The 115,343-nt window shown below is 73.6% G+C and carries 53 protein-coding genes and 4 pseudogenes (1 of these 57 only partly in view); 23 read left to right on the top strand and 34 right to left on the bottom strand.

The genetic code is table 11. From position 1 onward, the window contains the following. A protein-coding gene (locus ACIQGV_RS01080; RefSeq protein WP_402488627.1) for an FAD-dependent oxidoreductase crosses the window boundary here: on the top strand, window positions 1-630 show its 3' portion. The gene continues 783 nt to the left of window position 1, outside the view; only the last 630 of its 1,413 coding nucleotides appear in the window; its start codon lies off the left edge, out of view; it ends in the stop codon at window positions 628-630. Here the strand turns inward: ACIQGV_RS01080 and ACIQGV_RS01075 are convergent. Beyond that, a complete protein-coding gene (locus ACIQGV_RS01075; RefSeq protein ID WP_402488624.1) occupies window positions 611-856 on the bottom strand; it encodes a hypothetical protein in 246 nt (81 codons plus the stop codon). The genes ACIQGV_RS01080 and ACIQGV_RS01075 overlap by 20 nt on opposite strands. 107 nt (window positions 857-963) lie before the next feature. Between ACIQGV_RS01075 and ACIQGV_RS01070 the strand changes: the two genes are divergently transcribed. Continuing rightward, window positions 964-1,770, top strand: a complete 807-nt coding sequence (locus tag ACIQGV_RS01070) for a rhomboid family intramembrane serine protease (protein ID WP_402488621.1) — start codon at window positions 964-966, stop codon at window positions 1,768-1,770. 16 nt (window positions 1,771-1,786) lie between these two features. On the opposite strand, the gene hemE is transcribed toward ACIQGV_RS01070, so the two are convergent. Further along, entirely contained in the window at window positions 1,787-2,854 is a 1,068-nt protein-coding gene (hemE, locus tag ACIQGV_RS01065) for a uroporphyrinogen decarboxylase (protein WP_402488618.1), read from the bottom strand. Window positions 2,855-3,030: 176 nt separating this feature from the next. Here hemE and ACIQGV_RS01060 point away from each other — a divergent pair, with 176 nt between their 5' ends. The 6 genes from ACIQGV_RS01060 (at window position 3,031) to ACIQGV_RS01035 (ending at window position 10,926) form a co-directional block, all read left to right on the top strand. After that, window positions 3,031-3,708, top strand: a complete 678-nt coding sequence (locus ACIQGV_RS01060; RefSeq protein WP_402488615.1) for a DUF3000 domain-containing protein — start codon at window positions 3,031-3,033, stop codon at window positions 3,706-3,708. Window positions 3,709-3,936: 228 nt separating this feature from the next. Continuing rightward, on the top strand, window positions 3,937-4,599 hold the full coding sequence (locus ACIQGV_RS01055; protein ID WP_402488612.1) for a LuxR C-terminal-related transcriptional regulator: 663 nt from the start codon (window positions 3,937-3,939) through the stop codon (window positions 4,597-4,599). Between the two features lie 176 nt (window positions 4,600-4,775). Continuing rightward, on the top strand, window positions 4,776-6,056 hold the full coding sequence (locus ACIQGV_RS01050; RefSeq protein ID WP_402488609.1) for a ribonuclease D: 1,281 nt from the start codon (window positions 4,776-4,778) through the stop codon (window positions 6,054-6,056). Window positions 6,057-6,872: 816 nt separating this feature from the next. After that, the gene (locus tag ACIQGV_RS01045) at window positions 6,873-8,090 is read left to right on the top strand and encodes a thiolase family protein (RefSeq protein ID WP_386575671.1); all 1,218 of its coding nucleotides are present in this window, start codon (window positions 6,873-6,875) and stop codon (window positions 8,088-8,090) included. Continuing rightward, complete coding sequence (locus ACIQGV_RS01040; protein WP_402488605.1) at window positions 8,087-10,216, top strand: 3-hydroxyacyl-CoA dehydrogenase NAD-binding domain-containing protein; 2,130 nt, start codon at window positions 8,087-8,089, stop codon at window positions 10,214-10,216. The genes ACIQGV_RS01045 and ACIQGV_RS01040 overlap by 4 nt, the downstream gene beginning before the upstream one ends. 335 nt (window positions 10,217-10,551) lie before the next feature. Then, on the top strand, window positions 10,552-10,926 hold the full coding sequence (locus ACIQGV_RS01035; RefSeq protein WP_402488602.1) for an NTP pyrophosphohydrolase: 375 nt from the start codon (window positions 10,552-10,554) through the stop codon (window positions 10,924-10,926). A 123-nt stretch (window positions 10,927-11,049) separates the two neighbouring features. Here the strand turns inward: ACIQGV_RS01035 and ACIQGV_RS01030 are convergent, their stop codons facing one another. The 9 genes from ACIQGV_RS01030 to ngcE all read right to left on the bottom strand — a co-directional run bounded on the left by ACIQGV_RS01030 (window position 11,050) and on the right by ngcE (window position 23,228). Further along, window positions 11,050-12,573, bottom strand: coding sequence for an amino acid permease (locus ACIQGV_RS01030; protein ID WP_402488600.1), 1,524 nt, complete (start codon window positions 12,571-12,573; stop codon window positions 11,050-11,052). A gap of 148 nt (window positions 12,574-12,721) precedes the next feature. Continuing rightward, window positions 12,722-14,641 carry a 1-deoxy-D-xylulose-5-phosphate synthase gene (dxs, locus tag ACIQGV_RS01025; protein WP_402488597.1) on the bottom strand — a complete coding sequence of 640 codons (1,920 nt, stop codon included), beginning with the start codon at window positions 14,639-14,641 and terminating at the stop codon, window positions 12,722-12,724. A gap of 228 nt (window positions 14,642-14,869) precedes the next feature. Next, window positions 14,870-16,165 (bottom strand): sugar ABC transporter permease, encoded by a 1,296-nt coding sequence (locus ACIQGV_RS01020; protein ID WP_402488594.1) that lies wholly within the window; start codon window positions 16,163-16,165, stop codon window positions 14,870-14,872. After that, complete coding sequence (locus tag ACIQGV_RS01015; RefSeq protein ID WP_402488592.1) at window positions 16,162-16,953, bottom strand: ATP-binding cassette domain-containing protein; 792 nt, start codon at window positions 16,951-16,953, stop codon at window positions 16,162-16,164. Before ACIQGV_RS01015 ends, ACIQGV_RS01020 begins: the two co-directional genes overlap by 4 nt. A 193-nt stretch (window positions 16,954-17,146) precedes the next feature. Then, window positions 17,147-18,259, bottom strand: coding sequence for a sugar ABC transporter substrate-binding protein (locus tag ACIQGV_RS01010; RefSeq protein WP_402488590.1), 1,113 nt, complete (start codon window positions 18,257-18,259; stop codon window positions 17,147-17,149). A gap of 122 nt (window positions 18,260-18,381) precedes the next feature. Beyond that, entirely contained in the window at window positions 18,382-19,581 is a 1,200-nt protein-coding gene (locus ACIQGV_RS01005; protein ID WP_402489464.1) for an ROK family transcriptional regulator, read from the bottom strand. Between the two features lie 183 nt (window positions 19,582-19,764). After that, a complete protein-coding gene (locus ACIQGV_RS01000; protein ID WP_402488587.1) occupies window positions 19,765-20,709 on the bottom strand; it encodes a carbohydrate ABC transporter permease in 945 nt (314 codons plus the stop codon). Between the two features lie 20 nt (window positions 20,710-20,729). Further along, a complete protein-coding gene (locus ACIQGV_RS00995) occupies window positions 20,730-21,659 on the bottom strand; it encodes a carbohydrate ABC transporter permease (protein WP_402488586.1) in 930 nt (309 codons plus the stop codon). 108 nt (window positions 21,660-21,767) lie between these two features. Beyond that, on the bottom strand, window positions 21,768-23,228 hold the full coding sequence (gene ngcE / locus ACIQGV_RS00990) for an N-acetylglucosamine/diacetylchitobiose ABC transporter substrate-binding protein (RefSeq protein ID WP_402488584.1): 1,461 nt from the start codon (window positions 23,226-23,228) through the stop codon (window positions 21,768-21,770). A 420-nt stretch (window positions 23,229-23,648) separates the two neighbouring features. Here ngcE and ACIQGV_RS00985 point away from each other — a divergent pair, with 420 nt between their 5' ends. Continuing rightward, entirely contained in the window at window positions 23,649-27,392 is a 3,744-nt protein-coding gene (locus ACIQGV_RS00985) for a GH92 family glycosyl hydrolase (RefSeq protein ID WP_402489461.1), read from the top strand. A gap of 473 nt (window positions 27,393-27,865) precedes the next feature. Further along, on the top strand, window positions 27,866-28,633 hold the full coding sequence (locus ACIQGV_RS00980; protein WP_402488583.1) for a helix-turn-helix domain-containing protein: 768 nt from the start codon (window positions 27,866-27,868) through the stop codon (window positions 28,631-28,633). Here ACIQGV_RS00980 and ACIQGV_RS00975 read toward each other — a convergent pair. From ACIQGV_RS00975 to acnA, 5 genes and pseudogenes are all read right to left on the bottom strand, one after another. Continuing rightward, a complete protein-coding gene (locus ACIQGV_RS00975) occupies window positions 28,612-29,064 on the bottom strand; it encodes a hypothetical protein (protein WP_402488580.1) in 453 nt (150 codons plus the stop codon). The two genes, ACIQGV_RS00980 and ACIQGV_RS00975, sit on opposite strands and share 22 nt — an antisense overlap. A 321-nt stretch (window positions 29,065-29,385) precedes the next feature. Next, a pseudogene (locus ACIQGV_RS00970) lies at window positions 29,386-30,177 on the bottom strand (lytic polysaccharide monooxygenase); the annotation flags it as partial. Window positions 30,178-30,255: 78 nt separating this feature from the next. Then, a complete protein-coding gene (locus ACIQGV_RS00965) occupies window positions 30,256-30,801 on the bottom strand; it encodes a hypothetical protein (protein WP_402488576.1) in 546 nt (181 codons plus the stop codon). A 43-nt stretch (window positions 30,802-30,844) separates the two neighbouring features. Next, a complete protein-coding gene (locus tag ACIQGV_RS00960; protein WP_402488573.1) occupies window positions 30,845-31,132 on the bottom strand; it encodes a hypothetical protein in 288 nt (95 codons plus the stop codon). Between the two features lie 123 nt (window positions 31,133-31,255). Then, entirely contained in the window at window positions 31,256-33,970 is a 2,715-nt protein-coding gene (gene acnA, locus ACIQGV_RS00955; protein ID WP_402488570.1) for an aconitate hydratase AcnA, read from the bottom strand. Between the two features lie 333 nt (window positions 33,971-34,303). On the opposite strand from acnA, the gene ACIQGV_RS00950 reads away from it, so the two are divergent. Both ACIQGV_RS00950 and ACIQGV_RS00945 read left to right on the top strand, forming a co-directional pair. Next, complete coding sequence (locus tag ACIQGV_RS00950; protein WP_402488567.1) at window positions 34,304-34,501, top strand: DUF4236 domain-containing protein; 198 nt, start codon at window positions 34,304-34,306, stop codon at window positions 34,499-34,501. 64 nt (window positions 34,502-34,565) lie between these two features. Then, a complete protein-coding gene (locus ACIQGV_RS00945; RefSeq protein ID WP_402488565.1) occupies window positions 34,566-36,095 on the top strand; it encodes a helix-turn-helix domain-containing protein in 1,530 nt (509 codons plus the stop codon). A gap of 244 nt (window positions 36,096-36,339) precedes the next feature. Here ACIQGV_RS00945 and ACIQGV_RS00940 read toward each other — a convergent pair whose 3' ends face one another. The 4 genes from ACIQGV_RS00940 to ACIQGV_RS00925 form a co-directional block, all read right to left on the bottom strand. Further along, complete coding sequence (locus ACIQGV_RS00940) at window positions 36,340-38,487, bottom strand: bifunctional serine/threonine-protein kinase/ABC transporter substrate-binding protein (RefSeq protein ID WP_402488562.1); 2,148 nt, start codon at window positions 38,485-38,487, stop codon at window positions 36,340-36,342. Between the two features lie 66 nt (window positions 38,488-38,553). After that, on the bottom strand, window positions 38,554-40,845 hold the full coding sequence (locus ACIQGV_RS00935; protein WP_402488560.1) for a bifunctional serine/threonine-protein kinase/ABC transporter substrate-binding protein: 2,292 nt from the start codon (window positions 40,843-40,845) through the stop codon (window positions 38,554-38,556). Next, window positions 40,842-41,732 carry a hypothetical protein gene (locus ACIQGV_RS00930; protein WP_402488557.1) on the bottom strand — a complete coding sequence of 297 codons (891 nt, stop codon included), beginning with the start codon at window positions 41,730-41,732 and terminating at the stop codon, window positions 40,842-40,844. The genes ACIQGV_RS00935 and ACIQGV_RS00930 overlap by 4 nt, the downstream gene beginning before the upstream one ends. 418 nt (window positions 41,733-42,150) lie before the next feature. Next, on the bottom strand, window positions 42,151-43,071 hold the full coding sequence (locus tag ACIQGV_RS00925; protein WP_402488555.1) for a kinase: 921 nt from the start codon (window positions 43,069-43,071) through the stop codon (window positions 42,151-42,153). A 164-nt stretch (window positions 43,072-43,235) separates the two neighbouring features. On the opposite strand from ACIQGV_RS00925, the gene ACIQGV_RS00920 reads away from it, so the two are divergent. The 4 genes from ACIQGV_RS00920 to ACIQGV_RS00905 all read left to right on the top strand — a co-directional run bounded on the left by ACIQGV_RS00920 (window position 43,236) and on the right by ACIQGV_RS00905 (window position 47,008). Beyond that, window positions 43,236-44,018 (top strand): ABC transporter ATP-binding protein, encoded by a 783-nt coding sequence (locus ACIQGV_RS00920; protein WP_402488553.1) that lies wholly within the window; start codon window positions 43,236-43,238, stop codon window positions 44,016-44,018. A gap of 2 nt (window positions 44,019-44,020) precedes the next feature. Further along, window positions 44,021-45,331, top strand: a complete 1,311-nt coding sequence (locus ACIQGV_RS00915) for an ABC transporter permease (RefSeq protein ID WP_402488551.1) — start codon at window positions 44,021-44,023, stop codon at window positions 45,329-45,331. A gap of 201 nt (window positions 45,332-45,532) precedes the next feature. Next, window positions 45,533-46,321 (top strand): FkbM family methyltransferase, encoded by a 789-nt coding sequence (locus ACIQGV_RS00910; protein ID WP_402488548.1) that lies wholly within the window; start codon window positions 45,533-45,535, stop codon window positions 46,319-46,321. Between the two features lie 12 nt (window positions 46,322-46,333). Next, window positions 46,334-47,008: a 4'-phosphopantetheinyl transferase gene (locus ACIQGV_RS00905; RefSeq protein WP_402488546.1), complete on the top strand. Its 675-nt coding sequence runs from the start codon at window positions 46,334-46,336 to the stop codon at window positions 47,006-47,008. Window positions 47,009-47,036: 28 nt separating this feature from the next. Here the strand turns inward: ACIQGV_RS00905 and ACIQGV_RS00900 are convergent, their stop codons facing one another. Further along, on the bottom strand, window positions 47,037-48,308 hold the full coding sequence (locus ACIQGV_RS00900; RefSeq protein ID WP_402489458.1) for a nucleotide disphospho-sugar-binding domain-containing protein: 1,272 nt from the start codon (window positions 48,306-48,308) through the stop codon (window positions 47,037-47,039). Window positions 48,309-48,766: 458 nt separating this feature from the next. On the opposite strand from ACIQGV_RS00900, the gene ACIQGV_RS00895 reads away from it, so the two are divergent. From ACIQGV_RS00895 to ACIQGV_RS00880, 4 genes are read left to right on the top strand one after another with little or no spacing between them, the layout of a single operon-like run. Then, window positions 48,767-49,675 (top strand): proline iminopeptidase-family hydrolase, encoded by a 909-nt coding sequence (locus tag ACIQGV_RS00895; RefSeq protein ID WP_402488544.1) that lies wholly within the window; start codon window positions 48,767-48,769, stop codon window positions 49,673-49,675. A gap of 5 nt (window positions 49,676-49,680) precedes the next feature. Further along, window positions 49,681-51,045: a KamA family radical SAM protein gene (locus ACIQGV_RS00890; protein ID WP_402488541.1), complete on the top strand. Its 1,365-nt coding sequence runs from the start codon at window positions 49,681-49,683 to the stop codon at window positions 51,043-51,045. Window positions 51,046-51,067: 22 nt separating this feature from the next. Beyond that, window positions 51,068-52,345: a pyridoxal phosphate-dependent aminotransferase gene (locus ACIQGV_RS00885; RefSeq protein WP_402489456.1), complete on the top strand. Its 1,278-nt coding sequence runs from the start codon at window positions 51,068-51,070 to the stop codon at window positions 52,343-52,345. Window positions 52,346-52,396: 51 nt separating this feature from the next. Further along, a complete protein-coding gene (locus ACIQGV_RS00880) occupies window positions 52,397-53,332 on the top strand; it encodes an ACP S-malonyltransferase (RefSeq protein WP_402488539.1) in 936 nt (311 codons plus the stop codon). A 94-nt stretch (window positions 53,333-53,426) separates the two neighbouring features. Here ACIQGV_RS00880 and ACIQGV_RS00875 read toward each other — a convergent pair whose 3' ends face one another. Together ACIQGV_RS00875 and ACIQGV_RS00870 are read right to left on the bottom strand one after the other, a co-directional pair. Further along, window positions 53,427-55,007, bottom strand: coding sequence for an AMP-binding protein (locus ACIQGV_RS00875; RefSeq protein ID WP_402488536.1), 1,581 nt, complete (start codon window positions 55,005-55,007; stop codon window positions 53,427-53,429). A gap of 107 nt (window positions 55,008-55,114) precedes the next feature. After that, entirely contained in the window at window positions 55,115-55,354 is a 240-nt protein-coding gene (locus ACIQGV_RS00870; protein WP_402489453.1) for an acyl carrier protein, read from the bottom strand. Between the two features lie 139 nt (window positions 55,355-55,493). Between ACIQGV_RS00870 and ACIQGV_RS00865 the strand changes: the two genes are divergently transcribed. Next, entirely contained in the window at window positions 55,494-57,041 is a 1,548-nt protein-coding gene (locus ACIQGV_RS00865; RefSeq protein ID WP_402488535.1) for an AMP-binding protein, read from the top strand. 94 nt (window positions 57,042-57,135) lie between these two features. Next, the gene (locus ACIQGV_RS00860) at window positions 57,136-58,293 is read left to right on the top strand and encodes a cytochrome P450 (protein WP_402489450.1); all 1,158 of its coding nucleotides are present in this window, start codon (window positions 57,136-57,138) and stop codon (window positions 58,291-58,293) included. Between the two features lie 238 nt (window positions 58,294-58,531). Here ACIQGV_RS00860 and ACIQGV_RS00855 read toward each other — a convergent pair. Then, window positions 58,532-69,241 (bottom strand): annotated as a pseudogene (locus tag ACIQGV_RS00855) (SDR family NAD(P)-dependent oxidoreductase); the annotation flags it as partial. A 144-nt stretch (window positions 69,242-69,385) separates the two neighbouring features. Then, window positions 69,386-84,802, bottom strand: a pseudogene (locus tag ACIQGV_RS00850) (SDR family NAD(P)-dependent oxidoreductase); the annotation flags it as partial. A 361-nt stretch (window positions 84,803-85,163) separates the two neighbouring features. On the opposite strand from ACIQGV_RS00850, the gene ACIQGV_RS00845 reads away from it, so the two are divergent. After that, a complete protein-coding gene (locus tag ACIQGV_RS00845; protein ID WP_402488533.1) occupies window positions 85,164-85,952 on the top strand; it encodes a thioesterase II family protein in 789 nt (262 codons plus the stop codon). 97 nt (window positions 85,953-86,049) lie between these two features. Here ACIQGV_RS00845 and ACIQGV_RS00840 read toward each other — a convergent pair whose 3' ends face one another. From ACIQGV_RS00840 to ACIQGV_RS00800, 9 genes and pseudogenes are all read right to left on the bottom strand, one after another. Beyond that, window positions 86,050-86,847: an ABC transporter permease gene (locus ACIQGV_RS00840; protein WP_402488530.1), complete on the bottom strand. Its 798-nt coding sequence runs from the start codon at window positions 86,845-86,847 to the stop codon at window positions 86,050-86,052. Beyond that, on the bottom strand, window positions 86,844-87,773 hold the full coding sequence (locus ACIQGV_RS00835) for an ATP-binding cassette domain-containing protein (RefSeq protein WP_402488527.1): 930 nt from the start codon (window positions 87,771-87,773) through the stop codon (window positions 86,844-86,846). The genes ACIQGV_RS00840 and ACIQGV_RS00835 overlap by 4 nt, the downstream gene beginning before the upstream one ends. Before the next feature lie 51 nt (window positions 87,774-87,824). After that, a complete protein-coding gene (locus tag ACIQGV_RS00830; protein ID WP_402488525.1) occupies window positions 87,825-98,900 on the bottom strand; it encodes an SDR family NAD(P)-dependent oxidoreductase in 11,076 nt (3,691 codons plus the stop codon). A 29-nt stretch (window positions 98,901-98,929) separates the two neighbouring features. Then, a complete protein-coding gene (locus tag ACIQGV_RS00825) occupies window positions 98,930-103,810 on the bottom strand; it encodes a type I polyketide synthase (protein ID WP_402488523.1) in 4,881 nt (1,626 codons plus the stop codon). A 119-nt stretch (window positions 103,811-103,929) separates the two neighbouring features. Then, on the bottom strand, window positions 103,930-104,973 hold the full coding sequence (locus tag ACIQGV_RS00820) for a nucleotide disphospho-sugar-binding domain-containing protein (RefSeq protein WP_402488520.1): 1,044 nt from the start codon (window positions 104,971-104,973) through the stop codon (window positions 103,930-103,932). Window positions 104,974-105,443: 470 nt separating this feature from the next. Then, window positions 105,444-106,310: a 3-hydroxybutyryl-CoA dehydrogenase gene (locus ACIQGV_RS00815; RefSeq protein WP_402488518.1), complete on the bottom strand. Its 867-nt coding sequence runs from the start codon at window positions 106,308-106,310 to the stop codon at window positions 105,444-105,446. Beyond that, window positions 106,307-107,311: a 3-oxoacyl-ACP synthase III family protein gene (locus ACIQGV_RS00810; RefSeq protein WP_402488515.1), complete on the bottom strand. Its 1,005-nt coding sequence runs from the start codon at window positions 107,309-107,311 to the stop codon at window positions 106,307-106,309. The genes ACIQGV_RS00815 and ACIQGV_RS00810 overlap by 4 nt, the downstream gene beginning before the upstream one ends. After that, entirely contained in the window at window positions 107,304-108,644 is a 1,341-nt protein-coding gene (ccrA, locus tag ACIQGV_RS00805; RefSeq protein WP_402488512.1) for a crotonyl-CoA carboxylase/reductase, read from the bottom strand. Before ccrA ends, ACIQGV_RS00810 begins: the two co-directional genes overlap by 8 nt. A gap of 65 nt (window positions 108,645-108,709) precedes the next feature. Continuing rightward, a pseudogene (locus ACIQGV_RS00800) lies at window positions 108,710-115,315 on the bottom strand (SDR family NAD(P)-dependent oxidoreductase); the annotation flags it as partial. Window positions 115,316-115,343 lie beyond the last annotated feature (28 nt).

Raw genomic sequence — 115,343 nt, 5'->3', positions numbered from 1 at the left:
ACCTCCCTCGCCCGGGCGGCCGGGCTCCCGCTGGGCCGGCACGGCGGTCTGCTCACCGACCTGGCGATGCGGGTGCGCGGCCACGAGAACATCTGGGCCGGCGGCGACTGCGTCGAGGTCCTCGACCTGGTCTCCGGCCGCGAACGCCATGTCGCGCTCGGCACGCACGCCAACAAGCACGGCCAGGTCATCGGCACCAACGTCGGCGGCGGCTACGCCACGTTCCCCGGCGTCGTCGGCACCGCCGTCAGCAAGGTCTGCGACCTGGAGATCGCCCGCACGGGTCTGCGCGAGAAGGACGCCCGGCGCGCGGGCCTGAAGTACGAGACCGTCACGATCGAGTCGACGAGCCGCGCCGGGTACTACCCCGGCGCGGCTCCCATGACGGTCAAGATGATCGCCGAACGCCGCACGGGCCGCCTCCTGGGCGTCCAGATCGTCGGCCGCGAGGGCGCGGGCAAACGCGTCGACATCGCGGCGGTGGCCCTGACGGCCCGTATGACGGTGGAGGGGATGACGGCCCTGGACCTGGGCTACGCCCCTCCGTTCAGCCCGGTGTGGGACCCGGTGCTGGTGGCGGCGAGGAAGGCGTCGGCGAAGGTGAACCCGGCTAGGCCGACGAGCCGCTGATCCGCGGCAGGGTGGACACCGTGGTGGCCCCCGTCTGCTCGGCCGGCTTCGCGTGCGCGGCGGCCGGCCGGGACCGCAGCCGGTGGCTGACGGCCTCGTCCAGGGTCACGGGCCGCTGCAGCTGCGCGGCGAGCCGCCCCGCGTCCTGGCCCAGCCGGGCCACGTCCTCCCAGGGCAGCCGCACCACCAGCGCGACCTCGGCCTCTCCGTCCGGGAGGGCATGCATCGCGGGCACAGCACTGACTCGCTCGTTCATCGCCATGTGCAGTCATACGCGCGCGCGGACCGCCCTGTTCACCGGTTCGGCCGCCGATTCCCGGGCAGTAGTCCCCCGTGGTCATCCCCGTCCATGACGTGAACCCGGTGCGCCGTACCCCCTGGGTGACGTACGGCCTGATCGCCGCGAACGTCCTCGTCTTCCTCCACATGCCCTGGAACGAGGACCGTCTGGTCCAGCTCTGCCGTCTCCAGGCGCTCCTGGACCAGTACGCGGCGGTGCCGCAGGAGTTGATCCACCATCAGCTGCCGCGGCTCGTGTCCACCGGCGAGGTCGGGGCGGGGCCCGGGGGTCCGGGCTGTGCGGTCGCGCCGCCCGACTACGTCAAGTCGCCGGAGCTGAGCGTGCTGACGGCGATGTTCCTGCACGGCGGCTGGCTGCATCTGCTGGGCAACATGCTGTTCCTGATGATCTTCGGCAACAACATCGAGGACCGCATGGGCCACATCCGCTTCGTGCTGTTCTACGGCGTCTGCGGCTTCGCGGCGACCTACGGCTTCGCGCTGCTCGACGCCGGTTCGGGCGAGCCGCTGATCGGCGCGTCCGGGGCGATCGCCGGAGTGCTGGGGGCCTATCTGGTGCTGTACCCGAGGGCACGGGTGTGGGTGCTCGTGCCCTTCCTGGTCTTCCTGCCGCTGCGGCTGCCCGCCTGGATCGTGCTGGGCTTCTGGTTCGGGCTGCAGGCCGTGTACTCGTACGGCGAGGGCGTCTCCGGCACGGGCACGGTGGCGTACACCGCGCATGTCGCCGGCTTCCTGGCGGGCATGCTGCCGGCCTGGCCGCTGCGCCGGGGGACGCCCGCGCCGCCGGAGCCGCGCGGGCTGCTCTTCGGCAGACAGGCGCGGACCCGGCACACGTGGTGAGCGCCCCCGGCGGTCTCTAGCGGGCCGTCTGCGTGTGGACGTGGTCGACGAGGCGGGTGAGGGCGTCGGGGTCGGTGGACGGCATGACGCCGTGACCGAGGTTGAAGATGTGGCCCTCCAGGCTCGCGGCCGAGTCCAGGACCTCTCGGGCCTTGGCCTCGACCGCCTCGGGCCCGGCGAACAGCACGGTCGGGTCCAGGTTGCCCTGGAGCGCCTTGCCGGGGCCGACGCGGCGGGCTGCCTCGTCGAGCGGGACGCGCCAGTCGACGCCGACGACGTCCGCGCCGGCCTCGCCCATCGGACCGAGCAGTTCACCCGTGCCGACACCGAAGTGGATGCGCGGGACGCCGTAGGACTCGACCGCCCGGAAGACCTTCGCCGAGGCGGGCAGCACGGAGCGGCGGTAGTCGACGGGGGCGAGCGCGCCGGCCCAGGAGTCGAAGAGCTGGACGGCGGAGGCGCCGGCCTCGATCTGGACCTTCAGGAAGGCGGAGGTGATCTCCGCGAGCCGGTCGAGCAGGTCGGCCCACAGCTCGGGGTCGCCGTACATCATCGCCTTGGCGTTCTCGTACGTACGGGACGGACCGCCCTCGACGAGGTAGCTCGCGAGGGTGAAAGGAGCACCGGCGAAGCCGATGAGCGGAGTGCTCCCGAGCTCGCGGGTGAGCAGACCGACGGCCTCGGTGACGTAGGAGACGTCCTCGGGGGTCAGGTCGCGCAGCCGGGCCAGGTCGGCGCGGGTGCGGACGGGCTGCTCCACGACCGGGCCGACGCCGGGCTTGATGTCGAGGTCGATGCCGATGGCCTTGAGCGGGACGACGATGTCGCTGAAGAAGATCGCCGCGTCCACGTTGTGCCGGCGCACCGGCTGGAGGGTGATCTCGGTGACCAGCTCGGGGCGCATGCAGGATTCCAGCATCGGAATGCCCTCGCGGACCTTGCGGTACTCCGGCAGCGAGCGGCCCGCCTGGCGCATGAACCACACCGGCGTGTGCGGCACGGGCTCGCGCCGGCACGCCTTGAGGAAGGCGGAGTCGTAGGTGGCTGTCGGCTGCTGGCCCGCAGGGCTTCCGTTGGCACTCACGTCGGAAAGTCTCGCACGGCCCCGGAGCGGTCACGGCCACGCCCCTGGGGCCGTGACCGGCCTCGCGCGGTCCGGCCGCGGGGGCGGGCCGGGCGGCGGCGCCGGAAACCACGACGGCGGGGCCCGGCGGGTGTCTTGCCCTGCGCACGGCCCCCGTTCCCCTTACTCTTCCCCGCATGGCTGCGGCTCAGGGACGACTGTCGGACGACGCTGGCGGAATGGACGAGGCGAAGGGGACGGGGGAGGCGGAGCGGCACAAGGACGCAGCGACACCCTTGCCGTTCAGGGCCGCTGTCGAGGCGCTGCGGGCGGCCCGGCTGCGGCCGCAGATCGAGGTGGAGCCGACACCGGCCCCCAAGCGGCTGGCCCCCTACTCCTACGCGCTGGAGGCCGCCGTCGTGGACGGCGAGCAGGAGCTGGCCGACGGCAGACTGGTGCTGCTGCACGACCCGGACGGGCACGACGCCTGGCGGGGCACGTTCCGGCTGGTGACGCTGGTGCGGGCGGAGCTGGAACCGGAGATGGCGGCGGACCCGCTGCTGCCGGACGTGTGCTGGAGCTGGCTGACCGGGGCGCTCCAGGCGCGCGGGCTGGCGTTCGGCGAGCCGAGCGGCACGGTGACCCGGGTGAGCTCCCATCACTTCGGCGGGCTGTCGGCGCGGCCGGCGAGCTCGCAGATCGAGATCAGGGCTTCGTGGACGCCCCGGGAGGGGCCGGGCGGCATTCCGGAGACGGCGGCGCATCTGGCGTCCTGGTGCGATCTGCTCGCCCAGGTGGCGGGGCTGCCGCCGGCCGGTCCGGGCGACGCGTCGGTGGTGACGCTGCCGCAGCGGCGCGGTCCGCAGTCACGCTGAGCTCCGCCACCCGCTTCCTGGTGCCCGCAGGGCCGTCTCTTTGTCGATACGGCCACTTTCAGTCAGGAGCGGTCGATCGAACGAACCTATTTGGCCACCGAACGATCGACCACCTGTCCGAATTGCACTAATTGTTACTCACTAGATCGTGATCATTCCCTAAAGGGCCCCGGGGTTGCTGCCGAAGACGTCTGTGACCTTCAAAGCCGTCAGCACCCAGGAGGCCTGGTGTCCGTTCTCCTCGAGCAGCCCGCAAGCCTGGTCGCCTACCGCCCCAACAAGCCCACCGCCATGGTCGTCGTCTCCGATCCACGTGTCCGATCCACCGTCACCCGACATCTGTGGGCGCTCGGCGTACGCGACGTCATCGAGGCGTCGTCCATCGCCGAGGCCCGTCCCCGCGTCGGCAACCCCCGCGACATCTGCGTCGCCGACGTCCATCTGCCCGACGGCTCGGGCCTGACCCTCCTGTCGGAGACCCGCGCCGCGGGCTGGCCCAACGGCCTGGCCCTGTCGGCGGCCGACGACATCGGCGCCGTGCGCAACGCCCTCGCGGGCGGGGTCAAGGGCTATGTCGTCACCGGCACCCGCACCAACGTCGGGCTCCCCACCCGGCCCGGTGCGGCTCCGATCGGCTCGGCCGCCGCCCGGCTGCACCGCCGCCCCCCGGGTGCCCCGAGCCACCCGGGCGGCTACCGCGAGCTCTCCGGCCGCGAGGTCGAGGTGCTCCGGCTCGTCGCCGAGGGCCAGTCGAACAAGGCGATCGGTGTCTCGATGGGGCTGTCCGCCCTCACCGTGAAGAGCCACCTCGCCCGCATCGCCCGCAAGCTCGGCACGGGCGACCGCGCCGGCATGGTCGCGGTCGCCCTGCGCACCGGGATCATCCACTGAGGCGATGTTCATGGACATGACTGGAATCGGGCGGTGAACCCCGTGCTCGTCCGCTTCCTGCCGTGAACCGTCGTGAACCGGAAGTTTCACCGACCTGACTGGTTTACGACCCCTGGGTGCCCGTCGACGGAACGTTCCGTCGACGGGCCCTGTCCATACATGGATACCCTTGACAGGTGACCGACGCCCAAGAGACCGCAGCAGACACACCACTGCGAACCACCGGGGGCGCCCCTCCGGACGACGACGGATCTTCTGCTGCAGGGGCGCCGATCCCGCTGCTCGAACCCCGCGAGGGGATTCCGCCCGTGATCACCGACGAGGCCGGTCTCGCCGAGGTGATCGCCGCCTTCGCCGCCGGCCGCGGTCCCGTGGCCGTCGACGCCGAGCGCGCCTCCGGCTACCGCTACGGCCAGCGCGCCTATCTGGTCCAGCTGCGCCGCGAGGGCGCCGGCACCGCCCTGGTCGACCCCGTGGCCTGCCCCGATCTGTCCGGGCTCGGCGAGGCCCTGGCCGGCACCGAGTGGGTGCTGCACGCCGCCACCCAAGATCTGCCCTGCCTGCGCGAGATAGGCATGACGCCGGACCGGCTGTTCGACACCGAGCTGGCGGGGCGCCTCGCGGGGTTCCCGCGCGTCGGCCTCGGGGCGATGGTCGAGTCCGTCCTCGGCTTCGTCCTGGAGAAGGGCCACTCCGCCGTCGACTGGTCCACCCGCCCGCTGCCCGAGCCCTGGCTGCGCTACGCCGCCCTGGACGTGGAGCTCCTGGTCGACCTGCGCGACGCGCTGGAGAAGGAGCTGGACCGGCAGGGCAAGCTGGAGTGGGCGCACCAGGAGTTCGACGCGATCGCCTCGGCTCCGCCGCCCGAGCCCCGCAAGGACCCCTGGCGCCGTACGTCCGGGATGCACAAGGTCCGCAGGCGCCGGCAGCTGGCCGTCGTACGGGAGCTGTGGCAGACCCGCGACCGGATCGCCCAGCGGCGGGACGTCTCCCCGGGGAAGGTGCTGTCCGACGGGGCCATCGTGGAGGCCGCGCTCGCGCTGCCGGCCGACGCGCACGCCCTTGCCGCGCTGCCCGGCTACGGACACCGGACGGGGCGGCGGCAGCTGGAGCAGTGGCAGGCCGCCGTGGACCGGGCCAAGGCCCTCGCCGAGTCCCAGCTGCCGCAGCAGGGGCAGGCCGTCGCGGGGCCCCCGCCGCCCAGGGCCTGGGCCGACAAGGACCCCGCCGCCGCGGCCCGGCTGTCCGCGGCCCGGACGGCCGTCTCGGCCCTCGCCGAGCAGCTGAACATGCCCCAGGAGAACCTGGTCGCCCCGGACACCGTCCGGCGGATCTGCTGGGAGCCGCCGAAGGCCGTCGACGCCGAGTCCGTGGCGGCCGCGCTCGCGGGGTACGGGGCCCGGCCCTGGCAGGTCGAGCAGGTCACGCCCGTACTGGTCGGGGCCCTGTCCGCCTAGGCGGCGGGGCACCTGTCCCCGGTCGCCCCCGGCGGGAAGCCGTCGCAGAAGCGGAACAGCGACGTCGAGATCACGCCAAGATCTTCGGAGGGCACGGAGAGACAGGGGATGCGGAAGCCGTCACCTGCGGCGGTCCCCCTCACGACGGCGACCGCGCCACCGGCCGGCCCCGGTGACGGCAAGGACACTCCCCCGGCGGACGGTGAGGGCGCCGGCGCCCTCGGCACACCGCGCCGCACCGTGCACGACCACGCTCGACGCGGCGGTGCGGGCGCCGGATCGGCCGTGGCATGCCGGGTGACGACCGGCCGCTCCGGGAAGGAGGGCACGGGCGGCACGGCCCCGTCCACGGTCCCGCGCGGCGAGCGGCCCCGGCGATCACGTACGGCAACGGCATCAGGGCGGCGGGGCCGTCGGCGGCCACGGAGACCGGGATGCCGGTGCCGGGGCGTGTCACTGCCGGCGCGGGACGACTCGCGGCCGGGCCTGCCGATACGGCCGGCACGATCCACGACGGGCCATGATGTGCCGGGGTCCGGGGAGATCCCGGGAGGAGGAGGGGATCGCCTCCGGCGCCCCTGCCCCGCCCCTGCCGGTGCCTCCGCAGGCTCCCCCTGCCGGCGCTCCGGGGCCGCGGCGCCTCCGCCGTCCGGGTGAGTTCCCGGCCTCTCGGCCGCCCCGTTCCCGATGTGACCTTCGCCGCTCCGGGCGTCAGGGGTGTGCAGCTACGTTACTCGTAAGTAGCATGTGTCTGAGCGCGCGCTCAGTGCATGCGTGCCGCAGCAGTGCCATCCCGCACCCTGGAGGAGAGCCATCGTGCCTCGTACCGTCAGGGACGTCGTTTTCGTCGACGGCGTCCGCACCCCGTTCGGCAAGGCGGGCCCGAAGGGCATCTACCACGAGACCCGGGCCGACGACCTGGTCGTGAAGGCGATCCGGGAGCTGCTGCGCCGCAACCCCGGCCTGGACCCCAAGAAGATCGACGAGGTCGCCATCGCCGCGACCACCCAGATCGGCGACCAGGGCCTGACCCTGGGCCGCACGGCGGGCATCCTGGCGGGTCTGCCGCAGTCCGTACCGGGTTACTCCATCGACCGTATGTGTGCCGGCGCCCTGACCGCCGTGACCACGACGGCCGGTTCCATCGCCTTCGGCGCCTACGACGCCGTCATCGCCGGTGGCGTCGAGCACATGGGCCGTCACCCCATGGGTGAGGGCGTCGACCCGAACCCGCGCTTCGTGTCGGAGAAGCTCGTCGACGAGTCCGCCCTGTTCATGGGCATGACCGCGGAGAACCTGCACGACCGCTACCCGACCATCACCAAGCGGCGTGCCGACGAGTACGCCGTGCGCTCGCAGGAGAAGGCCGCCAAGGCGTACGCCGACGGCAAGATCCAGCAGGACCTGGTGCCGATCTCGGTGCGCCGCACCAACCCCGAGGCCGGCGAGACCGGCTGGGGCCTGGTCACGGCCGACGAGCCGATGCGCCCGGGCACGACCCTGGAGAACCTCCAGGGCCTCAAGACGCCGTTCCGCGTCCACGGCCGGGTCACCGCGGGCAACGCGGCCGGCCTGAACGACGGCGCCACGGCCTCGATCATCGCGAGCGAGGACTTCGCCCGCGAGAACAACCTGCCGGTCAAGATGCGCCTGGTCTCCTACGCCTTCGCGGGCGTGGAGCCCGAGGTCATGGGCTACGGCCCGATCCCGGCCACGGAGAAGGCCCTCGCCCAGGCGGGTCTGTCCATCTCCGACATCGGTCTCTTCGAGATCAACGAGGCGTTCGCGGTCCAGGTGCTCGCCTTCCTGGAGCACTACGGCATCGCCGACGACGACGCCCGTGTGAACCAGTACGGCGGCGCCATCGCCTACGGCCACCCGCTGGCCTCCTCCGGTGTCCGTCTGATGACGCAGCTGGCCCGTCAGTTCGAGGAGCAGCCGCACGTCCGCTACGGCCTGAACACCATGTGCGTCGGCTTCGGCATGGGCGCGACCGTCATCTGGGAGAACCCGCACTTCGAGGGGGACAAGTGAGCACCACCGCTGAGCTTCTGAAGGGTGCGGCCGAGCTGTTCCCCGACGAGGTCGTGACGTCCGCGCACGTCCGCCACCTCGACCTGCCGTACGGCGCCGGGCGCTTCGCCCTGATCACGCTGGACAACGGCTTCGACCACACCAAGCCGACCACCTTCGGCCCGCAGTCGCTGGCGAACCTGGGCGCCGCCATCGACCAGGTCGAGCAGGAGGCCACCGCCGGCTCCATCGTGGGCGCGGGCATCACCGGCAAGCCGTTCATCTTCGCGGTCGGCGCCGACCTCAAGGGCGTCGAGCTGCTGAAGAAGCACGAGGACGCGCTGGCCATCGGCAAGGGCGGCCACGAGGTCTTCAAGCGCCTCGCGGGCCTCGCGGTCCCGACCTTCGCGTACTACAACGGCGCGGCCATGGGCGGCGGCGTCGAGGTCGGTCTGCACTGCACCTACCGGACCGTGTCGAAGGCCCTGCCGGCCTTCTCCCTGCCCGAGGTGTTCCTCGGTCTGGTCCCGGGCTGGGGCGGCTGCACGATCCTGCCGAACCTGATCGGTGCCGAGAAGGCCGTCTCGGTGATCATCGAGAACAGCCTCAACCAGAACAAGCAGCTCAAGGGCAAGCAGGTCTTCGAGCTGGGCATCGCCGACGCCCTGTTCGAGGGTGCCGACTTCCTGGAGCAGTCGCTGCTCTGGACGGCCCAGGTGCTCAAGGGCGACGTCAAGGTCGAGCGTCCCGCGATCGACCGCGGCGAAGCCTGGGACCAGGCCGTCGCCAAGGGCCGCTTCATCGCGGACTCCAAGGTGCACGGTGCCGCCCCGGCCGCCTACCGCGCCCTCGACATCATCGAGGCGTCCAAGGACGGCGACCTGCAGAAGGGCTTCGACGCCGAGGACGTCGCCCTCGCCGACCTGATCATGGGCGGCGAGCTGCGCTCCGGCATCTACGCCTTCAACCTGGTGCAGAAGCGCGGCAAGCGCCCTGCCGGTGCCCCGGACAAGAACCTGGCACGCCCGGTCACCAAGGTCGGCGTCGTCGGCGCCGGTCTGATGGCCTCCCAGCTCGCGCTGCTGTTCCTGCGCCGCCTGGAGGTGCCGGTCGTGCTGACCGACATCGACCAGGAGCGCGTCGACAAGGGTGTGGGCTACGTCCACGCCGAGATCGACAAGCTGCTCGGCAAGGGCCGTATCAACCAGGACAAGGCCAACCGCCTGAAGGCCCTGGTCAGCGGTGTCCTGGACAAGGCCGAGGGCTTCGCGGACGCGGACTTCATCATCGAAGCCGTGTTCGAGGAGATGACGGTCAAGCAGAAGGTGTTCGCGGAGGTCGAGGCGGTCGCCCCGGCACACGCGATCCTCGCCACCAACACCTCCTCGCTGTCGGTGTCGGAGATGGCCTCCAAGCTCCGGCACCCGGAGCGCGTGGTCGGCTTCCACTTCTTCAACCCGGTCGCGATCCTCCCGCTGCTGGAGATCGTCCGCGGCGAGCAGACCGACGACGCCTCCCTGGCCACGGCCTTCGGCGTCGCCAAGAAGCTGAAGAAGACCGCGGTGCTGACGAAGGACGCCCCGGCGTTCGTCGTGAACCGCATCCTGACCCGCTTCATGGGTGAGATCCAGAACGTCATCGACGAGGGCACCCCGGTCGCCGTCGCCGAGAAGGGCGTCGAGCCCCTCGGTCTGCCGATGTCGCCGCTGGTGCTGCTGGAGCTGGTCGGTCCCGCGATCGGCCTGCACGTCTCGGAGACCCTCAACCGGGCCTTCCCCGAGCGCTTCACGGTCTCCCCGAACCTCAAGGCGGTCGTCGAGGCGGGCAAGCGCGGCTTCTACGTCTACGACTCCGGCAAGCCGGAGCTGGACCCCGAGGTCGCCGCGCTGCTGAAGCAGGGCGATGTCGTCCTGACCGAGGAGCAGGTGCGCGACCGGGTGCTCGACGCGGTGGCCCAGGAGATCGGGCTCATGCTCGACGAGGGTGTCGTCGCCGAGGCCCAGGACATCGACCTCTGCCTGATCACCGGTGCCGGCTGGCCCTTCCACCTGGGCGGCATCACGCCGTACCTGGACCGTGAGGGTGTCTCCGAGCGGGTGAACGGCAAGCGGTTCCTGGAGCAGGGCGTGGCGTCGGTTCCGGCGTAACCCCGTACGCGTACGGTGCCCGGCACATCGGCGGATGTGCCGGGCACCGGCGTTTCCGGGCCCGGACCTCCCGCCGGGCCAGGAGCTCCCGCTCCGGGGCCAGGAGCTCCCGCTCCGGGGCCAGGAGTCCCCGCAGAGCGCCCGGTACCCAGGGGCAGCCGGGGAGGCGCTCGGCCCGGCGCAGGATCCCGTCCTCGGCGGGCGGACGGAGGCCGAGGCGGCTGTCCCCGCCCCGGACGACCGGTCACCGCTCACGGTGCGGACCACCGGCACGAGGCCGCTTCAGGGGCTGCCGTGGCGACCGCCCTCGTCAGGGGCCGTGGCACCCTGAGGTCATGGATGCCCCGCTGCTGGTGATCGTCGATGCCGCGAACGTCGTCGGGTCGGTGCCGGACGGCTGGTGGCGGGACCGGCGCGGGGCCGCGGAGCGGCTGCGGGACCGGCTGGCGGCCGACGGGCTGCCGGGGCGTCAGGAGCCCGTCGAGATCGTGCTGGTGGTGGAGGGGGCGGCGCGGGGCGTCACCTCCGTGCCGGGCGTCCGGGTGGAGTCCGCCCCCGGCAGCGGGGACGACCTGATGGTCTCCCTCGTCGCGGCCGCCCCCGGACGTGCCTGCCTGGTCGTCACGGCGGACCGGGAACTGCGCCGCCGGGTGGGCGGCCTGGGCGCCTCGGTGACCGGGCCGCGTGCCGTACGGGGCGGCGAGGGCTGAGCGCCGTTCCGCCGCCGCGCCGGGGCCCGGGGTGCGCGGGGGCGGGAACCGCACGCGCCGCTCCGGTGCCCGGGCCGGCTGCCGTGCGGGGCCCTGCCCCGGGGCCGCTCCCGCGCCGGCGTGTCAGCCGTCCTCGCCCCTCGGCCCCCTGACCGTCCCGTCCAGGACCGTCTCCTCGTGGCGGCCCAGGCGGCTGTGCTTGCGGCCGTAGAGGAAGTAGACGACGGAGCCGACGATCATCCAGCCCGCGAAACGGAGCCAGGTCTCGGCGGGGAGGTTGAGCATCAGCCAGAGGGACGCGCAGACCGACAGGATCGGGATGAACGGGACCCAGGGGGTGCGGAAGGCGCGATGCAGGTCGGGGCGGGTGCGGCGCAGGATGATCACGCCGATGGCGACGACGATGAAGGCGAACAGGGTGCCGATGTTCACCAGCTCGGCGAGTTCGCTGAGCGGGGTGAATCCGGCGAGGATCGCGATGAGCACACCGAGCAGGATCGTCGGCCGGTGCGGGGTCTTGAAGCGCGGGTGGACGCGGGAGAAGAACCGCGGCAGCAGTCCGTCACGGCTCATCGCGAAGAACACCCGGGTCTGGCCCAGCAGCAGGATCATGCAGACCGTGGTCAGGCCGACGGCGGCGCCGAAGCTGATGAAGCCCGCGAACCAGGGATGCCCGGTGGCCTTGAAGGCGTCGGCGAGCGGGGCCGTGATGGACAGGTCGGTGTAGTGCTGCATGCCGGTCACGACGATCGACACAGCGACGTACAGGGTCGTGCAGATCACCAGGGAGCCGATGATGCCCCGCGGCATGTCCCGCTGGGGGTTGCGGGTCTCCTCGGCGGCCGTGGCGACGACGTCGAAGCCGATGAAGGCGAAGAAGACGACGGACGCGGCGGTGAAGATGCCCATCACGCCGAAGTTGGACGGCGCCCAGCCGAACATCAACTGGATCAGCGGGGACTGGAGACTGTCGCCGGCCGGCACCTCCTGCGCCTTGGGGACGAACGGGTCGTAGTTCTTGCTCTCGATGAAGAACGCGCCCGCGATGATCACGGTGAGGACGACCGTCACCTTGATGGCGACGACGACCGACGTGACCCGCGCGGAGAGCTTGGTGCCGACGACCAGGATGGCGGTGAGGAGCAGCACCAGCGCGGCGGCGAGGATGTCGAAGCCGAACCCTTCGGCACCGTCACGGGTGCCGAGCGCGTCCGGCAGATGCCAGCCCGCGTTGTCCATCAGCGAGGCGAGGTATCCGGACCAGCCGACGGCCACCACCGCCGTGCCGAGCGCGAACTCCAGGACGAGGTCCCAGCCGATGATCCAGGCGGGCAGCTCGCCGAGGGAGGCGTACGAGAAGGTGTACGCGGAGCCGGCGACCGGGACGGTCGAGGCGAACTCGGCATAGCAGAGCGCGGCGAGCGCGCAGACCACACCGGCGGCGACGAACGACAGGGCCACCGCGGGGCCCGCGTTGTTCTTGGCCACCGTGCCGGTGAGCACGAAGATGCCGGTGCCGATGATCACGCCGACGCCGAAGACGGTCAGGTCCAGGGCCGACAGGGACTTCTTGAGGGCGTGCTCGGGTTCCTCGGTGTCGAGGATGGACTGCTCGACCTTCTTCGTCCGGAAGAGGGAACTGCTCACGGGTTTGACCTCCCACTTGTCGTCCTCGACATGATCGAGAGGGGGTGAACTCCGTATGCCCCGGCACGAGCGCTTTCACGCGAATGGGCCGGTTCCACCACTCTCACAGTAGCGAAACCAGCCCATACGGGTGCATACAACTCGGCCGTCAGTCGCGAGCGGCTTCGATCTCCTCGGCGGCGCGGTCGAACCGGCCGTCCAGCTTGGCGACCAGTCCGGTCACCTGGCGGGCGATGTCGGGCGCGGTCAGCCCGATCTCGGCCATGACCTCGGCGCGGGAGGCGTGGTCGAGGAAGCGCGGCGGGATGCCGAAGTCACGCAGCGGGACGTCCACGCCCGCGTCGCGCAGGGCCTGGGCGATCGCCGAGCCGACACCGCCGACGCGGGAGTTGTCCTCGACGGTGACGACCACACGGTGCTGCTCGGCGAGCGGGGCCATGGCCTCGTCGACGGGCTTGACCCAGCGCGGGTCGACGACCGTGGTGGTGATGCCCTGCCGGTCGAGCAGACCGGCGATCTCCAGGCACATCGGGGCCAGCGCGCCCACGGACACCAGCAGCACGTCCGGCGTGTCGGTGCCCGGCTCGCGCAGCACGTCCATGCCGCCGACCCGGCGCACGGCCGGCACGGCGGGGCCGACGGCGCCCTTGGAGAAGCGCACCACGGTCGGCGCGTCCTCGACCTCGACGGCCTCGCGGAGCTGGGCGCGCACCTGGTCGGCGTCGCGCGGGGCGGCGAGCCTGAGGCCGGGGACGACCTGGAGGATCGACATGTCCCACATGCCGTTGTGGGAGGCGCCGTCGGTGCCGGTGACCCCGGCGCGGTCCAGCACGAAGGTGACGCCGCACTTGTGCAGGGCCACGTCCATCAGGACCTGGTCGAAGGCGCGGTTGAGGAAGGTGGCGTACACGGCGAAGACGGGGTGCACGCCCGCGTGGGCGAGGCCCGCCGCCGACACGGCGCCGTGCTGCTCGGCGATGCCGACGTCGTAGACCCGCTCGGGGAAGCGCTTGGCGAAGCGGTCGAGGCCGACCGGCTGGAGCATCGCGGCCGTGATGGCGACGATGTCCTCGCGCTCCTCGCCCAGCTTGACCATCTCGTCGCCGAAGACGGAGGTCCAGTCGGCGCCGGAGCTGGCGATGGGCAGGCCCGTGTCGGGATGGATCTTGCCGACGGCGTGGAAGCGGTCGGCCTCGTCCTGGAGGGCGGGCTGGTAGCCGCGGCCCTTCTCGGTGAGGCAGTGCACGATGACGGGTCCGCCGAACCGCTTGGCCCGCGCGAGGGCGGACTCCAGGGCCTCGATGTCGTGGCCGTCGATCGGGCCGACGTACTTCAGGCCGAGGTCCTCGAACATGCCCTGCGGGGCGATGAAGTCCTTCAGGCCCTTCTTGGCGCCGTGCAGGGTGTCGAAGAGCGGCTTGCCGAGGACCGGGGTGCGCTCCAGGAGGTCCTTGGTGCGGGCCAGGAAGCGCTCGTAGCCGTCGGTGGTGCGCAGGGTCGCCAGATGGTTGGCGAGGCCGCCGATGGTGGGGGCGTAGGAGCGCTCGTTGTCGTTGACGACGATCACCAGCGGGCGGTCCTTGGCGTCGGCGATGTTGTTCAGCGCCTCCCAGGCCATGCCGCCGGTCAGTGCCCCGTCGCCGATGACGGCGACGACATGGCTGTCGCGCTTGAGCAGCTCGTTGCCCTTGGCGATGCCGTCGGCCCAGCCCAGCACCGTGGAGGCGTGGCTGTTCTCGATGACGTCGTGCTCGGACTCCGCCTGCGAGGGGTAGCCGGACAGGCCGCCCTTCATCTTCAGCCGGGAGAAGTCCCGCCGGCCGGTGAGCAGCTTGTGCACGTAGGACTGGTGGCCGGTGTCCCACAGGACCTTGTCCCGTGGCGAGTCGAAGACGCGGTGCAGGGCGATGGTCAGCTCCACCACGCCGAGGTTGGGGCCGAGGTGGCCGCCGGTCTTGGACACCGCGTCCACGAGGAAGGTCCGGATCTCCTCTGCCAGCTGGTCCAGCTGCTCCAGGCTGAGCCGGTCCAGATCGCGCGGTCCCCTGATGCGGGTCAGCAGCGGCACCCGTGCCTCCTTGCAGTAGCTGTTGCCGGGCTCGTCGAGTCTAATGTTCCGCCGGAGCGAAGGGTTCCCGGGCCGGTGCCCGGATCACACAATCGGCTCTGTCCATGAACGCATCTTCGGGGAGAACGCGCCCAGGGGCGCGGGGGACCGCGCGGCCGGCCGGGAGACTACCCGGCGGCCGCCCGGCCCACCCGCGCCCCTGGGGCGACAGGCGGCAGGCTGTGGGCCCTACGCCCGGCCCGCTGTCTTCTGGGTCTTGCGGGTGATGGAGTCGATGACCACGGTGGTGAGCAGAACACCGGCGGTGATCATGTACTTCACCGGCTCGGCGATGGACTCCAGCTGGAGACCGTACTGGATCGACACGATCACCAGCACACCGAGCAGCGCGTTCCACGTGCGGCCACGGCCGCCGAAGAGCGAGGTACCACCGATCACGGCGGCGGCGATCGCGTTCATCAGCAGGTCACCGGTACCGGCGCTCTGGTTGGCCGAAGCGATCTTCGACGCCAGGAACAGACCGCCGATCGCCGCGAAGCCGCCGGAGATGGCGAACACGGAGATCCGCACGAACGGGACGCTGATGCCCGCACGGCGCGACGCCTCGACGCTGCCACCGAGCGCGAAGACCTTGCGGCCGTACGCGGTGCGGCGCAGCAGGAAGTCCGTCGCGACCAGGAACGCCAGGAAGATCACGGTGGCCAGCGGCAGGCCCTTGTACGAGTTGTACATGGCCGCGGAGGCGAAGGCGACCACGGCCAGCAGACCGGTGCGCAGCAGCGTGTCGCTCAGCGGCCGGAACGGGATCCCCGCCGCCTCGCGCCGGCGGTTGCCGAGGAACGAGGTGAGGAAGAACACGCCCGTCACGAAGGCCGCCAGGCCGTACGCGGCGGCGACGTCGCTGAAGTAGTACGTGGTGAGCTTGCCGATGAGGCCGTCGCTGTCGAGGTTGATCGTGCCGTTCTCGCCCAGCGTCTGGAGCATGAAGCCGAGCCAGAAGAGCAGACCGGCCAGGGTGACGGCGAACGCCGGCGCGCCGAGGATGGCGAAGAAGAACCCGTGCACCGCGCCGATGGCCGCGCCCGCGGCGATGGCGAACAGCACCGCGAGCCACTCGGGCCAGCCCTGGTTCACCGCCAGGACGGCCGCGATGGCGCTGGCCGCGCCGCTGACCGAGCCGACCGAGAGGTCGATCTCGCCGAGCAGCAGCACGAACACGATGCCGACCGAGATCATGCCGGTGCCGACCATCGTGATGGTGATGTTGCTGAGGTTCTCGGCGGAGAGGAACGCCGAGTTCAGGCTCTGGAAGACGATGCAGATGACGATCAGACCGAGGATGACGGGCAGGGAGCCCAGTTCACCGGCCTTGATCTTGCGCTTGAACTCGCCGATGTAGCCGGCCAGACCCTGCTCCTGCACCAGCAGGCGGGGGTCGACGGCCACGTCCGAGCCGGCGGCCGCCTCCGGGTTCTCCACGACCTCGCTCTGGGACGCTTCCGCGGAAGTCTTGTCGATGCTCACTTGGAAACCTCCCCGGTCGTGCGCGCCGCACGGCGGGTCACGGCGTTGTCGGTGGCGCCGGTGATGGCGGAGATGATCTCCTCCTGCGAGGTCGTCTTGACCTCGAAGACACCGTTGTTGCGGCCCAGACGCAGCACCGCCACCTTGTCGGCGACAGCCTTGACGTCGGCCATGTTGTGGCTGATGAGGACGACCGCGTGGCCGCGCTCGCGCAGCCGCTCGACCAGGTCGAGGACCTGGGCGGTCTGCTCCACGCCGAGGGCCGCGGTGGGCTCGTCGAGGATGACCAGCTTGGGCGCGCCGAGCATGGAACGCGCGATGGCCACGACCTGGCGCTGACCGCCGGAGAGCGAGGCGATCGGGATACGCACGCTGGGGATGCGGATGGACAGCGTCTTCAGCAGTTCGAGGGAGCGTCGCTCCATCTCGACCTCGTCCAGCACACCGCGCTTCTTCAGCTCGCGGCCGAGGAAGAGGTTGCCGACGACGTCGATGTTGTCGCACAGCGCGAGGTCCTGGTAGACCGTCGCAACGCCCAGGGCCTGGGCGTCGTGCGGCTTGTTGATCGTGACGGACTTGCCCTCCCACTCGATGACGCCCTCATCGATGGGATGCACGCCGGCGATCGTCTTGACCAGCGTGGACTTTCCGGCGCCGTTGTCGCCCACCAGGGCGACCACCTCACCGGCGTGGACCTCAAGCTCTACATCGGTGAGCGCCTGGACGGCACCGAATCGCTTGGAGACCCCGCGCAACGCCAGCACAGGCGTAGCGGACACGTGAACCATCTCCTTCGCCGCCTGACCCGGCGGAAGGTTGTGCAGATTGGGGGAGTTTCCCGTCCGGCGCCCCGCACGAGCTTGCGGGGCTGTGTATGAGCGGGGCGCCGGAGGGAGCCTTGGAGGGCGGCAGTCCCGTACGGGAATCCTGGGTTGGGATTCCCGTACCTGTGAGGGACCCGCGGCCGCGCCTCGGGGGGTGTTACTTGATGCCGGCCTTGGCGCAGGCAGCCTGGTACTTGCCCGTGCAGATCTCGGCGGCGGTGTAGACGCCGTCCTTGATGACGGTGTCGTTGACGTTGTCCTGGGTCAGCGAGGTGACGGGAACCAGAACGGACGGGACGTCCTTGGCGCTGTCGCTGGAGACCTTGTCCTTGGCGACGGCGCCCAGGTCCTCGCCCTTGGCGAGCGCGACGGCCATCGCCGCGGCGGCCTCGGCCTCGGGGGCGTACGGCTTGTAGACGCTCATGAACTGCTCACCGGCGACGATGCGCTGCACGGCCGCGAGCTCGGCGTCCTGGCCGGTGACCGGGATGCCGCCGATGCCGGCCGCGTTCAGGGCGGTGATGATGCCGCCCGCCATGCCGTCGTTGGCGGAGTAGACGCCGACGATCTTGTCCTTGCCGAGCGCCGAGATCGCCGCCTCCATGTTGGCGTTGGCGTTCTCCGGCTTCCACTCCTTGGTGTCGTACTCCTTGCCGATCTTCACCTTGCCGTCGAGGACGCTGTGGGCGCCCTCCTTGAACTTGGCGGCGTTCGGGTCGGTGACGGAGCCGTTCATCATGACGATCTGGCCGCTCTTGGCCTTGTCGCCCAGCTCCGCGAGAAGCGCCTCGCCCTGGGTCTTGCCGACCTGGACGTTGTCGAACGAGGTGTAGGCGCTGATCGGGCCCTCGGCGAGGCGGTCGTAGGCCACGACCTTGATGCCGGCGTCCACGGCCTTCTGGACCGAGTTCTTGATCGCCTTGGCGTCGACGGCGTCCAGGATGAGGACGTCCACCTTGTTGGTGATCATGGTGTCGACCTGCTGCGCCTGCAGGTTCGCGTCCTGCTTGGCGTTGTTGTAGTCGATCGTCGCCTTGCCGTTCGTCAGCTCCTTGATCTTCTTCTCGATCAGCGGGCGGTCGAACTTCTCGTAGCGAGCGGTCTGGTTCTCCGGAAGGAGAATGCCGACCTTGATGTCGTCGCCCTTGGCGGCGGCCGACTGGGTGGAGCTGCCACCGTCCGCTTCGTCCGCGCTGCCACAGGCGGCGAGGGAAACGGCCATTGCGCTGGCGGCGATGGCCACGGCTGCACGACGCAGATGTGCGTTCACTTTCAGAAACCTCCCTGACGAGGCCGCGTCGTTGCGGCCGAGGTGGCTGGAAGTCAACTCGGCCACACGTGCGACGTCAAGAAGTAAATCCTTAACGAGATGGCAACGGTGCCATCCGTTCTCTAAGTGAAGGCAGGCGCCGCCGACGGCAGCGTGCCGTCCAAAAGGGTCGAATCGCCCATCTCGCTCAGTGCGAGAGCGAGCGCTCCGAGCACCTCAGCACGGCCTCCAAGTGCCCCGGGGAGAACGGACAGTTGGCGCGCCGCGCTGGGGATGGCGTAGCGGCCGACGGACTCCCTGATCGGCCCGAGCACGAGCTCACCGGCCTCGGCGAGATCACCGCCGAGGACCACCCTGCTCGGGTTCAGCAGATTGCAGAGATTGGCCACTCCACTGCCGATATGTCGGCCGACGTCGGCGATCACCCGACGGCAGCCCGGATCTCCGTCCCTGGCCAGCCTGACCACGTCTTCCATGGTCAGATCGGGCCCGTGACTGGGCTGGAGGAGCGGCAGCACATAGCGTGCCGCCGCGAAGGTCTCCAGGCAGCCGCGATTCCCGCAGCGGCAGACCGGTCCGGATTCATCGAGTGTAATATGTCCGATTTCTCCTGCGGTGCCGCCAGGCCCGCGATAGATCTTCCCGTCGATCACCAGACCGGCCCCGACACCGCTGGAGACCTTGATGTAGGCCAGGTCCCGCACGCCCTTCCCGGCGCCCCAGACCAGCTCTCCCAGGGCTCCCAGGTTGGCGTCGTTGTCCACGTGCACCGGCACGCCCAGACGGCCGCGCAGCTCTTCGGCCGGGCGTGTCCCGGTCCAGCCGGGCAGGATCGCGGTCGACCCCAGGGTGCCGGACTCCACGTCGATCGGACCGGGCACGCCCAGACCCACTCCGGCGATCTTGGAGCGGTCCACGCCGGTGACCACGATCAGCCTGCTGACCAGCTCTTCCGCCCGGTCGAAGCCCTGCGCGGCGGAGGCGTCCACATCCAGCGGCTCGGACTCCTCGGCCAGCACCTGATGGGCCAGGTTGCCGATGGCGACGCGCAGATGGGTATGGCCGAAGTCGACCCCTATGACGATGCCGGCGTCACCGCTCAGACTGACGCTGCGGGCCCTGCGGCCGCCCGCCGAGGTGGGGGTGACCTCGACCGTTCCGCCGTCCTTGAGCTCGCGCACGATGTTGGAGACCGTCGCCGCGGACAACCCCGTGGTCCTCGCGATCTCCGCCTGCGTGAGGGATCCCGCAAGCCGTACGGCGCGGACCACCCTCTCCAGGTTGGCTCGGTGCAGCGACGACTGCGACCCCGGAGTCTCCACGACGACCTCCTGCGCGCGGGACCGCATCGACGAGGCCCCGTTCATGTCCAACTAGTGAACTCTAAGCTGAGCTGTTCGGGTTGCCATCCGTCAAGAGGTTGAACGCTTTCCGCGAGCATGGACACAGCGGAGCACGCCGCTTCCTGTGACGGAAGCGGCGTGCGTTCACCTGTGTGCTCTGGGTTACTTCAAGGTCGCGGAGGTGAGTCCGGCCTGCACCTGGCGCTGGAACGACAGGTACACGACGAGCATGGGGATCATCGCGATGCTCACCCCCGCGAAGAGCACCGGGAGGTCGGTGGCGTAGCCCTGCTGCTGCTGGAGCTGGATCAGTCCCTGGGTGAGCACATAGCGCTCGGGGTCGTCACCGCTCTGCGGCTGCATCAGGACCGTGGGCAGGATGAACTGGTTCCACTGCCCCAGCGTGTTGAAGATCCCCACGCTGATCAGGCCCGGCTTCGCCATCGGGAGCATCACCTGGAAGAAGGTCCGCGTGTGCGAGGCCCCGTCCAGGACCGCCGCCTCGAAGACCGCGGTCGGCAGGGTCCGGAAGAAGGCGTGCATGAAGAACACGGTGAACGGCATCGAGTAGGCGACGTACACCAGGATCAGGCCCTGGTAGGTGTTCAGCATGTCCAGCCGCTTGACCATGAAGAACAGCGGCACCAGCGCCAGGAACACCGGGAACATCGCGCCCGCGACGAAGAAGTAGTACAGGAACCGGTTGCCCCAGAAGCGGTACCGGGCCAGCACGTACGCGGCCATGGAGCCGAACAGCATCGTCAGCGGCACCGAGAAGACCAGCACCACGAGCGTGTTCAGGAAGTAGTCGCCGATGCCCTTGTCCCAGGCGCGCGCGAACACGTCCAGGCTCCAGTTCTGCGGCCAGCCGAAGGCCGAGCCGCCGATCTGGGCGTCGGTCTTGAAGGAGCTGAGCACCAGCCACAGCAGCGGCAGCACGATCAGCAGGGCCCACACGGCGAGGAAGCCGTGCGAGAACACGTTCAGCACGACGCCCTCGCCGCGGGGGGCGGCGGGTGCCGCGGGGCCCTTGTCCACGGAACGCTGGGCCGGCACGGCCGCGCTCTCCTTGACGGGGGCGCCGGTGTCGTCGATGGGTGCGCTCATGTCGGTCGTCTCTCTCCCGCTCAGAACTCGATGCGCTCACGGCGGGTGGCGCGCAGCATGACCACGGACAGGATCAGGGTGAGCAGCAGCATGACCACACCCATGGCGCAGGCGTAGCCGCTCTTGCCGTAGATGAGGAAGTTGCGCATCATCACGGTCGCCATGACCTCGCTGTGGTGGTCGGGGCCGCCGCCGAACTCACCGGCCGTCATGGTGGACACCAGGATGAACATGTCCATCGCCGCGATGCCGAGGTAGACCCAGGCGGTCTGCACCGAGTCCCACAGCAGCGGCAGCGTGATGCGGAAGAACGACTGGGCGCGGCCGGCGCCGTCGATCAGGGCGGCCTCGTAGATGTCCCTCGGGACGGACTGCATGGCCGCGGAGAACAGCACCAGATAGAAGCCGACGCCGTGCCACACGACGACCAGCATCAGCATCCACAGGACCATGTCCGGCTCGTTGAGCCATTCCACCGGACTGCTCTCGTCGACCAGGCCCGTTTTCATCAGCAGGCCGTTCAGCATGCCGCCGCCGTCACTGCGGTACACGGCGCCGAACAGCACCGCGAGAATGGCGAGGGACAGCACCTGGGGAAAGAAGTAGACGACCTTGTAGAACTTCGATCCGGCGACTCCGGAGACCCCGCCGGCCCGGCTGCGTCCGCCCGCGTTCAGCATGAATGCGAAGAACAGGGCGAGCAGGATGGTGATCACCGGGATGAACACCAGGAACAGGATGTTGTGCCAGATGGCACCCATGAAGACGTCGTCCTCGAACAACTCCTTGTAGTTGTCCAGGCCGACGAACTCGAACGTCTGTGACTGCCCCTTCCAGTCGGTCAGCGAGTAACCGATCGTCTGGAGATACGGCCAGATCACAAACACCACGTAGAGCGCCACCGGGGCGAAGAGAAACCCCGCGACGAACCGATACTGCCCTTTACGCATTGATTTCCCTGCCCCTGTCGTCCCGTAAGGGGTGCGGGAACTGCGCGAACGGCCACGGACGACCGGAACTCCGCAGTCCACCGCACCCCTGCGGCGAAACCCGGAAAACTACTCCCGACGGTTGTTCTTGGACGCCGGGTCCTTGGCGGCCTTGTCGACGGCCGCCTGCGCCCGCTTCAGCCACTCCTTCGGCTGGATCCGCTTGGCCATCAGCTCGTTCGACGCGTTCTGGATCGCCGTGTCCATCTCGCTGTACCACTCGGTGTACAGGAACCGGAAGGTGTTGTCACCGGCGGCCTTGGAAGCCTCCACCGTCGACTGCGTACCCGGCCGCAGCTGCACGCTCGGGTCCACGCCGTCCTTGAGGATGGTCAGCGAGTTCGCCTCCTTGGCGAAGGTCGTCGACCACTCCTTGGACAGCATCATCCGCATGAACTCCTTGGCCCCGGGCAGGTTCCTGGCCTTGGACGGGATGATGAACGGCTCCCCGGATCCGGCCCGGATCGCCTCGAACGGCATCTGGCTGTCCGCCAGCACCGGCATCGGCAGGAACTTCATGTCGAAGTCGGCCGGCGTCTGCTTCAGCTGCTCGTTCTCCAGCCAGGAGCCGGAGGTGATGAAGGCCGCCTTGTACTGGTTCCAGCGGGTCTGCGACTCGGTGTGGGTCAGGCCGTTGGTCCCGGGCATGAGGTAGCCCTTCTCCACGACCTCGTAGATCGCCTCGACCGCCGCCAGCGCCGCGTCGGAGCCGGCGAACGCCTTGGGGTCGAGGTTGTCGATCGCCTTCATGGCGTCCAGCCCGCCGGTCTTGGCGATCAGGTCCATGATGGCGACGTTGATGTAGTACGGGTACTTGCCCTGGTGTGCGAGGCCGCCGATGCCCTGGGACTTGGCGTCCTTGCAGACGGCGAGGAAGTCGTCCCAGGTCTTGGGCTCCTCCCAGCCCTTCTCCTTGAAGAGCTTGCCGGAGTACCACAGACCCCACACCGTGTAGATGTAGTTGAGGGCGACGACCTTGCCCTCCTGGAGGCCCGCGTCGATCGTGCCGGGGATGAGGGTGTCGCGGACCTTCTTGGACGGGTCGTCCACCGAGGGGGCGTCCAGGACCTCGGCGAGGTCGAGGAGCTGGCCGTTCTTGTGGAGGACGTCGATCTTGATCTTCTGCGCGCCGGAGTTGTCGACGATGTCCGGCGGGTTGCCGCCGTTGAACCGCGGCTGGAGCTTTCCGGTGATCTCCTGCGTCCCGGTGTGGGTGGAGGCGACGCCCCACTTCTTCTGGAAGCTCGCCTCCCACGCCTTGGCGTAGTCGTCGCCGTAGCCGCCCTTGAAGATGACGACGTCGAGTTTGCTGCCCTTCTTCACACCGAAAGGGTTGTCCTTGGACGTCTTGCCCTTGGTGTCCTCACCGGCGTCCCCGTCCCCGCCGCCGCTCGCGCACGCGGAGAGGAAACCCATCGACGGCACGGCGACCAGGCCGAGCGCGGCGGACCGCCTGATCAGATCACGACGGCCCACACCCGATGTACCGGGGTTGTTCGCAGCATTGTTCTCGGCGGAAGTGGATCCCATGCTCAAGTCCTCGCCTTCTCCAGGACTCAGGCGGTGAACCGGATCCTCGCCGGCACCGCGGTGTGGTCAAGCTGGGTCGTGCACGAACTGCTCCGGGACTGATGGTGAAGGTCCGGGATCGCCGACAGGTATAGTCCACTTCCCGCCAACGGAGCAAGATCGAATGCAAGGTTGGCCGCCGGTCTTTTCCGAGTTGAGACCTCACGGAAATATCCGCCGGGCCTGCGCCCCTTGCCGGAAAAATCCGCGACATTACCCCCGGACGCCCCATTCAACACCCTTGACATGCCTCGGCACTTGAGCCCCTACTGGACCCTGGCACCGAATCTGACAACGTTGTCCAATGCACAGGGAGGGCTTGTGCACAGAGTTCGGCACAGAGGGGGTCCGGCGGCCGCCGCCCTGGCCGCCGTCTTCGCGCTGACGGTGGGCTCACAGGGGGCGGCGGTCGCCCTGCCGCAGGAACCGAAGGCCGCGGACCGGGAGTTCGCGTCCTCCTTCGAGGCGGGCGATCCGGCACCGGACTGGCTGAACACCGTCGACACCGACGCGGACGGCACCAAGCGCGCCTCGGGTGTGGACGGCGGGTACAGCAGCGGCATTCCGGGCAATGTGACCGACCATGTCACGGACGTCCGGGCCAGCGGCGAGAACACCGGCGGCGGCGAGGTCAAGGAGAACCTCGTCGACAGCGAGCCGAGCACCAAGTGGCTGGTCTTCCAGCCGGCCGGATGGACCGAGTTCGAACTGGACAAACCAGTCAAACTCACGACGTACGCCCTCACTTCGGCCAACGACTACGCCGAGCGCGACCCCCGCGACTGGACCCTGAAGGGCTCCGCCGACGGCACGGACTGGAAGACCCTCGACACCCGCACCGGGGAGACCTTCGCCGAACGCTTCCAGACAAAGAACTACAATCTCCCCGAACCGGCTGAATACCGCTACTTCCGGCTGGAGATCACCCGCAACAACGGCGCCCTCACCATCACCCAGCTCGCCGACGTGCAGTTCTCGGTCGGCGGCAGCGACGGCCCGGTGCCGCAGGACATGCTCTCGCTGGTCGACCGGGGCCCCAGCGGCTCACCGACCGCCAAGGCGGGCGCGGGCTTCACCGGCAAGCGGGCGCTGCGCTACGCCGGACGGCACACCGCCGACGGACGGGCGTACTCGTACAACAAGGTCTTCGACGTGGACGTGGCCGTGGGCCGCGACACCGAGCTGTCGTACCGGATCTTCCCGTCGATGGCGGACGGGGACCGGGACTACGACGCCACGAACGTGGCCGTGGACCTCGTGTTCACCGACGGCACCCGGCTGAGCGGCCTCGGGGCCCGCGACCGGCACGGGTTCGCCCTCAGCCCGCGGGGGCAGGGCGACGCGAAGATCCTCTACGTCAACCAGTGGAACCACGTCGCCTCCCGGATCGGCTCGGTCGCGGCCGGGAGGACCGTCGACCGGATCCTGGTGGCCTACGACTCCCCCGCGGGACCCGCGAAGTTCCGCGGCTGGCTCGACGACGTGACGCTGAAGGCCGTACCGAAGGAACGGCCGAAGGCCCATCTGTCCGACTACGCCGTCACCACCCGGGGCACCCACTCCAGCGGCGGGTTCTCCCGCGGCAACAACTTCCCCGCGACGGCCGTGCCGCACGGCTTCAACTTCTGGACCCCCGTGACCAACGCGGGCTCGCTGAGCTGGCTGTACGACTACGCGCGCGGCAACAACGCCGACAACCTCCCGACGATCCAGGCGTTCAGCGCCAGCCATGAGCCGAGCCCCTGGATGGGCGACCGGCAGACCTTCCAGGTGATGCCGTCCGTCGCCACGGGCACCCCGGACACCGGCCGCGAGGCGCGCGAGCTGGCCTTCCGGCACGAGAACGAGACCGCCCGGCCGCACTACTACGGCGTGACGTTCGAGAACGGCCTCAAGGCCGAGATGACCCCGACCGACCACGCGGCCGTGCTGCGCTTCACCTACCCCGGCGACGACGCGAGCGTGCTCTTCGACAACGTCACCGACCAGGCGGGCCTGACCCTCGACAAGGACAGCGGCACCTTCACCGGCTACTCCGACGTGAAGTCCGGTCTGTCGACCGGGGCGACCCGCCTGTTCGTGTACGGCACGTTCGACAAGCCGGTCCTGGACGGCGCCTCCAGCGGCGTCAAGGGACATCTGCGCTTCGACGCCGGCCCCGACCGCACCGTCACCCTGCGCCTGGCGACCTCCCTGATCGGCATCGACCAGGCGAAGGACAACCTCCGCCAGGAGATCCCCGAGGGCACGTCCTTCGAGGACGTCCGCTCCGGCGCCCGGCGTGCCTGGGACCGCATCCTCGGCAAGGTGGAGGTCGAGGGCGCCACGCCGGACCAGCTGACCACCCTGTACTCCAGCCTGTACCGGCTCTACCTGTACCCCAACTCCGGTTTCGAGAAAGTCGGTTCGACGTACAAGTACGCCTCCCCGTTCTCGCCGATGCCGGGCCCGGACACCCCGACGCACACCGGCGCGAAGATCGTCGACGGCAAGGTGTACGTCAACAACGGCTTCTGGGACACCTACCGCACGACCTGGCCCGCCTACTCGCTGCTGACGCCCTCCCGGGCGGGCGAGATGGCGGACGGGTTCGTCCAGCAGTACAAGGACGGCGGCTGGACCTCGCGCTGGTCCTCCCCCGGCTACGCCGACCTGATGACCGGTACCTCCTCGGACGTGGCGTTCGCGGACGCCTACGTCAAGGGCGTCGACTTCGACGCGAGGGCGGCGTACGACGCGGCCGTGAAGAACGCCACCGTGGTGCCGCCGGCCTCCGGCGTCGGCCGCAAGGGCATGGCCACCTCGCCCTTCCGCGGCTACACCTCCACCGAGACCCACGAGGGCCTCTCCTGGGCGCTGGAGGGCTACCTCAACGACTACGGCATCGCGCGGATGGGCCAGGCGCTGTACCGGGAGACCGGCGAGAAGCGCTACAAGGAGGAGTCCGCGTACTTCCTCGACCGTGCCCAGGACTACGTCAACCTCTTCGACACGAAGGCCGGCTTCTTCCAGGGCCGTGCCGCCGACGGCTCCTGGCGGGTGGACTCCGCGAAGTACGACGCCCGTGTGTGGGGCCACGACTACACGGAGACCAACGGCTGGGGCTACGCCTTCACCGCCCCGCAGGACAGCCGGGGCCTGGCCAACCTCTACGGCGGCCGCTCCGGCCTCGCCGACAAGCTCGACGCGTACTTCGCCACGCCCGAGACGGCCTCCCCCGAGTTCGTCGGCTCGTACGGCGGAGTCATCCACGAGATGACCGAGGCGCGCGACGTCCGGATGGGCATGTACGGGCACTCCAACCAGGTGGCCCATCACGCGATCTACATGTACGACGCGGCCGGCGAGCCCTGGAAGGCGCAGGAGAAGGTCCGCGAGGTCCTCTCCCGGCTCTACACCGGCAGCGAGATCGGGCAGGGCTACCACGGCGACGAGGACAACGGCGAGCAGTCGGCCTGGTTCCTGTTCTCGGCGCTCGGCTTCTATCCGCTGGTCATGGGCAGCGGCGAGTACGCCATCGGCTCCCCGCTGTTCACCAAGGCGACCGTGCACCTGGAGAACGGCAGGAAGCTGGTCGTGAAGGCGCCGCGCAACAGCGCGCGCAACGTGTACGTGCAGGACGTGCGGTTCAACGGCGTCAAGTGGCGCTCGACCGCGCTCCCCCACGCGCTGCTGGCGCGCGGCGGCGAGCTGGAGTTCGGGATGGGGCCGCGCCCGTCGTCGTGGGGCACGGGACGCTCCGCCGCCCCTGTCTCCATCACGCAGGACGATCGTGTGCCGTCGCCGCGCGCGGACGTCCTCAAGGGCTCCGGCGCCCTGTTCGACGACACGTCGGCCACGGAGGCGGCCGTCTCGACGGTCGACCTGCCGGTGTCCGGCCGGACCCGGGCCGTGCAGTACACGCTCACCTCGCCCGCCGACCGCACGAAGGCGCCGACGGCCTGGCGGCTCCAGGGCTCGGACGACGGCACCACCTGGACGACCCTGGACGAGCGCTCCGGGGAGTCCTTCCGGTGGGACCGGCAGACCCGGGCGTTCTCCGTGGGGTCCGCGGGCACGTTCGACAGGTACCGCCTCGTGATCGACGGCGAGGCGGCCGTGTCGGAGGTCGAACTGCTGGCCTGAGGGCGGGATCCCGGTTCGGGGGGCGCGTGCACCGTGACGCGTCCCCCGTCCGTCGCGGCCCGGCCCCGGACCCGTCGCGGCCCGCCCCGGAGCCGTCGGCGCCGACGGGTCCGGAGGTGATCGGCCATGTGGGTTGACATCGTTGTCCTGTCCGACGGTAGAGTCATGTACAGGCCATAGGACAACGTTGTCGCGTACGCGTTGCCGACACGAACCACTGCGTCATCCGGACAGGCCGCTCCCCCGGGGGCCGCCTCGGCCCATGGCCCGTCCGGCTCGCGGACCCGGTGGCCCACGGCTCCCTGCCACCGGGTCCGCCCCGAGCCGGGAGCGCGCGGAGGGCGCCGGCCCCTGAGGGTGTCCCCCGGTGTTTCCCTGTGAGGGACGGGACGGCGGGGCGGGCGACGCACGGCGTGACGGTCATTCCCTTCGAGGAATGGCGTGGCGCCCGCTCCCGCGCTTACATCGGGTCCGTGGACTTCCCTCAAGCGCTTCGTGAACGCCGTACCCACCGCCGGATCAGCCAGCTCGACCTCGCACTGAGGGCGGGCACCACCCAGCGGCACCTCAGTTTCATCGAGTCGGGCAGGTCGGCCCCCGGCCGGAACATGGTCGTACGGCTGGCCGAGTCCCTGGAGCTGCCGCTGCGGGAGCGCAACGAGCTGCTGCTCGCCGCCGGTTACGCGCCCGTCTACCCCGAGAGCTCCCTGGACGATCCCGTCCTGGCCCCCGTACGGGCCGCCATCGACCACATCGTCCGCGGCCATCTGCCCTACCCGGCCCTGGTCGTGGACCAGCACGGCGGGCTGATCGCCGCGAACTCCGCGTTCGGCGTGATCACCGAGGGGGCGGCCGCCGAACTGCTCGGCCCGGGAAAGAACGTGTACCGCCTCGCCCTCCACCCGGAGGGCGTGGCCCCGCGCATCCTCAATCTCGCCGAGTGGGCACGGCACATCCTGGTACGCCTCGACGGTCAGCCGGAGCTGCGCGCCGAACTCACCGGGTACGTGCCGGAGCCGGCGCCGTCCGACGGCCGGCTCGGGTTCGCGGTGCCCCTGCGTCTGCGGTCCTCCCACGGCGAGCTGAACCTGATGACGACGGTGACGACCTTCGCCACCGCCGTCGACGTGACGCTGGCCGAGCTCAAGCTGGAGGCGTTCCTCCCGGCGGACACGGCGACCGCTCAGGCGCTGTTCGAGGCCGCCGCCGCCGATCCGGGTCAGACGCCCGGGAACATGTAGTCGGCCCTGATCCGGCCGTCGTCGTCCAGTGTCACGAACTCCGTTCCACCGCCGAGCACTTCACCGGTCTCGGCGGACACGGCGTCCCAGCCGAACCTGACCACGCCGTCGAGCCGGACCGCGTCGCCGCGCGACCGGAAGGCGTACCCCTGCTTCACCACGAAGTCCTCGTGGCTGCGCGTCACCCGGGTCTCGATGGCGTCGTGCCCCTGGGCGCGCAGGGTGGGACTGTCGAAGCCGAGCCCCGCCGCGATCGTCCTGATCTGCTCGGGCGGGTGGAGGACGTGGGTGCCGTCCTCGGCCCAGAGCCGCTCCACGGCGGCGCGGCGCTCGGCGGCGTCCTCGATGTTCCACTGCGCGATGTAGTCGCGCGCCAGGTCCTGCGGGTCGATGCCGGGCATCTGCGTCTCCTTCTCGGCGGGTCGCTGCACACCGAGATCCTCCGGCGCGGGACGGGGGCGGACAATTCCCCGCGGGGAATGAGGGGCCGGTCGCCGGGTGTCGCTTCCGCCCGGTCGCCGGGTGTCGTTTCCGCCCGGTCGCCGGGTGTCGTTTCCGCCCGGCCGTCGGGTGTCGTTTCCGTCCGGCCGCCGGGGCCGGCAGCCCTCCTGCCGGGCCGGAGACCGCTCTTCCGGGGCCCACGGCAGCTCGCGGGGCGGCAACGGGCCCGGCGGGCTGCGGCTCGCGCCTCCCGTCGGGCCCGCCCCCGGTGAACCGGGTCGGCAGGACCGGCTGGTCCGGTCCGGTCCGGCTCAGCCGACCCGGCAGGGCAGGGTCGTCGTGGTGTCACCGCCGGATCCGGAGACGACGTACCCGAACGTCGTGCTCCGGCCCGGGTCGAGCGAGCCGTTCCAGCCGGCGTTGTGGACCATGACGTCCTGCCCGGTGTAGGTGGCGCTGCCGTTCCAGAGGCTGTCGATCCGCCGGCCTTCCGGCAGTGTCCAGTCGACCATCCAGCCGAGCATCGGCACGTCACCGGTGTTGGTGACGGTGACCTCGGACTGGTGGCCGCCGGACCAGCTGCCCGTGGTGCGCCGGGTGGCGGAGCAGGTGCCGGGCACGGGCTCGGTGGGGTTGCCCGGCTCGTGGATGCCGGTCACCTCGCCGTTGCCGCCGTCGAAGACGACGTCCGAGCAGGAGTAGAAGGTCTCCTGGCTGTCGGAGCGCTGCCGCACCATGTAGATGAGGTGCCGTCCCGACTTGCCGTCCGGGAGCCTGCCGGTCCAGGAGTAGTCGGCCTCGACCGTGCCGGGGGAACCGTTCAGCGGCGGGTGGTCGACGGTGAGGAACGGCTGGTCCTCGACGGCGTCCCAGGTGAGGGGCCGGGCCGGGTCGAAGCCGTCCTTGGTGACGTACACGCGGAACCAGCCCGGGTGCACCGCCCAGGCGTTGTAGGAGAAGTCGACGGTGGCGCCCGAGGTGAGGTGGGTCAGCGGCCAGTCGGCCCGGGGGATGTCGAAGCCGGTGAAAGCGGGGTTGCCGCCGCTGCACAGCGAGCCGTCCGGCACGAACCCGCGGGTCCGGCCCGCGCCGTCCGAGCGCAGACGGAGCGGCAGGCGGCAGGGCCGAGGCGACGGGGTGGCGGGCGGGTGCAGGTGTGCGGGTGAGGGCGGGCGGCGGGGTCAGTGCCGGCCGACCATGCGCACGTGGGGGGCGAAGTGGGTGACGGCGGCGGCGAGGCGGGGGGTGTCGAGGCGCCAGCCGTTGACGGCACGGGAGGCCATGAGGACCTCGAACGGCACGGGAACCAGGGCGCCGCCGACGGCGCGGGCCGTACGGCCCTGGGGGCCGGGCAGCGGCGGCGCACCCTCGTGCCGCACCAGCCCGACGTACGGGATCGACGAGTGCGGCACGCTCTGGCTCCACAGCGCCACCGCCTCGATGTCCTTCCAGGGGACGTGCGCGGTGGTGGCCCGGTACCGCAGCGGCGACCCGCCGAGCAGCACGCCGCTCGCGTCGACGCGCAGGGCGACCCTGCGGGTCAGCGCGCCGGCCGCCATGACCAGTCCGCCGCCGCCGAACAGCACGAGGCTCGCGATCCGGATGCCCGGGGGCATGTCGGGGAGAAACGCGCAGGCGGTGAACACGGCACAGATCAGAACGACCAGCGAGGTGCGGCGGTCGAAGCCGAAACGGGCCTCGTAGACAGGCGGTTCTGCGTCAGGCATGGCCGGATCATGGCAGAGGGGAACCGGCGCGGGAAGGCCGGGGTCACCGGCCGAGGGCGTGGTCGTGGAAGACGTCGTACTCGTGGCGGGCCTCCGGGGTGAGCCGGGACCGCTCGGGCTCCGTCAGCGGACGGCCCGTCGCGACCGCGATCCGGCCCAGCGACTCACCGGCGCTCGCCCGCACGATGTCGGGCGCGTCCGTGTCGCCCGCCACGTGGAGCAGGGCCGCGCGTGCCCGGGGGTCGTCCGTCGCCCAGAGGTCCATGGCGGCGTCGTCCCGGCCGCCGATGTCCGCGCCGGGGTCGAGCAGCACCTCGACGAGGGCTCGCACCTGTTCGGCGTCCGCAGCGGTGCCTTCCTCTCGTTTCGCGGCCGGGTGTGTGCGGGTCGCCGCGTACGGCGCAGGGCCGCACCTCCCGTGGGAGATGCGGCCCTGAGAGGCCGGGCCCTGACCTTACTTGCGGATCAGGCTGCGCAGCACGAACTGCATGATGCCGCCGTTGCGGTAGTAGTCCGCCTCGCCGGGGGTGTCGATGCGGACGACCGCGTCGAACTCGACGCCGGTGTCGGTGGTGACCTTCACCGTGCGCGGGGTGGTGCCGTTGTTGAGCTCCTCGACGCCCGCGAAGGAGAAGGTCTCCTCGCCGGTCAGACCGAGGGACTCGGCGGTGGCGCCCTCCGGGAACTGGAGCGGCAGCACGCCCATGCCGATGAGGTTCGAGCGGTGGATGCGCTCGTAGGACTCGGCGATGACGGCCTTGACGCCGAGGAGCGCGGTGCCCTTGGCGGCCCAGTCGCGGGACGAGCCGGAGCCGTACTCCTTGCCGGCCAGCACGACCAGCGGGATGCCCTGGTCGATGTAGTTGCGCGAGGCGTCGTAGATGAACGACACCGGCGCGTCGGCCTGGGTGAAGTCGCGGGTGTAGCCGCCCTCGGTGCCCGGCGCGATCTGGTTGCGCAGGCGGATGTTGGCGAACGTGCCGCGGATCATGACCTCGTGGTTGCCTCGGCGGGAGCCGTAGGAGTTGAAGTCACGACGCTCCACACCGTGCTCGGTGAGGTACTTGCCGGCCGGGGTGTCGGCCTTGATGGCGCCGGCCGGGGAGATGTGGTCGGTGGTGACCGAGTCGCCCAGCTTGGCCAGGACGCGGGCGCCGGTGATGTCGGAGACCGGGGCCGGCTCCATGCCCATGCCCTCGAAGTACGGGGGCTTGCGGACGTAGGTGGACTCGGCGTCCCACTCGAAGGTGTTGCCGGTCGGGACCGGGAGCGACTGCCACTGGGCGTCGCCCGCGAAGACGTCCTGGTAGGACTTGTTGAACATGTCCTCGCCGATGGCGTTCGCCACGACGTCGTTGACCTCGGCCTCGGAGGGCCAGATGTCCTTCAGGAAGACCGGGTTGCCGTCCTGGTCGATGCCCAGGGCGTCCTTGGTGATGTCCACCTTCATGGAGCCCGCGAGGGCGTACGCGACGACCAGCGGCGGGGAGGCCAGGTAGTTCATCTTGACGTCGGGGTTGATCCGGCCCTCGAAGTTGCGGTTGCCGGAGAGGACCGAGGTCACGGCCAGGTCGTGGTCGTTGACGGCCTTGGAGACCTCCTCCGGCAGCGGGCCGGAGTTGCCGATGCAGGTGGTGCAGCCGTAGCCGACGAGGTTGAAGCCGACCTTGTCGAGGTACGGGGTCAGGCCCGCCTTGTCGAAGTAGTCGGTGACGACCTTCGAGCCCGGGGCGAGGGTGGTCTTGACCCACGGCTTGCGGGTCAGGCCCTTCTCGACCGCCTTCTTGGCCACCAGGGCGGCGGCGACCATGACGTACGGGTTGGAGGTGTTGGTGCACGAGGTGATGGCCGCGACGGTGACCGCGCCGTGGTCGATCTCGTACGTCGAGCCGTCGGGGGCGGTGACGGTGACCGGGTTGGTCGGGACGCCGTCGGTGGCGGCCGGGGCGTCGGAGGCCGGGAAGGACTCCTTGCCCGCCTCGTCGGCGGTGTCGACGTAGTTGAGGACGTCGGCGGCGAACTGCTGGGCGGCGTTCGCGAGGACGATGCGGTCCTGCGGGCGCTTCGGGCCGGCGATGGAGGGGACGACCGTGGAGAGGTCCAGCTCCAGCTTCTCGGAGAAGTCCGGCTCGGCCTTCGGGTCCAGCCAGAGGCCCTGCTCCTTGGCGTACGCCTCGACGAGCGCGACCTGCTGCGCGGAGCGGCCGGTCAGACGCAGGTAGTTCAGCGTCTCGTCGTCGATCGGGAAGGTCGCGGCGGTGGAGCCGAACTCCGGCGACATGTTGCCGATGGTGGCGCGGTTGGCGAGGCTCGTGGCCGCCACACCCTCGCCGTAGAACTCGACGAACTTGCCGACGACGCCGTGCTTGCGCAGCATCTCGGTGATCGTGAGGACCAGGTCGGTGGCGGTGGTGCCGGTGGGCAGCTCGCCGGTCAGCTTGAAGCCGACGACGCGCGGGATCAGCATGGAGACCGGCTGGCCGAGCATGGCGGCCTCGGCCTCGATGCCGCCGACGCCCCAGCCGAGGACGCCGAGTCCGTTGACCATGGTGGTGTGCGAGTCGGTGCCGACCAGGGTGTCGGGGTACGCCTGGCCGCCTCGGACCATGACCGTGCGCGCCAGGTGCTCGATGTTCACCTGGTGGACGATGCCGGTGCCCGGGGGGACGACCTTGAACTCGTCGAAGGCGGTCTGGCCCCAGCGCAGGAACTGGTAGCGCTCCTTGTTGCGGCCGTACTCCAGCTCGACGTTCTGGGCGAAGGCGTCGTTGGTGCCGAACTTGTCGGCGATGACGGAGTGGTCGATGACCAGCTCGGCCGGGGCCAGCGGGTTGATCTTCGCCGGGTCGCCGCCGAGCTCCTTCACGGCCTCACGCATGGTCGCGAGGTCCACGACACAGGGAACGCCGGTGAAGTCCTGCATGATCACGCGGGCCGGCGTGAACTGGATCTCCTGCGACGGCTGGGCCTGGGAGTCCCAGCTGCCGAGGGCGCGGATGTGGTCGGCGGTGATGTTCGCGCCGTCCTCGGTGCGGAGGAGGTTCTCCAGCAGCACCTTCAGGCTGTAGGGAAGGCGCGCGGAGCCCTCGACCTTGTCCAGCCGGAAGATCTCGTACGACTCGTCGCCCACCTGCAGCGTGCTGCGGGCGTCGAAGCTGTTCGCCGACACGACAGTCTCCTTCATTGATGTGCGCGTACCACCGCATCCTGCCGCCACGCCGGCTTGGCCGATCCGCTAAGGTAAGGCTAAGTTAGGTAAACCTTACTAGGGTGGCGGCTGCGGTGCGCCTCGGCAGATATCTCGATGTCGAGATAACTCTAGTACATGGGGGCGGGATGGTCATGCCCAGAGCCCGGGCGGTGTGCCGTCACGCCTGTGGCGTGCGTCTCCGCGCACCGGCGCGAAGATCTGACCGGACACGGTCATCACCGCCCGGAGCCGGGGTACCCGAGAGGCAGGGAGGCGACCGCCTCCGTGACACGACCCCGACGGGAGGCACAGATGCCCCTGACGTTCCGCAAGAGCTTCCGGATCCTTCCCGGCGTACGGCTGAACATCAACCGCCGCTCCTGGTCCCTCACCACCGGCGGCCGGCACGGCCCGCGGCACACGCGCAGCAGCACCGGACGTCGTACGACATCGATGGATTTGCCCGGACCTTTCGGATGGCGTCGCACCCGGTCCTCCGGGCGACGTTGACGAGGCGTCACCCGAACGGACCCCCCGGCGGGCGCCATCTCATATCTGAGATAGCCTCACCCTCATGGCAGACGACTACCTCGTACGCATCGGCAGGCTCATCCGTGACGCCCGGCAGCACCGGGGCTGGACACAGACGCAGCTCGCCGAGGCGCTCGGAACCAGCCAGAGTGCCGTGAATCGCATCGAGCGCGGCAACCAGAACATCAGCCTTGAGATGATCGCCCGCATCGGGGAGGCCCTCGACAGCGAGATCGTCTCCCTGGGCTACGCCGGCCCGATGCATCTGAGGGTGGTCGGCGGACGCCGGCTGTCCGGCGCCATCGACGTCAAGACGAGCAAGAACGCGTGTGTGGCCCTGCTGTGCGCCTCGCTGCTCAACAAGGGCCGCACGGTGCTGCGCCGGGTGGCCCGCATCGAGGAGGTCTACCGCCTGCTGGAGGTGCTGAACTCCATCGGCGTGCGCACCCGCTGGATCAACGGCGGGGTGGACCTGGAGATCGTGCCGCCCTCCGAGCTGGACATGGCGGCGATCGACGCCGAGGCGGCCGTGCGCACCCGCTCCATCATCATGTTCCTCGGCCCGCTGCTGCACCGCATGGACCGCTTCAAGCTGCCGTACGCCGGCGGCTGCGACCTCGGCACGCGCACCATCGAGCCGCACATGATCGCGCTGCGCCGGTTCGGCCTGGACGTCGCCGCGACCGAGGGGCAGTACCACGCCGTCGTGGACCGGGGGGTCCGCCCCGACCGTCCGATCGTGCTGACCGAGCGCGGTGACACGGTGACCGAGAACGCGCTGCTGGCCGCCGCCCGGCACGACGGCGTCACGGTCATCCGCAACGCCTCCTCCAACTACATGGTCCAGGACCTGTGCTTCTTCCTGGAGGAGCTCGGCGTCAAGGTCGAGGGCATCGGCACCACCACGCTCACCGTGCACGGCGTGCCGGCCATCGACGCCGACGTCGACTACTCCCCCTCCGAGGACCCGGTCGAGGCGATGAGCCTGCTGGCCGCCGCCGTGGTGACCGAGTCGGAACTGACGGTGCGCCGGGTACCGATCGAGTTCCTGGAGATCGAGCTGGCCGTCCTGGAGGAGATGGGCCTCGACCACGACCGCACGCCCGAGTACTTCGCGGACAACGGCCGGACCCGGCTGGTGGACCTCACCGTGCGGCCCTCCAAACTGGAGGCGCCGATCGACAAGATCCACCCGATGCCGTTCCCGGGCCTGAACATCGACAACGTCCCGTTCTTCGCGGCCATCGCGGCGGTCGCCTCCGGCAAGACCCTCATCCACGACTGGGTCTACGACAACCGCGCCATCTACCTGACCGACCTCAACCGCCTCGGCGGCCGCCTCCAGCTCCTCGACCCCCACCGCGTCCTGGTCGAGGGCCCGACCCGCTGGCGCGCGGCCGAGATGATGTGCCCGCCTGCACTCCGTCCCGCCGTGGTCGTCCTGCTGGCGATGATGGCGGCCGAGGGCACGTCGGTGCTGCGCAACGTGTACGTCATCAACCGCGGCTACGAGGACCTCGCGGAGCGCCTCAACTCCGTCGGGGCACAGATCGAGATCTTCCGGGACATCTGACAGCCTTCGGGAACGACGCCACCGCACCCCTCCTGACCTGCATATATGTATGCCAGGAGGGGATTCGGTGGTGCCTGCGGGGCTTCTCCGGGACTTCGAGGCGGGACCGAGAGGCCATGTGCCTGAAGAGTTCGGGCAAGAGCGGTCTCCCCGGCTCGCCGTCCCCGCGTCCGGGCGTCCGACAGGCGTGCCGCCTGTCCGGGCGTCCGGCCCAGGACTCCGGCGGCCGGCGCGTGACTGCGTGTCACCCCGCCGTTCTGCCGATGTCGTCCGAGCGTGCCACGAAGTGGAGGGTGTGGTCCTCCACCCGGTACAGGAAGGCGCCCGCGTCCTCGTCGGTCCTGAAGAACTCGGAGCCGGCGTCGTAGCTGACCCTGCGGGTGACGCCCTGCCAGGGGGCGCGCAGGAGTTCGGAGCGCAGGGCGGTACGGGGGTCGTCGCCCGCGGCGGTCAGGCCGTGGGCGGCGAAGCGTACGGCGTCGTACGCCTCGGCGGCCCAGGGCGCGGGAGCGGTGCCGAAGCGGGCACGGTGGGCCGCGGCGAAGGTCTTGAGACGGGGGTCGGCGGCGTCGGTGCAGCCCGTGCCGATCAGCCAGCCCTCCGCCTCCGCGAGGAAGCGCGCTCCGAGCACGTGCTCGTTCGCCAGGCACGGGCCGCGGTACCCGGCCTCGCGCAGGGCACGGGCCAGGGACGCGGCCCGGCCCGGATCGACGCCCGCCAGCAGGACGGCGTCGTCGTCACGGTCGGCGATCCGCCGGGCCACGGAGCCGAAGTCCCGGTCCGCGGCGGCCTCCTCGACCGTGGCCTTCCCGTCGAGCTTCTTGTGCACGACGATGCTGCGGATCGTCCGGAGGCTCTCCTCGGCGTCGGTCAGGTCGTGCACGACCGTGGTGCGGGCCGGTTTCACCACGCGGTTCAGATGGCGCAGGATCGCGGGCGGTCCTGCGGTTCTCGTCGAGCGCATCAGCAGGGTCGTGGTGGTGGTGACGGCGTCGAGCTCGTCGGTGTCGGCCCGCGTGACCAGTTGGGCCAGACGGACCCGGGCGCAGGCTTCCGTCGCGGCGGGCACGGTCGCGTTGGTGCCCGCGCCGATCACCACGGACACCTCCGGATCGGCGGCCAGCCGGGCGACCGCGGCGGCGGCCCCCTCGGCGGTGCCTGCGTCGTCGGCGGTGCGCAGGACGAGGTCGAAGGCGCGTCGCGAAGCGCCGTTGTGTTCGCTCACCGCCAGCCGGGCGCCGCGCTCGTGCGCGGTGAACACGGCGTCGGACCGGTCACCGAGGAGGCCGATCGCCCTCCGGGGCAGGGTCTTCGTGCCGGTCGGCGCGGGCGGGCCGGGGCGGCCCCAGAGCCACCAGCCGCCCACGCTCGCCGCACCCACGCCGAGCACCGCACCGCCGACGGTCAGCGCCCGGCGCCGGGAGGCCCCTGCCCTCGGCCCGGCCTCGCGTGTCACCGTGTCCGGTGCTTCCGGCGTGTCCGCCGCCGGAGGCCCCTCGGTGACCGTGCCCTGCGGCACCGGCAGCTCCAGCACCCGCGCCGCGCGGGCCGCGACCAGGGCGGGCACGCCCTCGGGCAGCCAGTGCCGTTCGTCGAACCGGCCGAAGAACTCACGGAGTTCGCCCACCGCCGGACGCTGCTCCGGGTTCTTCGACAGACACAGCCGTACGATCCCGGCGAGCTCGCCGGGCACTCCGTCCAGGTCGGGCTCTTCACGCACGGTCCGGTACAGCACCGCGGCCGCTCCGCCGGAGCCGAACGCCGGGCGGCCGGTGGCCGTGTGGGCGAGGACGCAGCCCAGTGAGAACACGTCGCTGGGCGGTCCCACCGTGCTGCCGCGGGCCTGCTCGGGCGAGAGATAGCCGGGCGACCCGACGACCGACCCGTCGGTGGTGAGCGCGGTGACGCCGACCGCGCGGGCGATGCCGAAGTCGATCAGGCGAGGGCCGTCCGCGGCGAGCAGGATGTTGGCGGGCTTCACGTCCCGGTGGACGAGCCCGCAGGCGTGCACCCCCTCCAGCGACTCGGCCAGCGCGGCCCCCAGGCAGCGCGACTGCTCCGCCGGCCAGGGGCCGTGCAGGGCGACGGCCTCGGCGAGGGAGGGGCCGGCCACGTAGGCGGTGGCCAGCCACGGGGAGCGGGCGTCGGCGTCGGCCGCGAGCACCGGCACGGTCCAGCGGGCCCGCAGCCCAGCCGCCAGTTCCGTCTCGCGGCGGAACCGGGCGCGGAACCCGGGGTCGTCGGCGTGCTCGGGGCGGATCGACTTCAGGGCGCACCAGATGCCGTGCGGGGAGCGTGCCAGGTACACCACGCCCATCCCGCCCGCGCCCAGCCTCGCCGCCAGCCGGTACTCACCGATCATGGACGGGTCGGACGGCAGCAGCCGGTCCACTCCACCGACCTCCCTTCTGTCCGTCTCTGCTGTCCGCCGGTCGTGCCCGCCTGTCGCGCCCGGGGCTCAGCCTCCGGCGCCCGCCGCGGCCTGGAGGTCGGCGAGGGAGCCCAGTTGGCGGAAGCGGCCGTTGTGCGCCTCGTGCACGTATGTGCTGGTCATCCATCCCTCCCCTTCGCTGTTGTACTGGTGGTAGTCGCCGAAGGTGTACGTCCGGTCCATGCCCTGGTAGGTGACCTTCGCCATGCGCTCGCCGAGCGCGGCCCGCACCGGGCGGGCACCGCGCTTCGCGGGTACCGTGCGGGCGAACTCGCCGAGCAGCATGCGCACCGAGTCGTACGCCTCCGCGGCGTACGGTTCCGGCGCGGCCTTGTAGCGGGCCCGCCACGCGGCGGTGAAGTCCCGCGCCGCCCGGGTGGTGAGCGCGGACGGATCGGCCGCGGAGTCGACGACGTACCAGCCTTCGCCCGCGGTGCCCGCCAGGCTCGGGAACTCCGAGCCGTACAGCAGATGCTGCATCCAGCGCGGGCCGGTGAAGCCGGCCGTGGCGAGCTGCCGGGCCGCGGCGACGGTGGCGTCCAGGGGGCCGAGGTAGGCGATGGCGGTCACTTCGGAGGCGAGCAGCCCTCGTACGGCGTCCGGGCCGTCGCCGGTCCCCTCGGCCACGACGCGGGGCACCGCCTGGCCGCCGAAGGTGTCGCGCCACTGCCGCACGAGCAGGGACGCCTGGTCCTGGACGGTCGTGCCCCCGGAGCGGTCCAGAACCACGCCGATGCGCCCCAGCCGGTTGGTGATCAGGGCGTGCAGGGCGATCCACCCGCCGAGCGCGACATGTGCCACGCCGGTCTGGAAGGACGCCGTGGGTGAGGTGACGAAATAGTCCAGCTGGCCCGTGCTGCTGGACACATGGGTCAGCCCGGCCCGACCGTAGACCTTCGCCGCCGACCGCATCGGGAGCTCGGTGACGGGCCCGAGGACGGCCACCACGTCCCGGTCGGCGGTGAAGCGGCTCGCCACGTCCTGTGCGCCGGCCACGTCGCCACGGTCCCGCAGCACCCGGACCTTCAGGTCGTACCTGCGGTTCCTGACGGCGTTGTGCTGGGCGACGGCGAGCAGGGCGGCGCGTTCACTGACCCGGCTGATCGGCTCCGCGGAGTCGGTGACATGCACGCCCAGGGTGTACACGGGGCGGACGGCGGCGGGCTTCTCGTCCTCGTCCTCGCGGCCGGTGAGCAGCGCGGCGGCACCCGCGCCTCCCCCGGCCAGCAGCAGCGCCCCGCCGGCCAGCAGCAGTCGGCGCCGGTTCGGTCCGGGAGCCGCGGTGTCCCGGGGTTCGTCGCCGGCGGCCGCCGGTGCGCTGCCGGAGCCGTCGATCTCGGTCGGCTCGATCCCGGGCAGCGCGAGACCTTCGGCGGAGCGCGTGGCGATCATGCGGGCGATCGCGTCGGGGAGGTGGAGGGTGCCGTGCGGGGCCGGTGGCAGGCCGTCGTCTGCCGGGGCCGGCGGTCGGGCTCCGCCGTCGGGGGCGCCGTCGTCCGGGACCTCGTCGAATGGGGCGCCGTCGGTCAGGAGGTGTCGTAGCTCCTCGGCCGTCGGCCGGTCCGCCGGGTCCTTGGACAGACAGCGGGAGACGAGGGCCAGCGAGCCGCCGTCGATCCCTTCGAGCCCGGGTTCGTCGTGGACGGTGCGGTACAGCAGGGCCTCCGGCGTGCCGGTGCCGAAGGGCGGGCGGCCGGTCAGGGAGTGGGCCAGGACGCCGCCGAGGGAGAAGACGTCGCTCGCGGAGGTGGCCGGTTCGCCGCGGGCCTGTTCGGGCGAGAGGAAGCCGGGGCTGCCGAGGACCATGCCGGAGGCCGTCAGCGCCGTGTCGTCCTCGGCCCGGGCCACCCCGAAGTCGATCAGCCGGGGCCCGTCGAGGGCCAGGAGCACGTTGCCGGGCTTGACGTCCCGGTGGACCAGCCCGGCCGCGTGGAGGTCCGCCAACGCGTCCGCCAGCAGCCTGCCGAGCGAGCGGGCGGCGGCCGGGGGCAGCGGGCCGTGTGCGGCGACGGCCTCGGCGAGCGAGGGGCCGGGCACGAACGCGGTCGCCAGCCATGGCTCGTCGGCCTGCGTGTCCGCGCCGAGCACGGGCACCACCCAGCGGTTCGTCACCCGCTGGGCCAGGTCGGCCTCGCGGGTGAACCGTGCCCGGAAGGCAGGGTCGTGGGCGCTGTCGCCCCGGATCACCTTCACCGCGGCGAGGGTGCCGTCCCCGTCGCGTCCCAGGTAGACCACGCCCATGCCGCCCGCGCCGAGACGCCGCAGCAGCCGGAAGCCGGCGATGCGGGACGGGTCGGTGGGCATCAGCGGCTCACTCATCGCGAACCCTCCGTCTCCTCGGCGGTGCCCGTGCTCTCCTCGCTCCCCGCGGTGGCGGCGTCCTTGGCCGTGTTGCCGCCGATGCTGTCGATCTCGGCGGAGGTGTGACCGGCTCCCTGCGCCACGCCCCCGGCGATGTCGGTCGCCTCCTCGGCGCTGTGGCCGGCCCCGATCCGGTCCGTCGCGGCCACCGTGACGGGTCCGAGCCGGTACTTGAACCAGTCGAACTGCAGGGCACCCTTCGTGCCGTCCACCAGGTACTCGCCGGTCTCGACGAGGTCGTCGTCGGTGATCCCGTTGCGCGCCTCGGAGAACGGATCGGCCCGCGAGTACAGTCCGCGTACCCGCTCGGTGGCGTTGAGCCGCTGGTCGGGGCAGCGCAGCGCCTCCTCCAGAGACAGTGCCATGTCCCGGCGGGCGGCCGTGGTGTCCTTGTGGACGGTCACGGTCAGGGACACGTGCACCGGTCCCCTGTCCCCCTCGCCCGGAAGCACGAACCTCCGGGTGAGGCTGGCCAGGACCGTGCCGGGCAGCGGCTGCCGCTGCCACACGCAGTCCTCGTCCAGCACGGCCCACCCGGCCGGGTCGCTCTCGAACGGCTGCGCCTTGCGGAACCCCGGCCCGAAGTTGTCCGGCCGCACGGTGAGCCCCCTGACGAACGCCACCGCCTCGGCGCGGGTCTTCGGCGCCCGCTCCTCGTCCATCGTGTACGGCTCGTCCTCGTCCCCGGTGGCCGTCGGGGACGGGGTGCCGTCGGCCCCGTCCGCCGCGCCCGGCGCCGGAGCGGTCGTCGCCGGCCCGGCGGAACCGCCGTCCGCCCCACTCGTGCACCCGGCGAGCAGCAGGGTCCCCGCCATCGCTGCCACGACCGTTCCCCGTCCGGTCATGCCGGCCCCCGCCCGTAGGGACGCGCCCCGCCGTCCGACGGTACGCAGGGGGACAGTCTGGCGCACCGAGCCTGCCGTGGAACAGCAACTCGACTTATCTGCAACGGACTTGGCACATCAGCGGGCACCGTACCGGGCGGGCCCGGGAGCAGCGCGGCACCATCGGGCGCGTCGCCTTTACCGGTCACGCCCACAGCAGGGGTTTCTCGTGGGCCGGCGCACCCGGCAGAGCGCGTCCCCGCCGCAGCCCCTCCGCGGAGACACCCTTCGGCATCCACCGCGGTCCGCATCGGCCGCGGTCGCCGCGGGCACGCCGGCGGTGAGCGCCAGGGCCGTCGGTGCGCGCAGCATGCGGGAGGGCCGGCCGGCGCCCCGGGGAGCCGGACGAGGGGTGAAGCAGCACGGTGAGGGCGCCCGTTCACGGCGCGAGGGTGTCCGTCGTGAACAGCCAGTGCTCGTGCAGGCCGATGCGGTGCAGAAGGGTGCGGGCGAGGTCGGTGCGGGTGTCGGTGTCGGGGGCGTCACGGTCGTAGAGCAGGCCGGCGATGTCGCCGCTGTGGGCGCTCTGGATGCCGAGGGCGCCGGTCTCGCGGGCGACGGCGTGCAGGGCGTCGAGGCACGGGATGGGCAGATGGCGCTGGTTCAGGTCCGTGCTCGCGGTGGCGACCGCGCCCAGGAGGGCCGCGTCCTTGGTGTGCACGGCCTCGCGCAGCAGGGTCCGCAGCCGGGCGAAGGCGGCCCGCTCGGCGCTGTCGTAGCGGGCCGGCGGCAGGGCCAGGGTGTCGATGCCGCGGCCGCCGGGCCGGGAGCCGAAGCCGAGGACGCGCACGGCCGGCAGCGGGTGGCCGAAGTCCTCGACGACCTCGCCCTCGCGGTGCGCGAAGAGCACCGAACTCTCCCGGAACATCAGCGAGTCGGACGCCGTCTCCGCGCGGACCGCCATCCGCGCGACCGTCCCGGGCGTCAGCGTGACCCCGAGGGCGGCCTGCACCGCGCCGACCGCGGCCAGCACATCACTGGTGGACGAGCCGAACCCGCGGCCCGGCGGGACCTCCCCGGTCAGTTCGAGGCGGCCGCCGGCCGGCGGGTCCCCGGGCCGGGCACAGGCGTCGGCTGCGAGCCGCGCCGCGCGCAGGGCCTTGCTCTTCCAGGAGGGCGAGACGGTCAGCCGTCCGCCGGGGGCGGGGGTGAACGTCGCGCGGGTGGTGTGCAGGGCGCAGGGCAGGGTGACCAGGGCGCGGGTGGGGCGGCCCCGGTGGGTGAAGACCCCTTGGAGGACCTCGCCGTGATGGACCGGCGCCGACGCCGTGCCGGTACGCCAACCGGAATGCTCCGCCATGCCCTTGACCTCCTCCGAGGGGCGACGAGCGGAAGTATGGGGCCCGTAGGGGTGCACTCAGCACCACCCCTGTCGGGGTGCTACACCCAGTGCGTGTGAGGTGTGCGGTGAGTAACTTCGTCAGGGTGAGGGAACCGGTGCACGCCGACGACAGAGGAACTGGGATGTCACGACACACGGAGGAAGCCGGCGCCGAGGCACTGCGGCTGGACGGTGTGACCAAGGTGTACGGCAGGGGCGACAGTTCGGTCGTCGCCCTGGACGACGTCAGCCTCAGCCTGCCGGTCGGCGAGTTCACCGCCGTGATGGGCCCTTCCGGCTCGGGCAAGTCCACTCTGCTGCAGTGCGCCGCGGGACTGGACCGGCCGGACAGCGGGACCGTCTTCGTGGAGGGCGAGCCGATGACCGGCCGCAGCGAGGCGGCTCTGACGCGGTTCCGGCGGACCCGGATCGGGTTCGTGTTCCAGCAGTACAACCTGCTGCCCACGCTGACGGTGATGCAGAACACCGTGCTGCCGCTGAAGCTCGCCCGGCGCCGGGTGGACAAGCGGGCCGCCCGCGAGATCCTCGACCGGGTGGGGCTGGGCGACCGGCTCGACCACCGGCCCGACCAGCTCTCCGGCGGCCAGCGCCAGCGGGTCGCCATCGCGCGGGCCCTGGTCGCCCGGCCGCGGGTGATCTTCGCGGACGAGCCCACGGGCGCCCTGGACACCCGCAGCGCCCGCGAGATCCTGCTGCTGCTGCGCGAGACGGTCGCCGTCCACTCCCACACCGTGGTGATGGTGACGCACGACCCCGTCGCCGCGTCGCACGCGGACACGGTGCTGTTCCTCGCCGACGGCCGGATGGCCGGCCGGATGGACGTCCCCACGCCGGAGGCCGTGGCCGAGCGTCTCACGCACCTCGGCGACCGGCACCCCGGCGACAACCGCCGCTCGGAGGTGTGACCGTGTTCGCGATGGCCCTGCGCAACGTCCGCTTCCAGCCCGGCCGGCTGGTCTCGACCCTGCTGGCCACCTTCCTCGGCGCGGCCATCGTGATGGCGTTCGCCTCGATGTTCGACACCCGCAGCGCCCCCGGTGTCGACGACACCAGCGCCACCTCGCTGGGCATCGCCGCCAACGTGGTCGGCGGCTACGGCACACTGCTCGTCTTCTTCGCCGTCGCCTCCACCATGACCGTCAACGTCCGCCAGCGGTCGGGCGAACTGACGCTGCTGCGCGCCGCCGGCGCCACTCCGGGCCAGGTGCGGCTGATGGTGGTCGGCGAGTCCGCGCTGGTCGCCCTCGTCGGCGCGGCCCTCGCGATCGTGCCCGCGTGGTTCGGCGGGCGGGCGCTGCTGGACGTGTTCCAGGACACCGACCAGGTCGCGCCCTCGGTGGACTACGTCTTCGGCGCCGTGGCCCTGGCCATGGGGTTCGGCACCACGCTGGTCGCCGCCGTCGGGGGCGCCTTCCTGGCTGTGCGCCGGGCCACCCGGAGCGCGCTGGGGCGGACCGAGCAGCCCCGGACACGGGCGCGGACGACGGGTGCCGTGGTGCTGGCCCTCGTCGCGGCCGGACTGCTCGCCGTGACGGGGACCCTGGAGCCGGACGACCCGATCCTGATGGCCCCGGCGGGCTACGGAGCGATCCTGCTCTCGCTCGGTCTCGGTCTGCTGGCCCCGGCGCTGCTGCGGATCCTGGCGGCCCCGGCGCGCGGCACGCTCTCCGGGATGACCCTGCGGCAGGGCGCCGACCGGCAGTCGGGCATCTTCCTGCCGCTGGTCTCCTTCGTCGGGATGGCGACCGGCACCCTGTACATCCAGACGGTCGCGACGGACACGCTGAAGGCGTCCGGGCTGTCGCAGACCGTGGAGGACAAGAACCTGGAGACGCTGAACCTGGTGGTCGTCGGGATCATCGTGGTGTTCGCCTGCGTGATGCTCGTCAACGGCCTGTACGCGGCGACGTCCGAGCGGGTCCGGGAGTTCGGGCAGCTGCGGCTGGCCGGGGCGACGCCCCGTCAGGTGCTGGGTGTCGTCGCGGCGGAGGGGCTCGCGCTCACCGTGCTCGGGGTGGTGCTGGGCACCGGGGCGGCCGTGGCCGGCATCCTCGCCTACAGCCGGGCCCGCACCGGCGACGCGGTGCCCGAACTGGGTCCGGCGATCTGGGTGACGATCGCCGTGATCGCGGCCGCGTCGACCCTGGTGACCACGCTGGCGACGGCACGCCAGGTGCTGCGCGTGCCCGCGGTGGAGGCCGCCTCGGCCGGGGCCTGAGCCGGGGCGGCCGCCCGCCGGGCCCGTGCCCCGGCGGGCGGCCGCCGTGGCCGGAGTAGGGGTGGGGAAGGGGTAGGAAGCCCCTCCCCCGCCCCTGCATGATGGCGCCGCGGGCGGTGTCGCGGTGGACCGCGCGAGCCCGCCCCGGCATCCGCAGCCGCCCGCTCCTCCACCGCCGCGACCGAGAGGGACCACAGCCTCATGACGGAACGTGACAGCCGGCAGTTCGAGAAGTTCACCCTCCCCGACGGCCGCGCCATCACCTGCACCAACGAGTTCAACACGGCCGGTGTGTGGCAGGAGTTCTCCGACGGCCTGTACGCCCGGTCGGTGGCGGTGCTGCGGCCCGGCGACACCATCGTCGACGTCGGCGCCCATGTCGGGCTGACCGCGCTGCTGCTCGCCGGGACCCAGCCGGGCATCCGGGTCGTGGCCTGCGAGCCGGCGCCGCCGACGTACGCGTGTCTGGCGGACAACTTCTTCCGGCTGCTGCCGAAGGGGGTGCCGGTGAACACCGCGATCGGCGCCTCGGCGGGCACGGCGGAGCTGACGTACTACCCGCAGAGCGAGGTGATGACCACGCTGCACGTGGACGAGGCGGACGACCGGCGCAACATGGAGGCCGCACTGCGCAACGCCGGGGTCGACGACGCCTCGCGGCGCGAGTCGTTCTTCACGGCGTCCCGCTCCGGGGCGCGGCGGTTCGAGGTGCCGGTCATCACCCTGTCGCAGCTGATCGAGGAGCGCCGGATCGAGGAGATCGGCCTGCTGAAGATCGACGTGGAGCGTGCCGAGCTGGACGTGCTGCGGGGGCTCCAGGAGCGGCACTGGCCGCTGGTGCGGTCGGTGGTGGCCGAGGTGCACGACGTCGAGGGCCGGCTGGACGAGTTCCAGGGGATGCTGCGCGACCACGGCTTCCGGATCGACGACACCCAGCAGGAGATGTACAGCGGGGCCAGCACGCACATGGTCACCGCGAACCGTGTCTGACACCCCGGATCCGTGCCGGTGATCGGGGACCTGGTGCCGTCGTGGGCCGTGGCCCGGCACCGCTACGACGACGTTCCCGGCGAACCGGCGGACGTGCTGTTCCCCGAGGAGGCCGCCCGGATGGCCCGGGCCGTGCCGCAGCGGCAGCGGGAGTTCGCGTCCGTGCGGGTGTGCGCGCGGGCGGCGCTGGAGCGGCTCGGGGTCGCGCCGGTGCCGCTGCTGCCCGACCGTCGGGGGGCTCCGCAGTGGCCGGCCGGTGTCGTCGGCGGGATGACGCACTGCGACGGGTACCGGGCCGCCGTGGTGGCACGCACCGGTGACGCCGCCTCGATCGGTGTCGACGCCGAGCCCGACCGGCCGCTGCCGGAGGGGATCCTGGAGGCCGTCGCCCTGCCCGCCGAGCGGCGGATGGTCGCCGAACTGGCCTCCCGCCGTCCCGGCGTCCACTGGGGGCGGCTGCTGTTCAGCGCCAAGGAGAGCGTCTTCAAGACGTGGTACCCGCTGACCCGGCGCAGCCTGGAGTTCGAGGAGGCCGAGCTGACCGTGTCCCCGGACACCGGTACGTTCCGGGCCCGGCTCCTGGTGCCGGGCCCGGTGGTCGCCGGACGCCGGGTGGAGGTGCTGGACGGCCGGTGGGCGGCGGGGTCCGGCCTGCTGGTCACGGCGATCGCGCTGCCGGCGCGGTGACGGCACGGCCGCGGGGCGGCCGTGCCGGTCAGGCCACGGGGGCGAGGCTGCGGCCGGCCCCGGCGAGGGACTCCAGCGCGGGGACCGTGTCGGCCAGGGTGGGCGTCGCCAGCATCTCCTGCTGCACCTCCCGGGCGTTGCGCCGGAAGGACGGCTCCCGCAGGAGGCGCAGGACGAGTTCGCGGACGCGTTCGGCGGTGGCGTCGGCCAGGTCGACGTAGAGGCCGTAGCCGCGTTCCTGCTGGGCCACGGCGGAGGAGCGCTCGCTCCAGGTCGTGCCGGGCACGATGAGCTGGGGGACGCCGTTGACGACGGCGTTGCCGATGGTGGCGCCGCCGCCCTGGTGGACGATCGCGGAGCAGGTGGACAGGACCTCGTTCATGGGCACGAAGGGCTCCGCGCGCACATTGGACGGCAGCCGGTCCACGGAGGACAGCTGGGAGCGGTCGAGGGTGGCGACCACCTCGATGTCCAGGTCGCCCAGGGCGCCCAGCAGGTCCGTCACGGACGCCTGTTCGTAGCCGTGGACCTGGCGGTTGGACACGCCGAGGGTGAGCATCACCCGGGGCCGGCCGGGTTCCTGGAACACCCAGTCGGGCACCGCGAGCGGCTTGTTGACCGGCTCGAAGCGGACGGGCAGGTAGTTCACGTCGAGGGGGAGGCGGACGCAGGCCGGCGAGGGGTCGACGGTCGCCATGCCGAAGCGCAGGTCCTCGTGGAAGGCGGCGCCGTGCCGCCCCAGCCAGTCGGACATCCAGTCGGCCAGCGGGTCGGGCCAGTCGGTGTCGGGCCGGCGGGCCCTGAGCTTCTCGTACTCGAAGTGGACCCGGGCGTTCTGGTCCTGGGCGTAGAGCATGCGCACATGGGCGGCGCCGACGACCTGGGCGACCATCGGCGCGGTGTACATCAGCGGGTCCCAGACGATCAGGTCGGGCCGCCAGTCGCGGGCGAAGCGCAGGGTCTCCGACAGCAGCCGGTCACGGTTGAAGTACTGGACCATGCCGGTGGTGGAGCGGTACACGTCGGCCACGAAGTCGTCGGTCAGCTTCTCCGGCCGGGTCTCCGACAGCGGCGAGTAGCTGTTCGCCGTGCCGTTGCCGGGTTCGGCGTACCTGCGGTGCAGGGCGATGTCCATGTCGCCGCCGGCCCACTGGCAGTCCAGTCCTGTCTGGAGGAACGGGTCGATCTCCGAGGGGTTGCGCTGGCCGACGTAGCGCACCTCGTGACCGGCGGCCCGCAGCGCCCAGCCGACAGGGGCCAGGCTGTAGATGTGGGTGCGGGTAGGGAACGACATCAGCATCACGCGCACGGAACTCTCCCAAAGCCGAGGCGGGGTGATGCCGATTTATACCGTGCGCGGGCCGGGCCGGGCGCGGCCCGGACGGCAGGTTAGGGGTCCGCCGCGGGCACCGCGGGACGGGCCCGCCCGGCCCGCCGGGGCGGCGCCCCGGGCGGGCGGACGTCCGGCGCGCGTCCGGGGTGCGGGCGCCGGTGACGGGGCGGGGCGGCCGGCCGGGTCCGTCGGCGCTGGTGGGCGGGGCCGCGCGGCCGGACACGGGCCGGGGGCCGCGGAAGGTCCTTCGCACGGGTGCGGCGGGGTCCGGACGGGCGGGCGCGGCGCCGGCGGCGGCCGCTCCCGGACCGGTGGCACGCCCGTGATCCGCCCCGCTCGCCCTAGGGGGTGCGACCCCTTAAGGGCTGGTGTGCGCGCTCGCCCGGCGGTTAGACAGGAACGCGACCGGAAGCGAGGTGATGGGCATGTCCGTGGCTCCGCGCCCCAGGGCCAAGGGGTGGATTCCCTTCCGCGGGTACCGCACCTGGTATCGCGAGACGGGGACGACCGACACGCGGCGGCCGACCGTGGTCGTCGTGCACGGCGGACCGGGTGCCACGCACGACTATCTGCTGCGGCTGGCCGCGCTCGGCGAGGACGGCTGGCCGGTGGTGCACTACGACCAGCTCGGCAACGGCGCCTCGTCCCATCTGCCCGACGCGGGGCCGGAGTTCTGGACGGTCGAGCTGTTCCTGGAGGAGCTCGGCAATCTGCTGCGGCATCTCGGGATCGGCGGCGACTACGTGCTGTTCGGGCATTCCTGGGGCGGTCTCCTGGCCGCCCGGCACGCCGCCGACCGGCCGGCCGGGCTGCGCGGTCTCGTCGTCGCCAACTCGCCCGCCTCCTACCCGCTGTGGCGGCAGGAGATGGAGGTGCTGCGCGCGGCGCTGCCGCCGGAGGTGGACGCCGTCCTGCGCCGGCACGAGACCGCGGGCACCACCGACTCCGCCGAGTACGCGCGGGCGGTGCGGGTGTTCAACGACCGGCATGTGTGCCGGACGGACCCGTGGCCGAAGGAGTATCTGGCGACCACCATGGAGACGGCGAACGATCCGACCGTCTACCGCACCATGAACGGGCCCAGCGAGTTCCATGTCGTCGGCACGCTCAGGAACTGGTCGCTGGAGGACCGGCTGGCGGACATCGCCGTGCCGACCCTGGTGATGTCCGGCGCCCATGACGAGGCCACCGCCGTCACGGTGCGGCCGTACGCGGATCTGATTCCCGATGTGCGCTGGGAGGTTTTCGAGAACTCCAGCCACATGCCCCACCTCGAGGAACCGGAGCGTTTCCGGGCGACGCTGGTCGAGTTCCTGAAAAGCCTCGGAGAGTGAAGCGAATGTCCCTTTCCGTGTCGGACTCCGGAACCCCGCCGAGATTCCGGGCGATCGGTCCTCAGCACATCGACGACGTGGCGGCGCGCTACGGAATTCCCGAGGACGCGCTCGCGTCGGTCCGGGCGGTTTCGCAGGTGCTTCCGTTCCGGGTCAACGAGTACGTCCTGTCGGAACTCGTCGACTGGCACCGCATTCCCGACGACCCGGTCTATCAACTGGTCTTCCCGCAGCGCGGAATGCTCGCGGCGAAGGACGAGTCGCTGCTGGTCGACATGCTCCGGCGCGGTGTTCCCAGAAGGGAACTGGCGGCGGAGGTGGCACGGATCAGGGCCGGGCTCAATCCGCACCCGTCGGGCCAGAAGGAGCTGAACGTGCCCCGGCTGGCGGGCGAAGAGCTGGCCGGGGTGCAGCACAAGTACCGCGAGACGGTGCTGTATTTCCCGCAGCAGGGGCAGACCTGCCACTCGTACTGCACCTACTGCTTCCGCTGGGCGCAGTTCATCGGGGACGCCGACCTGCGGTTCGCGGCGCCCGGCCCGGCGGGGCTGGTGGAGTATCTGAAGCTGCATCCCGCGGTGTCGGACGTGCTGGTCACCGGCGGCGACCCGATGGTGATGACGACCGAGCGGCTGCGCGGCCATCTGGAGCCGGTGCTGTCCGTGGACACCGTGCGGACCGTGCGGATCGGGACGAAGTCGGTGGCGTACTGGCCGCAGCGGTTCGTGACCGACCCGGACGCCGACGACGTGCTGCGGCTGTTCGAGGACGTGGTGGCGTCGGGCCGCAACCTCGCGGTGATGGCGCACTTCAGTCATCCGCGGGAGCTGGAGACGGCGCTCGCGCGCCGCGCGCTGGCCCGCATCCGCGCCACCGGCGCCCTGGTCTACTGCCAGGCACCGCTGATCGCGCACGTCAACGACGACGCCCGCACCTGGGCGGAGCTGTGGCGGGGCGAGCTGTCGGCGGGCGCGGTGCCGTACTACATGTTCGTGGAGCGGGACACCGGGCCGCGGCAGTACTTCGAGGTGCCGCTGGTGCGGGCGTACGACATCTTCCGTGCCGCCTACCAGAAGCTGCCGGGCCTCGCCCGTACGGTGCGGGGGCCGGTGATGTCGGCGACGCCCGGCAAGGTGGCCGTGGACGGGGTCGAGGAGACCCCGCGGGGGCGGTTCCTGCGGCTGAGGATGCTCCAGGCACGCCGCCCGGAGCTGGTGGGCCGGCCGTTCCTGGCCCGCTGGTCCGCCACGGCGGCCTGGATGGACCAGCTGGAGCTGGACTCCTCGGTGCCGGCCGACATCGCGGCCGCGTTCGGGGGTCCGGCGGGTGACGGGGTGTCCGGCGAGCGAGCGGGGGCGGGTCGTGTCTGAGGACGGGCGGCCGCGGGCGTACATGTCCGGCGCGGGGCGCGGGATCTCCCCCAATCTCGCTCTGGACGAGCAGGTCGCGCGGCGTCAGGCGGCCGGTGAGCGGATCGTGCATCTCGGCTTCGGCGAGTCCCGGCTGCCGGTGTCCGAACGGCTGGCCGAGCGGCTGGCGGCGGGCGCGGACCGCAACGCGTACGGCCCGGTGGCCGGCGACGACGGCGTCCGTGCCGCGGTGGCCGGCTACTTCGCCCGCCGCAGGCTGCCGACGCGGGCGGAACAGGTGCTGCTCGCGCCCGGCAGCAAGGCGCTGCTGCTGGCGTTGCAGCTGGTGCGGCCGGGCGATGTGCTGCTGGCGAGCCCCTGCTGGGTGACGTACGGCCCGCAGGCCAGGCTGGCCGGCAAGGAGGCGATCGGGGTGCCGGTGCCCGCCGAGTGCGGCGGGGTGCCCGATCCGGCGGCGCTGCGCGAGGCGGTGAAGGGCGCGCGGGCGCGCGGGGCCGATCCGCGGATCCTGGTGCTGACCTCGCCGGACAACCCGACGGGCACCTTCGCGCCGCCGGAGCTGGTGCGGGAGCTGTGCGCCGTCGCCGAGGAGGAGGACCTGCTCCTGGTGTCGGACGAGATCTACCGGGACATCCTGCACGACCCGGACGCGGTGTATCTGAGCCCGGCGGAGATCTGTCCGGACCGTACGGTGGTCGTGACCGGACTGAGCAAGAGCCTGGCCCTGGGCGGCTGGCGCATCGGTGCGGCCCGCTTCCCGGACACGCGGGAGGGCGGACGGCTGCGGGACGACGTGGCCTCGGTCGCCAGCGAGGTGTGGTCGACGCTGGCCGGGCCGATGCAGGCGGTCGCCGAGTACGCGTTCGCGGAGCCGCCCGAGATCCGGGAGCGGCTGCGCGCGGACGCCCGGCTGCACGGGGCCGTCGCGCGGGCCGTGCACGGCATCGTGACCGCGGCGGGGGCCGTGTGCCGGCCGCCGACGGGCGCGTTCTACGTGTATCCGGACTTCGGGCCGCTGCGCGGCGCGCTGGCGGAGCGGGGCGTCACCGACGGCGCGTCGCTGCAGGCGTGTCTGCTCGAACGGCACGGGATCGCGGTCCTGGCCGGCGTCCACTTCGGGGACGACCCGGGGGCGCTGCGTTTCCGGGCCGCGACCAGCATGCTCTACGGCCGTACGCGGGCGGAGCAGGGCGCGGCGCGGGCCGCGGCCGAACAGGGTGCCGATCCGTTGGCCCTGCCGCACGTCAGGGACGCCCTCGCCGATGTCGAGCAGGGGTTCGCGAAGCTCACGGCCTTCTGACGCTTTCGGGTCCACGGCCTTGCGAAGGGGCCTTTTCGAAGGGGCACAGGGATGGAATCCGACTCCGCGATCGTCTTCCCGGGCATGGGGCCGCAGGACTTCCCCGCGGTGGGCAAGTTCCTGCTGATCGACCCGGGCGCCCGGGAGCTGGTCGAGCAGGCGTCCGACACGCTGGGCTACCCCCTGTTCGAGCGGTGGCGGGACAGCGCCGGCGACTACGCCGAGGAGGCCCAGGTCGCGTTTCTGGTGGCCTGTCTCGCGCTGGCCCGCTGGGCCGGGGACCGGCTGGGCGCGGACCCCGGTCACTGTGTGGGGGCAAGCTTCGGCGGCAAGGCGGCGGCCGTGCACGCCGGGGCGCTGGACTTCCCGGCGGCGGTGCGGCTGACGGCGCAGCTCGCGCGGTACGAGCACCGGTACTTCACCGAGGAGCACCCCGGGATCGTGACGCACTCCTTCGCCCGGCTGCCGCAGGAGGTCCTCAAGGAGATCCTGGCCGAGCTGGAGGCCGAGCGGCAGTGGTACGAGCTGTCCTGTCAGGTCGACCACGACTTCGCCATGGTGTCGCTGCGCGCCGAGCGGCTGGAGTGGTTCCAGGGGCGGATCCGCGCGGCCGGCGGGCTGCCGCTGTACACCATGGACCCGCCGATGCACGCGTCCGTGTTCCGGCCGCTGCGCGACCGGGTGGAGGCGGAGCTTTTCCCGTCCCTGCGGTTCACCGATCCGGTGATCCCGGTGGTGGCGGACCAGGACGGGTCGGTGCGCACCACGGCGGACGGGGTGCGCACGATGCTGCTGGACGGGTTCGTGCGGTCCGTGCGCTGGCCGGAGGTGGTGGACGGGCTGCTCGGGCTCGGGGTGCGGGACCTGTATGTGGCGGGCCCGGACCGGCTGTTCGGGCGGGTGCCGGTGACGACGCGCAGCTTCCGGGTGACGGCGGTCGATCCGCGGCTGGCGCTGCGGCCGCGGCAGCGCGCGACGATTCCGTAGGCGGGGCCGTCCCGCGGGAGAGCGGGCGTGCGAGGAGGGCCGCGGTCGGGTGACCGCGGCCCTCCTCGCGGTGTTCAGGACGGGTGCGAGGCGTTCAGGACAGGGAGTCCAGCAGGGCGCCCCGGTCGACCTTGCCGTTGGCGTTGACCGGGAGGTCCTCGACGACGCGGATCTCCTGCGGGGTCATGTAGTCGGGCAGGTACTGCATGCAGAACGCGCCCAGTTCCATCTCGTCGATGCCCTCCACGTCACGGTCGAGCACGACGAACACCACGAGCACCGGGTCAGCGTCCGGCCTGGGGAGGACCACCGCGCTGGCCGAGGCGACGCCGTCGAACTCGGCCACGCGCCGCTCGACCTCGCCCAGCTCCACACGGTTGCCGCGGATCTTGACCTGTGAGTCGGCGCGTCCGTCGAAGTACAGTTCGCCGCCCTCGCCTCGGTGCGCGAGGTCGCCGGTGCGGAAGACCAGCTGGCCCGTCCCGGGGGCCAGCGGGTCGGGCACCAGGGCCCGGGCGGTGGCCGCGGGGTCGTTCCAGTAGCCGGTGAACAGGGCCGAACTGCGCAGATAGATCTGCCCGGTGACACCGGGCCCGTCGACGGGGGCGAGATCGTCGTCGAGGAGCATCATCTCGGCGCCGGGGTGCGCGAACCCGATGGACAGCTGCCGCTGCTCCGCGGGCAGCGGACGGGGTACGTCGGTGAAGGACGCGGCGACCGACTCGGTGCTGCCGAAGCAGTTGACGATCCGGGCGGCGGGCAGCAGCTCCTGGAGGCGGCGCAGTTCGTGCGGCGGGAAGGGCTCCCCGGAGAAGAGCACCCCGCGGATCTGCTCCCCCAGTCCGGCCAGCCGTTCGGGCTCGTGGCGCAGCGCACCGCGCCAGATGGAGGGAGCGCCGTCGACCTGGGTGGCCTCGGTCTCGGCGAGGAACGCCAGGAACCGGCGGGGCCAGCGCAGCAGGGCGCGGGGCACGGGCACGACCGTCGCGCCGCTGCCCAGGGCGAGGCCGATGTCGAGCAGGGAGAAGTCGAACTGGAGCGGGGCGGTGCTGGCGACCCTGCTCTCCGGGGAGACGATGCCGTGCCGGAGCATGCCGCGGTAGAAGGCGAGGATGCCGCGGTGGCTCATCACCACGCCCTTGGGCGTGCCGGTGGTGCCGGAGGTGAAGACCATGTACGCGGGGTCGGCGGCGACGGACTCGCGGCGGTGCCGGCGGCGCGGGGCGGGGGCCCGTTCGACGGTGATCCCGGCCGGGCCGAAGCGTCCGGTGCCGACGGTTTCGGGGATGCCGTCCCGGCGGCCGTCGGCGGCCTGGAGGTAGAGCGCGGGCCGCACACCGGCGATGATCGACAGCAGCCGCTGCGCGGGGGTCTCCGGGCTGACCGGGACGAACGGCAGTCCGAGCGAGGAGCAGGCGAGGAGCGCCGCGATCGCGGAGGCGGAGGTGTCCGACTCCAGGACGACCCGGTCTCCCATGTCCAGACCGAGGTCGCCGATGACGGTGACGTACTCCTCGACGCGGCGCTCCAGCTGGCGGTAGGAGACGGCCCCGGCCTCGTGGCCGGCGAGTTCGACGACGGCCGCCTTCTCCGGCGTGAGCCGGGCACCGGCCAGCAGGAACTCGTGCAGCCGCTCCACCTGGTTGTGTGCGTACGCGAATACTTGCCGACTCATGCGGGCCTCACAGAAGGGCTGGAGAATGCACGGAAGGGAGATGCGTACGAGCGTAGCGGCGGCGGCACCCCTACTCGGCCCCCTAATCCCCGCGGGCCGACCGGAGTTCAGGTGCGCACGGCGGAAACGGCCTGCCAGAGGGTGGCCGGAGTGGCGAAGGTCTGGGTGTTCAGGGCGTCGTCCCTGAGCTGGATGCCGTATTCCCCCTCCACCGCGGAGAGAAGTTCGACCATGCCCATGGAATCGAGGCCGAGGTCGCGCAGGGACGTGTTCTCGTCCAGCGGCTCGTCGGGGGCGAGATAGGGAAGGTGGCGGCGCAGGAGCACGGCGAAACGGTCGTCGATCATCGTCACTGTCGCTTTCGTGATCAGGGGATTTAAGGGTTGTCATCGCGGCACTGACGGCCGAAGGTCGGGGATTGACTGTACGTGGCGGGCCGGATTTTCACGACGGGGCAACACCCCCTATTCACAGCGGAGTTCGAGCATGGAGAATTCAGCCGGACACGGGCTGCACGCACGGTTCCTGCGCGGGCTCGCGCTCTCCCCGGAGGGAGTCGCGGTACGGACCGGCGGCGGGGACCTGACCTACCGCGAGCTGCACGCACGGGCACTGTCCTGGGGCGGTGGGCTGGCGGCCGCGGGGGCGCGGACGGTGGGTGTGCTGGCCGGCAAGGGCCCGGTCGCGTATCCCGCCCTGCTGGCCGCGCTGTACGCGGGTGCGGCCGTCGTGCCGCTGCGCCCGGACTTCCCCGCCGCCCGCACCCGGCAGATCCTGCGGGCGTCCGGCGCGGGGGCGGTGATCGCGGACCGGGCGAGCCTCGGGGTGCTGGCGGAGGTCCTCGACGGCGGTGACGACGTCGACGTGCTGGTGCCGGACGCGGAGGACGGCGACGAGGTGCCGGGCCGGCGGATCCGGCCGGACGGCCGTCGCGCCCTGGCGGCGCCCGCCGAGGTCAAGCCGGGCGACACGGCGTATCTGCTGTTCACGTCCGGGTCGACGGGTTTCCCCAAGGGCGTGGTGCTCACGCACGGCGGCTTCGAGCACTACTTCCGGCTGGTGGACGAGCGCTACGGTCTCGGGCCGTCCGACGTGATGTCGCAGGCGTTCGACCTGAACTTCGACTGTGCCGTCTTCGACGTGTTCGCCGCGTGGGGCGCGGGCGCGGTCTCGGTGCCGGTGCCCGCGCACGCCTACCGCGATCTGCCCGCGTTCGTCGAAGGGCAGGGGCTGACGGTGTGGTTCTCCACGCCGAGCGTGATCGACCTGGTGCGGCGCACGGGCTCGCTGGGCGCGGACCGGATGCCGGGCCTGCGGTGGAGCCTGTTCGCCGGGGAGGCGCTGAAGACCCGGGACGCGGCGGACTGGCGGTCGGCGGCACCGGGCGCGGTGCTGGAGAACCTGTACGGGCCGACCGAGCTGACCGTGACGATCACCGCGTACCGCTGGGCGGACGAGCGGTCCGAGCGGGACTCCGTCAACGGCCTGCTGCCGATCGGCGCGGTGCACCCCGGCCATCTCGCTCTCCTGGTGGACGACGACGGCCGCCCGGTCGGCACGGAGGGCGAACTGTGCGTGTCCGGGCCGCAGCTGGCGGCCGGGTACGTCGACCCGGCCAACGAGACGGGCGCGTTCTTCGAGCACGAGGGGCGGCGCTACTACCGCACCGGCGACCGGGTCCGGCGTCTCGCCGGGGACGAGCTGATCTACCTCGGGCGGCGGGACGCGCAGGTGCAGGTGCAGGGCTGGCGTGTCGAACTCGCCGAGATCGAGCACGCGTTGCGGGACTGCGGCGTCGCCGACGCGGTCGCCGTCGCGGTGACCGGGCCCGCCGGCACCGAACTGTTCGCCTTCCACACCGGGGACGCGGCGGCCACCGCCGTGGAGCTGGGCCGCGGACTGCGCAGGCTGCTGCCGGCGGCCGTGGTGCCCCGGCACTTCCACCATCTGCCCGAGTTCCCCCTCAACAGCAACCGCAAGGTCGACCGGCTCCGGCTGGCCGCCCTCGCCCAGGACCTGCTGGACGCCCGCTGACCCGGCCCGGCAGGCCCCGGCTCCACCGCGTGTCCCTTTGTGAGGAGAGACGGAATTGAGTGTGCAGACGACCGTCCGCGACTACCCGTTCGACATGCACGAGACGAGTGTGTCCCCGCTGTACGCGCAGTTGCAGCGGGAGGAGCCGCTGAGCCGGGTGCGGCTGCCGTTCGGCGAGCCGGCGTGGCTGGCGACCCGGCACGCGGACGTGAAGCTCGTGCTGACCGACCCGCGGTTCAGCCGGGCCATCGCCCAGGGGCTGGACCAGCCGCGGCTGCGCCGCCAGTCCACCGGCGACGGCATCATGGGCATGGACCCGCCGGACCACACCCGGCTGCGCCGGCTGGTCGGCAAGGCGTTCACCAGCCGCCGGATGAACCAGATGCGCGCGGGCGTCGAGACGCTCGCCCACCGGCTGATCGACGACATGGCCGCCAAGGGGCCCGAGGCGGACCTGGTGGAGGACTTCGCCCGGCTGCTGCCGGTCACCGTCATCTGCGACCTGCTGGGGGTGCCCTTCGAGGACCGGGACGTCTTCAGCACCTGGACCGAGGGCGTCACGGGCGAGGCGACGATGAAGGGCGACGTGCTGTTCGAGATCGGCGACGAACTCGACAAGTACATGGCCGACCTCGTCGCGCAGCGGCGCCGCGAACCGACCGACGACCTGCTCGGGGCGCTCGTCTTCGCCCGCGACCACGGCGACAAGCTCACCGACACGGAGCTGATCGCGCTGGCCGGGGCCGGACTGCTCACCGGCGGTGTGGAGACGGTGGCGTCGGCGCTGCCGAGCTTCGTGTTCACCCTGCTGACCCGGCCCGACCTGCTGGAGCGGCTGCGCCGGTCGCCGGAGCTGATGCCGGGGGCCGTGGAGGAGCTGCTGCGCCATGTCCCCATCAACACGGCCGCGATGTTCGCCCGGTACGCGCTGGAGGACGTCCGGTTCGGCGACGTCCTGGTGCGCACCGGCGACCCGGTGCTGCCCGCGCTGCACGCGGCGAACCGGGACCCGGAGGTGTTCGCGGACCCGGAGACGATCGACTTCACCCGCTCTCCCAACCCGCATGTGACCTTCGGGCACGGCCCGCACCACTGCATCGGCGCCCAGCTCGCCCGGATGGAGCTCCAGGAGTCGCTGACCGCGCTGCTGTCACGGCTGCCGGAGCTGCGGCTCGCCCGGGGCCCTCAGGGCGTGGAGTGGAAGTTCGGGGTGATCGTGCGCGGCCCGTCCCGGATGCCGATCGCCTGGTGACCGCCGGGCCGGGGAACGCCGAGGGCCCCTCCACCGGCCGGTGGAGGGGCCCTCGGCGTTCCCCCAGGGCGTGTCCGACCCTTCGCGTCGTCGCCCGAAGGGCGGCCGCGCGCCGTCAGGTGCGTGCTCTCGGCGGGCCGGCCCCAGGCCCTCGTACCGGACGTACCTGGGTCCGGGGCCGGTGCGGCGAGAGTGCGTGCACGGCGTCGCACGGCAGACGGGAACGGTCGGACAGGCTCTAGGCGCCCAGCTCGCCGTCGAGGATGTCGAACAGCTCGTCGGCGGTCGCGGACTCGATCTCGCCGGCCTCGTCGGTCTCGTCCGCCTGGTCCCGCGCCCGCCCGCCCGGCCACCGCTCGGCGAGTGCCCGCAGCCGGGCCAGGATCCGCTCCTGCTCCTCGCCGCCCGCCTCCGCCGTGTTCAGCGCCTCCTCGATCTGCGCGAACTCGTCCGCCAGCGGCGTGCCCTCGTCGAGGTCGCCGGCCAGCTCCTCGTGGAGCAGGTCCGCGATCGCCTGCGGCGTGGGGTGGTCGAAGACCAGGGTCGCGGGGAGCCTGACCTCGGCCCGCTCGGCGAGCAGGTTGCGCAGTTCGAGCGCGGCCAGCGAGTCGACGCCCAGCTCGGAGAAGCCGCGCGTGGGCTCGACGGACTGCGGACCGTCGTGCCCGAGCACCGTCGCCACCTGGGCGCGCACGAAGTCCAGCAGGTAGGGACCCCGCTCCCGTGCCCGCATCCGCTCCAGCCGCTCGGCCAGCGGCACCTCGGCCGGTGCCGCCGCGGTCCGTGCGGTACGGCGCACCGGCCTGCGCACCAGGCTGCGCAGCATCGCCGGCACCGGCCGGTCCGCGCGGGCGACGGCCTCCGTGTCCAGCCACATCGGCAGCACCACGGCCGTGTCCAGCACGGTCGCGGTGTCGAACAGCCCCAGCGCCTCCCCGGTCGGCAGCGCCCGCAGTCCGGCCCGCCCCATCCGCTCCAGGTCGGCGTCGCTCAACTCGCCCGCCATGCCCGTACGTTCCTCCCACAGACCCCACGCGAGCGAGGAGGCCGGCAGCCCGAGGCCGCGGCGGTGCTCGGCGAGGGCGTCCAGGAAGCCGTTGGCGGCGGCGTAGTTGGCCTGCCCGGCCCCGTCGAAGGTGCCGGCCGCGGAGGAGTACAGCACGAACATCGAGACGTCACCGGCCAGTTCGTGCAGATGCCAGGCGGCGTCCGCCTTGGCCCGCAGCACCCGCCCCAGCCGTTCGGGGGTCAGCGACGCCAGGAGCCCGTCGTCGACGACGCCCGCGGTGTGCACGACACCGCTCACCGGATGGTCGGCGAGGAGCCTGGCCACCGAGGCGCGGTCGCCGACGTCGCAGGCGACCACGGTGACCTGCGCGCCTCGCGCGGTCAGCTCCCCGGTCAGCCGCTCCACCCCGGGGGCGGCCGGCCCGCGCCGGCTGGCGAGGATCAGCTCCCGCACGCCGTACCGGTCCACCAGGTGCCGGGCGATCGCCGCTCCCAGCCCGCCGGTGCCCCCGGTGACCAGCACCGTGTCGCCGGGTGCCAGTTCCTGGCGGACTCCGGTCGCCGGCCGCAGCCGCGGCACGTACAGGTCCCCGCCGCGCACGGCGATCTCCGGCTCGCCCGCGGCGACGGCCCTCGGCAGCAGGGCGGCGGACGCCGTGGACGCGTCGGGCAGCCGGACCAGCGTGATCCGGCCGGGGTGCTCGGCCTGCGCGGCCCGTACGAGTCCGGCGACCGCGCCGTCGACGAGTGCCGCGCCCCGCAGCACCACGGCCAGCCCCACCCCGGCGCACCGGGGGTCGGCCAGCCAGCCGGTGAGGAAGGCCAGGACCTCCTCCGTCGCCGCATGCGCCGCGCCCACCGGATCGGCGTCGCTCCCCGGCGACGGCGCGTACAGCACCACGTCGGGCAGCGGGTCGCCGGAGGCGAACAGCGCGTCCCGGCCGGGGTGGCTCGGCGCGTTCGACGGCGTGGCGGCACCGAGGTCCCCGACGACCGCCAGACCGCGCGGCTCCTGCCGCCCCGCCCCGCGCGGGGGCAGCCAGTCGACGGTGAACAGTCTGTCGTACGTGCCCGGACCGCCCGGCGCGTCCAGATCCAGGCCGGGCGCCGCCCGCACCAGCAGCGAGTCGACGGTGAGGACCGGCGTGCCGGCCGGGTCCGTGGCCGTGACGGCGTAGCCGCCCTCGTCCGCGGGAGCGAGCCGCACCCGCAGCCGCGAGGCGCCCGTGGCGTGCAGGGTGACGCCCCGCCACGCGAACGGCATCGTCACCTCGTCGTCGGCGGCGAACAGCTCCCCGCCGTGCAGGACGGCGTCGAGCAGCGCCGGGTGGATGCCGTAGCCGTCCGCGGCCTCCTCGGGCAGCTCGACCTCGGCGAGCACGTCCCGGCCGTCGCGCCACAGGGCCCGCAGTCCGCTGAACAGGTCGCCGTACTCGAACCCCTGCGCCGTCAGCGCCTCGTACACCGTGCCGGCGTCCAGCGGCTCCGCGCCCTCCGGCGGCCAGACGGCGTCCGCCGGGATGCCGGCGTCGTCCTGGCCCTCGGTGAGGTGTCCGCTCGCGTGCCGGGTCCACTCACGGGCGCCCTCGGCCCTCGCGTGGACGGCGACGGCCCGGCGTCCGGTCACGTCCGGTGCGCCGACGACGACCTGGAGACGGGTGCTCTCCCGTTCCCCCAGGATCAGCGGCTCCTCCAGGGTCAGCTCGTCGACGCGCGGGCAGTCCGCCTCGTCCCCGGCGCGGATCACCAGCTCCACGAACGCCGCGCCCGGCAGGATCGCCGTACCCGCCATCCGGTGCTCGCCCAGCCAGGGCTGGTTGCGCAGCGACAGCTCTCCGGTGAGGGTGACGGCTTCGCTGTCGGGCGAGGGCACGACGGCGGTGAGCACGGGATGGCCGGTGGTGTCCTGTCCGCTCGGGGCGCTCAGGGCCGGTTCGAGCCAGTAGCGGCGGTGCTCGAAGGGGTAGGTCGGCAGATCGACGAGGGATCCGGCGGGCACGACCGCCGACCAGTCCACCGGGACGCCCCGCGTCCACGCCTGCCCCACACCCCTCAGGAGGGTGGTGAGTCCGTCGTGGTCACGGCGCATCAACGGCACGAACACCACGTCCTCACCCGACACCGACGCCGGACCCATCGCGGTCAGCACCGCATCAGGACCCACCTCCACGAACGTGGTGACCCCCCCGGCCTCCATCCGCCGCACCGTCTCCGAGAAACGGACCGTGTCACGCACATGATCCACCCAGAAACCCACCGACAACGGATCACCCGCCGTCAGCAACGGAACGGCCGGAGCCCTGAGTTCGAGACCGGAGACGACCTCACGGAACTCCTCCAGCATCGGCTCCATCAACACCGAGTGGAACGCATGAGAGACCCGCAGACGGGACGACCTGCGGTCCGGGAAACGGGAGACCAGCGAAAGCACCGCCTCCTCGGCACCCGACACCACCACCGAACCCGGCGCGTTCACCGCCGCCAGCGACACCCCCTCACCCAGCAGCGGCACCACCTCCTCCTCCGACGCCTGCACCGCCACCATCGCCCCGCCCCCCGGCAGAGCCTCCATCAACCGCCCACGCGCCACCACCAGACGGACCGCATCCTCCAGCGAGAACACCCCCGCCACATGCGCCGCCGCGATCTCCCCCACCGAATGACCACCCACCACACCCGGACGCACACCCCACGACTCCAGCAACCGGAACAACGCCACCCCCACCGCGAACAACGCCGGCTGCGTGAACCCCGTCCGATCCAGCAAGGTCTTCTCCGTGTCCCACATGACCTCGGTGAGGCGCCGGGGCAGTTCCTTGTCGAGCAGGACAGTCACCCCGTCCAGGGCGGCCGCGAAGACGGGGAACGCCCCGTACAGATCACGGGCCATCCCCGCCCACTGCGACCCCTGACCCGAGAACACGTAACCGAGACCGCCTTCACGGACGGTCCGGCCCGTTCCCAGGGCCTCCAGGCCCGCGCGGAGTTCGTCGGCCGTGCCGCCGGTCACCAGGGCGCGGTGCTCCAGGGCGGTGCCGGCGGCCAGGGTGCGGGAGAGGTCCAGGGGGTCGATCCGGTCCAGGACGGCGGCCAGCCGGCGGGCCCGGGTGGTCAGGGCGGTGCCGGTCTTCGCGGAGAGGACGAGCGGCAGGACGGGAAGGGGCGCCGGAGTGCCGGGCCGGGGCTCGGCAGCCGGGGCCTGTTCCAGGATCACGTGCGCGTTGGTGCCGCTGATGCCGAAGGAGGACACGCCCGCCCGGCGCGGCCGCCCGGCATCGGGCCAGACGCGCTGCTCGGTGAGGAGCTCGACGTCGCCCTCGGTCCAGTCGACGTGCGGGGACGGCTCGTCCACGTGCAGGGTCCTGGGCAGGACGCCGTGGCGCATCGCCTCCACCATCTTGATGACCCCGGCGACACCGGCCGCGGCCTGGGTGTGGCCGATGTTGGACTTGACCGAGCCGAGCAGCAGGGGTGCCTCGCGGTCCTGGCCGTAGGTGGCGAGGAGGGCCTGCGCCTCGATCGGGTCGCCGAGCCGGGTGCCGGTGCCGTGCGCCTCGACGGCGTCGACGTCCGCGGGGGCGAGTCCGGCGTCGGCGAGAGCGGCGCGGATGACGCGCTGCTGGGAGGGGCCGTTGGGGGCGGTGATGCCGTTGGAGGCGCCGTCGGAGTTGACGGCGGAGCCGCGGATCACCGCGAGGACCCGGTGGCCGTTGCGGCGGGCGTCGGAGAGCTTCTCCAGCAGGAGCAGTCCGGCGCCCTCGCCCCAGCCGGTGCCGTCCGCGGCGGCCGCGAAGGACTTGCAGCGGCCGTCCGCGGCGAGACCGCGCTGGCGGCTGAAGTCGATGAACAGTTCCGGTGTCGCCATCACCGTCACCCCGCCGGCCAGGGCCAGCGAGCACTCGCCGCGCCGCAGCGCCTGCGCCGCCCAGTGCAGGGCGACCAGCGACGACGAGCACGCCGTGTCGACGGTGACGGCCGGGCCTTCGAGGCCGTAGGTGTAGGAGATCCGGCCGGAGACCAGACTGCCCTCGCTGCTGGAGCCGGTGTAGTCGTGGTACATCAGTCCGGCGAAGACGCCGGTGTCGCTGCCGCGCAGGGCGGTGACGTCGAGGCCGGCGCGTTCGAAGACCTCCCAGGACAGTTCGAGGAGCAGACGCTGCTGGGGGTCCATGGTCAGGGCCTCGCGGGGCGAGATCCCGAAGAATCCCGGGTCGAACCCGGCGACGTCGTCGAGGAAACTCCCGTCGCGGACGTAGGACTTGCCCTCGGTGCCGGGCTCGGGGTCGTACACCCCGTCGACGTCCCAGCCCCGGTCGCGGGGGAAGCCGGCGACGGTGTCGACGCCGTCGGCCACCAGCCGCCACAGCTGCTCCGGCGAGGTGACGCCGCCGGGGAAGCGGCAGCTCATGCCCACGACGACGACGGGATCGTCGGTGTCGGCGGCGGGGGCGGCCGAGCCGGGGCGTGCCGGGGCGGACGGGGTGACGGTGGTGCCGCCGGCCTCGGTGAGCCGGTCGCGGAGCTGGGCGGCGAGGGCGTCGGGTGTGGGGTGGTCGAAGACGAGGGTGGTGGGCAGACGCAGCCCGGTGGCGCGGCCGAGCCGGTTGCGCAGTTCGACGGCGGCCAGCGAGTCGAAGCCCAGTTCGCGCAGCGGGCGGTGCGGGGTGACGGCGTCGGTGCCGGTGTGGCCGAGCACGGAGGCGATGTGGCCGCGCACGAGGTCGAGCAGGAAGGCGGTGCGCTGGGGTCCGGCGAGTTCCGCGAACCGTGCGGCGACGGCCGGGACGCCGGAGGCGGGAGCCCGGTCGGCGGCGGTGCGGCGGGCGGGCGCGGGGACCAGGCCGCGCAGCACCAGGGGCAGTTCGGTGCCGCGGGCACGCAGGGCGGCCGGGTCCAGCCGCACCGGGTAGAGCAGCGGTTCGCCGGTGCGCAGGGCGGCGTCGAAGAGGGCGAGTCCTTCGGTGTCGGTGAGGCCCAGGTCGCCCGAGCCGGCCAGCCGGGCCAGGTCGGCCTCGGTGAGGTGGCCGGTCAGTCCGCTGCGCTGGGACCAGAAGCCCCAGGCCAGCGCCTGCGCGGGCAGGCCGTTCGCGCGGCGGTGGGCGGCCAGGGCGTCGAGGTAGGCGTTGGCGGCGGCGTAGTTGCCCTGGGCGGGTCCGTCGACGGTGCCGGCGAGGGAGGAGTAGAGGACGAAGTGGGTGAGGCCGAGGTCGGCGGTGAGCCGGTGCAGATGCCAGGCGGCGTCGGCCTTGGCCCGCAGGACGGCGTCGAGCCGTTCGGGGGTGAGGGCGGGGATCGTGCCGTCGTCGAGGACGCCGGCGGTGTGCACCACGGCGGTCAGCGGGTGCGCGGCGTCGATCGCGTCGAGCGCGGCGGCGAGCGCGGCGGGGTCGGCGGCGTCGCAGGCCCGGACGGTCACCCGGGCGCCCGACGCGGTGAGTTCCCCGGTCAGCTCGGCGGCTCCCGGGGCGTTCTCGCCGCGCCTGCTGGTGAGCAGGAGGTGACGTACGCCGTGCTCGGTGACGAGGTGCCGGGCGAGCAGGGAGCCCAGGGTGCCGGTGCCGCCGGTGATCAGGACGGTGCCGTCGGGGTCGAACGGGGCGGCGGCGGGCCCCTCGGCCCGCGCGGCGGGGGCGAGGCGCGGCACGCGGAGGCCGCCCTCGCGGACGGCGAGCTGGGTCTCGCCCGCGGCGACGGCCGCGTGCAGGATCCCGGCCGGGAGCGGCCCCCGGTCGATGTCCAGCAGCACGAAGGAACCGGGTTCCTCGGCCTGCGCGGAGCGCAGCAGGCCCCAGACGGCGGCGGCCGGCAGATCGGTGACGTCCTCCCCGGCGGTGGAGACGGCGCCCCGGGTGACGACGACGAGCCGGGTGTCGGCGAACCGCGGGTCCGCCGTCCGGCGCTGGACGTCGGCGAGCACGGACGCGGTGATCCGGTGGACCGCGGTGAGGGGGTCCTCGCCGGGTGCGGAGGCGGCGCAGAGGTACACGGTGCCGGGGACGGAGGTGTCCGGGAGGCCGGCCCGCGCGTCCAGGGAGCCGGTCAGACCGAGGACGTCCTCCCCGAGGACGGCGGCCTGCGGGACGGACACCGGGTCCAGTCCGGTCAGCGGCCGCCAGTCCATGCGGTAGAGGGAGTTCTGTCCGGCGGCGGGCGCGGCCGGCAGCCGCATCGGCCGGATCTGCAGCGACCCGACCGAGGCGACCGGCGCGCCGGTCGGGTCGGCGAGGCCGAGCGTGATCGCGTGGTCGCCGGCCCGTGCGATCCGTACCCGTACGGCGGCCGCGCCCTGGGCGTGCAGCCGTACGTCGTTCCAGGCGAAGGGCAGCGCCACCTCGCCCTGCGGGGCGGGCGCCAGCAGCCCGGCGACGTCGACGGCCTGGACGACGGCGTCGAGCAGGGCGGGGTGGAGGCCGAACGGTCCGGCGTCCGTGCCGTCCGGCAGGGCCACCTCGGCGAACACCTCGTCGTCCTGGCGCCAGACGGCGCGCAGCCCCTGGAAGGCGGGACCGTACTCGTATCCCTGGGCGGCCAGTGCGGCGTAGGCGCCGTCGAGGGCGACGGGCTCGGCGGCGGGCGGCCAGGCGGTGAGCTCGAAGGCGGCGGCGGGGGCGGCGGGGGTCAGCCGGCCCACGGCGTGCTCGGTCCACGGGGTGCCCGGCAGGGCCCCTTCGGGGCGGGAGTGGACGGAGCAGGTGCGGCGGCCGTCGGTGCCGGCCTCGTCGACGACGACCTGCACGACGGTGGCGGTGTCGCCGGGGAGGGGCAGCGGCCGCAGCAGCGTCAGTTCCTCCACGGTGCCGGCGCCCACCTCGTCGGCGGCGCGTACGGCGAGTTCGACGAAGCCGGTGCCGGGGAAGAGGACGGTGCCGGCCACGGTGTGGTCGGCGAGCCATGGCTGGGTGCGCGGGTCGAGCCGGCCGGTGAGCGCGACGGTCCCGGCACCGGCGAGGGGGACGGCCGCGCCGAGGAGCGGGTGTCCGGTCGGTGTGAGGCCCGCGGCGGAGACGTCGGCCGTGGTGCCCGAGGTGTGCTCCAGCCAGTAGTTCCGTCGTTGGAAGGGGTAGGTGGGCAGGTCGACCCGGCGGGCGTCCTCGGGGAACGCGGCCGTGAAGTCGACGTCCGCCCCGTGCGCGAACAGCTCGCCCGCCGAGACCAGGAACCGGCCCAGACCGCCCTCACCCCGGCGCAGCGTGCCCACGACCGCTCCCCGGCGGCCCAGCCGGTCGAGGTTGTCCTGCACCCCCATGCCGACGACCGGGTGCGCGCTCACCTCGACGAACGCCTCGAAGCCCTCCTCGGCCAGTGTGCCCACGGCGTCGGCGAAGCGGACCTGGTGCCGCAGATTCCGGTACCAGTAGCCGGCGTCCATGCCGGCCGTGTCGAGCCACTCCCCCGTCACCGTCGACAGGAACGGCACCCGCGCCGCCCTCGGCCGCACGGGCGCCAGCACCCGCAGCAGCTCCTCCCGGATCCCCTCCACCTGCGGCGAGTGCGAGGCGTAGTCCACCGCGACCCGCCGCACCCGCACACCCTCCGCCTCCAGCCCGGCCCGGAGCAGGTCCAGTCCGGCCGGATCACCCGCGACCACGGACGAACGCGGACCGTTCACCGCCGCCACCGACACACCCTCCGGCAGCCTCGGCTCCACCTCCCCCACCGGCAGCGCCACCGACATCATCCCGCCCGCACCCGCCAGCGACCGCGCGATCACCTGCGAACGCAGCGCCACGATCCACGCCCCGTCCTCCAGCGAGAGTGCCCCGCTCACCACCGCGGCGGCGATCTCGCCCTGGGAATGGCCCACGACGGCGTCGGGGGTCACTCCGTACGACTCCCAGAGCGCGGCCAGCGACACCATCACCGCGAACGACGCGGGCTGCACCACGTCCACCCGGTCCAGGGACGAGCCGTCGGGATCGCGGAGCACGTCCCACAACGACCAGTCGGTGAGCGGCTCCAGGGCGTCAGCGCACTCGGCGAGCCGCTTCGCGAACACCGGGCTCTCCTGCGCGAGTCGTGCGCCCATGCCGACCCACTGGGTGCCCTGCCCGGGGAAGACGAAGACCGTCCTGCCCCCGGACACCGTCTCCACCGGAGGCTCCGGCAGCTCCGCCAGCCCGGCCATGAGTTCGTCGCGGCCGTGACCGACCACCACCGCCCGCCGCCCGAACACCGAACGCCCCGCCACCAGCGAACGACCCACGTCCGAGAGCGGGTCGTCCACGTGCTCCGCCAGATGCTCACGCATCCGCCCCGCCAGCGCGGTGAGCGCCGCGTCGCTCTTCGCCGACAGCACCAGCGGCACCGCGGCACCCTCCACTCCCGGCGAGGGGACCGGAACGGGGTCCCCCTCCTCCAGGATCACGTGCGCGTTCGTGCCGCTGACGCCGAAGGAGGAGACGCCCGCCCGGCGGGGGCGGTCCGGCCCGGACCGCCACGGGAGGGCCTCGGTGAGGAGTGCGACGGCGCCCGCGGACCAGTCGACCTGCGGGGAGGGCGCGTCGACGTGCAGGGTCCTGGGCAGCACCCCGTGGCGCAGGGCCAGCACCGTCTTCATCACGCCCGCCACACCGGCGGCGGCCATGGTGTGCCCGATGTTCGACTTGAGGGAGCCCAGACGCAGCGGAACGGTCCGGTCGTGGCCGTACTCGGCGAGCAGGGCGCGCGCCTCGATGGGGTCGCCGAGGGTGGTGCCGGTGCCGTGCGCCTCGACGGCGTCGACCTGCGCGGGGGTGATCCGGGCGTCGGCGAGGGCCTCGCGGATGACCTGGCGCTGGGCGGTGCCGTTGGGGGCGGTGAGGCCGTTGGAGGCGCCGTCCTGGTTGACGGCGGAGCCACGGACGACGGCCAGCACCCGGTGACCGTTGCGGCGGGCGTCGGAGAGCCGCTCCAGGACGAGGACGCCGACGCCCTCGGAGAAGCCGGTGCCGTCGGCGGCCGCGGCGAACGCCTTGCAGCGGCCGTCGGCGGCGAGGGCGCGCTGGCGGCTGTAGGCGGTGAAGGTGCCGGGGGCGCCGAGGACGGCGGCGCCGCCCGCGAGAGCGAGGGAGCACTCGCCGGAGCGCAGCGAGCGCAGGGCGAGGTGCAGGGCGACCAGGGAGGACGAGCAGGCGGTGTCGACGCTGAGGGCGGGCCCCTGGAACCCGTACACGTAGGACAGCCGGCCGGCCAGGACGCTGAGGGCGTTGCCGGTGACGAGGTAGCCGTCGGCGCCTTCGGGGGCCTCGTGCAGCCGGGGCCCGTACTCCTGCTGCTCGGCGCCGACGAAGACACCGGTGTCGCTGCCGCGCAGGGTGCCGGCGTCGATGCCGGAGCGCTCCAGTGCCTCCCAGGAGGTTTCGAGCAGCAGCCGCTGCTGCGGGTCCATGGCCTGGGCCTCGCGCGGGGAGATCCCGAAGAAGTCGGCGTCGAAGGCGGGCGCGTCGGTGAGGAAGCCGGCCTCGTGGGCGTAGGTGGTGCCGGGCCTGTCGGGGTCGGGGTCGAAGAGCCGGGCGAGGTCCCAGCCGCGGTCGGTGGGGAAGGCGGAGATGACGTGGCGTTCCCCGCTGACGAGGTCCCACAGGTCGTCGGGGGTGGTGACACCGCCGGGGAAACGGCAGCCCATGCCGACGATCGCGACGGGTTCGCCGTCGCCGGCCGGGTGCGGGCCGGAGCGTTCCGGTTCGCCGGGCAGGCCCAGGGTCTCGGCGGCGAGGTGACGGGTCAGGGCGTTCGGCGTGGGGTGCTCGAACAGGAGCGTGGCGGGCAGCTCCCGGCCGAGCGCGGCGGAGAGGGCTTTGACGAGGCCGACGACGGCCAGGGAGTCGAAGCCGAGGTCGCGGAAGGCCCGGTCGCCGTCCAGCGCGGCGTCGGTGGTGCCGGGGTGTGCCTTGCGCAGGGCGGTGAGCGTGTGCTCGCGCACCAGCCGGCGCAGCGCGTCGAGGGCTTCGGCCTCGTTCATCAGCGCGTTCCATTCTCCGGTGTCCGGTTGCAGGGCGGCCCGTGCCCGAGATGTCCCGGGGCCGGGTTCCTGTGCGGTCCGCGCCCGGGGTGTCCCGGTCGCGGTCGGTCGCGGGGGTGTCCCGGGGGTCGGCCCCATGGGCGGTCAGTCCGCGAGTTCGTTGTCGAGTGCGGCGAACAGTTCGTCGTCGGTGGCGGTGGCGACGTCGACGGGCCCGGCGGTGTCCTCGGGTCCGCTCTCGCGCCACTGCCGCAGCAGTGCCTCCAGCCGTCGGGTGACGCTCCGGTGGTCGGCGTCCGTGTGCAGCAGCGCCCCGGCGAGCCGGTCGACCTCGGCGAGGGCGTGCGCGGTGGGGTCCGTGTCGGGGCCCAGGAGCTGGTCGGCCAGGTGGCGGGTGAGTGCCTCGACCGTCGGGTGGTCGAAGACCAGTGTGGCCGACAGGGTGAGCCCGGTCGCCGCGCCGAGCAGGTTGCGCAGCTCGACGGCGGCGAGCGAGTCGAACCCGAGGTCGCGCAGGGCGCGGCCGGGGTCGATGCGGTCGGCGTCGGCGTGGCCGAGCACGGCGGCGGCGTGGCCGCGCACCAGCCGGTCCAGGTGGGCGTACTGCTGCTCGCGGTCCAGGCCGGCGAGGAGCGCCGGCAGGCCGGCCGCGTCCGCCGCGGCCGTCGTGGCGGTGGCGGCGGTGGGGACCGGCCGCGGCACCAGGGCACGCAGGACAGCGGGCAGGTCGTCGCCGCGGGCGCGCAGGGCGGCGGTGTCGAACCGGATCGGCAGCACGGCGGCGTCGGGCAGGCCGAGGGCCGCGTCGAAGAGGGCGAGTGCCTCCTCGGTGGCCATGGCCGGCATGCCGAGGCGCCGCATGCGCCGGCGGCCGGCCTCGTCGAGCTCTCCGGCCATCCCGGACTCCGCCTCCCACAGACCCCAGCCCAGGGACAGGGCGGGGAGGCCGAGGGTGTGGCGGTGGCGGGCGAGGGCGTCGAGGAAGACGTTCGCCGTGGCGTAGTTGGCCTGTCCTGCGCCCAGCAGGGTGCCTGCGGAGGAGGAGAACAGCACGAACGCCGACAGGTCGCGGTCCGCGGTGAGTTCGTGCAGGTTCCAGGCGGCGTCCGCCTTGGGCCGCAGCACGGCGGTGATCCGGTCGGGGGTCAGCGAGGCGAGCAGGCCGTTGTCGACGACGCCCGCGGCGTGCACGACCGACCGCACGGGGTGGCGGACCAGCACGGCGGCCAGCGTGTCGCGGTCGGCGGCGTCGCAGGCTTCCAGGGTCACCCGGGCGCCCTGCCCGGCCAGTTCGGCGGCCAGTTCCTCGGCGCCGGGGGCGGCAGGGCCTCGCCTGCTGAGCAGGACCAGGTCGCGCACGCCGTGCCGGTCGACGAGGTGGCGGGCGAGGAGCGCGCCGAGCCCGCCGGTGCCGCCGGTGATCAGGACGGGGCCTTCGAGGACCGGAGGGGTCTCGGCCGGATCGGTGATCCGGGTGAGGCGGGGCGCCTCCAGGGTGCCGTCGCCGACGACGAGTTCGGGCTCGTCGCCGTCGAGGGCGGCGAGGAGCGCGCGGGTGTCCCGGGTGTGCGGGTGCAGGAGGGTGATTCGGCCGGGGTGCTCGGCCTGGGCGGCGCGGACCAGCCCGGCGAGCGGCGCCTGGCTCAGGTGGTCCCCGAGCACGACCACGAGCCGGGTGGCGGCGAGCCGGGGTTCGCCGAGCCACTGCGCCAGCAGGGCGGTCAGGCCGAGGGTCGCGGCGCGCACGGCGTCCGGAACCGGACCGTCGTACGGCGGGCAGTGGTGCACCAGGACGCCGGGCGCCGGGTCGGGCACGTCGGCCGGGGCGGCGTGCACGGGCAGGCCGAGTCCGAGGGTGTCCTCACCGAGCACGGCCGGGCCGCCGCCGGTGTCCGCGACGGGTGCCTCCGGTACGGCGACCGGTACGGAGGTCATGCGGTACAGGGAGCGCGGGCGGGCGGACAGCTGGTCGGCCGACACGGGCCGGACGGCGAGTCCGGTCACCGTGGCTACGGGCCGCCCGGCGGTGTCGGTGACGGTCATGGTCGTGGTGCCCGGGCCGGAGGGCGCGATGCGCACGCGCACGTGTGCGGCCCCGGTGGCGTGCAGGGTCACCCCGGTCCAGGCGAAGGGCAGTTCGGGCCGCCGGTCGGCCGCGTCCAGGAGCAGGGCGTGCCAGCAGGAGTCCAGCAGGGCGGGGTGGATGCCGTAGCCGGCCGGTTCGGTGTGCTCGGGCAGCGCCACCTCGGCGAAGGTCTCCTCGCCTCGCCGCCAGGCGGCCCGCAGGCCCTGGAAGGCGGGGCCGTAGGTGTAGCCGCGGTCGGCGAGTGCGTCGTAGGCGCCGGTCACGTCGAGCGGTTCGGCGCCCGGCGGGGGCCAGGCGGTCGGGTCGGCGGCCGCCGTGCCGGGTGCGGGAGTGCCGAGGTAGCCGCTGGCGTGGCGCTGCCAGGTGCCGCCGTCGGCGCGCGAGTGCAGTCTGACGGGGTGCCGTCCGGTCCCGTCGGGCGCGGCCACGTCCACACGCAGCGCCACGGACCCGGTGTCCGGGAGCAGCAGCGGCGCCTCCAGCGTCAGTTCCTGGACGGCACCGGCGTCCACCTCGCGGCCCGCGCGCAGGGCGAGTTCGACGAGGGCGGTGCCGGGCAGCAGGGTCACTCCGTGCACGGCGTGGTCCGCCAGCCAGGGCAGGGTGCGGGTGGAGACGCGTCCGGTGAGGGTGGCGGCGTCGGCGTCCGGCGAGGGGATCACGGCGGCGAGCATCGGATGGTCCGCCGCCTCCTGCCCGGCCCCGGCCAGGTCGCCGGTGGCGGGGCCCGGTTCGAGCCAGTAGCGGCGGTGCTCGAAGGGGTAGGTCGGCAGATCGACGAGGGATCCGGCGGGCACGACCGCCGACCAGTCCACCGGGACGCCCCGCGTCCACGCCTGCCCCACACCCCTCAGGAGGGTGGTGAGTCCGTCGTGGTCACGGCGCATCAACGGCACGAACACCACGTCCTCACCCGACACCGACGCCGGACCCATCGCGGTCAGCACCGCATCAGGACCCACCTCCACGAACGTGGTGACCCCCCCGGCCTCCATCCGCCGCACCGTCTCCGAGAAACGGACCGTGTCACGCACATGATCCACCCAGAAACCCACCGACAACGGATCACCCGCCGTCAGCAACGGAACGGCCGGAGCCCTGAGTTCGAGACCGGAGACGACCTCACGGAACTCCTCCAGCATCGGCTCCATGAGCGCCGAGTGGAACGCATGAGAGACCCGCAGACGGGACGACCTGCGGTCCGGGAAACGGGAGACCAGCGAAAGCACCGCCTCCTCGGCACCCGACACCACCACCGAACCCGGCGCGTTCACCGCCGCCAGCGACACCCCCTCACCCAGCAGCGGCACCACCTCCTCCTCCGACGCCTGCACCGCCACCATCGCCCCGCCCCCCGGCAGAGCCTCCATCAACCGCCCACGCGCCACCACCAGCCGGACCGCATCCTCCAGCGAGAACACCCCCGCCACATGCGCCGCCGCGATCTCCCCCACCGAATGACCACCCACCACACCCGGAGACACACCCCACGACTCCAGCAACCGGAACAACGCCACCCCCACCGCGAACAACGCCGGCTGAGTGAACCCCGTCCGATCCAGCAAGGTCTTCTCCGTGTCCCACATGACCTCGGTGAGGCGCCGGGGCAGTTCCTTGTCCAACAGGACAGTCACCCCGTCCAAAGCCTCGGCGAACGCAGGGAACGCCCCGTACAGATCACGGGCCATCCCCGCCCACTGCGACCCCTGACCCGAGAACACGTAACCGAGACCGCCCGGGGACACCGTGCCCCGGGCCACTGCACCGGCCGCGTTGCCGCCCGCGGCGAGGACCTCCAGCCCGGCGCGCAGGTCCGCGGCGGAACGGCCCGCGACCAGGGCGCGGTGCGGGAGGGCGGCGCGGGTGGTGGCCAGCGCGCGGGCCAGGTCCCGGGGCTCGGCGCCGTCGAGGGCGGCCAGCAGACGGCGGGCCTGGCTCCGGACGGCGTGCCCGGTCTTCGCGGAGAGCACGAGAGGCAGCACGGGCGGAGGTACGGGGGCGGGAGCGGGTCGCGGTTCGGCGGGCGGGGCCTGCTCCAGGACGACGTGGGCGTTGGTGCCGCTGATGCCGAAGGAGGACACGCCCGCCCGCCAGGGCCGGTCCACCTCCGGCAACCGCCGCTCCTCCAGGAGGAGTTCGACCGCGCCCCCGGTCCAGTCGACCTGGTCCGTCGCGGCGCTCACATGCAGGGTCCTGGGCGCCTGCCCGTGCCGCATGGCCTGCACCATCTTGATGATCCCCGCGACACCGGCCGCGGCCTGGGTGTGGCCGAGGTTGGACTTGACCGAGCCCAGCAGCAGCGGGGTGGTGCGCTCCTGGCCGTAGGTCGCCAGCAGGGCCTGCGCCTCGATGGGGTCGCCGAGCCGGGTGCCGGTGCCGTGCGCCTCGACGATGTCGACGTCGGAGGGGGCGAGGCCCGCGTGGGCCAGCGCGGCGCGGATCACGCGCTGCTGGGCGGGACCGTTGGGGGCAGTGAGGCCGTTGGAGGCGCCGTCCTGGTTGACGGCGGAGCCACGGACGACGGCCAGCACCCGGTGGCCGTTGCGGCGGGCGTCGGAGAGCCGCTCCAGGACGACCAGTCCGACGCCCTCGGACCAGCCGGTGCCGTCGGCGTCGGCGGAGAACGACTTGCAGCGGCCGTCGGCGGCGAGCCCGTTCTGGCGGGCGAAGTCCACGAAGGTGCCCGGCGTGGCCATCACCGTGACGCCGCCCGCCAGGGCCAGCGAGCACTCGCCGGAGCGCAGCGCCTGTGCCGCCCAGTGCAGGGCGACCAGCGACGACGAGCACGCCGTGTCGACGGTCACCGCGGGGCCCTCCAGTCCCAGGGTGTAGGCGACCCGGCCGGTGGCCACGCTGTTGAGCGTGCCGTTGCCGAAGTAGCCCTGGAGTTCGTCGGGTACGGAGATCAGGTTGCTGCCGTAGTCGCGGTACATGACGCCCGCGAAGATGCCGGTGTCGGTGCCGCGCAGCGACTCCGGGTCGATGCCCGCGTGCTCGAACGACTCCCAGGCGGTCTCCAGCAGGAGCCGCTGCTGCGGGTCCATGGCCAGCGCCTCGCGCGGGGAGATCCCGAAGAAGTCGGCGTCGAAGTCGGCGACGCCGGTGAGGAAGCCGCCCTCGACGGTGTAGGTCTGGCCGGGGCCCGTGCCGTGCAGGGCCGCGACGTCCCAGCCGCGGTCGCCGGGGAAGGAGGAGATCGCGTCCGTTCCGTCGTGGACCAGCTGCCACAGGTCGTCGGGGGAGGCGACCCCGCCGGGGTAGCGGCAGCCCATGCCGACGATCACGATCGGGTCGTCGGGGTCGGCGGCGGCCGGGGCGGTCGCGGTGCGGGCCGGGGCCGCTTCCAGGGCCGTCGCCAGCAGGTGGTCGGCGAGGGCGCGCGGGGAGGGGTGGTCGAAGACGACCGTGGCGGGCAGCCGCAGCCCGGTGGCCGCGGACACCTTGTTGCGGAACTCGACCGCGGTGAGCGAGTCGAACCCGAAGTCGGTGAAGGCCCGTCGTGGTTCGACGGCGTCGGCGCTGTCATGGCCGAGGACGGCGGCGACCTCGGCACGGACGATGCCGAGCACATGGCTCTCCCGCTCCGGGCCGGACAGCGCGGCGAGCCGTGCCGCGAAGGCCGGCCCGGCGCCGGGCGCGGCACCTTCGGCGGGGCGGCGGATCAGGTCCCGCAGGACGACGGGGAGTTCGGCGTCCCGGCGGCGCAGCACGGTGGTGTCCAGGCGGACCGGTGCCAGGGCCGGGCCGCCGGCCGCGAGGGCCGCGTCGAACAGGGCCAGGCCCTCCTCGGCGGTCAGGGCCGCCATGCCGGTGCGCCGGACGCGCTCCAGGCCCGCTTCGTCGAGCCGCTTCCCCATGCCGTCGCCGTCCCAGATGCCCCAGGCCAGCGAGAGGGCGGGCAGGCCGAGCGAGGCACGGTGCTCGGCGAGGGCGTCGAGGAAGGCGTTGGCGGCGGTGTAGTTGCCCTGTCCGGCCGGGGCGACGGCGCCGGTGGCGGAGGAGAACAGGGCGAACAGGGCGAGGTGGCCCGCGAGTTCGTGCAGATGCCAGGCGGCGTCCGCCTTGGGGCGGAACACCGACCCGATCTGCTCGGGGGTCATCGACTCCACCAGGGAGTCGGCGAGCGCGCCGGCCGCGTGGACCACGCCCTCCACCGGATGGTCGGCGAGCAGTGCGGCCACGGCGTCCCGCTCGGCGAGGTCCGCCGCCACGACGGTGACGCGTACGCCCTGTTCGACGAGGCCGGCACGCAGTTCCTCGGCGCCGGGCGCCTCGATGCCGCGGCGGCTGACCAGGACCAGTTCCCGTACGCCGTGCTCGGCCGCCAGGTGGCGGGCGACGGCGGCGCCGAGGCCGCCGGTGCCGCCGGTGACGAGCACGGAGGCGGGCACGGACACGGACGGTCCGGAGACCTCGGCCCGGTGCCAGCGCGGCACGAGGAAGGCGCCCTCGACGACGCGTGCCTCGGGCTCGCCGAGACCGAGCGCCGCTCGCAGGGTGTCCTCCGTGAGGGGTGCTCCGGCGGCCGTGTCGAGCAGCAGGAACCGCTCGGGGTGCTCGGCCTGCGCGGCCCGTACGAGGCCCCAGACGGCGGCCTGGGCCAGGTCGGGTGCGGGGACGGCCGGCGCGGCGTCCCGGGTGAGGACCGCGAGCCGTGAGGAGGTCCGGCGCTCGTCGGCGAGCCAGGTGCGCAGCGCGGCCAGCACCTGCTCGGTGGCCTCCCGTGCCGCGGCGGGCGCCGGGGTGCCGTCCGCCGGGCGCGGTGCGCGCAGCACCACGACGTCCGGGGAGCCGTCGGCCTCGGCCAGGTCGTCGACGAGGTCCAGCGTCCCCGTGAACGGGACGCCGGCCGGAGTCTCGGTCCAGGACGGCCGGTACAGCGAGCGGTCGGCCGCGGGCGCGGTGACCGGCCGGGTCGTGAGCGACCGGACCGTCGCGACGGGGGTGCCGTCGGAGTCGGCGAGGGCGAGCGCGGCCTCGTGGTCGCCGCGCGGGGTCAGCCTGACCCGCAGGCGGGTGGCGCCGCCGTGGTGCAGGGCGGCTCCGCCGAAGGTGAACGGCAGCCCGTCGGCGCCCCGGAAGGCACCGGCGTGCAGCGCGGCGTCGAGCAGCGCCGGGTGCAGCGCGAAGCCGTGGGTGTCGGTGTCCTCGGGCAGGGCGACCTCGGCGAAGAGGTCGGTGCCCTGCTGCCAGGCCGCCCGCAGGCCCCGGAACAGGGGGCCGTACTCGACCCCGGCGTCCGCGAGCCGGTCGTAGGCGGCGGCGACGTCGAGCGGGGTCGCGCCGGGCGGGGGCCAGGCGGTCAGGGCGACGGGCGCCGGGACCTGGTCGGTGAGGGTGCCGCCGGCATGGCGGATCCAGTCGCCGCCGGGCGCCCGGCCGTGCACGGTCACCGGTCGCCGGCCGTCGGCGGACCGCTCGCCGACCGTGACGCGCAGCCGGGTCTCGCCCTCGGCCGGGACCACGACCGGCGCATACAGGGTGAGTTCGTCGACGACGGGGGCGCCGACCCGCGCACCGGCGTGCCAGACCATGTCGACCAGCGCCGTGCCGGGCAGCAGGACCGTGTCGTGCACCTGGTGCTGGGAGAGCCAGGGGTGGGTGTCCAGTGCGACGCTGCCGGTGAGGACGGCTCCGTCGGAGTCCACGTCGTCCAGGACCGCCGCGAGGACGGGGTGGTCGGTGGCGTCCTGGCCCCGAGTCGCGGAGGGGCCCGAGGCGGTGGGGCGGAGCCAGTAGCGGCGGTGCTCGAAGGGGTAGGTCGGCAGATCGACGAGGGATCCGGCGGGCACGACCGCCGACCAGTCCACCGGGACGCCCCGCGTCCACGCCTGACCGGCCCCCTTCAGGAGGGTGGTGAGTCCGTCGTGGTCACGGCGCATCAACGGCACGAACACCACGTCCTCACCCGACACCGACGCCGGACCCATCGCGGTCAGCACCGCATCAGGACCCACCTCCACGAACGTGGTGACCCCCCCGGCCTCCATCCGCCGCACCGTCTCCGAGAAACGGACCGTGTCACGCACATGATCCACCCAGAAACCCACCGACAACGGATCACCCGCCGTCAGCAACGGAACGGTCGGAGCCCTGAGTTCGAGACCGGAGACGACCTCACGGAACTCCTCCAGCATCGGCTCCATGAGCGCCGAGTGGAACGCATGAGAGACCCGCAGACGGGACGACCTGCGGTCCGGGAAACGGGAGACCAGCGAGAGGACCGCCTCCTCGGCACCCGACACCACCACCGAACCCGGCGCGTTCACCGCCGCCAGCGACACCCCCTCACCCAGCAGCGGCACCACCTCCTCCTCCGACGCCTGCACCGCCACCATCGCCCCGCCCCCCGGCAGAGCCTCCATCAACCGCCCACGCGCCACCACCAGCCGGACCGCATCCTCCAGCGAGAACACCCCCGCCACATGCGCCGCCGCGATCTCCCCCACCGAATGACCACCCACCACACCCGGAGACACACCCCACGACTCCAGCAACCGGAACAACGCCACCCCCACCGCGAACAACGCCGGCTGAGTGAACCCCGTCCGATCCAGCAAGCCCCCGTCGGCCTCCCACAACACCTCCCCCAGAGGCCGCGGAAGCTCCTTGTCCAACAGGACAGTCACCCCGTCCAGAGCCTCGGCGAACGCCGGGAACGCCCCGTACAGATCACGGGCCATCCCCGCCCACTGCGACCCCTGACCCGAGAACACGTAACCGAGACCGCCGCCCGCCGCGAGCCGGACGGGCGTGTCCACGGCGGCGGCCCGCTCCAGTTCCGCGCGGAGTTCGGCGGCGTCGTGGCCGAGGACGACCGTGCGGTGGTCCAGGGCGTCGCGGGTGGTGGCGAGGGAGCGGGCGAGGTCGAGGGGGTCGGTGCCGGAGGCGAGCAGGTCGGCCGTGCGGCGGGCCAGGGTCCTGACGCCCTGGGGGCTGCGGCCCGAGACGACCAGGGGCAGTACGGCGGGGGCGGCGGGCCGCTCGGCCGGGGGCGGTGTGTCCGCCGGGGCCTGTTCCACGATCACATGGGCGTTGGTGCCGCTGATGCCGAAGGAGGACACGCCCGCCCGCCAGGGCCGGTCCACGTCCGGCCAGGGGTGTTCCTCGGTGAGCAGTTCGACCGCTCCGGTCGTCCAGTCCACCTGTGCGGAGGGCGCGTCGACATGGAGGGTGCGGGGCACGCTCCGGTTGCGCATGGCCATGATCATCTTGATGACCCCGGCGACACCGGCGGCGGCCTGCGCGTGCCCGATGTTGGACTTGACCGAGCCGAGCAGCAGGGGTGTCTCGCGGTCCTGGCCGTAGGTGGCGAGGAGGGCCTGCGCCTCGATCGGGTCGCCGAGTGTCGTGCCGGTGCCGTGGCCCTCGACGACGTCCACGTCCGCGGGGGCGAGTCCGGCGTCGGCGAGGGCGGCGCGGATGACGCGCTGCTGGGAGGGGCCGTTGGGCGCCGAGAAGCCGTTGGAGGCGCCGTCCTGGTTGACGGCGGAGCCGCGGACGACAGCCAGCACCCGGTGTCCGTTGCGGCGGGCGTCGGAGAGCCGCTCCAGCAGCAGCACGCCGGCGCCCTCGGACCAGGAGGCGCCGTCGGCGGCGTCGGCGTAGGACTTGCAGCGGGCGTCGGGGGCGAGGCCGCGCTGCCGGCTGAAGTCGACGAAGATCTCCGGCGTGGCCATCACGGCGACACCGGCCGCGAGGGCGAGGGTGCACTCGCCGGAGCGCAGGGAGCGGGCCGCCCAGTGCAGGGCGACCAGCGACGACGAGCACGCCGTGTCGACGGAGACGGCCGGGCCCTCCAGGCCGAAGGTGTAGGAGATCCGGCCGGAGACCAGACTGCCGCCGCTGCTGCCGGCGGCGTAGTCGTGGTGCATCAGCCCCGCGAACACGCCGGTGCGGCTGCCCCGCAGGGACGTGGGCGTGATCGCCGCGCGTTCGCACGCCTCCCAGGACAGTTCCAGCAGCAGACGTTCCTGCGGGTCCATGATCCGCGCCTCGCGCGGCGAGATCCCGAAGAACCCGGCGTCGAAGTCGGCGGCGTCGTACAGGAAGCCGCCTTCGCGGACGTAGGACTTGCCCTCGGTGCCGGGCTCGGGGTCGTACACCCCGTCGACGTCCCAGCCCCGGTCGCGGGGGAAGTCCCCGATGGCGTCGACGCCGTCGGCCACCAGCCGCCACAGCTGCTCCGGTGAGGTGACGCCGCCGGGGAAGCGGCAGCTCATGCCGATGACGGCGATCGGGTCGTCGGCCGCGACGGCGGGCGGGCCCGCGGGCACGCCCGGCGCGGGCGCCGTTCCGGCCAGCTCGGTGTGCAGGAAGCGGGCGAGGACGTGCGGCGAGGGGTGGTCGAAGACCAGGGTGGCGGGCAGGCGCAGTCCGGTGGCGCGGCCGAGGCGGTTGCGCAGTTCGACGGCGGTGAGCGAGTCGAAGCCCAGCTCCCAGAAGGCGCGGCCGGGTTCGACGGCATGGCTGTCGCCGTGCCCGAGGACGGCCGCGGCCTGGGCGCGGACGAGGTCGAGGATCCGCTGTTCGCGCTGTGCCTCGGGCAGGGCGAGCAGGGCGTCCTGCCAGGAGTCGGGGCCGGCGGAGGCGGCGGCCGCGCGCCGGGTGGCCGGTACGAGCACCCGGAACAGCGGTTGCAGGGTCTCGCCCTGGGCGCGCAGCCGGGCCAGGTCGAGGCGGACGGGGGCGAGGACGGGCTCGGGGCGGGCGAGGGCCGCGTCGAACAGGATCAGCCCGTCCTCGGTGGTGAGCGGGGCGACGCCGCTGCCGCTGATGCGGGCGTGGTCGGCGGCGTCGAGGTGGCCGGTCATGCCGCTGGCGCTGCCCCACAGGCCCCAGGCCAGGGAGTGCGCGGGCAGTCCGGCCGCCCTGCGGTGCCGGGCGAGGGCGTCGAGGTAGGCGTTGGCGGCGGAGTAGTTGGCCTGTCCGGCGCTGCCCGCGAGCCCGGCGAGCGAGGAGAACAGCACGAAGTGGGTGAGGTCGAGTCCGGCGGTGAGCTCGTGCAGATGCCAGGCTGCGTCGGCCTTGGGCCGCAGGACGGCGTCCAGCCGTTCGGGGGTCAGCGCGCCGAAGGTGCCGTCGTCGAGGACGCCGGCCGCGTGGACGACGGCGGTGACGGGGTGTTCGGCGGGCACGGAGGCGAGGGCGGCGGCGAGGGCGGCGCGGTCGGTGACGTCGCAGGCGAGGGCGGTGACGGTGGCGTCGCCGGGATCGGCGACCGTGCTGCCGCTGCGGCTGAGGAGCAGCAGCCGGCGGACGCCGCACTCGGCGACGAGGTGCCCGACGACGGCTTCGGCGAGGGTGCCGCCGGCCCCGGTGACGACGACGGTGCCCTCCGGGTCCCAGGCCGGTGCGTCGCCGGCCGCGGCGGTCTCGCGGGGGTCCGTCGCGGCCCGCACCAGGCGCGGCACCCGCAGTGTGCCGTCGGCCAGGGCGATCTCGGGTTCGCCGAGGGCCACGGCCTGCGGCGGCAGCGGATGCGGGCCTCCGTCGAGGTCGGCGAGCACGATCCGGCCGGGGTTCTCCTGCTGGGCGGTGCGCAGGAGTCCCTGTACGGCGGCGGCGGCCGGGTCGGTGCCGTCCAGGGCGCCGCGGGTGAGGACGAGGAGGGTGCCGTCGGCGAACCGCTCCTGTGCCAGCCAGGTCTGTACGTCCGTCAGCACGGACGCGACGGCTGTGTGGACGGCGTCGGGGTCGGCGCCCGAGCGGGCCGGGGTGAGGACGGCGACTCCGGAGGCGGCCGGGCCGGTGAGGTCGTCCCAGGAGGCGGCGGTCGTGGTGCCCGGCGGCAGCACGGCCGGCGACCCGCCGCCGACGAGCGTCCAGGGCCGGGTGTCCGGCTCTGCGTCCCGGCCGGTCTCCTGCCATTCGACGCGGAACAGCGCCTCGCGCGCGGTGGCCGCCGCCGGGGACAACTCGCGTGCGGTGACGGGGCGCAGCGCCAGCGAGCCGATCACGGCGACGGGGGCTCCGGTGGCGTCGGCGACCTCCAGGGTGACGGACCCGGCGGAGGCCGGCCGTACCCGGACGCGCAGGGCGGTCGCCCCGGTGGCGAACAGTTCGACGTCGCGCCAGGCGAAGGGGAGTTCGGGTCCGTCCGTGCCGCTCGCCCGGTCGCCGAGGCCGACGGCGTGCAGGGCGGCGTCGAGCAGGGCGGGGTGGAGGCCGAACCCGTCGGGCTTGTGGCCTTCGGGGAGTTCCGCCTCCGCGAGGACGTCGGTGCCGTCGAGCCAGGCGGTGCGCAGTCCGCGGAAGGCGGGGCCGTAGGCGAGGCCGGTGGCGGCGAGCCGGTCGTGGAGGCCGTCCAGGTCCACGGTCTCGGCGGTGGCGGGCGGCCAGGGAGAGGCGAGGGAGAAGCCGGGGCGGTCGGGCGCTGTGGTGAGGGTGCCGGTGGCGTGCCGGGTCCAGGGCAGGTCGGCGGGGGCGTCGGAGGGGCGTGACCAGACGGTGAAGTCGCGGCGGTCCGGGGTGTCCTCGGCGGGGTCGACGTGCACCTGCACGGTGACGGAGCCCTGAGCGGGCAGCACCAGCGGGGTGCCGAGGGTGAGTTCCTCCACGCGGGAGAGCCCGGCGCCGTCCCCGGCGCGTACGGCGAGTTCGACGAAGCCGGTGCCGGGGAAGAGGGTCCGGCCCTCGACGACGTGGTCGGCGAGCCAGGCGTGGCCGGCGAGGCCGATGCGGCCGGTGAAGGTGGTGCCCTGGCCGTCGGCGCGCTGGACGGCGGCGCCGAGGAGCGGGTGTCCGGTCGGTGTGAGGCCCGCGGCGGCCACGTCCCCGGCGGCCGGGGAGTCGTCGAGCCAGTAACGGCGTCGTTGGAAGGGGTAGGTGGGCAGGTCGACCCGGCGGGCGTCCTCGGGGAACGCGGCCGTGAAGTCGACGTCCGCCCCGTGCGCGAACAGCTCGCCCGCCGAGACCAGGAACCGGCCCAGACCGCCCTCGCCCCGGCGCAGCGTGCCCACGACCGCTCCCTGACGGCCCAGCCGGTCGAGGTTGTCCTGCACCCCGATCCCGACGACCGGATGGGCGCTGATCTCGACGAAGGCGGTGTACCCGTTCTCCGCCAGGTGGGTCACGGCGTCGGCGAAGCGGACCTGGTGCCGCAGATTCCGGTACCAGTAGCCGGCGTCCATGCCGGCCGTGTCGAGCCACTCCCCCGTCACCGTCGACAGGAACGGCACCCGCGCCGCCCTCGGCCGCACGGGCGCCAGCACCCGCAGCAGCTCCTCCCGGATCCCCTCCACCTGCGGCGAGTGCGAGGCGTAGTCCACCGCGACCCGCCGCACCCGCACACCCTCCGCCTCCAGCTCTGCCTGGAGCAGGTCCAGTCCGGCCGGATCACCCGCGACCACGGACGAACGCGGACCGTTCACCGCCGCCACCGACACACCCTCCGGCAGCCGCGGCTCCACCTCCCCCACCGGCAGCGCCACCGACATCATCCCGCCCGCACCCGCCAGCGACCGCGCGATCACCTGCGAACGCAGGGCGACGACGGTGGCGCCGTCCTCCAGCGAGAGGGCGCCGCTCACCACGGCCGCGGCGATCTCGCCCTGGGAATGGCCCAGGACGGCGTCGGGGGTCACCCCGTACGACTCCCAGAGCGCGGCCAGCGACACCATCACCGCGAACGACGCGGGCTGCACCACGTCCACCCGGTCCAGGGACGAGCCGTCGGGGTCGCGGAGCACGTCGAGGAGCGACCAGTCCGTCAGCGGGTCGAGGGCGTCGGCGCACTCGGCCAGTCTGGCGGCGAAGACCTCGCTCTCCTCGGCGAGTCGTGCGCCCATGCCGACCCACTGGGTGCCCTGCCCGGGGAAGACGAAGACCGTCCTGCCCCCGGACACCGTCTCCACCGGAGGCTCCGGCAGCTCCGCCAGCCCGGCCATGAGTTCGTCACGGCCGTGGCCGACCACCACCGCCCGCCGCCCGAACACCGAACGCCCCGCCACCAGCGAACGACCCACGTCCGAGAGCGGGTCGTCCCCATGCTCCGCCAGATGCTCACGCACCCGCCCCGCCAGCGCCGTGAGCGCCGCGTCACTCTTCGCCGACAGCACCAGCGGCACCGCGGCACCCTCCACCCCAGGCGAACCCGCGGGCTCCGCGTCCCCCTCCTCCAGGATCACATGCGCGTTCGTGCCCGAGAGACCGAAGGAGGAGACGGCGGCGCGGCGGGGGCGGTCCTCGTCGCGGTCCCAGTCCGTCGCCCCGGTGAGCAGGCGGACCGGGCCGCGGGACCACTCGACGTGCGGGGAGGGCGCGTCGACGTGCAGGGTCCTGGGCAGCACCCCGTGGCGCAGGGCCATGACCGTCTTGATGACGCCGGCCACGCCCGCGGCGGCCTGGGTGTGCCCGATGTTCGACTTGACGGAGCCGAGCCACAGCGGCCGGTCCCGGTCCTTGCCGTAGGTGGCGATGAGCGCCTCGGCCTCGATGGGGTCGCCGAGGGTGGTGCCGGTGCCGTGCGCCTCGACGGCGTCGACGTCGGCGGTGGCCAGGCCCGCGTCGGCGAGGGCGGCGCGGATGACGCGCTGCTGGGAGGGGCCGTTGGGCGCGGTCATGCCGCTGGAGGCGCCGTCCTGGTTGACGGCGGAGCCGCGGACGACGGCCAGCACCCGGTGACCGTTGCGGCGGGCGTCGGCGAGGGTCTCCAGCAGCAGCATGCCGGCGCCCTCGCCCCAGGCGGTGCCGTCGGCGGCGGCCGCGAACGGCTTGCAGCGGCCGTCGGCGGCGAGGCCCCGCTGGAGGCTGAACTCGACGAAGGAGTCCGGGGTCGACATGACGGTGACGCCGCCGGCCAGGGCGAGGGTGCACTCGCCCCGGCGCAGGGCCTGCATCGCGGAGTGGAGGGCGACGAGGGAGGAGGAGCAGGCGGTGTCGACGGTGAGGGCGGGGCCTTCGAGGCCGAGGGTGTAGGCGATCCGGCCGGACAGGACGCTGCCCGAGGTGCCGTTGCCGAGGTAGGCGGCGAGTTCGTCGGGGACGGGGCGGACCCAGGAGCCGTAGTCGTGGTACATGACGCCGGCGAACACGCCCGTCCGGCTGCCGCGCACCGACCGGGGGTCGATGCCGGCGCGTTCGAACGCCTCCCAGGACGTCTCCAGCACCAGGCGCTGCTGGGGGTCCATGGCCAGCGCCTCGCGCTCGGAGATCCCGAAGAAGACGGGGTCGAAGTCGGGGGCGTCGTGCAGGAAGCCGCCCTCGCGGACATAGGTCCGGCCGGGGGTGCCGGGCTCGGGGTCGTAGAGGGCGTCGGTGTTCCAGCCCCGGTCGGCGGGGAAGGCGGTGACGGCGTCCTCGCCGGCGGCGACGAGCCGCCACAGCTGCTCGGGCGAGGTCACGCCGCCCGGGAAGCGGCAGGCCATCCCGACGACGGCGACCGGTGCGTGCTGCCGTTCCTCCAGTTCGCCGAGCTTCCTCCGGGTGTCACGGAGGTCGGCCGTCGCGCGCTTGAGGTAGTTGAGCAGCTTTTCTTCGTTGTTTGCCACCGACGTCACCCATCGCTCCGGTCGAAACTCGGCACGGCGCACCGCCATGGAACGGCAATCGGCGCCGGCCCTTTACCGCGGACTTGTGAAGCGGACTTCACGAATGAGAAAAAGAATCGGCTCCCGGCTTTTTCGGGAATCCCCTGTGCCCGTACGCCGTCCGTCCGCCAATACGCCGCCACGGTAGCGGCGCCGGTATGACCGAACCACCCCTAAGGGCGGTGACGCACCCGCTGTGGCCTGCGGGGTCCGGGGATTAGGGGTTGCGCTGCGGGGGTCCCACTGGCACGTTGACGGTGCCAATTCCCCATCCACGGGCACGCCGGAATGAGGCTACGGAATCGTCATGACTGCCGCATCGAGGGAAACGAAGTCGTGGATTCGGCGCTTTGCGCCGGCCGACGGGGCGACCACTCAACTCGTGTGTCTGCCGCATGCGGGAGGTTCCGCCCCGTTCTTTCTTCCGGTGGCCCGGGCGCTCGCTCCGCACACCGATGTCCTGGCCGTGCAGTACCCGGGCCGGCAGGACCGGCGCGAGGAGCCGGGCATCGAGAGCATTCCGGAGCTGGCCGAGCAGGTGACCCGGGCGATCGTGGAGTCGGCGGACCGGCCGGTGACGCTGTTCGGGCACAGCATGGGCGCGTCGGTGGCGTTCGAGGTGGCGCGCCGGCTGCCGGGCACCGGGGTCGAGGTGCTGGGGCTGATCGTCTCCGGGCGGTGCGCGCCGCCGTGCGGGTGCGTGGCCCGGCGGAAGCTGTCGACGGACGAGAACATCCTCGACGAGATCCGCCGGCTGAGCGGCACCGACGCCCGGGTGCTGAGCGACGAGGACCTCGTGCGCATGATCCTTCCCTCGCTGCGCAGCGACTACGCAGCCGTGACGGCGTACCGCGCGGAGCCGGGTGCCCGGGTGCCGTACCCGGTGCTGGCGCTGATCGGTGACGCCGATCCGCAGGTGCCGGTGGAGGACGCGCGGGCCTGGCGGGAGCACACCGACTCGGAGGACTTCGAGCTGCGGGTGTTCCCGGGCGGCCACTTCTATCTCAACGACCAGCCGGAGGCGGTCATCGACACCGTGCGGCGGCACATCGCCCGCTGGTCGTCGACGGCGCCCGTGCCGGGCGGGGTCGTCTGAACCGCTCGGGTCCGGCGTCCGGACCCGAGCGGTGACGAGGACGACGGAGACGCGCCGCCCGGCGGGAGGACCGGGCGGTGCGTCTCCGTCGTCCGCTTCACCTGGCGAGTCGGCGGCGGAAGACCCGCATGGTGAAGCCGGCCGAGAGCAGCAGGATGGGCACCCACCAGGCGAGCGCGAGCCAGGCGCTGTCGCCGAGCGGTGTGCCGATGAGCAGGGCGCGCACGGCGTCGACGACCGGGGTGAACGGCTGGTTCTCGACGATGACGCGCAGCACGGTCGGCATGCCCTCGGACGGCACCAGGGCGCTGCTGGCGTAGGGCAGGAACACCAGGATCATGGCGTATCCGCTGGCTGCCTCGACACCGCCGGCGACGACGCCGAACAGGGTGCCGATCCAGGCGACGGCGAGGACGAAGACCAGCAGGATCCCTAGCGCGGCGCACCATTCGCCGGCGGTGGCATTCGGCCGGAAATCGACGAGCCAGCCGACGCCGATCACGATGCCGACGGACAGGATGTTGCGCAGGGTGGCGGACACGACGTGGCCGACCAGGACGGCGGGTCCGAACATCGGCATGGAGCGGAACCGGGTGACGATCCCGTTCTGCAGGTCGCCCGCGACGCCGACGGCGGTGGCGGAGGCGCTGAAGGCGACACTGAGCACGAGGACGCCGGAGATCAGGTAGTTGACGTAGCTGGGTCCGCCGGTGTCGATGGCGGCGCCGAACATGTAGCGGAACAGCAGGAGCAGCATGACCGGCAGGGCGACCGCCTGGATCATCTGGTCCACGCTGCGGGTGAGATGGCGCAGGCTGCGTCCGACGAGCACCCCGCAGTCCTCCAGCGCCAGGGCGAACGACGAGCGCTCGGGCACCGCTGCGGCCTGGGTCATTTCTTGTCTCCCCGGTGGGTGGTCAGAATGCGGAACACATCGTCGAGGGTGGGTTCGTGGAGGGCGAACCGCTCGACGGTCAGGCCCTTCTCCGCGGCCCGGTTGAGCAGTTCGCGGATGTCGCCCGGTCCGTGGACGGGCACGCTGAGGGTGCGGTCGTCGTCGAGGAGGTCGCCGGGGAACAGCTCGCGTGCGGCGGCCACGTCCCTGGCGGCGAGGGAGAGTTCGGCGCGCTCGGCGCCGACCTGCCGTTTGAGGTCGTGCGCGGTGCCCTCGGCGACGACCCGGCCGGTGTCGATGAGGGCGATCCGGTCGGCGAGCTGGTCGGCCTCCTCCAGGTACTGCGTGGTGAGCAGGACGGTGGTGCCCGCGGCCATCAGGTTCCTGATGGTGTCCCACACCTCCAGCCGGCTGGTCGGGTCGAGTCCGGTGGTCGGCTCGTCGAGGAACAGCACGGGCGGTGAGTTGAGGAGGCTGACGGCGAGGTCCAGCCGGCGGCGCATACCGCCGGAGTAGGTCCTGATCGGGCGGTCGGCGGCGGCGACGAGCCGGAACTGCTCCAGCAGTTCGTCGGCGCGGCGCCTGGCCGCCGACCGGCCCAGATGGAACAGCCGGCCCATCATGACCAGGTTCTCGCGGCCGGTGAGCAGTCCGTCGACGGCGGTGTCCTGGCCGGTGAGTCCGATCATGCGGCGCACCGCGCGGGGCGCGCCGGCGACGTCGTGGCCGCCGATGGTGACGGTGCCGCCGTCGGCGCCGAGCAGGGTGCTCATGATCCGGACGGTGGTGGTCTTGCCGGCGCCGTTGGGGCCCAGCAGCGCCAGCATCGTGCCGCGTTCGACGCTCAGATCGACCGACGTGAGGACGGACAGGTCGCCGTAGGACTTGCGCAGCCCTCGCGCCTCGATCATGTATCTGCCGGTCACCAGGTGAACTCCAGACGTCGGTGGTACGGAGGGGGCTCGGGGGCGCGACGGTCAGGGCGTGGGGCCGGTCTCGCCGAGGGCCATGCTGATGAGGGCCTCACTGTCCAGGGAGTCGATCTCCGCCGCGCCGAGGGGGCCCTGATTGTTCCGGTCGGGGTCGTCCGCGGCAACGCCGCCCGGTGCGATACCGGCCAGCTCCAGCAGCCGGTCGAGGAGTCCCGCCTCCTGGAGACGGGGCACCGGGATCCGGGCGAGGGCGTCGCGGACGCCGTCCTCGGTCAGGACGGCCGTGCCGGTGCCGGTGTCCTCCTCGCCGGAGGCGGGCGCCAGTTCGGCGAGGAGGTGCCCGGCGAGGGCGCGGGGGCTGGGGTGGTCGTAGATCATGCCCGCCGACAGTTTCAGTCCGGTGACGAGGACGAGCTTGTTGCGGAAGCCCATGGCGGTCAGGGAGTCGAAGCCGATCTCGTTGAACGGCTTGTCGAGTTCGACCTCGGCGGAGTCCGTGTGGCCGAGGATGCCGGCCGCGTGGGTCCGTACCAGGGTGAGCAGTGCGGGCATCCGCTGGTGCGGGGCCATCGCGGCGAGCCGGTCGCGCAGGCTGCCGCTGTCGGCCGGGCCGTCGTCGGCGCTGCGGCGCGCGGGTGCGGGCGCGAGGCCGCGCAGCAGCGGCGGCAGTTCGCCCGCCGCGCGGGAGGCCAGCGCGGCGGGGTCGAGGCGGATCGGCAGCAGCAGCGCGTCGTCCCGGCCGGTGGCCGTGTCCAGGAGGGCGAGGCCGTCGGTGACGCTCAGCGTGCCGATGCCGCTGTCCGCCACCCGGCCGCTCCCGGCGGCGCCCAGCCGGCCGGCCATGCCGTCCTCGCCGGTGTCCCACATGCCCCAGGCGAGCGAGGTGGCGGGCAGTCCGGCGGCCCTGCGGCGGGCGGCGAGCGCGTCGAGGAAGGCGTTCGCGGCGGCGTAGGAGCCCTGGCCGGGCGAGCCGAGGACACCGGCCGCCGAGGAGAACAGCACGAACGCCGTCAGGTCGTGGCCGGCGGTCAGCTCGTGCAGGTTCAGCGCGGCGTCGGCCTTGGGCCGCAGGACCGTGTCGACCCGCTCGGGGGTGAGGGAGGCGATCACTCCGTCGTCGAGGACACCGGCGGCGTGGACGACCCCGCGCAGCGGCCGGCCGGCGGGGACCGCCGCGAGCAGGTCCGCGAGGGCGGTGCGGTCGGCGGTGTCGCAGGCGGCGTGGGTGACGGTGGCACCGGCGGCGGCCAGTTCGTCGCGGAGCGCGGCGGCGCCGGGGGCGTCCGGCCCGCGGCGGCCGGCCAGCAGCAGGTGCCGTACGCCGTGCGTGTGGACGAGGTGGCGGGCGACGGCCGTGCCGAGGGCGCCGGAGCCGCCGGTCACCAGGACGGTGCCGTCGGGGTCCCACACGGGGGTGGCCGGGCCGGCCGCCGCGCGGACCATACGAGGTGCGCGCAGGGTGTCCTCGCGCAGCGCCGTCTGGGGTTCGTCCGAGGCGAGCGCGGCGGCCAGGAGCCGTGCGGAAGGGGCGGGTTCACCGGCGGGGAGGTCCACCAGGAGGATCGGGCCGGTGTGTTCGGCCTGCGCCGAGCGCACCAGGCCGGCGACGGCCGCCGCGGCGAGGTCGGCCGGGGCCTCCCCCGCGCAGGAGACGGCGCCCCGGGTGACCACGACGAGCGTGCGGTCGGCGGAGCGGGGGTCGGCGAGCCAGTCCTGGAGGATCCCGAGCATCCGGTGGGTCTCCCGGTGCACGGCGGCGGCGCCCTGGTCGTCCTGCCCTGCGGGCACGATCAGCGTCCGCGCGGAGGCGGCGGAGAGGTCTGCGGCGACGGGCGCGTCGAGCAGGGCGGCGAGGTCCCAGCGGTCGGGGCCGAGGAGCTGCCGGCCGGCGGGGCCGCCGGGGCCGCCCTCGGAGGCGCGGTCCGCGGGGAGGGAGTCCGTGGGAAGGTGCTGCCACTCCAGCGCGAACAGGCTGTCGGCCGCGGCGGCGGGCACGGGTGCGGCCGGGCGGGTGTCCGCCGCCGACAGCGGCCGCAGCAGCAGCGACCCGACCGAGGCGACCGGGCGGCCTGCGGTGTCGGCGAGGTCCAGGGCGACCACGCCGTGCCCGGTGGGCCGGACATGGACGCGCAGCCGGGTGGTGCCGACGGCGTGCAGCTCCACCTGCTCCCAGGAGAACGGCAGGACGGGTTCGGCGGACGCGGCCGCCCCGCAGCCGATGGTGTGCAGGGCGGCGTCCAGGAGCGCGGGGTGGATGCCGAACCGGTCGGTGCCGGACGCCGCGGAGGTGTCCAGGGCGACCTCGCCGAACACCTCGTCGCCGCGCCGCCACACGGCGTGCAGGCCGCGGAACTCGGGCCCGTACTCCAGTCCCTGCTCGGCGAGGCCGGTGTACATGCCGTCGACCGCGAAGGGTTCGGCGCCCGCCGGGGGCCACTGGGCGAGGTCGAAGGACGGGGGTGCGGCGGCGGGCGCGAGGGCGCCAAAGGCGTGCCGGGTCCAGGGCAGGCGGGCGTCGGCGCCCTCGGGGCGGGCGTGGACGCGGAAGGCCCGCCGGCCGGTGCTGTCGGGGGCGTCCACGGCGAGCTGGAGCCGTACGCCGGTGCGGTCGGGCACGATCAGCGGTGCCTCGACGGTGAGTTCGGCCAGCCGCGGGCAGCCGACGGCGTCACCGGCGCGTACGGCGGTCTCCACGAAGGCCGCTCCGGGCAGGAGCACCGCGCCGCCGACGCGGTGGCCGGCCAGCCAGGGGTGGGTGCCCAGGGAGATCCGGCCGGTGAACAGCAGGCCGTCGCTGCCGGCGAGTTCGGTCGGGGTGCCGAGCAGCGGGTGCTCGTCGGGCCCGGCCGCGGAGGTCGTGCTCTCCACCCAGTAGCGCTTGTGCTGGAAGGGGTAGGTGGGCAGTTCGACCTGGCGCCGCTCGCCGAACAGGGCACGCCAGCCGACGGCCGCGCCGTCGGCGTGCAGCCGGCCGAGGGCGGTGAGGACGGCTTCCGGTTCGGGCCGGTTCTTGGCCAGGGCGGGGGTGACGAGGGTGTCCCCGTCGTGGTCGGCGAGGGTCTCCTGGGCGAGCGCGGTGAGCGCGCCGCCGGGGCCGATCTCGACGAAGCGGGTGACGCCGAGGTCCGCCATCGCGCGGACGGCGTCGTGGAAACGGACGGGGCTGCGCACCTGTCCGGCCCAGTAGGCGGGGGTGCCGAGTGCGTCGTCGGCGGCCTCGCCGGTGACGGTGGAGACGAGCGTGGTCCGGGGGGAGGCGAACTGCGCCTTGCCCGCGACGGCGGTGAACTCGTCGAGCATCGGCTCCATCAGCCGGGAGTGGAAGGCGTGCGAGACGCGCAGCCGCCGGGTCCGCCCGAACCGCGCGGCGACGGCGTCGACGGCGTCCGCCGGGCCGGAGATCACCACGGAGCGGGGGCTGTTGACGGCGGCGATGTCGACGCCGTCCGTCAGCGCGGCGCGTACGCCGTCCTCGTCGGCGGCGACGGAGGCCATCGCGCCGCCCGCGGGCAGCGCCTGCATCAGGGCGCCGCGGGTGGCCACGAGGGCGCAGGCGTCCTCCAGGCCGAGCACCCCGGCGACGTGCGCGGCGGCGAGCTCGCCGATGGAGTGGCCGGCGACCGCGTCGGGGTGTACGCCCCAGGTCTCCAGCAGCCGGAACAGGGCGACCTCCACCGCGAACAGGGCGGGCTGGGTGAACTCGGTGGCGTCGAGCAGGGCCGCCTCGGCGGTGCCCTCCTCGGCCCACATCACCTCGCGCAGCGGACGCGGCAGCCGGGGGTCGAGTTCCGCGCAGACGGTGTCCAGCGCGTCGGCGAACACCGGGTACGCGTCGTACAGTTCGCGGCCCATGCCGGGGCGCTGGGAGCCCTGGCCGGAGAACAGGAAGCCGGTGCGGCCGTCGGCGCGGGCGGATCCGGTGACGAGGCCGGGCGCGTCCTCGCCGTCGGCGAGGGCCATCAGGCCGCGCAGGAAGTCGGGGTAGCGCCGGCCCACGACGACGGCCCGGTGCTCCAGGGCGGTGCGTGCGGTGGCCAGCGAGTGCCCCACGTCGGCGAGCGGCCGGTCGGGGTCGTCGTTGAGGTAGGACAGCATCCGCTCGGCCTGCATGCCGAGGGCCTCGCGGTTGCGGCCGGACAGCACCCACGGCACGGCCGGGCCGCCCTCGTCGGGGGCGGCCGGTTCCTCGGCGGGCGGTTCCTCGATGATGACGTGCGCGTTGGTGCCGCTCACGCCGAACGAGGAGATGCCGGCCCGGCGGGGCCGCTCCGAGCGCTCCCACGGCACGGCCTCGGTGAGCAGCCGGACGTGGCCCGCGGACCAGTCGATCTCCTCGGACGGCCTGGAGACGTGCAGGGTCCGCGGGAGTTCGCCGTGGCGCAGGGCGAGCACCATCTTCATCACGCCGGCGGCTCCGGCGGCGGCCTGGGTGTGCCCGATGTTCGACTTCACCGACCCGATCAGCAGCGGCCTTCCGGGCGTGGCCTCCTGGCCGTACGTCGCCATCAGCGCCTGTGCCTCGATGGGGTCGCCGAGCCGGGTGCCGGTGCCGTGCGCCTCCACGGCGCCCACGTCGCCGGGGGCGAGGCCGGCGGCGGCCAGGGCCTGCCGGATCACGCGCTGCTGGGCGGGGCCGTTGGGGGCGGTGAGGCCGTTGGAGGTGCCGTCCTGGTTGACGGCGGAGCCGCGGACCAGGGCGAGCACGGGGTGGCCGTTGCGGCGGGCGTCGGCGAGGCGTTCGAGGACGAGCAGGCCGGCGCCCTCGGACCAGGCCGTGCCGTCGGCGTCGTCGGAGAACGCCTTGCACCGGCCGTCGGGGGCGAGTCCGCCCTGGCGGCTGAACTCCACGAACGTCTCGGGTGTCGCCATCACGGTGACCCCGCCGGCCAGGGCCAGCGAGCACTCGCCCTGCCGCAGCGCCTGGGCCGCGAGGTGAAGGGCGACCAGCGAGGAGGAGCAGGCCGTGTCGACGGACACGGCCGGGCCCTCCAGGCCGAGGGTGTAGGCGATCCGGCCGGTGACGAGGGAGCCGCTGCTGCCCGCGCCGAGGTAGTCGTGGTACTGGACGCCCGCGAACACGCCGGTGCGGCTGCCCCGCAGGGAGCGCGGGTCGATGCCGGCCCGCTCCAGCGCCTCCCAGGACGCCTCCAGCAGGATCCGCTGCTGGGGGTCGATGAGGGCGGCGTCCTTGGGGGCGACGCCGAAGAAGGCGGGGTCGAAGTCGCCGGCGTCGTGGAGGAATCCGCCCTCGCGGACGTAGGTGGTGTCCGGGCGGCGCCGGTCGGGGTCGTACAGGCCGTCGATGTCCCAGCCCCGGTCGGCGGGGAAGTCGCCGATGCCGTCGCCGTCCTCGCGGAGCAGCCGCCACAGGTCCTCGGGGGTGCTGACGCCCCCGGGGAACCGGCAGGCCAGGCCCACGACGGCGATCGGCTCGTCCGGGGCGCCGGTCCGTACGACGGCCTCGTCGGCGGGGCCGGTCCCGGACAGCGCGTCGAGCAGATGCCCGGCGAGGGCGGTGGGGGTGGGGTGGTCGAAGACGAGGGTGGCGGGCAGCCGCAGCCCGGTCGCCTCGGTCAGCGTGTTGCGCAGTTCGATCGCGGTCAGCGAGTCGAACCCGAGCTGCTGGAACTCCAGCCGGGGGTCGACGTCGGCCGCGGACGGGTGGGCGAGGACGGCGGCGGTGTGCTCGCGCACCAGCTCCAGGACGGCCGCGGCGCGTTCCTCGGCGGGCAGGGCGGCAAGCAGCTGGCCGGCGGAGTCCGGTTCCTGCGCGGCGGTGGCGGCGCTGCGGCGGGCGGCGGGGCCGGCCAGGTGCCGCAGCGCCCTCGGCGCCCGGTCGCCGGCGGCGCGCAGCGCGGTGTGGTCGAGGCGGACCGCGACGGTCGTGGCGGTGCGGTCGGCGGGGTCGGCGGTGATGCGCAGGACCTCGTCGAGCAGGGCGAGGCCGTCGGCCGTGGACAGCGGCGGCAGTCCGGCGCGGGTGTGCCGGGCCGTGTCGGCCCCGCCGAGCGTGCCGCCCATGCCGCCGGTCTCGCCCCACAGTCCCCAGGCCACCGACAGGGCGGGCAGGCCCTGGGCCCGGCGGTGGGCGGCGAAGCCGTCCAGGAAGGCGTTGGCGGCGGCGTAGTCGGCCTGTCCGGGTGCGCCGAGGACACCGGAGACGGACGAGAACAGCACGAACGCACGGAGCGGGCTGTCCTTCGTCAGTTCGTGCAGGGCGAGCGTGCCGTCGACCTTGGGGCGCAGCACGGCGTCCACCCGCTCGGGGGTGAGGGCGGTGATCACGGCGTCGTCGAGGACGCCCGCCGCGTGGAACACGGCGGTCAGGGGGTGTTCGGCGGGTACGCCGGACAGGGCGGCGCGCAGGGCGTCCGGGTCGGCGACGTCGCAGGCGGCCGTGTCCGCCCGGGCGCCGAGGGCGGTGAGTTCGCCGGCCAGCGCGGCGACGGCGTCGGAGCGGCGGCCGAGCAGCAGCAGCCGGCGCGCGCCGTGCGCGGTGACGAGGTGGCGGGCGAGTTCGCCGCCGAGGGCACCCGAGGCGCCGGTGATCAGTACGGTGCCCTCGGGGTCGAGGGCGGGGGCGTCCGCGGCGGGGCGGGCCGCACGGGTGAGCGCGGTGGCGTGCAGGACGCCGCCGCGGAGGGTGAGTTCGGGTTCGTCGCCGTGGCGCGCGGCGCGCAGCACGGCGGCGTCCGGGGGTGCGGCCGCGTCGGCGGCGGGCACGTCCAGCAGGACGAACCTGCCGGGGTGCTCGGCCTGGGCGGCGCGGACCATGCCGCGGACCGCGGCGCCCGCCAGGTCGCTCACCGGCTCCGTGCCGTGGGCGACGGCGCCCGCGGTGAGCACGACGAGTGTGGCGGAGGCGGTGTGCGCGGACTCCAGCCATGCCTGGAGGGCGAGCAGGGTGCGGCGGGTGGCGGCGCGGACGGCGGCCGCGTCGGTGCCGGCGGGGCCGCGCAGGACGACGACGCCGGGCACGGGAGCGGCGAGGTCGACGTCGTCGAACTCGGCCGTCTCGGGGGCGGGTCCGGTTCCGGGCAGGTCCGGCAGCGGTGTCAGGCCCACCTGGTGGAGCGGCGGCCGGACGGTGACGGCGGCGGTGTCCAGCGGGCGGAAGACGTTCGCCTCGACGGTGGCGACGGGCTCGCCGGCCGCGTCGGCGACGGTCACCGCGAAGGTGTCGGGGCCGGCGGGGGTGAAGCGCACCCGCAGGGTGGACGCGCCGCTCGCGTGGAGTTCGACGCCGCTCCAGGAGAACGGGACGAGTCCGGCCCCGCCGGCGTCGGCGTCGCCGGCGCCCGCCGCGCGCAGGGCGTGGGTGGCCGCGTCGAGCGCGGCCGGGTGCAGGGCGAACTCCTCGGCGCCGTGCGGTGGTTCGGCGGGCAGCCGGACCTCGGCCCAGATCTCCTCACCGGACCGCCAGGCGGCGTGCAGCGAGCGGAAGAGCGGCCCGTACACGAGGCCGGTCGCGGCGAGGTCGTCGTGGAGCCCGTCGAGCGGGATCCCGGTCGCGCCCTCGGGCGGCCAGACGGTGAGCGGGGTGCCGGGGCGGCCGGTGGCGGGGGTGAGGGTGCCGGAGGCGTGCAGGGTCCACGGCTCGTCGTCGGGGGCGTCCTCGGGCCGGGAGTGCACGGTGAAGGGGCGGCCGCCCGCGGTCGCGGGGGCGCCGACGGCGAGCTGCACCCGTACGCCGCCGTGCTCGGGGAGGGCGAGGGGGGCGCTCAGCGTGAGTTCCTCGACGCGTCCGCAGCCGACGCGGTCGCCGGCCTGGACGGCGAGTTCCACGAAGGCGGTGCCGGGCAGCAGCACCGTGCCGCCCACCCGGTGCTGGGCGAGCCAGGGCTGCCGGGCGGGCGAGAGCCGGCCGGTGAGGACCACCCCGTCGGTGCCGGCGAGGGCGACGGCCGCGCCGAGCAGGGGGTGCCCGGCGGCGTGCAGGCCCGCGGAGGCCAGTGCGTCCTGGCCGCCGCGCTCCTCCAGCCAGTAGCGGTGGCGCCGGAAGGCGTGGACGGGCAGGTCGACGCGGCGGGCGCCGTGTCCGGCGAACACGGCCGCCCAGTCGGGGTCGAGGCCGCTGACGTGGAGCCGGGCGAGGGCGGTGAGCGCGGTGGCGGGCTCGGGCCGGCCGGAGCGCAGCAGGGGCAGGACGACCGTCCCGTCACCGCCCCCGTCCCCGTCCCCGCCGGCCGTGTCGCCGTCCGCGGCCGTGGCCGTGGCCGTGGCCAGGCTCTGGCGGGTCTGCGCGGTCAGCACGGCGTCGGGTCCGACCTCGACGAAGCGGGTGACGCCCAGTTCCCGGAGGGTGCGGACGCCGTCGTGGAAGCGGACGGTCGCGCGGACGTGCCGCACCCAGTACTCGGGGCTGCGCAGCTCCTCGGCGGTCGCCTGCCGTCCGGTCAGGTCGGACACCATCGGGACGGCCGGTCCGGCGAGGTCGGCACCGCGGACGACGGCGGCGAAGTCGTCCAGGACGGCGTCCATGCGGGGTGAGTGGAAGGCATGGCTCACCCTCAGGCGCCGGGTCCTGCGGCCGAGTCCCTCGAAGTGTCCGGCGATCTCCCGGGCGGCGTCCTCGTCGCCGGAGACCACCACGGAGGCGGGGCCGTTGACGGCCGCGACGTCCACCCGGCCGGTCAGCAGCGGACGGACCTCGTCCTCGGTGGCCTCGACGGCGATCATCGCGCCGCCCTCGGGCAGGGCCTGCATCAGCCGGCCGCGGGCGGCGACCAGGGCGCAGGCGTCGGCGAGGCCGAGCACCCCGGCGGCGTGCGCCGCGGCCAGGGCGCCGATCGAGTGGCCGATGAGCACGTCGGGGGTGACGGACCAGGACTCCAGCAGCCGGAACAGCGCGACCTCGACGGCGAACAGGGCGGGCTGGGTGTACTCGGTGCGGTCCAGCCGGTCCGCGTCCTCGAAGACCACCTCGCGCAGCGGGCGGTCCAGCAGCGGCGCGAACGCCTCGCACACGCCGTCGAGGGCCTCGGCGAACACCGGGTACGTCTCGTAGAGTCCGCGGCCCATGCCGACGCGCTGGGCGCCCTGGCCGGAGAAGAGGAACGCGGTCCGGCCGGGGGTCTGCGGGCCCGTCGCCGCCCGGGGGTCGGCGGCCCGGGCGGCGAGCGCGGCGAGGCCCTCGCGGGCGGCCGCGGCGTCGTCGGCCAGGACCACGGCCCGGCGTTGCAGCGGGGAGCGGGTGGTGGCCAGGGAGTACCCGAGATCGAGCAGGGGGCCGGGGTCGTCGGTGAGCCGTTCCGCCAGGGGCAGCAGCTGCTCGGCCTGAGCGGGCAGCGCGTCCGCGCTGTGCGCGCCGACGAGCAACGGCACGGGCACCCCGGCCGGCCAGGGCGTGGTGCCCGCCTCCCCCACGGCGCGCTGCGCCTCGGGACCGGCGGTGGGACCGGCGCCGGGGGCGTGCGGTGCGGGTGCGGGCTGCGCGTCGGGGCCGGGGGCGGGCTGTGCGTCCGGCCCGGTGGGCTGCGGTGCGGGCGCGGTGGGCTGCGGTGCGGGCGCGGACGGCGTCCCGGATCCGGCGACGGCCTCCGGTGCGGGCTGCGCGTCGGGGCCGGGGGCGGGCTGTGCGGTCGGCGCGGTGGACTGCGCCTCGGGCGCGGTGGGCTGCGGTGCGGGCGCGGTGGGCTGCGGTGCGGGCGCGGACGGCGTCCCGGATCCGGCGACGGCCTCCGGTGCGGGCTGCGCGTCGGGGCCGGGGGCGGGCTGTGCGTCCGGCCCGGTGGGCTCCGGCGGGGCCTCCTCCAGCACGACGTGGGCGTTGGTGCCGCTGACGCCGAAGGAGGAGACACCCGCGCGGCGCGGGCGGGCGGGGTCGGCGGGCCAGGGGCGCTCCTGCTCCAGGAGCCGTACGTCGCCGGCCGTCCAGTCGACCTCGCCGCTGGGCCGGGTCACGTGCAGGGTCTTCGGCAGCAGTCCGTTGCGCAGGGCGAGGACCATCTTGATGACGCCGCTGACCCCGGCCGCGGCCTGGGCGTGACCGATGTTGGACTTGACCGAGCCGAGCCACAGCGGCCGGCCGTCGGGCCGGTCCTGGCCGTAGGTGGCGAGCAGGGCCTGCGCCTCGATGGGGTCGCCGAGCGTGGTGCCGGTGCCGTGGCCCTCCACGGCGTCCACGTCGGCCGGGGTCAGCCCGGCGTTGGTGAGCGCCTGGCGGATGACGCGCTGCTGGGAGGGGCCGTTGGGCGCGGTGAGGCCGTTGGAGGCGCCGTCGGAGTTGACGGCGGAGCCGCGGATCACGGCGAGCACCGGGTGTCCGGCCCGCCGGGCGTCGGAGAGCCGCTCCAGCAGGAGCAGCCCGGCGCCCTCGGACCAGCCGGTGCCGTCGGCGTCGTCGGAGAACGCCTTGCAGCGTCCGTCGGGGGCGAGGCCGCGCTGCCGGCCGAAGGCGCGGAACGGCGACGGGGTGGCCATCACCATCACGCCGCCCGCCAGGGCGAGGGAGCAGTCGCGCTGGCGCAGGGCCTGGGTGGCCAGGTGCAGCGCGACCAGTGAGGAGGAGCAGGCGGTGTCGACGGTGACGGCGGGGCCCTCCAGCCCCAGGGAGTAGGCGATGCGGCCGGAGATGACCGACGCGGCGGTGCCGGTGCTGAGGTAGTCGTCGGCGACGCTCGCCATCCGGGCGGGCGGGACACCGTCGTAGTAGTCCTGGCTGCCGCTGCCGACGAACACGCCGACGGGTTCCTCGCGCAGGGACAGCGGCGGGATGCCCGCGCGTTCCAGGGTCTCCCAGGCGAGTTCGAGGGTGATGCGCTGCTGCGGGTCGAGGGCGAGCGCCTCGCGCGGGGAGATACCGAAGAAGGCGGCGTCGAAGTCGCCCGCGCCGGTGAGGAAACCGCCCTGGGTCACGGCGGTGGTGCCTGGGTCGTAGAGCTCCTCGACGTCCCAGCCGCGGTCGGCGGGGAACGGTCCGACGGCGTCGCCGCCGGCCGCCAGCAGCTCCCACAGGTCCTCGGGCGAGCGCACGCCCCCGGGGAAGCGGCAGCCCATGGCGACGACCGCGACGGGCTCCTGCCCGGCGGCCTCCAGCTCCCGCAGCCGTTCACGGGTCCGGTGCAGGTTCGCCGTCACCCGCTTGAGGTAGTCGACCAGTTTTGCTTCGTCAGCAGCCATCGCGTCTCGTGTCCTGTCCCCGGGGCCCGTCAGCTCGCGCCGAGTTCGTTGTCGATCAGATCGAAGAGGTCGTCGGCCGTCGCGGTGGCCAGCCGGTCCGTCACGGTGGAGCCGGTGGTGCCGCCCAGTGTCCCGGTCAGCCTTCCGACGAGGTGCTGAAGGCGCGCGGTGACCCGGGAGCGTTCGAGCTCGTCCCGGTCCAGTGCGCTCAACCGGGCTTCCAGGCGGTCGAGTTCGACGCTCAGCGGCACGTCCGCGGCCGCGTCGCCGCACAGCAGGGTCCACAGATGGTCGGCGAGCGCCTGCGCGTGGACATGGTCGAAGACGACCGTGGCGGGCAGTCTGCGGCCGGTCGCCGTGGCGAGCCGGTTGCGCAGGTCGACCGCGGACACCGAGTCGAAGCCGATCTCCTTGAAGACCTGGCCGGGTTCGACGTCGGCGGCGCCGGTGTGGCCGAGGACGGCCGCGGCCTGGGTGCGCACCAGGTCGAGGAGGTGCAGGCGCTGCTCGCTCTCGGTGAGCCGGGCGAGGCTCTCCGCCAGGGCGGCGGCCCCGGCGTCGGGCACGGCGGTGCCGTGCTGCTCGTCGAGGGCCCGCCGGGCGTCCGGCAGGTCGCGCAGCAGGGGGCGCGGGCGGCGCAGTGTGTAGACGGGGACGAACAGCTCCCAGTCGATGTCGGCGACCACGAGGTGGCTCTCGCCGCGGCCGACGGCCAGGCCGAGGGCCTCGACGGCGGTCTCGGGGTCCATCTCGGCCAGGCCCATCCGGCGCAGGTGCGCGCCGTCCTCCTCGCCGACCATGCCGCCTCCGCCCCACGATCCCCAGGCGACGGACGTCGCGGGCAGGCCGCGGGCGCGGCGGTGCTGGGCGAGTCCGTCGAGCCAGGCGTTGGCCGCGGCGTAGGCGGGCTGTCCCGCGGTGCCCCAGACGGCGGCGCCGGAGGCGAAGAGGACGAAGGCGTCGAGGTCGCGGTCGCCGAGCACCTCGTGGAGCACGGCGGCCCCGCGGGCCTTGGCCCGCATCGCCCCGGCGACCTGCCCGGCGGTGGCCTCGTCCAGGGGCGGCTCCGCGGTGAGCACGCCGGCCGCGTGCAGGACGGCGGTGAGCGGCTTGTCCGCGGGCAGCCCGGCGACCAGTGCTCGGACCGCGTCGGGGTCGGCGACGTCGCACGCCTCCACGAGCACCTCGGTGCCGGACGCGACCAGTTCGGCGACGAGTTCACGGGCTCCGGGCGCCTCGGGTCCGCGCCGGGAGACCAGCACCAGACGTTCGGCGCCGGCCCGGGCCAGGCCGCGCGCCACATGGGCGCCGACCCCGCCGGTGCCGCCGGTGACGAGCACGGTCCCGCGCGGGCGCCAGGGGGTGCGCTCGCCGCCCGGCAGCGGGGCGCGGACCAGCCGTCGGCCGAAGGCGCCGGTGCCGCGGACGGCGACCTGGTCCTCGCCGTCGGTTCCGGCGAGCACCCGGCACAGCCGGTCCAGCGCGTCCGGGCCGGCGTCCGGCGGCAGGTCGACCAGGCCGCCCCAGCCGTCGGGGGCGTCGAGGGCCAGCACGGTGCCCAGGCCCCACAGGGCGGCGGCGTCCGGGTCGGCGTCCTCGCCGCTGTCGACGGCGACGGCCCCGGAGGTGAGGCACCACAGGGGGGTGTCGGTGCCGGTGTCCCGCAGCGCCTGGAGCAGGGTCAGGGTGGTGGCGACGGCGTACGGCGGCCCGTCGTCGTCCGCGCCGGGGGGCACGGCGAGCGCGGCGGCCGACAGCGCTCCGGCGGGTGCACGGCCCGCCAGCGCGGTCCGGATGCGGGCGGCCAGCCCGGCACGGTCGGCGCCCTCGGCGGACACGGCGACGACGTCGGCTCCGGCGGCGGTGAGGGCGCGGGCGACGGTGCCGGCCGGGTCGGGGCCGAGCAGGAGCCAGGTGCCGGTCAGCCCCGTGTACGGACCGCCGGCCAGCGGCGCCCAGGTGACCCGGTAGCGCCAGGTGTCCAGCGCGGCGTCACGGGTGCGCTCACGGCGCCAGGCGGACAGCGCGGGCACCAGCGCGCGCAGCGGCCCGGCGTCGTCCACGTCGAGCAGTGCGGCGAGCGCTTCGGGGTCGTCGTTCTCGACGCCCTCCCAGAAGGGGTCCGCCGTCTCCGCGGCCGTGCCGGACGCGGGGGCCTCGGGCAGGTCCGGGTTCCAGTGGCGGACGCGCTGGAAGGGGTAGGTCGGCACGTCGACGGTGCGGGCGCCGGGGAAGAACGCCGTCCAGTCGACCGGCAGGCCGCGCACATGGCGTTCGGCGGCCGACTCGGCGAACCGGGCGAGTCCGCCCTCGTCGCGTCGCAGGGTGGCGGTGACGACGGCGTCGGACTCCAGTGCCTCCAGGGTCTCCTGGATGCTCATGCCGAGGACGGGGTGGGCGCTGACCTCCAGGAAGGAGACGGCGCCCGAGGAGGCCAGCTCCCGTACGGCCGGGGCGAAGCGCACCCGGCCCCGCAGGTTGTCGTACCAGTAGCGGGCGTCCAGTTCGGTGCCGTCGAGCAGTTCGCCGGTGACGGTGGACAGCATCGCCACCCGGGCCGGGCGGGGCCGTACCGGCGCCAGGTCGTGCAGCAGGCGGTCCTGGAGCGCGTCGACGTAGGCGGAGTGCGAGGCGTAGTCCACCGGGACCCGCTTGGCGCGGACGCCGTCGGCCTCCAGTTCCTCGCGCAGCCGGTCGAGCACGCCGCCCTTTCCGGAGATCACCACGGAGCGGGCGCCGTTCTCGGCGGCCACCGAGACGTCCGGGCCGTACGGGGCCAGGCGCTTCTCGGCGTCCTCGGCCGGCAGGCCCACGGCGAGCATCCCGCCCTCGCGGTCGAGGAGTTCGGCGATGGCCAGGCTGCGCAGGGCGACCACGCGGGCGCCGTCGTCCAGGGACAGCGCGCCGGAGACCGTCGCGGCGGCGATCTCGCCCTGGGAGTGGCCGATCACCGCGTCGGGTTCGACGCCGTGGGCCCGCCAGACGGCGGCCAGGGACACCATCACCGCCCACAGCAGGGGCTGCACCACGTCGACGCGGTCGGCGGGCGGGGTACCGGGTTCACCGCGCAGGACGGCGGTGACCGACCAGTCGGTGTACGGGGCGAGGGCCGCCTCGCACTCGGCCAGCCGGCGTGCGTACACGTCGGACTGCCGCAGGAGTTTGGTGGTCATGCCGGGCCACTGGGAGCCCTGGCCGGAGAAGACGAACACCGTACGGGCGGGGGTGCCGGCGCGGCCGGTGACGACTCCGGGCGCGGAGCTGCCCGCGGCCAGGGCGCGCAGTCCGGCGGCGAGCCGTGCGCGGTCGGCGCCGACGACGACGGCCCGGTGCTCGAAGAGGCTGCGGCCGGCCACCAGGGAGAGCCCGAGGTCGTCGGGCCGGTCCCCGGTGCCGTCGAGCCGTGCGGCCAGGCGCCGGGCGGACTCCCGCAGGGCGGGTTCGGTACGGCCGGACAGCACCAGCGGGGTGACGGCCGGCCGGTCGCCGGCCCCGGGGCGCTCGTCGGACGGGCCGGACCCGTCGGGCGCCTCCTCCAGGATGATGTGCGCGTTGGTGCCGGACATGCCGAAGGAGGACACGGCGGCGCGGCGGGGCCGGCCGGGGTCGGGCCAGGGTTCGGCCTCGGTGAGCAGGCGGACCGCGCCGGAGGTCCAGTCGACGTGCCGGGACGGCCGTTCGGCGTGCAGGGTCCTCGGCAGTTCGCGGTGCCGCATCGCGAGGAGCATCTTGATGATTCCGGCGACCCCGGCGGCGGCCTGGGTGTGCCCGAGGTTGGACTTGACCGAGCCGAGCCGCAGCGGCCGGCCGTCGGGCCGGTCCTGGCCGTAGGTGGCGAGCAGGGCCTGCGCCTCGATGGGGTCGCCGAGCGTGGTGCCGGTGCCGTGGCCCTCCACGGCGTCCACGTCGGCCGGGGTCAGCCCGGCGTCGGCGAGGGCCTGGCGGACGACCTTGATCTGGGAGGGGCCGTGGGGCGCGGTGAAGCCGTTGGAGGCGCCGTCCTGGTTGACGGCGGAGCCGCGCACGACACCGAGGACGCGGTGTCCGTTGCGGCGGGCGTCGGAGAGCTTCTCCAGCAGCAGCACGCCGACGCCCTCGGACCAGCCGGTGCCGTCGGCGTCGTCGGAGTACGCCTTGCAGCGTCCGTCGGGCGCGAGTCCCCGGCGCCGGCTGAAGTCGACGAAGATGGCCGGGGTGCTCATCACGGCGACCCCGCCGACCAGGGCCAGGGTGCACTCGCCGGCCCGCAGCGACTGCGCGGCCAGGTGCAGGGCGACCAGGGAGGACGAGCAGGCCGTGTCGACGGAGACGGCCGGGCCCTCCAGGCCGAGGCTGTAGGCGACCTGGCCGGAGATCAGGCTGCCGCCGGGAGCGCCGCCGGTGTAGTCGTGGTACATCAGCCCGGCGAACACTCCGGTGGGTGTGCCGCGCAGGGTGTCCGGGGCGATGCCGGCCCGTTCGACCGCCTCCCAGGACGCCTCCAGGAGCAGCCGCTGCTGGGGGTCGGTGGCGTCCGCGTCGGCGGGAGAGATCCCGAAGAACGCGGCGTCGAATTCGGGGGCGTCGTAGAGGAATCCACCGCGGCGCACATATGTTTTTCCGGGCCGGTCGGGCTCGGGGTCGTAGACCCGGTCGATGTCCCAGCCGCGGTCCGCGGGGAAGTCGCCTATGGCGTCCCGGCCTTCGGAGACCAGCCGCCACAGATCCTCCGGGGAGGAGATTCCGCCGGGATAGCGGCAGCTCATTCCGACGACCGCGAGAGGCTCGTGGCTGCGTGATTCGGCCTCCCGCAGCCGCTGCCGGGTCTCCTGGAGATCGGCGGTCGCACGTTTGAGATAGGCGCGCAGCTTTTCTTCGTGTTCCATCGCGGTCCCGTTCACGAGATGCCGAATTCCATCGCACAAAGACATGGACCGAGTTCGCTCTGGTGCCGCGAACCGGACGTTTTCCGGTGTCCGCCGATTGCCGCGCCGAACGCTACCGAGACGGGCCCGGCGCACCCACCCCTAAATCTCCTCGTGGGGTTCTCTCACCGGTCGGCCGCGAGGCCGGTCAGCTCCGGCACGATGTCCCGCGGCGTCGGCAGGGCGGCCGTCTCCCGTCCCAGCAGGGCCGCCCGGGCGCGCAGCGGGGAGTCCCCTGCGATCTCGCGCAGGACGCCGGCGTCCAGGTGCGCGGGGCCGGTGACGGCGGCGGCGCCGAGGTGCGCGAGCCGGGCCACGATGCCGTCGGCGGGCCCGGCGTGGCCGGCGGGAGCGCCGGTCAGGACGAGCTGCGGCAGCCCGTGGGCGAGGGCGGCGACGGCGAGGGCCGTGCCGCCGCCGTGCACGACGGCCGTGCAGGACGGCAGGACGGCGGCGGGGACGGAGTCGAGGAGCCGCACCTGGGAGGGCAGCCGGACGCCCGGCGGGACGCGGTCGGCGGGCCGGGCGAAGAGCAGTTCGGCGTCCAGGCCGGCGGCGGCCTCGAACAGTGCCGGTACGGCCTCGTCGGGCACGTCGGCGGCCACGTGGACGCGGCGCACCCGCGGAGTGCGCCGCAGCCAGACGGGGATCACCTTCGGGCCGTCGTACGGCACGGGCCGTACGGACAGGGCGCGCGGGCCGTCGGCGCCGGGTTCCCCGGCCCCGGCGGGCCGCAGGGACGGCGGCAGACAGTCCAGCGTGCCGTGGGGCGGCTCCCCGGCATCGGTGTCGGCACCGGCTCCGGGCGGGGCCGGGTCGAAGGGGCCGTCGACGCGGACGTGGGCCGCGCCGAGCAGTCCGGCCGCGGTGGCGCCGGCGGGTGCGGCGGCGTCCCACAGGACGAGGCGGGGCCGCCACCGTCCGCCGTGGGCCGTCAGGCCCTCCACGTCGGCCGGTGCGGCCAGGCGCGCGTCCGGTGAGCCCTCCCGCTCCCCCGGTGTGTCCTCGCCCACGGCCACGGCGACCAGGCCGGTGGCGGTGACCGCGTCGGTGAAGGCCGGCCGGGCGGCGATCTGCACGGCGTGCCCCGATGTGCGCAACGCCCAGGCGAGCGGCACCAGATGGTGCAGCCGGTCCGGCGACGACGGCGTCACCAGCAGAACGCGCATGTTCCCTCCACTGAACCTGCCCGCCGGCCGCCGAGGGGCGACGGGACGTCTCGGACGATAACCGCGCCGTCGTACGGCGCGGACCCCTAAGCGGGGCGGGGTAGGGGCGCGGGACGTGTCCCGCGCCGCGGGGCCGCCCGCCGGGACCACGCCCAGGGATAGGGGTTGACCCCTGGGCCTGCGCACGGCCGCGGGCGGACCCGGCCACGGGCCGCACAGGCCACGGGCCGCACGGCCCGCCCCCGGCCGGACCCATGCCCCCGGCCGGACCCGTGTGCCCGGCCGGACCCATGCCCCCGGCCGCCGCCGCGGCCCTTGCCGACCGGGCGCACGGCCGCCGTGCGCACAGAGCCCGGCGGGTGCCGCCGAAGCCGCGAAGGCCCCGGCGGGTGCCGCGAGGTCCGTACGGGGAGCACGCCGCGCACAGGCGCCGCGGGCACGGCCGGCCGCGTGGGCGGCGCCGGCCTCCGTCAGTCGTAGCGGTAGAAGCCGCGGCCCGACTTCTTGCCCAGCAGACCGCCCTCGACCATGCGCAGCAGCAGCGGGGGCGCCGCGTACAGGGGTTCGCGGAACTCGGCGTACAGCCCGTCCGCGACCCGGGCGAGGGTGTCCAGGCCGATCATGTCGGCGAGCCGGAGCGGGCCCATGGGGTGGGCGCAGCCCAGGGTCATCCCCCGGTCGATGTCCTCGGCCGTGGCGAAGCCGGACTCCGCCATCCGTACCGCGGACATCAGGTACGGCACGAGCAGCGCGTTCACGACGAAGCCCGCCCGGTCCGGGGAGCGCACCACCTCCTTGCCCATCATCTTCGTCACGAACGCCTCGGTCCGCTCGAAGGTCTCCGGCGCGGTGCGCACACAGCCGGTCAGCTCCACCAGCGGCATCGCCGTGACGGGGTTGAAGAAGTGGGTGCCGATGACGTGTTCGGGCCGGCCGGTGGCGGCGGCCATCCGCATCACGGGCAGCGAGGAGGTGTTGGTGGCGAGAACGGCCCGCGGGTCCTCGACGATCCGGTCGAGCCGGGCGAACAGCTCGGTCTTGGCCCGTTCGTCCTCGACGACCGCCTCCAGCACGATCTGCCGGTCCGCGAGGTCGGCGAGGTCGGTGGTGAAGGTGATCCGGCCCCGGACGAAGGCCCGTTCGGCCTCCGGCATCCGGCCCTTGGCCACCGCCCGGTCCAGCGAGGTCTCGATCCGGCGCGCTCCCGCCTCCGCCGACCGCGCGGAGGAGACGGCGACCAGCACGTCCGCGCCCGAGCGGGCGCAGGTCTCGGCGATGCCGGAGCCCATCAGGCCGCAGCCGACGACCCCGACACGGTGGAGTCCGTTGTCGTTCACGACCCTCCTGTCGCCTTCCAGCGCAGCACGCTGGTGCCGACCGCCATGCCGCCGCCGAACGCGGAGAGCAGGACGAGGTCGCCGTCGGCGAGCAGCCCCGCGCGGTCGGCGTGGTCGAGGGTGACCGGCAGGGACGCGGCCCCGGAGTTGCCGAACTCCTCGACGGTCAGGTGTGTCCGGGCCCGGTCCAGGCCGGTCTGCGCGGCGACCTCGCGCAGCAGCACGCCGTTCGCCTGGTGCGGGACGAGGTGGGCGACGTCGTGCGGTGCGACGCCGGTGCGGGCGAGCAGTTCCTTGACCGCCTGGGGCACCTTCTCGCGGACGTAGTCGCTCACGTCGCGGCCGCGCATGCGCAGGTAGTGGCCGCCCGCGTCGACGGTGTCGTGGGAGGCGGGGGCGCGGGTGCCGCCGCCCTCGATGACCAGGTAGGGCGCCTCGTCGCCGTGGCCGAGGAGATCCGTGCCGACGATCCCGTACGGCGCGGGGACCGGCCCGAGCACGGCGGCGCCGGCGGCGTCGGCGAGCAGCACCCGGGTGCCGCGTTCGGCGGGGTCGGTGAACCGGGACCACAGGTCGGCCGCGATCACCAGGGCGTGCGCGCCGGGCCGGGCGGTGAGCAGCCCGGCGGCGGCGTCGAGCGCGGCGACGAAGCCGCTGCAGCCGATGTTCAGGTCGAAGCAGCCCGCCCGGTGCGCGCCGATCGCGGCCTGGACCAGGCAGGACATGGGCGGCAGCGGGGAGTCGGGGGTGGTGGTGGCGACGACGACGTAGTCGATCCGCTCGGCGGGGACGCCGCCCCGCTCCAGCGCGGCGCGCGCCGCGGCGATCGCCAGGTCCGAGGTGGCCTGCTCGGGCGCGGCCCAGCGGCGTTCCCTGATGGCGGTCTTGCGTTCGATCCACTCGGGGGTGACGCCGAGGCCGGGCGCGAGGTCCTCGTTGGTGACCACGGTGGAGGGGACGCAGGAGCCGGTGGCGAGGACACCCACGCGGTGATCAGACAAGGCTGCGCACCCCCAGCCGGTTGATCCGGTCCTCGCCGATCGCCTCGCGCCGGGCCGGGTCGGTGACGCCGAGGCCGGTCTTCGGGGCGAGGCAGAGCACGCCGGTCTTGCCGATGTGGGTGTTGTTCTGCACCTCGCGGGCGGCCTCGCCGATCGCGTCGAGCGGGTGGACCGCGCCGAGCACGGGGTGGATGCGGCCCATGTCGATGAGCCGGTTGCTCTCCCACTGCTCGGCCAGGTTGGCGGCATGGCTGCCGATGAGGCGCTTGAGCTTCATCCACAGGTAGCGGTTGTCGTACTGGTGCTGGTAGCCGGTGGTGGAGCCGCAGGTGACGACGACACCACCGCGGCGGACGACGAACATGGAGATGCCGAAGGTGGCCTGGCCGACGTACTCGAAGACGATGTGCGGGTCCTCGCCGTAGGCGTCGCGGATGATCCGGCCGAGTTTCTTGCCGGCCGCGATGACCTGGGCGGGGTCGGTGCCGTCGCCGTCGCCGATGCCCAGCTCGCTGCGGTTGACGACCAGGTCGCAGCCGAGTTCGCGCAGGGCCTGCGCCTTCTCCTCGGAGCCGACCACGCCGACCGCGATGCCGCCGCCCTGCCGGACGAGCTGGACGGCGTGCACGCCGAGTCCCCCGGCGGCGCCCCAGATGAGGACGATGTCGCCCTGTTTCATGCGCGCGCCGCGGTCGCTGACGAGCATGCGGTAGGCGGTGCCGGCGCAGGCCGGGGTGCTGGCGGCCTCCTCCCAGGTCAGATGGGCGGGCTTGGGGATGAGCTGGCTGGCGCGGACGACGGTGTAGTGGGCGAGGCCGCCGAAGTTGGTCTCGTAGCCCCATGCCTTCTGGCCCTCGCCCAGCATGCCGTCGGCGTGGGTGACGGCCTCCTGGTCGTCCACCTGGATCGGGCTGACCAGCACGTGGTCGCCGATCCTCCAGCGCCGTACGCCCTCGCCCGCGCGCACGATCACGCCGGCCGCGTCGGAGCCGAGCACGTGGTAGGGCTGGTCGTGCCGCTTCTCCCAGCGGCCGGTCCTGCCGTACGACTTGAGGAAGGTGAAGGTGGGCAGCGGCTCGAAGGTCGCCGACCACACGGTGTTGTAGTTGACGGAGCTGGCCATGACGGCCACCAGCACCTCGTCCGGCGCGAGTTCGGGCATCGGCACCGGGCCGACGTGCAGCGCCTTGCGTACGTCCTTGTCCTCCGCGTCCCCGAAGACCCCGATGTCCTCGATGCGGGTGTGCGCGGCGGTGTACTCCTCGGGCACCGGCAGCTTCGCCAGTTCCTCGGCGTCCGCCTCGGCCAGCACCGCCTCGGCCAGCACGTCCATGCGAAACCCTTTCCTTCCTCCGTGGAGAGCGCGCCGGCCCTGCCGGCCGGCGCGCGTGTGCCGTGTCAGTCCTGCGCCCGGCCGAGCGCGTCGAGCCAGCCGCGGATGGCCGCGGCCGTGCTCTCGGCGTGGTCCTCGACGATGCTGAAGTGGTCGCCGGGGACGACCACTTCCCTGGTGGCGAGGGACCAGGTGGACCGCCAGCTGAGGTCCGCCCCGGACCCGGCCCCGCCGTCGCCGCCGTCGTCGTCGTCGTCCGCGCCGGAGCTGTGGAACCGGTCGGTGGCGTGCAGCAGCAGGGTGGGCGTCGGGATCTCGGTGACCTCGATGCCGGGCATCAGGGACACGTACCGGGCCATGGCGCTCAGCGAGGTCCTGTTGCCGAGCTGGCCGGCCCAGACCTCGCGGGCGAGCGCGCCGACCGCGACCTCGGCGGCGAAGCTCTGGAACAGGGCGTCGCCGGCGACGGGGTAGGTGTCCAGCAGGACGACGCCGACCGGGGCCCGGTCCTCCTCGGCGACGCGTTCGGCCACGGCGTGGGCGAACAGTCCGCCGCCGGAGTGACCGAGGAGGGCGAACGGCTCGTCCCGTACGGTCATCCGGACGGTGGCGGTGAGGACGTCGAGCACGGCGCCCGCGGTCTCCGGCAGCTGCTCGCCCGCCGCGAAGCCGGGCATGGCGATCACGGAGACCTTGTGGGCGCCCTGGAACTGCGCGGCGATCCTGGCGTACTGGTAGACACCGCCCATCGCGGCGGGGGTGCACAGGCACACCAGGTGCGGGGCGCGGTCACCGTCCGACAGACGCACCACGTCGGGCAGCCGGTCGATGTCGGCGCGGGAGGTGAAGGCGGGCCGGACCTTGGCGACCCACTGGAGCATGCCGAGCCCCTCCTGGACCTGCCCGGCCCGCACCATCTCGCGGAACAGCCCGGGCACGGTCTCCCCGTCCTCGGTGTCCGTGCCGCGCGGCTCGTCGGCCCCGTCGCCGGCCGGGTCCTCGTCGAAGGTGCCCAGCTCGTCCGCCAGGTGCCCGGCGAGACCGCCGGGGGTGCGGTGGTCGAACACGACGGTGGGCGCCAGTCGCAGTCCGGTCGCCGTGCCCAGCCGGTTGCGCAGCTCGACGGCGGTCAGCGAGTCGAACCCGGACTCCAGGAAGTGCCGGTCGGGCTCGATGGTCTCGGCGTCGCCGTAGCCCAGCAGGGTTCCGGCGTGCTCCAGCACCAGGTCCAGCATCGTCTTGCCGAGCTGCTCCCGGCTCTGGCCGGCCAGCCTGCGGCGCAGGGCGGTCACGTCGGAGGCGGTGGTGCGGGAGGCGGTGCGCCGCGCCGGTGCGACCAGTGCGCGGAAGGCGTGCGGCACGGCACCGCCGTCGGGGGCCGCGTCCCCCACGGCCAGGGGGACGAGCAGCGCCTCGGTGCGGGCGACGGCCGTGTCGAACAGCTTCAGCGCCTCCGCGTCCGCCAGAGCGGTCATCCCGGCGCGGCCCAGGCCCGCCGTGTCCACGTCGGCCCCGGTGTCCGGGCCGGTCGCGGTGGTCTGCCACAGCCCCCAGGCCAGCGACTGGCCGGGCAGCCCGTGGGCACGCCGGTGGGCGGCCAGGGCGTCCAGGAAGCTGTTGGCGGCCGCGTAGCTGCCCTGGCCCGGGTTGCCGAGGACACCGGCGACCGAGGAGAACAGCACGAACGCGCCGAGGTCGCGGTCGCGGGTGAGGTCGTGCAGATGCCAGGCGGCGTCCGCCTTGGGCCGCAGCACCGCCGCGAGCCGTGTCCCGTCGAGGGAAGTGGCGGTGGCGTCGTCGACGACGGCGGCGAGATGCACGACCGCCCTCAGCGGATGCTCGTCGCCGATGCCGTCGAGCACGGCGGCCAGCGCGTCGCGGTCGGCGGCGTCGCAGGCGACGGAGGTGACCTCGGCGCCCAGGCCGGTGAGCTCGGCGATCTGTTCCGGGTCGGCGCCGCGCCGGCCGACCAGCACCAGGCGGCGTACGCCCTGCTCGGTCACCAGATGGCGGGTGAGCACCCGTCCGACGGAGCCGGAGGCGCCGGTGACGAGGGTGGTGCCGTCGGGGTCGAACGCGGCCGCGCCGGTGTCGCCCGCGGCGGTGCGCACGAGCCGGCCGGTGCGGACGACGCCGTCGCGCACCACCAGCTGCGGCTCGTCGCCGGCGAGGGCGGCGCCCAGCGCGCGCAGGGAGGCCGCGCCGCCGTCGGTGTCGGCGAGCACGAACCGGTCGGGGTGCTCGGACTGCGCGGAGCGCACCAGGCCGCGTACGGCGGCGCCGGGCAGGTCGGTGACGTCCTCGCCGCCGAGGGCGACCGCGCCCCGGGTCAGCACGAGCAGCCGGGCCCCGGCGAACTCGCGGCTGTGCAGCCACTGCTGGATCAGGGTCAGGGCCTGTCCGGTCGCGGTGTGCACGGCGTCCGGTCCCGCGGGGGCGCCCTGGGCGAGGGCGGTGGCGTCGAGGACGACCACGTCGGCACCGGGGGCGTCGGCGGCGAGCCGGGCGAGGTCGCCCTCGGCGGCCGGCCGCAGTCCGGCGGCGGTGAGTTCGCCGGCGAGCCCGTCGGCGGCGCCGGAGAGCAGCGCCCAGGTGGCGGGGGCGGGAGCGGTGCCGGTGCGCAGCCGGGGCCAGTTCCAGCCGAACAGCAGGTCGTGGCGGGGTGCGCGGCCGGCCCTGGCCGGCCCGCCGGCCGGGCGGATCACCAGGGACTCGACGGAGGCGACCGGGTCGCCGGCCTGGTCGGCGATCAGCACGCTCACGGTGTCGTGGCGCAGCGGGGTGACCCTCACCCGCAGCCGGGTCGCGCCGGTGGCCCAGAGGTCGACGCCGGACCAGGCGAACGGCATGCCGGACTCGACGTCGACGGCCTCGGCGAGGCCGACGGCCTGGACGGCGGCGTCGAGGGCCGCGGGGTGGATGCCGTAGTGCTCGGCGGTGCGGGCGGTGCCGGCGTCCAGGGCGACCTCGGCGTACACCTCGTCGTCCAGCCGCCACAGGGCGCGCAGTCCGCGGAAGGCGGGGCCGTAGCGGAATCCGGCCTCGGCGAAGCCCTCGTAGAGGTCGGAGAGGTCGACGGCCTCGGCGCCGGGCGGCGGCCACTGGGTGAGGCCGTCCGGTTCGGGCGCGGCGTCGGCGGTCAGCAGGCCGCTCGCGTGCCGGGTCCAGGGGGTGTCGGGGCCGGTGTCCGGGCGGGAGTGGACGGTCACCGCCCGGGCACCGGAGTCGTCGTGCGGGCCGACCACGACCTGGACCAGGACCTTGCCGTGCGCGGGCAGCGGCAGCGGGGTCTCGACGGTGAGGTCCTCCAGGCGGCGGCAGCCGGCCTCGTCGCCGGCGCGGACGGCGAGCTCGACGAACCCGGCGCCGGGGAACAGGGCCGTCTCGCCGAGGGCGTGGTCGGCGAGCCAGCCGTGGGTGCCGAGGGAGAGCCGGCCGCCGAGGACGATCTCGCCGGTGCCGGCCAGCTCGAAGGAGGAGCCCAGCAGCGGGTGTTCGGTGGCCTCGACGCCGGTGGAGGCCATGCCGCCGCTCTGCCGGACGGCGGCCATGTCGACGTCCGGCCAGTAGCGCCGGCGGTGGAAGGCGTAGGGCGGCAGCTCGGTGCGAACGGCGCCGCGGCCGAGCAGCAGCCGCTCGGGCTCGACGGGGTGGCCGTCGGTGAACAGCCGGCCGGCGGCGAGGCAGGCCGCGGTGTCCTCGGGCACGTCCTTGCGCAGCACGGACAGCACGGCGCCGTCCTGGCCGTCGCCGCCCAGGCAGGTGGAGATCATCCCGGCGAGGGCGCCGTCGGCGGAGAGGTCGACGTAGCGGGCGACGCCTTCGGCCTCCAGGGCGCGCACACCGTCCAGGAAACGCACGGTGCGGCGGCAGTTGGCGACCCAGTGCTCGGGGTCGGCGAGCTGTCCGGCGGTGACGAGCGAGCCGGTCACGGTGGAGACGATCGGCACCCGGGGGGTGTCGTAGGCGAGGCCGGTGGCGGCCTCGCGCAGTTCGTCGACGAGCGGCTCCAGCAGCGGGGAGTGGCCGGCGCGCGGGATGTCGAGCCGCTTGGTGCGGCGGCCCTGCGCCCGCCAGTGCTCGGCGACGGCCTCCACCTCGGCGCTCTCGCCGGAGACCACGACGGCGCGCGGGCCGTTGAGGGCGGCGATGCCGATGCCGTCGGTGAGCAGCGGGAGGATCTCCTCCTCGTCGGCCTCCACGACGACCATCGCTCCCTGGGCGGGGATCTCCTGGAGGAGCTGGCTGCGCTCGCTGGTGAAGCGGACCGCGTCGGCGAGCGGGAGCACCCCGGAGACATGCGCGGCGATCACCTCGCCGCCGGAGTGGCCGAGGAGGTAGTCGGGGCGCACCCGCCACGAGTCCAGCAGCCGGGCCAGGGCGACGCCCATGGTGAACTGGGCGGCCTGGCCGAAGGCGACCTGGTCGAGCAGCTGTCCGAGGACGGAGCCGGGCTCGGCGAACATCACCTCGCGCAGCGGCCGGTCGAGGTACTCGTCGAAGGCGGCGCACACCTCGTCGAAGGCGGCGGCGAACACCGGGAACGCGGCGTGCAGTTCGCGGCCCATGCCGGGGCGCTGGCTGCCGTTGCCGGGGAAGACGAACGCCACGGGTCCGCCGCGTTCGGCGGTGCCGGTCACCACGGCGGGCGACTCGCGGTCCTCGGCGAGCGCGGCGAGCGCGGCGTCGAGCTCCTCGGCGTCGGCGCCGACGACGGCCGCCCGCTGGGCGAAGCGCGGCCGGCGCAGGGCGAGGGAGTGGGCGAGGTCGCGCGGGTCGGTGCCGGGGTGCTCGGCGAGGTGGGCGCGCAGCCGGGCGGCCTGGTCGGGCAGGGCCTCGGCGGTGCGGGCGGTCAGCAGCAGCGGTACGGCGTGCCCGTCGGGGGCGCGGTCGGCCGGCGGTGTGTCGGTCCTCTCGGGCTCGGGGGCCTGTTCCAGGACGACGTGGGCGTTGGTGCCGCTGAGGCCGAAGGAGGAGACGCCCGCGCGGCGCGGCCGGCCGTGGTCGGGCCAGGGGATGCTCTCGGCGAGCAGCCTGACGTTCCCGGTGGTCCAGTCGACCTGGGTGGTGGGGTGGTCCGCGTAGCGGGTCAGCGGCAGTCCGGCGTGGCGGATCGCCTGGACCATCTTGATGACCCCGGCGATGCCGGCGGCGGCCTGGGTGTGCCCGAAGTTGGACTTCACCGAGCCCAGCCACAGGGGCCGGTCGTCGGGCCGGTCCTGGCCGTAGGTGGCGAGCAGGGCGTTGGCCTCGATGGGGTCGCCGAGGGTGGTGCCGGTGCCGTGGCCCTCGACGGCGTCGATCTCGTGCGTACGGAGTCCGGCGGAGGCGAGTGCCTTGCGGATGACGCGTTCCTGGGAGGGGCCGTTGGGTGCGGTGGGTCCGTTGGAGGCGCCGTCGGAGTTGACGGCGGAGCCGCGGACGACGGCCAGCACGGGGTGGTTGTTGCGGCGGGCCGCGGAGAGCCGTTCGAGGACGACGAGACCGACGCCCTCGCCCCAGCCGACGCCGTCGGCGGAGTCGGAGTACGCCTTGCAGCGGCCGTCGGCGGCGGTGCCGTCCATGTACTGGGCGAACGGCTCGGCGGAGACCAGCGCGGTGACACCGCCGGCCAGGGCCAGTTCGCAGTCGCCGTCGCGCAGCGCCTGGCCGGCCAGGTGCAGGGCGACCAGTGAGGAGGAGCAGGCGGTGTCGACGGTGACGGCGGGGCCCTCGAAGCCGAAGCTGTAGGCGATCCGGCCGGACACCATGGAGCTGAGGCCGCCGGTGCCGATGTACTGGCTGTGCTGCTCCATGGTGCTGAGCGGGCCGGTGTCGTACGTGCTCTGCATGCAGCCCGCGAAGACGCCGGTGGTGCTGCCCTTGAGGGCCAGGGGGTCGATGCCCGCCCGTTCCAGCGCCTCCCAGGCGGTCTCCATGAGCATGCGCTGCTGCGGGTCCATCATGATCGCCTCGTTGGGACCGATCCCGAAGAACGCGGCGTCGAAGTCGGGTGTGCTGGGGACGAATCCGCCGAGGGGGGTGGTGCCGGTCTCGGCGAGGAGTCCCATCCAGTAGTCCATGTCCCAGGACCGGTCGGCGGGGAACTCGGTGAACGCGTCGCGGCCTTCCCAGACCAGGTCCCACAGCTGGTCGGGGGTGGTGGCGCCGCCGGGGAAGCGGCAGGCCATGCCGACGATGACGATCGGGTCGTCCTGGGCGGACACCGCGGGCGCGGGCGTTCCGGCCGCCGAGGCGGCGGTGAGGGAACCGTACAGCGTCTCGTGCAGATGGGTGGTGAGCGCCTCGGGCGTGGGGTGGTCGAAGACGAGCGTGCTGGCCAGCTGGGCGCCGGTGTCCGCGCTCAGCCGGTTGCGCAGCTCCACCGCCGTCAGCGAGTCGAACCCCAGATCCTTGAACGCCCGCCCCGGATCGACCAGTTCACGGGAACCGTGCCCGAGGACGTCGGCGACGTGCCCGAGGACCAGGTCGAGCAGGCTGTCGTACGAGGGGGCCGTCGAGGCCGGTGCAGCGGCGCCCGCGAACATCGTGTCGTACAGGTGTGCGGTCAGTGCCTCGGGCGTGGGGTGGTCGAAGACCAGCGTGCTCACCAGCTGGGCGCCCGTGTCCGCGCTCAGCCGGTTGCGCAGCTCCACCGCCGTCAGCGAGTCGAACCCCAGATCCTTGAACGCCCGCCCCGGATCGACCAGTTCACGGGAA

Origin of the sequence: Streptomyces sp. NPDC093094 (assembly GCF_044754345.1) — a bacterium.
Lineage (GTDB): Bacteria > Actinomycetota > Actinomycetes > Streptomycetales > Streptomycetaceae > Streptomyces.
This window is presented reverse-complemented; position numbering and strand designations above follow the sequence as displayed.

Excerpts from the sequence above, each read along its gene's own strand:
- ACIQGV_RS00945 (WP_402488565.1), top strand. The coding sequence starts at position 34,566 with ATGGCAGACGACTACCTCGTACGCATCGGCAGGCTCATCCGTGACGCC.
- ACIQGV_RS00895 (WP_402488544.1), top strand. The coding sequence starts at position 48,767 with ATGTCCGTGGCTCCGCGCCCCAGGGCCAAGGGGTGGATTCCCTTCCGC.
- ACIQGV_RS00920 (WP_402488553.1), top strand. The coding sequence starts at position 43,236 with ATGTCACGACACACGGAGGAAGCCGGCGCCGAGGCACTGCGGCTGGAC.
- ACIQGV_RS00910 (WP_402488548.1), top strand. The coding sequence starts at position 45,533 with ATGACGGAACGTGACAGCCGGCAGTTCGAGAAGTTCACCCTCCCCGAC.
- ACIQGV_RS01000 (WP_402488587.1), bottom strand. The coding sequence starts at position 20,709 with ATGAGCGCACCCATCGACGACACCGGCGCCCCCGTCAAGGAGAGCGCG.
- ACIQGV_RS00875 (WP_402488536.1), bottom strand. The coding sequence starts at position 55,007 with ATGAGTCGGCAAGTATTCGCGTACGCACACAACCAGGTGGAGCGGCTG.
- ACIQGV_RS00840 (WP_402488530.1), bottom strand. The coding sequence starts at position 86,847 with ATGACCCAGGCCGCAGCGGTGCCCGAGCGCTCGTCGTTCGCCCTGGCG.
- ACIQGV_RS00965 (WP_402488576.1), bottom strand. The coding sequence starts at position 30,801 with ATGCCTGACGCAGAACCGCCTGTCTACGAGGCCCGTTTCGGCTTCGAC.
- ACIQGV_RS00995 (WP_402488586.1), bottom strand. The coding sequence starts at position 21,659 with ATGCGTAAAGGGCAGTATCGGTTCGTCGCGGGGTTTCTCTTCGCCCCG.
- ACIQGV_RS00925 (WP_402488555.1), bottom strand. The coding sequence starts at position 43,071 with ATGGCGGAGCATTCCGGTTGGCGTACCGGCACGGCGTCGGCGCCGGTC.
- ACIQGV_RS00930 (WP_402488557.1), bottom strand. The coding sequence starts at position 41,732 with ATGACCGGACGGGGAACGGTCGTGGCAGCGATGGCGGGGACCCTGCTG.
- ACIQGV_RS01060 (WP_402488615.1), top strand. The coding sequence starts at position 3,031 with ATGGCTGCGGCTCAGGGACGACTGTCGGACGACGCTGGCGGAATGGAC.
- ACIQGV_RS00860 (WP_402489450.1), top strand. The coding sequence starts at position 57,136 with ATGCACGAGACGAGTGTGTCCCCGCTGTACGCGCAGTTGCAGCGGGAG.
- ccrA (WP_402488512.1), bottom strand. The coding sequence starts at position 108,644 with ATGGACGTGCTGGCCGAGGCGGTGCTGGCCGAGGCGGACGCCGAGGAA.
- ACIQGV_RS01035 (WP_402488602.1), top strand. The coding sequence starts at position 10,552 with ATGGATGCCCCGCTGCTGGTGATCGTCGATGCCGCGAACGTCGTCGGG.
- ACIQGV_RS01075 (WP_402488624.1), bottom strand. The coding sequence starts at position 856 with ATGCATGCCCTCCCGGACGGAGAGGCCGAGGTCGCGCTGGTGGTGCGG.
- ngcE (WP_402488584.1), bottom strand. The coding sequence starts at position 23,228 with ATGGGATCCACTTCCGCCGAGAACAATGCTGCGAACAACCCCGGTACA.
- ACIQGV_RS00885 (WP_402489456.1), top strand. The coding sequence starts at position 51,068 with ATGTCCGGCGCGGGGCGCGGGATCTCCCCCAATCTCGCTCTGGACGAG.
- ACIQGV_RS00825 (WP_402488523.1), bottom strand. The coding sequence starts at position 103,810 with ATGTCTTTGTGCGATGGAATTCGGCATCTCGTGAACGGGACCGCGATG.
- ACIQGV_RS00950 (WP_402488567.1), top strand. The coding sequence starts at position 34,304 with ATGCCCCTGACGTTCCGCAAGAGCTTCCGGATCCTTCCCGGCGTACGG.
- ACIQGV_RS00880 (WP_402488539.1), top strand. The coding sequence starts at position 52,397 with ATGGAATCCGACTCCGCGATCGTCTTCCCGGGCATGGGGCCGCAGGAC.
- ACIQGV_RS00830 (WP_402488525.1), bottom strand. The coding sequence starts at position 98,900 with ATGGCTGCTGACGAAGCAAAACTGGTCGACTACCTCAAGCGGGTGACG.
- ACIQGV_RS00935 (WP_402488560.1), bottom strand. The coding sequence starts at position 40,845 with ATGAGTGAGCCGCTGATGCCCACCGACCCGTCCCGCATCGCCGGCTTC.
- ACIQGV_RS00890 (WP_402488541.1), top strand. The coding sequence starts at position 49,681 with ATGTCCCTTTCCGTGTCGGACTCCGGAACCCCGCCGAGATTCCGGGCG.
- ACIQGV_RS00900 (WP_402489458.1), bottom strand. The coding sequence starts at position 48,308 with ATGCTGATGTCGTTCCCTACCCGCACCCACATCTACAGCCTGGCCCCT.
- ACIQGV_RS00870 (WP_402489453.1), bottom strand. The coding sequence starts at position 55,354 with ATGATCGACGACCGTTTCGCCGTGCTCCTGCGCCGCCACCTTCCCTAT.
- ACIQGV_RS00865 (WP_402488535.1), top strand. The coding sequence starts at position 55,494 with ATGGAGAATTCAGCCGGACACGGGCTGCACGCACGGTTCCTGCGCGGG.
- ACIQGV_RS00845 (WP_402488533.1), top strand. The coding sequence starts at position 85,164 with ATGACTGCCGCATCGAGGGAAACGAAGTCGTGGATTCGGCGCTTTGCG.
- ACIQGV_RS01015 (WP_402488592.1), bottom strand. The coding sequence starts at position 16,953 with ATGGTTCACGTGTCCGCTACGCCTGTGCTGGCGTTGCGCGGGGTCTCC.
- ACIQGV_RS00820 (WP_402488520.1), bottom strand. The coding sequence starts at position 104,973 with ATGCGCGTTCTGCTGGTGACGCCGTCGTCGCCGGACCGGCTGCACCAT.